The sequence below is a fragment of the Adhaeribacter terreus genome (assembly GCF_042657365.1).
Lineage (GTDB): Bacteria > Bacteroidota > Bacteroidia > Cytophagales > Hymenobacteraceae > Adhaeribacter_A > Adhaeribacter_A terreus.
The window spans coordinates 1-115,343 of sequence record NZ_JBHSKT010000009.1; the positions used below are offsets into that span (position 1 = coordinate 1).

General features: G+C 45.2%; 102 protein-coding genes and 1 pseudogene (1 of these 103 running past the window's edge). 53 read left to right on the plus strand and 50 right to left on the minus strand.

Annotated features, from left to right (window positions below):
• Positions 1–270: 270 nt before the first annotated feature.
• The 5 genes from ACFPIB_RS14205 (at position 271) to ACFPIB_RS14225 (ending at position 4,647) form a co-directional block, all read left to right on the plus strand.
• On the plus strand, positions 271–612 hold the full coding sequence (locus ACFPIB_RS14205; RefSeq protein ID WP_378018126.1) for a hypothetical protein: 342 nt from the start codon (positions 271–273) through the stop codon (positions 610–612).
• Between the two features lie 177 nt (positions 613–789).
• Positions 790–1,095 carry a cell division protein ZapA gene (locus ACFPIB_RS14210; RefSeq protein WP_378018127.1) on the plus strand — a complete coding sequence of 102 codons (306 nt, stop codon included), beginning with the start codon at positions 790–792 and terminating at the stop codon, positions 1,093–1,095.
• 73 nt (positions 1,096–1,168) lie between these two features.
• On the plus strand, positions 1,169–2,731 hold the full coding sequence (rny, locus tag ACFPIB_RS14215) for a ribonuclease Y (protein ID WP_378018128.1): 1,563 nt from the start codon (positions 1,169–1,171) through the stop codon (positions 2,729–2,731).
• A 116-nt stretch (positions 2,732–2,847) separates the two neighbouring features.
• Positions 2,848–3,750, plus strand: coding sequence for a hypothetical protein (locus ACFPIB_RS14220; protein WP_378018129.1), 903 nt, complete (start codon positions 2,848–2,850; stop codon positions 3,748–3,750).
• A gap of 117 nt (positions 3,751–3,867) precedes the next feature.
• Complete coding sequence (locus ACFPIB_RS14225) at positions 3,868–4,647, plus strand: hypothetical protein (RefSeq protein WP_378018130.1); 780 nt, start codon at positions 3,868–3,870, stop codon at positions 4,645–4,647.
• Positions 4,648–4,726: 79 nt separating this feature from the next.
• On the opposite strand, the gene ACFPIB_RS14230 is transcribed toward ACFPIB_RS14225, so the two are convergent.
• A complete protein-coding gene (locus ACFPIB_RS14230; protein ID WP_378018131.1) occupies positions 4,727–5,179 on the minus strand; it encodes a YbhB/YbcL family Raf kinase inhibitor-like protein in 453 nt (150 codons plus the stop codon).
• A 298-nt stretch (positions 5,180–5,477) separates the two neighbouring features.
• Between ACFPIB_RS14230 and ACFPIB_RS14235 the strand changes: the two genes are divergently transcribed.
• Positions 5,478–5,954, plus strand: coding sequence for a hypothetical protein (locus ACFPIB_RS14235; RefSeq protein WP_378018132.1), 477 nt, complete (start codon positions 5,478–5,480; stop codon positions 5,952–5,954).
• A 273-nt stretch (positions 5,955–6,227) separates the two neighbouring features.
• Here the strand turns inward: ACFPIB_RS14235 and sucD are convergent, their stop codons facing one another.
• The 5 genes from sucD to ACFPIB_RS14260 form a co-directional block, all read right to left on the minus strand.
• Positions 6,228–7,118: a succinate--CoA ligase subunit alpha gene (gene sucD / locus ACFPIB_RS14240; protein ID WP_378018133.1), complete on the minus strand. Its 891-nt coding sequence runs from the start codon at positions 7,116–7,118 to the stop codon at positions 6,228–6,230.
• A gap of 335 nt (positions 7,119–7,453) precedes the next feature.
• Entirely contained in the window at positions 7,454–9,091 is a 1,638-nt protein-coding gene (locus tag ACFPIB_RS14245) for a T9SS type A sorting domain-containing protein (RefSeq protein ID WP_378018134.1), read from the minus strand.
• Between the two features lie 347 nt (positions 9,092–9,438).
• Positions 9,439–10,680 carry a T9SS type A sorting domain-containing protein gene (locus ACFPIB_RS14250; protein WP_378018135.1) on the minus strand — a complete coding sequence of 414 codons (1,242 nt, stop codon included), beginning with the start codon at positions 10,678–10,680 and terminating at the stop codon, positions 9,439–9,441.
• Positions 10,661–12,193 (minus strand): NHL repeat-containing protein, encoded by a 1,533-nt coding sequence (locus ACFPIB_RS14255; RefSeq protein ID WP_378018136.1) that lies wholly within the window; start codon positions 12,191–12,193, stop codon positions 10,661–10,663. The genes ACFPIB_RS14250 and ACFPIB_RS14255 overlap by 20 nt, the downstream gene beginning before the upstream one ends.
• A gap of 169 nt (positions 12,194–12,362) precedes the next feature.
• A complete protein-coding gene (locus tag ACFPIB_RS14260) occupies positions 12,363–15,074 on the minus strand; it encodes a T9SS type A sorting domain-containing protein (protein ID WP_378018137.1) in 2,712 nt (903 codons plus the stop codon).
• 271 nt (positions 15,075–15,345) lie between these two features.
• Between ACFPIB_RS14260 and ACFPIB_RS14265 the strand changes: the two are divergent.
• Positions 15,346–16,323: pseudogene (locus tag ACFPIB_RS14265) on the plus strand (PLP-dependent cysteine synthase family protein); the annotation flags it as partial.
• Positions 16,324–16,578: 255 nt separating this feature from the next.
• The gene (locus ACFPIB_RS14270; RefSeq protein WP_378018138.1) at positions 16,579–17,208 is read left to right on the plus strand and encodes a hypothetical protein; all 630 of its coding nucleotides are present in this window, start codon (positions 16,579–16,581) and stop codon (positions 17,206–17,208) included.
• A gap of 91 nt (positions 17,209–17,299) precedes the next feature.
• Here ACFPIB_RS14270 and ACFPIB_RS14275 read toward each other — a convergent pair whose 3' ends face one another.
• Positions 17,300–17,800, minus strand: a complete 501-nt coding sequence (locus tag ACFPIB_RS14275) for a hypothetical protein (protein WP_378018139.1) — start codon at positions 17,798–17,800, stop codon at positions 17,300–17,302.
• Entirely contained in the window at positions 17,797–19,440 is a 1,644-nt protein-coding gene (ade, locus tag ACFPIB_RS14280; protein WP_378018140.1) for an adenine deaminase, read from the minus strand. The genes ACFPIB_RS14275 and ade overlap by 4 nt, the downstream gene beginning before the upstream one ends.
• 82 nt (positions 19,441–19,522) lie before the next feature.
• Between ade and ACFPIB_RS14285 the strand changes: the two genes are divergently transcribed.
• The 5 genes from ACFPIB_RS14285 (at position 19,523) to ACFPIB_RS14305 (ending at position 23,116) form a co-directional block, all read left to right on the plus strand.
• The gene (locus ACFPIB_RS14285) at positions 19,523–19,663 is read left to right on the plus strand and encodes a hypothetical protein (RefSeq protein ID WP_378018141.1); all 141 of its coding nucleotides are present in this window, start codon (positions 19,523–19,525) and stop codon (positions 19,661–19,663) included.
• A 26-nt stretch (positions 19,664–19,689) separates the two neighbouring features.
• Positions 19,690–20,391: a (d)CMP kinase gene (gene cmk / locus ACFPIB_RS14290; RefSeq protein ID WP_378018142.1), complete on the plus strand. Its 702-nt coding sequence runs from the start codon at positions 19,690–19,692 to the stop codon at positions 20,389–20,391.
• A gap of 16 nt (positions 20,392–20,407) precedes the next feature.
• Positions 20,408–21,292: a 4-hydroxy-3-methylbut-2-enyl diphosphate reductase gene (locus tag ACFPIB_RS14295; protein ID WP_378018143.1), complete on the plus strand. Its 885-nt coding sequence runs from the start codon at positions 20,408–20,410 to the stop codon at positions 21,290–21,292.
• 331 nt (positions 21,293–21,623) lie between these two features.
• On the plus strand, positions 21,624–22,187 hold the full coding sequence (locus ACFPIB_RS14300) for a DUF502 domain-containing protein (RefSeq protein WP_378018144.1): 564 nt from the start codon (positions 21,624–21,626) through the stop codon (positions 22,185–22,187).
• A 119-nt stretch (positions 22,188–22,306) separates the two neighbouring features.
• Positions 22,307–23,116: an alpha/beta fold hydrolase gene (locus ACFPIB_RS14305; protein WP_378018145.1), complete on the plus strand. Its 810-nt coding sequence runs from the start codon at positions 22,307–22,309 to the stop codon at positions 23,114–23,116.
• Between the two features lie 106 nt (positions 23,117–23,222).
• Here ACFPIB_RS14305 and ACFPIB_RS14310 read toward each other — a convergent pair whose 3' ends face one another.
• Positions 23,223–23,792 (minus strand): hypothetical protein, encoded by a 570-nt coding sequence (locus tag ACFPIB_RS14310; RefSeq protein ID WP_378018146.1) that lies wholly within the window; start codon positions 23,790–23,792, stop codon positions 23,223–23,225.
• A gap of 132 nt (positions 23,793–23,924) precedes the next feature.
• Positions 23,925–24,425, minus strand: a complete 501-nt coding sequence (locus ACFPIB_RS14315; RefSeq protein WP_378018147.1) for a hypothetical protein — start codon at positions 24,423–24,425, stop codon at positions 23,925–23,927.
• A 307-nt stretch (positions 24,426–24,732) separates the two neighbouring features.
• Between ACFPIB_RS14315 and ACFPIB_RS14320 the strand changes: the two genes are divergently transcribed.
• Positions 24,733–25,218 (plus strand): ATP-dependent zinc protease family protein, encoded by a 486-nt coding sequence (locus tag ACFPIB_RS14320; protein ID WP_378018148.1) that lies wholly within the window; start codon positions 24,733–24,735, stop codon positions 25,216–25,218.
• Positions 25,219–25,232: 14 nt separating this feature from the next.
• Here ACFPIB_RS14320 and ACFPIB_RS14325 read toward each other — a convergent pair whose 3' ends face one another.
• On the minus strand, positions 25,233–26,738 hold the full coding sequence (locus tag ACFPIB_RS14325; protein WP_378018149.1) for a glycosyltransferase family 39 protein: 1,506 nt from the start codon (positions 26,736–26,738) through the stop codon (positions 25,233–25,235).
• Positions 26,739–26,910: 172 nt separating this feature from the next.
• Here ACFPIB_RS14325 and rimK point away from each other — a divergent pair, with 172 nt between their 5' ends.
• A complete protein-coding gene (gene rimK / locus ACFPIB_RS14330) occupies positions 26,911–27,825 on the plus strand; it encodes a 30S ribosomal protein S6--L-glutamate ligase (protein WP_378018150.1) in 915 nt (304 codons plus the stop codon).
• Positions 27,826–27,917: 92 nt separating this feature from the next.
• Here the strand turns inward: rimK and ACFPIB_RS14335 are convergent, their stop codons facing one another.
• Complete coding sequence (locus tag ACFPIB_RS14335; RefSeq protein WP_378018151.1) at positions 27,918–29,432, minus strand: T9SS type A sorting domain-containing protein; 1,515 nt, start codon at positions 29,430–29,432, stop codon at positions 27,918–27,920.
• 346 nt (positions 29,433–29,778) lie between these two features.
• Between ACFPIB_RS14335 and ACFPIB_RS14340 the strand changes: the two genes are divergently transcribed.
• Together ACFPIB_RS14340 and ACFPIB_RS14345 are read left to right on the plus strand one after the other, a co-directional pair.
• On the plus strand, positions 29,779–32,154 hold the full coding sequence (locus tag ACFPIB_RS14340) for a TonB-dependent receptor (RefSeq protein ID WP_378018152.1): 2,376 nt from the start codon (positions 29,779–29,781) through the stop codon (positions 32,152–32,154).
• Between the two features lie 6 nt (positions 32,155–32,160).
• Positions 32,161–33,150, plus strand: coding sequence for a DUF4249 domain-containing protein (locus ACFPIB_RS14345; RefSeq protein WP_378018153.1), 990 nt, complete (start codon positions 32,161–32,163; stop codon positions 33,148–33,150).
• A 119-nt stretch (positions 33,151–33,269) separates the two neighbouring features.
• Here ACFPIB_RS14345 and ACFPIB_RS14350 read toward each other — a convergent pair whose 3' ends face one another.
• The 6 genes from ACFPIB_RS14350 to ACFPIB_RS14375 all read right to left on the minus strand — a co-directional run bounded on the left by ACFPIB_RS14350 (position 33,270) and on the right by ACFPIB_RS14375 (position 38,147).
• Entirely contained in the window at positions 33,270–33,824 is a 555-nt protein-coding gene (locus tag ACFPIB_RS14350) for a hypothetical protein (protein WP_378018154.1), read from the minus strand.
• A gap of 99 nt (positions 33,825–33,923) precedes the next feature.
• A complete protein-coding gene (locus tag ACFPIB_RS14355) occupies positions 33,924–34,697 on the minus strand; it encodes an SAM-dependent methyltransferase (protein ID WP_378018155.1) in 774 nt (257 codons plus the stop codon).
• A gap of 309 nt (positions 34,698–35,006) precedes the next feature.
• On the minus strand, positions 35,007–35,669 hold the full coding sequence (locus tag ACFPIB_RS14360) for an oxidoreductase (RefSeq protein ID WP_378018156.1): 663 nt from the start codon (positions 35,667–35,669) through the stop codon (positions 35,007–35,009).
• Between the two features lie 162 nt (positions 35,670–35,831).
• Entirely contained in the window at positions 35,832–36,668 is an 837-nt protein-coding gene (locus tag ACFPIB_RS14365; protein ID WP_378018157.1) for a CvfB family protein, read from the minus strand.
• Positions 36,669–36,845: 177 nt separating this feature from the next.
• Positions 36,846–37,490: a hypothetical protein gene (locus tag ACFPIB_RS14370; RefSeq protein WP_378018158.1), complete on the minus strand. Its 645-nt coding sequence runs from the start codon at positions 37,488–37,490 to the stop codon at positions 36,846–36,848.
• Between the two features lie 126 nt (positions 37,491–37,616).
• Positions 37,617–38,147 (minus strand): DUF6799 domain-containing protein, encoded by a 531-nt coding sequence (locus ACFPIB_RS14375; protein WP_378018159.1) that lies wholly within the window; start codon positions 38,145–38,147, stop codon positions 37,617–37,619.
• A gap of 160 nt (positions 38,148–38,307) precedes the next feature.
• Between ACFPIB_RS14375 and ACFPIB_RS14380 the strand changes: the two genes are divergently transcribed.
• Both ACFPIB_RS14380 and ACFPIB_RS14385 read left to right on the plus strand, forming a co-directional pair.
• Positions 38,308–38,559, plus strand: a complete 252-nt coding sequence (locus ACFPIB_RS14380; RefSeq protein WP_378018160.1) for a hypothetical protein — start codon at positions 38,308–38,310, stop codon at positions 38,557–38,559.
• 56 nt (positions 38,560–38,615) lie between these two features.
• Entirely contained in the window at positions 38,616–38,837 is a 222-nt protein-coding gene (locus tag ACFPIB_RS14385) for a hypothetical protein (RefSeq protein ID WP_378018161.1), read from the plus strand.
• Between the two features lie 30 nt (positions 38,838–38,867).
• Here the strand turns inward: ACFPIB_RS14385 and ACFPIB_RS14390 are convergent, their stop codons facing one another.
• Positions 38,868–39,275 carry a SpoIIAA family protein gene (locus ACFPIB_RS14390; RefSeq protein WP_378018162.1) on the minus strand — a complete coding sequence of 136 codons (408 nt, stop codon included), beginning with the start codon at positions 39,273–39,275 and terminating at the stop codon, positions 38,868–38,870.
• A gap of 247 nt (positions 39,276–39,522) precedes the next feature.
• On the opposite strand from ACFPIB_RS14390, the gene ACFPIB_RS14395 reads away from it, so the two are divergent.
• On the plus strand, positions 39,523–40,449 hold the full coding sequence (locus ACFPIB_RS14395; protein WP_378018163.1) for a hypothetical protein: 927 nt from the start codon (positions 39,523–39,525) through the stop codon (positions 40,447–40,449).
• A 109-nt stretch (positions 40,450–40,558) separates the two neighbouring features.
• On the opposite strand, the gene ACFPIB_RS14400 is transcribed toward ACFPIB_RS14395, so the two are convergent.
• The gene (locus tag ACFPIB_RS14400) at positions 40,559–41,029 is read right to left on the minus strand and encodes a GNAT family N-acetyltransferase (RefSeq protein ID WP_378018164.1); all 471 of its coding nucleotides are present in this window, start codon (positions 41,027–41,029) and stop codon (positions 40,559–40,561) included.
• Between the two features lie 183 nt (positions 41,030–41,212).
• Here ACFPIB_RS14400 and ACFPIB_RS14405 point away from each other — a divergent pair, with 183 nt between their 5' ends.
• The 4 genes from ACFPIB_RS14405 (at position 41,213) to ACFPIB_RS14420 (ending at position 45,092) form a co-directional block, all read left to right on the plus strand.
• Positions 41,213–42,280: a PA0069 family radical SAM protein gene (locus ACFPIB_RS14405; protein WP_378018165.1), complete on the plus strand. Its 1,068-nt coding sequence runs from the start codon at positions 41,213–41,215 to the stop codon at positions 42,278–42,280.
• A gap of 198 nt (positions 42,281–42,478) precedes the next feature.
• Positions 42,479–43,294: a DNA-formamidopyrimidine glycosylase gene (mutM, locus tag ACFPIB_RS14410; protein WP_378018166.1), complete on the plus strand. Its 816-nt coding sequence runs from the start codon at positions 42,479–42,481 to the stop codon at positions 43,292–43,294.
• 166 nt (positions 43,295–43,460) lie between these two features.
• Entirely contained in the window at positions 43,461–44,705 is a 1,245-nt protein-coding gene (locus tag ACFPIB_RS14415) for a CHASE domain-containing protein (protein ID WP_378018167.1), read from the plus strand.
• Positions 44,706–44,714: 9 nt separating this feature from the next.
• Complete coding sequence (locus tag ACFPIB_RS14420) at positions 44,715–45,092, plus strand: hypothetical protein (RefSeq protein ID WP_378018168.1); 378 nt, start codon at positions 44,715–44,717, stop codon at positions 45,090–45,092.
• A 164-nt stretch (positions 45,093–45,256) separates the two neighbouring features.
• On the opposite strand, the gene ACFPIB_RS14425 is transcribed toward ACFPIB_RS14420, so the two are convergent.
• From ACFPIB_RS14425 to ACFPIB_RS14435, 3 genes are all read right to left on the minus strand, one after another.
• Entirely contained in the window at positions 45,257–46,573 is a 1,317-nt protein-coding gene (locus ACFPIB_RS14425; protein ID WP_378018169.1) for a TolC family protein, read from the minus strand.
• A 143-nt stretch (positions 46,574–46,716) separates the two neighbouring features.
• Entirely contained in the window at positions 46,717–49,830 is a 3,114-nt protein-coding gene (locus tag ACFPIB_RS14430; protein ID WP_378018170.1) for an efflux RND transporter permease subunit, read from the minus strand.
• A gap of 138 nt (positions 49,831–49,968) precedes the next feature.
• Positions 49,969–51,069 carry an efflux RND transporter periplasmic adaptor subunit gene (locus ACFPIB_RS14435; RefSeq protein WP_378018171.1) on the minus strand — a complete coding sequence of 367 codons (1,101 nt, stop codon included), beginning with the start codon at positions 51,067–51,069 and terminating at the stop codon, positions 49,969–49,971.
• 394 nt (positions 51,070–51,463) lie between these two features.
• Here ACFPIB_RS14435 and ACFPIB_RS14440 point away from each other — a divergent pair, with 394 nt between their 5' ends.
• The 3 genes from ACFPIB_RS14440 (at position 51,464) to ACFPIB_RS14450 (ending at position 57,049) form a co-directional block, all read left to right on the plus strand.
• Positions 51,464–51,799: an MGMT family protein gene (locus tag ACFPIB_RS14440; protein ID WP_378018172.1), complete on the plus strand. Its 336-nt coding sequence runs from the start codon at positions 51,464–51,466 to the stop codon at positions 51,797–51,799.
• Between the two features lie 102 nt (positions 51,800–51,901).
• Positions 51,902–54,727, plus strand: a complete 2,826-nt coding sequence (locus ACFPIB_RS14445; RefSeq protein ID WP_378018173.1) for a carboxypeptidase-like regulatory domain-containing protein — start codon at positions 51,902–51,904, stop codon at positions 54,725–54,727.
• A gap of 228 nt (positions 54,728–54,955) precedes the next feature.
• Positions 54,956–57,049 carry a M13 family metallopeptidase gene (locus ACFPIB_RS14450; protein ID WP_378018174.1) on the plus strand — a complete coding sequence of 698 codons (2,094 nt, stop codon included), beginning with the start codon at positions 54,956–54,958 and terminating at the stop codon, positions 57,047–57,049.
• Between the two features lie 117 nt (positions 57,050–57,166).
• Here the strand turns inward: ACFPIB_RS14450 and ACFPIB_RS14455 are convergent, their stop codons facing one another.
• The 6 genes from ACFPIB_RS14455 to xseA all read right to left on the minus strand — a co-directional run bounded on the left by ACFPIB_RS14455 (position 57,167) and on the right by xseA (position 60,636).
• Positions 57,167–57,499, minus strand: a complete 333-nt coding sequence (locus ACFPIB_RS14455; protein WP_378018175.1) for a hypothetical protein — start codon at positions 57,497–57,499, stop codon at positions 57,167–57,169.
• Between the two features lie 11 nt (positions 57,500–57,510).
• Complete coding sequence (locus ACFPIB_RS14460) at positions 57,511–57,759, minus strand: DUF2442 domain-containing protein (protein WP_378018176.1); 249 nt, start codon at positions 57,757–57,759, stop codon at positions 57,511–57,513.
• Positions 57,760–57,767: 8 nt separating this feature from the next.
• A complete protein-coding gene (locus ACFPIB_RS14465; RefSeq protein WP_378018177.1) occupies positions 57,768–58,028 on the minus strand; it encodes a DUF4160 domain-containing protein in 261 nt (86 codons plus the stop codon).
• An 86-nt stretch (positions 58,029–58,114) separates the two neighbouring features.
• Positions 58,115–58,801 (minus strand): alpha/beta fold hydrolase, encoded by a 687-nt coding sequence (locus tag ACFPIB_RS14470; protein ID WP_378018178.1) that lies wholly within the window; start codon positions 58,799–58,801, stop codon positions 58,115–58,117.
• Positions 58,802–58,819: 18 nt separating this feature from the next.
• On the minus strand, positions 58,820–59,074 hold the full coding sequence (xseB, locus tag ACFPIB_RS14475; protein ID WP_378018179.1) for an exodeoxyribonuclease VII small subunit: 255 nt from the start codon (positions 59,072–59,074) through the stop codon (positions 58,820–58,822).
• Entirely contained in the window at positions 59,071–60,636 is a 1,566-nt protein-coding gene (gene xseA / locus ACFPIB_RS14480) for an exodeoxyribonuclease VII large subunit (RefSeq protein WP_378018180.1), read from the minus strand. Before xseA ends, xseB begins: the two co-directional genes overlap by 4 nt.
• Positions 60,637–61,485: 849 nt before the next feature.
• On the opposite strand from xseA, the gene ACFPIB_RS14485 reads away from it, so the two are divergent.
• Positions 61,486–61,980: a DUF2062 domain-containing protein gene (locus ACFPIB_RS14485; RefSeq protein ID WP_378018181.1), complete on the plus strand. Its 495-nt coding sequence runs from the start codon at positions 61,486–61,488 to the stop codon at positions 61,978–61,980.
• Here ACFPIB_RS14485 and ACFPIB_RS14490 read toward each other — a convergent pair.
• Positions 61,977–62,477: a GNAT family N-acetyltransferase gene (locus ACFPIB_RS14490; protein WP_378018182.1), complete on the minus strand. Its 501-nt coding sequence runs from the start codon at positions 62,475–62,477 to the stop codon at positions 61,977–61,979. The two genes, ACFPIB_RS14485 and ACFPIB_RS14490, sit on opposite strands and share 4 nt — an antisense overlap.
• A gap of 23 nt (positions 62,478–62,500) precedes the next feature.
• The gene (locus tag ACFPIB_RS14495) at positions 62,501–62,725 is read right to left on the minus strand and encodes a CDGSH iron-sulfur domain-containing protein (protein WP_378018183.1); all 225 of its coding nucleotides are present in this window, start codon (positions 62,723–62,725) and stop codon (positions 62,501–62,503) included.
• Between the two features lie 134 nt (positions 62,726–62,859).
• Between ACFPIB_RS14495 and ACFPIB_RS14500 the strand changes: the two genes are divergently transcribed.
• Positions 62,860–63,519, plus strand: coding sequence for a hypothetical protein (locus tag ACFPIB_RS14500; RefSeq protein WP_378018184.1), 660 nt, complete (start codon positions 62,860–62,862; stop codon positions 63,517–63,519).
• 56 nt (positions 63,520–63,575) lie between these two features.
• Here ACFPIB_RS14500 and ACFPIB_RS14505 read toward each other — a convergent pair whose 3' ends face one another.
• Positions 63,576–64,931 carry a M43 family zinc metalloprotease gene (locus ACFPIB_RS14505; RefSeq protein WP_378018185.1) on the minus strand — a complete coding sequence of 452 codons (1,356 nt, stop codon included), beginning with the start codon at positions 64,929–64,931 and terminating at the stop codon, positions 63,576–63,578.
• 387 nt (positions 64,932–65,318) lie between these two features.
• Between ACFPIB_RS14505 and ACFPIB_RS14510 the strand changes: the two genes are divergently transcribed.
• Positions 65,319–65,933 carry a deoxynucleoside kinase gene (locus ACFPIB_RS14510; protein ID WP_378018186.1) on the plus strand — a complete coding sequence of 205 codons (615 nt, stop codon included), beginning with the start codon at positions 65,319–65,321 and terminating at the stop codon, positions 65,931–65,933.
• Between the two features lie 9 nt (positions 65,934–65,942).
• Here the strand turns inward: ACFPIB_RS14510 and ACFPIB_RS14515 are convergent, their stop codons facing one another.
• From ACFPIB_RS14515 to ACFPIB_RS14525, 3 genes are all read right to left on the minus strand, one after another.
• Positions 65,943–66,212: a hypothetical protein gene (locus ACFPIB_RS14515; RefSeq protein ID WP_378018187.1), complete on the minus strand. Its 270-nt coding sequence runs from the start codon at positions 66,210–66,212 to the stop codon at positions 65,943–65,945.
• 139 nt (positions 66,213–66,351) lie between these two features.
• A complete protein-coding gene (locus ACFPIB_RS14520; protein WP_378018188.1) occupies positions 66,352–67,422 on the minus strand; it encodes a T9SS type A sorting domain-containing protein in 1,071 nt (356 codons plus the stop codon).
• Positions 67,423–67,920: 498 nt separating this feature from the next.
• The gene (locus ACFPIB_RS14525; RefSeq protein ID WP_378018189.1) at positions 67,921–68,436 is read right to left on the minus strand and encodes a hypothetical protein; all 516 of its coding nucleotides are present in this window, start codon (positions 68,434–68,436) and stop codon (positions 67,921–67,923) included.
• A 143-nt stretch (positions 68,437–68,579) separates the two neighbouring features.
• Between ACFPIB_RS14525 and ACFPIB_RS14530 the strand changes: the two genes are divergently transcribed.
• Positions 68,580–68,948, plus strand: coding sequence for an SdpI family protein (locus tag ACFPIB_RS14530; protein WP_378018190.1), 369 nt, complete (start codon positions 68,580–68,582; stop codon positions 68,946–68,948).
• A gap of 288 nt (positions 68,949–69,236) precedes the next feature.
• The gene (locus ACFPIB_RS14535) at positions 69,237–71,501 is read left to right on the plus strand and encodes a Tex family protein (protein ID WP_378018191.1); all 2,265 of its coding nucleotides are present in this window, start codon (positions 69,237–69,239) and stop codon (positions 71,499–71,501) included.
• Positions 71,502–71,676: 175 nt separating this feature from the next.
• On the opposite strand, the gene ACFPIB_RS14540 is transcribed toward ACFPIB_RS14535, so the two are convergent.
• From ACFPIB_RS14540 to ACFPIB_RS14555, 4 genes are all read right to left on the minus strand, one after another.
• Positions 71,677–74,613 (minus strand): Kelch repeat-containing protein, encoded by a 2,937-nt coding sequence (locus ACFPIB_RS14540; protein ID WP_378018192.1) that lies wholly within the window; start codon positions 74,611–74,613, stop codon positions 71,677–71,679.
• 37 nt (positions 74,614–74,650) lie between these two features.
• Positions 74,651–75,052: a DUF4907 domain-containing protein gene (locus ACFPIB_RS14545; protein ID WP_378018193.1), complete on the minus strand. Its 402-nt coding sequence runs from the start codon at positions 75,050–75,052 to the stop codon at positions 74,651–74,653.
• A 120-nt stretch (positions 75,053–75,172) separates the two neighbouring features.
• Positions 75,173–75,880 (minus strand): M20/M25/M40 family metallo-hydrolase, encoded by a 708-nt coding sequence (locus ACFPIB_RS14550; RefSeq protein WP_378018262.1) that lies wholly within the window; start codon positions 75,878–75,880, stop codon positions 75,173–75,175.
• Positions 75,789–76,616, minus strand: a complete 828-nt coding sequence (locus ACFPIB_RS14555; RefSeq protein WP_378018194.1) for a M20/M25/M40 family metallo-hydrolase — start codon at positions 76,614–76,616, stop codon at positions 75,789–75,791. The genes ACFPIB_RS14550 and ACFPIB_RS14555 overlap by 92 nt, the downstream gene beginning before the upstream one ends.
• A 150-nt stretch (positions 76,617–76,766) precedes the next feature.
• Between ACFPIB_RS14555 and ACFPIB_RS14560 the strand changes: the two genes are divergently transcribed.
• Positions 76,767–77,261, plus strand: coding sequence for a DUF4126 family protein (locus tag ACFPIB_RS14560; RefSeq protein WP_378018195.1), 495 nt, complete (start codon positions 76,767–76,769; stop codon positions 77,259–77,261).
• Between the two features lie 84 nt (positions 77,262–77,345).
• Here the strand turns inward: ACFPIB_RS14560 and ACFPIB_RS14565 are convergent, their stop codons facing one another.
• Positions 77,346–77,912 carry a fasciclin domain-containing protein gene (locus tag ACFPIB_RS14565; RefSeq protein WP_378018196.1) on the minus strand — a complete coding sequence of 189 codons (567 nt, stop codon included), beginning with the start codon at positions 77,910–77,912 and terminating at the stop codon, positions 77,346–77,348.
• Between the two features lie 230 nt (positions 77,913–78,142).
• On the opposite strand from ACFPIB_RS14565, the gene ACFPIB_RS14570 reads away from it, so the two are divergent.
• From ACFPIB_RS14570 to ACFPIB_RS14595, 6 genes are all read left to right on the plus strand, one after another.
• Entirely contained in the window at positions 78,143–78,718 is a 576-nt protein-coding gene (locus tag ACFPIB_RS14570; RefSeq protein ID WP_378018197.1) for an RNA polymerase sigma-70 factor, read from the plus strand.
• Positions 78,719–79,068: 350 nt separating this feature from the next.
• The gene (locus ACFPIB_RS14575; RefSeq protein WP_378018198.1) at positions 79,069–79,800 is read left to right on the plus strand and encodes a head GIN domain-containing protein; all 732 of its coding nucleotides are present in this window, start codon (positions 79,069–79,071) and stop codon (positions 79,798–79,800) included.
• A 73-nt stretch (positions 79,801–79,873) separates the two neighbouring features.
• Entirely contained in the window at positions 79,874–80,890 is a 1,017-nt protein-coding gene (locus tag ACFPIB_RS14580) for a FecR family protein (protein WP_378018199.1), read from the plus strand.
• Positions 80,891–81,031: 141 nt separating this feature from the next.
• Positions 81,032–82,822 carry a DUF4974 domain-containing protein gene (locus ACFPIB_RS14585; RefSeq protein ID WP_378018200.1) on the plus strand — a complete coding sequence of 597 codons (1,791 nt, stop codon included), beginning with the start codon at positions 81,032–81,034 and terminating at the stop codon, positions 82,820–82,822.
• 264 nt (positions 82,823–83,086) lie between these two features.
• Positions 83,087–85,576, plus strand: a complete 2,490-nt coding sequence (locus tag ACFPIB_RS14590; protein ID WP_378018201.1) for a TonB-dependent receptor — start codon at positions 83,087–83,089, stop codon at positions 85,574–85,576.
• A 205-nt stretch (positions 85,577–85,781) separates the two neighbouring features.
• Entirely contained in the window at positions 85,782–86,177 is a 396-nt protein-coding gene (locus ACFPIB_RS14595; RefSeq protein ID WP_378018202.1) for a hypothetical protein, read from the plus strand.
• Between the two features lie 56 nt (positions 86,178–86,233).
• On the opposite strand, the gene ACFPIB_RS14600 is transcribed toward ACFPIB_RS14595, so the two are convergent.
• Together ACFPIB_RS14600 and ACFPIB_RS14605 are read right to left on the minus strand one after the other, a co-directional pair.
• Positions 86,234–86,422, minus strand: a complete 189-nt coding sequence (locus ACFPIB_RS14600; RefSeq protein ID WP_378018203.1) for a hypothetical protein — start codon at positions 86,420–86,422, stop codon at positions 86,234–86,236.
• 22 nt (positions 86,423–86,444) lie between these two features.
• A complete protein-coding gene (locus ACFPIB_RS14605; protein WP_378018204.1) occupies positions 86,445–88,274 on the minus strand; it encodes a glycoside hydrolase family 3 protein in 1,830 nt (609 codons plus the stop codon).
• A gap of 389 nt (positions 88,275–88,663) precedes the next feature.
• On the opposite strand from ACFPIB_RS14605, the gene ACFPIB_RS14610 reads away from it, so the two are divergent.
• Positions 88,664–89,203 (plus strand): YceI family protein, encoded by a 540-nt coding sequence (locus tag ACFPIB_RS14610; RefSeq protein WP_378018205.1) that lies wholly within the window; start codon positions 88,664–88,666, stop codon positions 89,201–89,203.
• A gap of 78 nt (positions 89,204–89,281) precedes the next feature.
• Complete coding sequence (locus ACFPIB_RS14615; protein ID WP_378018206.1) at positions 89,282–89,773, plus strand: YciE/YciF ferroxidase family protein; 492 nt, start codon at positions 89,282–89,284, stop codon at positions 89,771–89,773.
• A 368-nt stretch (positions 89,774–90,141) separates the two neighbouring features.
• Here ACFPIB_RS14615 and ACFPIB_RS14620 read toward each other — a convergent pair whose 3' ends face one another.
• Positions 90,142–90,837 (minus strand): hypothetical protein, encoded by a 696-nt coding sequence (locus tag ACFPIB_RS14620; protein ID WP_378018207.1) that lies wholly within the window; start codon positions 90,835–90,837, stop codon positions 90,142–90,144.
• 83 nt (positions 90,838–90,920) lie between these two features.
• Positions 90,921–91,772, minus strand: coding sequence for a hypothetical protein (locus ACFPIB_RS14625; RefSeq protein ID WP_378018208.1), 852 nt, complete (start codon positions 91,770–91,772; stop codon positions 90,921–90,923).
• Between the two features lie 176 nt (positions 91,773–91,948).
• Between ACFPIB_RS14625 and ACFPIB_RS14630 the strand changes: the two genes are divergently transcribed.
• A complete protein-coding gene (locus tag ACFPIB_RS14630) occupies positions 91,949–93,646 on the plus strand; it encodes a dipeptidyl-peptidase 3 family protein (RefSeq protein WP_378018209.1) in 1,698 nt (565 codons plus the stop codon).
• Between the two features lie 311 nt (positions 93,647–93,957).
• Here the strand turns inward: ACFPIB_RS14630 and ACFPIB_RS14635 are convergent, their stop codons facing one another.
• The 5 genes from ACFPIB_RS14635 to fabG form a co-directional block, all read right to left on the minus strand.
• Entirely contained in the window at positions 93,958–94,425 is a 468-nt protein-coding gene (locus ACFPIB_RS14635) for a peptidylprolyl isomerase (protein WP_378018210.1), read from the minus strand.
• A gap of 20 nt (positions 94,426–94,445) precedes the next feature.
• Positions 94,446–95,087, minus strand: a complete 642-nt coding sequence (locus tag ACFPIB_RS14640; protein ID WP_378018211.1) for a hypothetical protein — start codon at positions 95,085–95,087, stop codon at positions 94,446–94,448.
• Between the two features lie 178 nt (positions 95,088–95,265).
• Positions 95,266–97,347 carry a VWA domain-containing protein gene (locus ACFPIB_RS14645; protein WP_378018212.1) on the minus strand — a complete coding sequence of 694 codons (2,082 nt, stop codon included), beginning with the start codon at positions 97,345–97,347 and terminating at the stop codon, positions 95,266–95,268.
• A gap of 60 nt (positions 97,348–97,407) precedes the next feature.
• Entirely contained in the window at positions 97,408–97,734 is a 327-nt protein-coding gene (locus ACFPIB_RS14650; protein ID WP_378018263.1) for a four helix bundle protein, read from the minus strand.
• 134 nt (positions 97,735–97,868) lie between these two features.
• Positions 97,869–98,615, minus strand: coding sequence for a 3-oxoacyl-[acyl-carrier-protein] reductase (gene fabG, locus ACFPIB_RS14655; protein ID WP_378018213.1), 747 nt, complete (start codon positions 98,613–98,615; stop codon positions 97,869–97,871).
• A 458-nt stretch (positions 98,616–99,073) separates the two neighbouring features.
• On the opposite strand from fabG, the gene ACFPIB_RS14660 reads away from it, so the two are divergent.
• Positions 99,074–100,468, plus strand: a complete 1,395-nt coding sequence (locus ACFPIB_RS14660) for an aspartyl protease family protein (protein WP_378018214.1) — start codon at positions 99,074–99,076, stop codon at positions 100,466–100,468.
• On the opposite strand, the gene ACFPIB_RS14665 is transcribed toward ACFPIB_RS14660, so the two are convergent.
• Positions 100,465–101,256: a peptidase associated/transthyretin-like domain-containing protein gene (locus ACFPIB_RS14665; protein ID WP_378018215.1), complete on the minus strand. Its 792-nt coding sequence runs from the start codon at positions 101,254–101,256 to the stop codon at positions 100,465–100,467. The genes ACFPIB_RS14660 and ACFPIB_RS14665 overlap by 4 nt on opposite strands.
• Before the next feature lie 221 nt (positions 101,257–101,477).
• On the opposite strand from ACFPIB_RS14665, the gene lpdA reads away from it, so the two are divergent.
• The 10 genes from lpdA to ACFPIB_RS14715 all read left to right on the plus strand — a co-directional run.
• Positions 101,478–102,869 (plus strand): dihydrolipoyl dehydrogenase, encoded by a 1,392-nt coding sequence (lpdA, locus tag ACFPIB_RS14670; RefSeq protein ID WP_378018216.1) that lies wholly within the window; start codon positions 101,478–101,480, stop codon positions 102,867–102,869.
• Positions 102,870–103,040: 171 nt separating this feature from the next.
• Complete coding sequence (locus ACFPIB_RS14675; RefSeq protein ID WP_378018217.1) at positions 103,041–104,057, plus strand: T9SS type A sorting domain-containing protein; 1,017 nt, start codon at positions 103,041–103,043, stop codon at positions 104,055–104,057.
• A gap of 214 nt (positions 104,058–104,271) precedes the next feature.
• On the plus strand, positions 104,272–105,756 hold the full coding sequence (locus ACFPIB_RS14680; RefSeq protein WP_378018218.1) for a T9SS type A sorting domain-containing protein: 1,485 nt from the start codon (positions 104,272–104,274) through the stop codon (positions 105,754–105,756).
• Between the two features lie 181 nt (positions 105,757–105,937).
• Entirely contained in the window at positions 105,938–107,443 is a 1,506-nt protein-coding gene (locus tag ACFPIB_RS14685) for a T9SS type A sorting domain-containing protein (RefSeq protein ID WP_378018219.1), read from the plus strand.
• Between the two features lie 246 nt (positions 107,444–107,689).
• The gene (locus ACFPIB_RS14690; RefSeq protein ID WP_378018220.1) at positions 107,690–109,204 is read left to right on the plus strand and encodes a T9SS type A sorting domain-containing protein; all 1,515 of its coding nucleotides are present in this window, start codon (positions 107,690–107,692) and stop codon (positions 109,202–109,204) included.
• 195 nt (positions 109,205–109,399) lie between these two features.
• Positions 109,400–109,642 carry a hypothetical protein gene (locus ACFPIB_RS14695; protein ID WP_378018221.1) on the plus strand — a complete coding sequence of 81 codons (243 nt, stop codon included), beginning with the start codon at positions 109,400–109,402 and terminating at the stop codon, positions 109,640–109,642.
• A gap of 244 nt (positions 109,643–109,886) precedes the next feature.
• Positions 109,887–111,560, plus strand: coding sequence for a T9SS type A sorting domain-containing protein (locus ACFPIB_RS14700; protein WP_378018222.1), 1,674 nt, complete (start codon positions 109,887–109,889; stop codon positions 111,558–111,560).
• A 320-nt stretch (positions 111,561–111,880) separates the two neighbouring features.
• The gene (locus ACFPIB_RS14705) at positions 111,881–113,515 is read left to right on the plus strand and encodes a T9SS type A sorting domain-containing protein (protein ID WP_378018223.1); all 1,635 of its coding nucleotides are present in this window, start codon (positions 111,881–111,883) and stop codon (positions 113,513–113,515) included.
• A 767-nt stretch (positions 113,516–114,282) separates the two neighbouring features.
• The gene (locus ACFPIB_RS14710; RefSeq protein WP_378018224.1) at positions 114,283–114,852 is read left to right on the plus strand and encodes an RNA polymerase sigma factor; all 570 of its coding nucleotides are present in this window, start codon (positions 114,283–114,285) and stop codon (positions 114,850–114,852) included.
• A protein-coding gene (locus ACFPIB_RS14715) for a gliding motility-associated C-terminal domain-containing protein (RefSeq protein ID WP_378018225.1) crosses the window boundary here: on the plus strand, positions 114,842–115,343 show its beginning. The gene runs 995 nt beyond the window's last position; 502 of the gene's 1,497 nt are visible here — the first part of the coding sequence; the start codon lies at positions 114,842–114,844; its stop codon lies off the right edge, out of view. The genes ACFPIB_RS14710 and ACFPIB_RS14715 overlap by 11 nt, the downstream gene beginning before the upstream one ends.

A 115,343-nucleotide genomic window follows, 5' to 3' on the forward strand; every position in this document is an offset into this window, starting at 1 on the left:
GCTGCATGCAAGGCGTCTGAATAAAGATTATGAGAAGAACAGAATGAACAGCCAATCGATGGTATATATAGCAATGATCTCAGTAATGCTTAAACGTTGCTAATGGCTTTTAAAACAGTTTCTAAGAAAAGGGGCGAATTTCTAGTTAAAGGGGAAGCTAAAATAACGCACTTTTCAGGAAGAAAATGGCGTTATTATTTGAATAGATCATTCAGCTTGAATTAGGTAATTATTTAACCTGCCCCATAAGTTTCCCCGGCTTCGCTCTGGATGACGAAAGAAAACCAGAATTTCCTATCTTCGCACACCAATATGGAAACCAAAGCCTCTCAATTAGACCAACTGCGGAGCGTCGAAGCGAAAGTTTCGAAGCTGATAGCCCGTTACCAGGGTTTGCAGCGCGAGCTGGGCAATGCGCAGGCCGAAATAAAACGGCTCGAAACCGCGTTAGGAGAGAAGGAACAGGAAATAAAAAATTTTCAAAATCAGGAAAATATTGGTAAAATTGTAAATACAATAGCAGCCGATGCTGCGAATACCACAGAATTAAAGCTGAAAATAAACGAATATATCCGCGAAATAGATAAGTGCATTGCTTATTTAAGAGACTAAGCGGTTGTGAGTTACTTGTGTTTCCCGGCGGGCTTTGCCTGTAAAAAACGGCTTAAAAACGCTATCGTTTTAGCCCCAAAAAGTGCCGGAAAGCTGTAAAAACAAAGAGAAAGGTTTATACATATTTAACACCCGTACCAACAACATTAACCGGAATAAAGAACGAAGGCAAAGGAAATGAATGAGTTATCTATTAAAATAAAAATAGCTGACCGCGATTATCCGATGCGCGTATCGCCGGAAGAAGAAGAAAGATTGCGCGTTGCCGGCAAATTCCTTAACGAACGGCTCAAGCTGTTCCGCGAACAATTCGGCATAACCGATAAGCAGGACCTGCTGGCTATGGTAGCCCTGGAAACTGCCGCCGACCGCCTCAAAACGGTGCAGGCCGTAACGCAAACCGATTCTACTTTTTCCGACAAGCTTACCCGGTTAAACGACACGCTGAATGCTCTTAATTTAGACGAAAAAGCGGACCATTAATAAAGCATTGCCCAGCCCATTCTGAACGGTTTTTGCCCGGTTGCTATAATTTTAACACCCTAAAATTATAGTTATGGAAGTTGTCTATATTATCATTGGCCTCGTCGTCGGTTTAGCAATCGGCTTGTTTGTGGGCCGCTCAATGCTCAAAAAAGTTTTTGCCAAAGAAGAACAGGACGCCCGCGAAAAGGCGAAACTGATCCTGCGCGAAGCCGAAATCAACGCCGAGAACATCAAGAAAGAGCGGATGCTCGAAAGCAAGGAGAAATTTTTGCGCCTGAAAGCCGAATTCGAAGAAGATTCCAACAAGAAGAAAAACCTCATCATTCAGAACGAGCAAAAAGTAAAGCAGCGCGAACAAGCCGTTGCCAAACAGCTCGAGGATTTCAAGAAGAAAGAAAAAGAAACCGATACCCTTAAGGAAACCTTAACTACCCAATTAGAAGGCCTGAAAAAACGCCAGGAACAGGTAGAAAAAGAACACCAGTCCATCGTTAGCCAGCTCGAGAAAATAGCCGGTTTAACTGCTTCCGAAGCCCGCGAGCAAATGGTGGAAGCCCTAAAAAACGAAGCCCAGATCCAGGCTTCCTCTTACATTAAAGATACCGTTGCGAACGCCAAATTAACGGCAGCCAAAGACGCGAAAAAAGTAGTTTTAGAAACCATTCAGCGCACCGCCGCCGAGCACGCCATCGAGAACTGCGTTTCCATTTTCAACATCGAATCCGACGACGTTAAAGGTAAAATTATTGGCCGCGAAGGCCGTAATATCCGCGCCCTGGAAGCTGCCACCGGCGTAGAAATTATTGTTGACGATACCCCGGAAGCTATTATCATTTCCGGTTTCGATCCGGTTCGTCGCGAAATTGCCCGTTTAGCTTTGCACCGCCTGGTAGCCGATGGTCGTATTCACCCGGCCCGCATCGAGGAAGTAGTTGCCAAAACGAAGAAATCTATTGAAGAAGAAATCGTTGAGATTGGGGAACGTACCGTTATCGATCTGGGCATTCACGGCCTGCATCCGGAACTGATCAAAATGGTTGGTCGTATGCGTTTCCGTTCTTCTTATGGCCAAAACTTGTTGCAGCACTCCCGCGAAGTTGCCAACCTTTGCGCCACAATGGCCGCCGAGCTTGGCCTGAACGTGAAACACGCCAAACGCGCCGGCTTACTCCACGATATTGGTAAAGTTACCACCGAAGAACCGGAATTGCCGCACGCCATCATTGGTATGGAGCTGGCCAAGAAATACAAAGAACACCCGGATGTAGTGAACGCCATCGGTGCCCACCACGACGAAATTGAAATGACCGCAATGGTGTCGCCGTTAGTACAGGCTTGCGATGCGATCTCCGGTTCCCGTCCGGGCGCCCGCCGCGAGATTATGGAGTCGTACATCAAGCGTCTGAAAGAACTGGAAGAAACGGCGCTGAGCTTTGAAGGTGTGAACCAGTGCTACGCCATCCAGGCCGGCCGCGAACTTCGCGTAATGGTAGACGCCGACAACGTAACCGACGAACGCGCGCAACAGCTTTCTTTTGATATCAGCCAGAAGATCGAGAAGGAGATGCAGTACCCGGGACAGATCAAGATCACGGTTATCCGCGAAATGCGTTCGGTGAGCTACGCAAAATAGATAGTTCGATTAATTCGATATTCGATTGTTCGACTTATTGGAAAACCCGTAGGCTTTGGCTTACGGGTTTTTTGTTCTGAAAGGATAGCGTTTTATATTTAATAAAATTTTACTTTATGAGGATCCTTCTGCTTCTTGCAATTCTGGCTGGTAGTTTAAATGTAACTGCGCAATCAGATTCTACTTCAATTGCTGGTGCTCCGTTAGCGCCGGATAGCTTACTATTACTTCCTGCAGATACTGTAGAAAAAGTAGTTTGCACCGATACAATAAGGTTGGGAAATATGTATGTGTCCGGAGCTTTAGGTACGCGTGTCAGCTATCATAAAATTTATTCCGGCATTGGAGGGCAAGGTAAAGTAACAACCTGGGGAAGAAATTATGTAATAGGAATTGGTTATAAAACGCTGAATGAAAGGTTTCTTGTAGAAACAGGTTATATGGTCCGGGAATTGCAAACTGCGACGCGTTTCCACTACGTTTACAGCGATCTTGACCTTATTTTTTCTTCAGAAATGAAACAGGTGCCGCTATACCTTAAAACGAGGGTTTTAAATAAAGCTTCCGGAAAAGTGCAACTAAGAATTATTACCGGTCTTAATTTTACCTGGATAGATGAGAAAGATTTTGAATTAACGGGTGGTTATGAAGAAATAGCCAGAGAAGGAAGACTCTTAACTGTTAGAACGAAAAAACCATACTATGCGGAAGAGATTTTTATTATTGACCGAAATACGGGTACCGGGAAAAATAATACCAACTTACATCTCACGGCCGAAATTGGTACGGAAGCTTCCTATAAATTAACGAAACATCTGGAAGCTGGTGCTGCTATTGCCTATCAATATTCACCTGGCCCTTTTGAAAGATTGAATATTGATTTCATCGGCAATGAAAGAATGGACGATTATCATGCGGCTTTTAACAATCCGGCTACAACCTTAAATCTGGCGTTGTTTCTAAGGTACAATTTTGATAAAATTACTTTATTAAAATGCGAAAAAGCTAAAAAGAATTAAAAGGAAAACCCGCAGTTCAAACCTGCGGGTTTTTTGCTTAAAAAGGATAGCGTTTTAAAAATATGTTAGAGTTTCAGGCGTTGTTTTGATAACGTCCCAATCACTAAAAATTCAACTATGAAAAAAAGTTTGTCGCTGGTAGTGCTTTGCCTGTTCGCGGTTTCTGGTTACGCCCAAAGTTCTTTCTATCTTTCTGCCCAGGCCGGTCCAAGTTTCGCTTATTCTAACTCCAATAGTTATTTTAATTATTCTAATAAGAAGCTAACTGCTAATTACGGTATTGGCTTTGGATATGAATTTCCCAACCAGTTGCTGAAAGCGGAAACCGGCGTTTACCGCACGAATATATATTCGATTTTCGGTTTGAATGATCATCAACATAGTTATGGAAACAACCAGGTTTACCTTGTACGCGATTCCTGGCAAATTCCGTTACGCTTCAAATTGAAATTCTGGCAACCAACTGATAAAATTACCTTTCGGGCAATAACCGGAATCGTACTTTCTTTAACGCCGGATGATTATACGTTTAAAGGCGACATTATTAATGTGTCAGAATATAGAGGCGAAACTTCTTTCCAGACCCCAACCAGCGCCGAAAACAATACTTCATTTTTGGTTTATGGTAACCTGAACAGCCAAGGCATAGGCGCAGTAGATAGCAATTGGCTGATAGAATCGGGTTTGGAAATGAGCTACAAATTAACCGAAAAATTAAGCGGTAATGTTGGAATCGTGTATCAGGGAGGTTTGCAAAACAAATACGGCGCGGTTATTTATCCATACTATTACGATACGGAAACCGGGAAAACTTATTTTTCATCAGAAGCAGTCGCATCCTCTCAAGCCAAAGCATTATATCTGAATTTCGGGCTGGCTTATGCGTTAAGAAAGTAACAGCTATTTACACGAAAGAACCGCAGACGAGGATCTGCGGTTCTTTCGTGTAAAAACGGTACCGTTTTAGCTTCCAAAACTACCGGTTATATTTTCCCATCAGTTCTGCCTTCGCCAGCTTAACCGGTTCTATGGCTTTTAATAATTCTTCTTTCGATGTGCTTTCCGGTAAATTTAGTTTCTGGCTTAAAGCATATAAACGGAAGTAATAACGGTGCGTGCCATTCGGTGGACATGGCCCTCCATATTTGTTATCGCCGAAATCATTGCGTCCTTGTATGCCTGGAGCTTCGCCTTCCATAATGGTATGTAAAACCGGCATATCCCAGATGAGCCAGTGCGTAAAAGTGCCGTTTGGCGCATCCGGATCTTCCACAATTAAAGCCAGACTTTGGGTGCCATCAGGAATATTGCCGATTTCCAGCTGCGGACTGATATTTTTGCCATCGCAGGTATATTTTTCAGGAATATGCTGGCCGTCTAAAAATGCAGCGCTCGAAAGAGTTAAGTATGGTTCTACGATCTCGTTCATAGTATTTTGCTGGTTAAATTTTCCATAAAAGCTTTTGCAGTAAACCGTATGTTTTAATTCAGGTTTATGCTCCAAAATGTGGTTTACTTAAAATTGCATGTTTGGTTATTGCCCAACCAATAATATTGTTTTTAGAATGGAATTGCATTTAAACAAGTGTCTAAAAAAGTTTAGCGTTAACATTACTTTTTAGGCAACTTTCGGTACGGTTTTTTCCGTTAGCAAGGCTTGTCCGGTTGAAGCATCGCAGTGCAATTTAAAGTGGCCGGTTTTCGTTGGAATTTAAAGCCTTGCAGCTATGAACAGATTTGTTTACTACCTGAAATTAATAATGCCGAACATCATTTTCCTGGGCGTTTACGTGCTTTTCCTTTCTAACCGTGAGCTTTTTTCTAATGCCACCAATAATTTTACCTGGTTCGGGTACAGTTTTTCGGTGCTTGTTTTGGTAAGTATCAGCGTTTATCTGAACCGAGCCCATCGTATCCGTATTCGTTTCGAAGACAAAGAAGCGTGCCTGGATAAGCTGCGGCGGAAATTTTATCAGAATGGATATGTATTGAAAGGCGGCCGTTCCAATCGGTTGTATTTTAACAAAATGCTCGTACAAAGCAGTTTTTTTACGCCAAAAGTTACCATTTACATCCGCAAAGATCACATACTGGTGGAAGGCCCGAAAGTGAAAGTAGATAACGTTTCTGATTGGTTCGATGAGCAGGATTATTCCGAAGCCATACCTTTTGAACCAGAGTTTGATATGCGTTTAGCCAGTTGAAGTTTTTATATTTTCGAATATTCGTAGCTTGAATTTTCGATTTGAAAAGGGTAGGGGTTTGGGTCTGAAAAGTAATTGATTAGCCTTTGAAAAAAACTAGAGGCTTTTTTGTTTTACTTCTCTCGCTGGCGCTGAAAGCTTACGCCAGTAATCCGGCAAAAAACCGTAGCGCAAGGTTTAAACCCTGCGCTACGGTTTTTTAATCTGCACTATTAAACAAAAAGCCCTGCTGTTTATACAGCAGGGCTTTTTCTATTTCAAAACGATTTTGAATTAAGCGTTAACGGCTTCGCCCTTCAGGGCTTTTACCATTGTTTCGCCAATTTCAGCAGGAGAATCTACTACAAAAATGCCATTTTCACGCATGATGCGCATTTTAGCTTCTGCAGTATCATCAGCGCCACCAATAATTGCACCAGCGTGACCCATTCTGCGGCCTTTTGGAGCAGTCTGGCCAGCAATGAAACCTACAACCGGTTTTTTGTTGCCGGTAGCACGGATGTATTCTGCAGCCATCGCTTCGTAATTACCACCGATCTCACCGATCATTACGATCGCGTCAGTTTCAGGGTCGTTCATCAGCATTTCAACCGCGTTTTTAGTTGGCGTACCAATAATAGGGTCACCACCGATACCGATAGCAGTAGAAATACCTAAACCGGCTTTCACGATCTGGTCAGCAGCTTCGTACGTTAAAGTTCCTGATTTAGAAACGATACCGATGCGGCCTGGTTTGAAAACGAAGCCTGGCATGATACCAACTTTCGCTTCACCTGGCGTAATTACACCTGGGCAGTTTGGTCCGATCAGAGTCAGGTCTTTGCCTTTCAGATACGCTTTTACCGCGATCATATCTTTCACCGGAATACCTTCGGTAATGGTAATGATCACTTTAATGCCTGCATCAGCAGCTTCCAGAATAGCATCGGCCGCAAAAGCTGGTGGCACGAAAATAATAGAAGTATCGGCGCCGGCTTTCTCAACAGCCTCAGCTACCGTGTTAAATACCGGACGATCCAGGTGCATAGAACCGCCTTTACCCGGCGTAACGCCACCAACAACGTTGGTACCATATTCGATCATTTGCTGCGCGTGGAAAGAACCTTCCGAGCCGGTGAAGCCCTGCACAATTACTTTGGAATTCTTATTTACTAATACGCTCATTGGTATTTCGTTAAGTGGTTTTGATGCAAAATTAAAAGCTCCTGCAAAAATAGGCTTTTTTCCGGCCGGTGCAAAATTGCAGTGTTTTTTAGTTTTTCTGCCCGAAAGCATAGCGTTTTTCAGCAAAAAATAGACCGGCTGCTCAATTGGTGAACAGTCGATTCTCTAAAAATGAATTACCCGTTATTTTCTGAACAGACACCAAAGGAATTTCATAAGGTTAGAAGCTGCTATTCAAGCCAAAAACGCTAGAGGTATACGCCGAAAAACTCTGGCAAAAGGGAAGCGATAACTTTCTGAAAACGCATCAAAACTTTGCCTGAATATTTCCGGAATTACTCGATGATGAGTTTCCGAACCAGGTTTCGGTTGCCAGCTTTTAGAGTTAGCAGGTAAATTCCGGGCCGGGCGTTCACTTTCAGTTCTTCTTGCATAAAGCCGTTCGCCTGATTGAGTTCTTTTTGCAGGATTAACCGGCCTGCCAGATCGGTAATTATCAATTGGGTTTTGGCCGATGGTAACACATTGGCAGTTAAGAGAAATTTGCCGGAACTCGGGTTTGGCCTGATCGAAACGGCTTCCGGGGTATTGGGAGCTGAAGTTCCGGATACGGTTCCCGCTAATTTTACGAGCCACATATCGTTTTCGCCGTTGCCAGGGGAAGTTTTTTCGCCGCTCGGGTAGCTTTCCGAATACCCTCCAATCAACAAACTGCCATCTGAAGTCTGAATTAAGTGGCCGCCGAATTCATACAGGTTGCCGCCAATGGTTTTATCCCAGAGCTTGTTGCCGGAATTGTCGGTTTTAACGAGCCAATAATCGTTTCCGCCCCTTACGGCTTCGGTTTTATCGCCGGTAATGCCGGAGCGGGAGTAACCCGAAAAAATGAGCTCACCGGAAGGAAGTTCGGCAATGTCTGTGAGCACGTCTTCGTCGCCGCCGCCATAAGCTTTATCCCAGGTTTTGTTTCCCTGCCCATTTAGTTTCAACACCCACATATCTATATATCCTTTGGTCGGAGAAGTTTTGTCGCCGCCGGTGTTTGAATATGAACTTCCGCCAATTAGATAACCGCCGTCTGAAGTTGGTAAAATGCGTCTCAAGCGTTCTTCCTGTGGACCGCCGTAGGTTTTATCCCAGACCTTGCTGCCGGCCGTGTTAATTTTTACAAGCCAGAAATCGTAGCTGCCTTGGCTGCCCTGCGTTTTATCGCCGGAAACATTTGAACCGGAATAACCGCCCAGAATAAAGCCGCCCGGCGCTGCTTTCAAGGTAGTTAAGTAATCGCCGCTGCTGCCGCCAATAGTTTTGTCCCAGGATTTGTTTCCGTTGGCATCTATTTTCACCAACCAATAATCTGCACTACCTTTAGAAGCCTGGGTTTTGTTAGCCGACATGGGCGAATCTGATTCGCCGGCCAATAAATAACCGCCATCGGAAGTTGGGGCCAAGGCCGCCAATTGGTCCCAACCGCTATCGCCGAAAGACTTGTCCCAAACTTTACTGCCGTTGGCATCGGTTTTTACTACCCAATAATCGTAGCCACCGCCCCGGTACGGCGAAGTTTTATTTCCAGAAACTGGTGAGTTGGAGTAGCCGCCTAAAATATACCCGCCATCGGAAGTCTGATGAACGGCCACGAGCATGTCGTAAGCGCTGCCGCCAAACGTTTTATCCCATATCTTATTCCCGTTGGCGTCGGTTTTAACGATCCAGAAATCGCCATTTCCGAAATGCACCTGGCTTTTATCGCCACCAATTCCCGAAGCAGAATTACCTCCGAGAATAAAACCGCCATCGGAAGTTTGCCCGAAACACGTTAAATTATCGCCGTCGCCGCCACCCAGCGCTTTGTCCCAGGAAATAGCCGGGGTAGTCTGGGCTTTTAAGTCTGAAGGTAGGCCAAAGTACGCCGAAAGAAACATGCCCGCCAGGAGCCATTTCCGGAGCGAAGTAAAGTAGTTGTTTGCCATATTTTCGGGATAAGGTAGTTTTATTTTTATAAAGCAGATCAGGTACTGAAATTCCGCGGGTGCTTTAAGGCTGAAGTTTCAAAGAAAAGCCATCCTTTAAAGCTCAAAATGAAAGCCCAAAGAAACTAAACTACGCGCAATAACACAAACTAAAATTCGATGGAATGGTTTTGGATGTAGTGAAAATAATGGCAATAAATTAAACGCACCGTTCGGCTTTCAATCAGAAATGAGCTAAGTTTATAAAGTTTACTTACAATTCCTGCCGGCCTTTCAGGAATAAAAAAAACCGACTGCTCAATGAAGAACAGCCGGTTTCAAAAACGCTATGGTTTTAGCCCGAAAAACTACTGGATAACTAATCGCTGCGTTTGCATGCCAGTTTCCGTTTCCAGCCTGATGAGATAAACACCTTTAGGAAGTTCGTTCAGTGGCATCTGGTAATGGATCTGATTATTAACCGGCAGGTTTACTTTGGAAAGTGTCTGTCCAAGTAAATTCACCAAAGAAACTGTAGCGGAAGTGTTTTTCTTGAATGCAGCAGCCACCATCACATAATTCTTAGCCGGGTTCGGGTAAAGTTTGAAAGCCTGAATGTTGGTTTTGCGTTCTTTCACGTTCATCGGGTTATTTACTTTGGTTACGGCGTGGTTGGTAATAACCGGCGCGTTGTAGTCGAAGTAAATGGCGGCCTGGTTGGTAATAGAATCGCCTGGAACTAAGCCGGCTTTACTTTTGATCCGGAAACGGATAAAGCCGTGACTGGCCGGTTCGTTGCGGTTACTGTCTGGTAAAAGGATGTTTTCGAAGCGCCATTCCAGCATGTTGCCGTCAGTAATATTGAGTTTGTAATTATGGCTGGCCGAAAGCATTTCAAATTCTGACAGGCTCAGCTGTGACATGATCCGGTCAGTAACTACCACCGTGAAAGCGGTATCAGTTCCGGTATTCTGGAAGCGGATGATATAATCCAGAAATTCTCCATTGGCGCCTTGGTTTAGAGAAAGTGTAGTTTTATCTACCTGTTTGTCATTCGGGTCATAAGAACCTGTTATGGTTGTATTAACTATGCTTGTATTGTCCGACGGATTCATGTCTATTGCTATCGGTTTAATACTTGCAATACTCTGAAGATTGCTACCTAAAACGGCCGTGGCAGGAACTGAAAAATTAAGATCTAAATTACGGATTTCATTAGGTTGCAGATTTAAATAAGACCACGTTAGCTTCCCGGCATTATTCAACAAGGGCATTATAGTAGCAGAATCGAAGTTTAAGCTACTGGCATTATAGGTGAACCGAAGGGAGTCAGATAAAACAGTAGTGCCTAAGTTCTGAAAAGTAAGGCGATATTTGAGCTTAAAACCTGGGCGGGCCGGCGTTAAGGCTGTTGCAGTTACCTTTACATCGTTCATATTCGGTATGGGTTGCAAAGCAAAATCTTTACCCGAAACAGTTTGATTCATACCCATGAAAGAAACAGTATGGCTTACAGGTACTGCAGTATAATAAAGTGGTAGATTGGCCAGGCTTACAGTAGAATTGTTGCCAGGCAAGTAAATTTTATAACTACCATCCTGAGCCGACATAACTATTTACGTTTCCAAGCGAAGTATTTAAAACCAATTGCCGGAAAGGAGTTTCTGCGACATCGTAAATACCGTTTGCATTCGAGTCCACAAATATCTTTCCCTGAACAGCATTGCTGCCGCCGAAATTTATCTTCGTCAGGAAATTGCCCGCCAAAGGGCTTGCATTGAGCGTAGTACTACCAAATTGAAAGCTCCCGCCAAAGGTGCCTTGTAAATAAAAATTGCCTGCTTGATCTCCGGTTAAGGCTGTAGGGTAAACAAAACTAGGTTGAGTTGCATCCATAACGGTATTCACCCAAACAGTATAGCCGGCAGTATCTAGTTGGGAAATAAAAGTGCCTTCAGAAGAAGAAGGTATCGTTAAAGTGGAACCCGAAAACTGTGGAATTCCAGAGAACTGGCCGGTTACTGCAATGTTTTGATCTGCACTGATCGTGATTTTTGGCGTACCAAATATAAAACCTGACCCTGGAGTTAACCAGGTAGCTATAGATTTAGCCCAAACCAGGTTCCCGGAAGCGTTCACTTTTGCCAATAAGCAACTCCCGGTATTCGTATTTAAGGTGGTATTGCCAACCATGATATTCTGGAAAAAATATCCGGTCAGGTATACGTTCTCCGCTTTATCAGTAACCAGATCTACGCCTGTGGCGCCAGGACCAATAACGGTGCTGGTCCATAAAACATTACCGGCGGTATTCAGTTTGGTGATCTTATTGCCCCAGAAAGGTGCTGGAGGAGTCATTAGGGTATAAGCCAGGTAAATATTGCCGGCATCCGTTACATTAATATTGATAGTATGATTAGAACGTGTAGAATCGCCAACGCTGGTTACCCACTGAGATACCCCGGATTCGTTTATTTTAACCAGATAAATCTTTGAGTTATAGGTTGTATGCAGCGAAGTGTTGTTGAAAGTAAATGTGTTGATAAAGTTTCCGGCTATGTACACATTTCCGGAGGTATCTGTTTTTACGGAAGGCTCAAAAAACTCGGTCTGATAATTTCCGGTATTTACATCGGAGCTTTGGGCCCACAGAAATGAGCCAGTCGGGCTGAATTTAACAGCATATACGCCCATTTTATTAGCAGCACTGGCTTTAAATATCTGCCCATCTATATACAAGGAATCACGGAATACACCGCTGATAACTATATTGTGGTTATTATCAATTGCCACCGAAGGTCGAATTGGGGTTTGGCTAATAATTTGTTTGGCCCAAAGTACGTTGCCATTCAGATCGTATAAGGCTAAGTATGCATCTATAGAATCGGATAAGATAAACGTTTGGTTGCCCAGTGTAATATCATCATAAAATAAGCCGGTAGTAGCCAGTAAGTTATTAGTGTTTGCCAGATAATTTCCACCTTGTGGGTAACTATAATTATAATTACCAGGAGTACTAAAAGGAGCACTATTATCTTGCATCTTCGCCCATTGGAAATATTGTGCAAAAGCAGTGAGCGAAGTAAGTCCGATAAAGAAGCATAATAGAAGTAGTTTCTTCATAACGATACAGTTTTAATTAGGAGTGTCTGTTAAAAAGAAGTCGGAAAATAACATCAAACCGTTGCTTCATGTTGTAAATTAATTTCTCCATCAACTGCTGAAATCAAAAAACCGGCTGCTCAATGAAGAACAGCCGGTTTCAAAAACGCTATGGTTTTAGCCCGAAAAACTACTGGATAACTAATCGCTGCGTTTGCATGCCAGTTTCCGTTTCCAGCCTGATGAGATAAACACCTTTAGGAAGTTCGTTTAGTGGCATCTGGTAATGGATCTGATTATTAACCGGCAGGTTTACTTTGGAAAGTGTCTGTCCAAGTAAATTCACCAAAGAAACTGTAGCGGAAGTGTTTTTCTTGAATGCAGCAGCCACCATCACATAATTCTTAGCCGGGTTCGGGTAAAGTTTGAAAGCCTGAATGTTGGTTTTGCGTTCTTTCACGCTCATCGGGTTATTTACTTTGGTTACGGCGTGGTTGGTAATAACCGGCGCGTTGTAGTCGAAGTAAATGGCGGCCTGGTTGGTAATAGAATCGCCTGGAACTAAGCCGGCTTTACTTTTGATCCGGAAACGGATAAAGCCGTGACTGGCCGGTTCGTTGCGGTTACTGTCTGGCAAAAGGATATTCTCGAAACGCCATTCCAGCATGTTGCCGTCAGTAATATTGAGTTTGTAATTATGGCTGGCCGAAAGCATTTCAAATTCTGCCAGGTTCAGCTGTGACATGATCCGGTCAGTAACTACCACCGTGAAAGCGGTATCAGTTCCGGTATTCTGGAAACGGATGGTATAATCCAGAAATTCGCCATTGGCAGCAACCGTAGGGGAAAGCGTGGTTTTATCTACCTGCTTGTCATTCGGGTCGTAAGAACCAATAACTACGTGGTTTAATGTATCAATATTATCGGCCTGAAGAAGATCTATCGCAAACGGTTTTATGCTGGCAGTAGCTTGTAAAGCAGTACCTAAAACGGTAGTGGTTGGCACCGAAAAAGTCACGTCGATGTTGCGGGTTTCGTGCGGTTGCAGGTTCTGGTAATACCAGGCCATTTTACCGTTGCTGTTGCTCACTGTTGGCTCTGAAGCCGACACAAAACTTAACGTGGCGGTATCGTGCGAGAATTTCAGCGTATCGGATAAAACGGTAGTGCCTGCGTTATAAAAAGTGAGGCGGTATTTGGAATGGAAGCCCGGGCGTGCCGGTATAAATGCCGTAACAGTAACTTTCACATCGTTACTGTTCGGAATAGGCTGCAACGCAAAATCTTTTCCGGTCTGGGCCTGGTTTGCTCCGCTGAACGTAACGCTGTGACTGGCCGGAACTGCCGTGTAATAGCGGGGCGGATTCGGAATACTAACGGTATTGGTTCCGGTTGGTAAATACATGTTGTAAGTGCCATCCAGGTTAGAAATGCCGTAAATTGGTCCGGGAGTGCTTTGTAAAACTAACTGGCCAAATGGTTCTTCGGAAGAATCTTTTATACCGTTGCTGTTAGCGTCTAAGAAAACGGTGCCGGAAGCGATATTAGCTTCGTGAGTTATTTTAGCTAAATAGCTCGCATATCCGGTAGTAGTAAGCGTAGTGGCACTGAACTGCGTATTCCCGTTGTAAAAATACCCGGTAATAAAGAGGTTGTTATTATTATCTCCGCTCAGGTCAGTATTGACATTCCCGTAGGCAGCGGTGGTACTGTTTACCCAGATCGGCGTTCCGGCGGTATCAAGTTTTGCTACATACGTATTTTGTAAGTTAGCTGATGAAGTTATGGAAATATTGCCAAATTGAGGGCTTCCGCTGAATGTTCCGGAAATTACTAACTCATTATTATTGGTATAAGCCAATCCTGGCGCGTGGTAAGGTACGCTCATATTGCCAAAATTTATATTTGAAGCAATGGAACGTAGCCATTTCCAGTTGCCGGCAGCATCTATTTTCGCTGCAAATAAATTGGTCTTATTTGGATTGGGAGTTAATGAGGTGCCGCCAACAATAATATTTGTGTCATGATTTCCAATTACGTAGGCATTATCTGAGTTGTCAACTGTTAAGTTTGGGTAGTGGGTGTCATTAGTATTGATTATTGAATTCCAAAGTATGTTACCGGTTGCCCCGATCTTTAATACCATAAAACCATGATTCGGGGCTGCTGCGCTTTGATTCATGGTCAATAAATAAACATTCCCGTTAGAAGTTGCTTTTGCTTTTGTTACATGTTCCTGGGTGTTGACGGGGGTATTTACAGCCCATTGAAGTGCTCCGGAAGCATCGTACTTTACAATAAATGCATCTCTCGATCCATTGGCTGTTAGATTTGTATTGTTAAAAGATAAAGTATTTGAAAAATCTCCGGCCACAAATACATTGCCGTTATCATCAGTTGTAACGGAATTTCCAATAGCAAATGTTTGCCAGTTTCTAATAGAAATATCGGAGCTCTGTGCCCAGAGTAATGTGCCGGTTGGGCTGAATTTCGCTACAAAAGAACCAGATGTATTGGCAGTAGTGCCTTTAAATATCAAACCATCTATATACAGGGAATCCACAAAATATCCGGCAATTATCACGTTTTGATTTGGATCTAAGGTAACAGCTGGTTGCTGCCCGAAACTTGTTCCGTTAATAATATGCTTAGCCCAAAGTACATTACCTGCATGATCATGCACGGCTAAATAATTATCCATTGAGTCAACCGTAGAAAAAGTTTGGTTTCCCAGGGTAATTGTCTGGGAAAAAATTCCTGTTGTTGCAACCAGGCTGTTACCACTGGCAACAGAAGGTCCATGTAAGGTGTTTTCCTGTTTCTTTGCCCATTGAAAATATTGTGCTGAAGCATTTAAAGAAGTTAGCCCGACCAGCAGGCAGAGGAGAAGAATTTTTTTCATAGCCACTATTTTTTAGTTATTAAATGTAGTGTTCATTAAGTAGTCGTAAAAAAAAGCCGAAACGCTGCTTCGTGTTAGAAATTTATTTTTTTCTGAAGCTGAAAAGCTGTCGTTAAGCTTTGCGCACTTTTTCCCCTCTAAACCCTACCGTTTTCAGCTACAAAACCCACATTCTGCCATTCCCGAAAAAACTCCGTAACTTTGCCACAAGCAGAATTGCGCTTATAAAGCCATTTCTAATTTCTAATTCATAATTTCTAATTAAACAGAAATGTATCTAAACCACATAACCGAAGCCATTGGCAACACGCCGCTGGTAAAGCTCAATAAAGTAACCGAAGGCATTAAAGGCACCATCCTGGCCAAAGTAGAATATTTTAACCCGGGCAACTCCGTAAAAGATCGCATGGCGCTCCGCATGATCGAAGATGCCGAGAAAGCAGGTTTGCTGAAACCGGGCGGAACCATTATTGAAGGTACTTCCGGCAACACCGGTATGGGTTTGGCACTGGCGGCCCAGGCAAAAGGCTACAAATGCATTTTCACCTTGCCCGATAAGCAAAGCAAAGAGAAAATGGATATTCTGCGCGCCGTAGGAGCGGAGGTTGTAGTTACCCCAACCAACGTTACGCCCGACGATCCGCGTTCGTATTATTCGGTTGCCAAACAACTGAACAAAGACATTCCGAATTCTTTTTACCCGAACCAATACGATAACCTTTCTAATACCGCCGCGCATTACGAAGGCACCGGTCCGGAAATCTGGCAGCAGACTGAAGGTAAAATTACCATGTTTGCGGCAGGTGTTGGAACCGGTGGTACCATCTGTGGTATTTCTAAGTACCTGAAAGAGCAGAACCCGAAAGTGGAAGTAATTGGTTTGGATACCTACGGCTCCGTTTTCAAAAAATACAAGGAAACCGGTATTTTCGACGAAAACGAGATCTATTCTTACGCTACAGAAGGCATTGGCGAAGATATTTTGCCGAAAAACGTAGATTTCGACCTGATCGATAAATTCATTAAAGTAACCGATAAAGATGCGGCACTCATGACTCGTCGTTTGGCAAAGGAAGAAGGTCTGTTTGTGGGTTGGTCATCTGGCTCTGCAGTATTTGGTGCTTTAGAACATGCCCGCGAGCACATGAAAGAAGACGATATAATGGTAATTATTCTGCCAGACCATGGTACCCGTTATTTAGGCAAAGTTTATAACGACGAGTGGATGAAGAAGCAAGGTTACCTGGATTAGGCATACCCACTTTTAGGTATTTTTTAAAAGGGTTATTGTTTTTTAATAAAAAAAGCCGGACATTAAGAGTTCCGGTTTTTTTTATTTCTTGTTTTTCTGAAAATCGATAAAAATACCTGCTTTGTTAATGTTCTCTTTTATAGGATGTTCGTATAATTAATATTAAATTAATTAGTGGAATATTAAAATATTGAGGTAGACTAACTAATTAACTTATCGGAAGGAAAAACCTCTAAGAAACTTCGTTGTAAGATGCTTGAATATATACAGAACCTTTTTGAGTCAGTTGGATTTATTCCTCACGGGCATTGCTTCTTCTGGCAACCTGCTATCTTGGCAACCAATGTGCTAGGCGATGGCCTTACAGCTCTGGCTTATTTATCTATTTCCCCGGTTTTATTTTTCCTGACAAAAAAACGCAAAGACTTGAATCGTAAAAGTACTTTTGTGTTATTTGCACTCTTCATTTTGCTGTGCGGCATTACCCATTTTATTGATCTTGTTACCATCTGGACGCCAATTTACCGGGTGCAGGGACTTTTAAAAGTGCTTACCGGGCTGGTTTCTATAATGGCAGCTGTTATGCTTTACCGTTCTATGCCGGTTTTAAGACGCTTGCCCAGCAACAAACGTTTAGAAGAAGTAAACATTAAACTGCGTAGCGAAGTGGCGGAACGCGAACGGGCACAAATTGCCTTGCGCGAAGCCAACGAAGCCCTCGAAACCCGGGTACAGCAACGTACAGCCCAGCTCATTAAGACCAACCGCGACCTGGAACGGGAAATTGAGCAGCGCAAAAGAACCGAACAGATCCTGAAAGAAAAGAATCTGGAACTAATGCGCATCAACAACAATTTTAATCAGCAGTCAGCAGTAAGTTAAAGGCCAGAAAAGAGCACCTTTTAAAGCAGGTCACTTTTCTGGCCTTTAACTATAGCGTTTTAATTACTATAGAACGACATCAAAATTCAAGTCAGTTTTTTTTGATATACCATGATATATGTTTATTTCTGGTCTTAAAAGGCTTACTTTTCTTCTTAATTAGCCTACCATTTTTTCCAATCAAATAAAGTCTATCTTCTTTATAATAGACCTTTTCAGGAATTATAAACTGATTTTGTTTAATTCCGCCGTATTCTCTTGTTAATGTAGCATACTGATCAGAATTTATTTTTTCGCCCTTTTCATCAAAAGACAAAACCAAAGAATCAATTATTACTTTTTCTTTATTGACAAAAGTGAGCGTGTCATAAATAAATACTGGTTTTAGATAAATGGTATCGTTATTGAATTCCCAAATACCAGAAGTCCAGCTATATATTAAATCAATTCTTGTTGTATGCTTGAATGTTGAATCAGAATTTAACCTCAATTCATGGCCAAAATGGTCATTGTATTTCCCGGTATAATTTCTTTGTGCTAAAGATTTGTAGGCTAAAACAAGCAAGAGAAAGGCTAAGATCTTAAATCTCATCCTTTCTCAATAGCATCTACAAACCGGAAACTTTCGCCATCGAACAAACCTTTATCGCTCAGTTTCAACGCCGGAATTACCAGCAACGCCATAAAACTCAGGGTCATGAACGGCGAGGCTAGCGTGCTGCCCATCGCTTTGGCCATCGCATCGATCTGCGAATATTGCTGGGCTACTTCGTAACCGTCTTCCGCGCTCATTATGCCGGCTACCGGTAAAGCCAGCAGTTTTTCCGCCGGACCATCTACCGCACAAATCCCGCCTTTGGCTTTTATTATTAAATTCACCGCCCGGCAAATACTGTCATCGTCGCAACCAACGGCTACAATATTATGCGAATCGTGGCCTACGGAAGACGCAACGGCGCCACTTTTTAAACCTATATTTTTGATGAAAGCAACCGCAGGTTCGGCATTCTGGTAGCGGTTCACCACGGTAATTTTCAGTACATCATTTTCGACATCACTAACCGCATTGCCGTTCTCAATTTTGGCGGTTTCAAAAAGCTGGTGCGTAATTAATTGCCCGTCAAACGCTTCTATTACGCGCACTTTTTCGCCTTCAGAAGCTACCATTTTAAACTGTTCCGGCTTTTTCAGATCGGTATCGAAATTGTTCACCAAAGTGCTCGGCGCAAATTCGATGTTAGTTTTACCGTTTTCTGCAACCAGGTTACCATTTATGTAGGTTTGTCTTACTTCGAAATCCTGCAGGTTATTTACTACAATAAAATCCGCCGGATCACCTTCGCGCAGCAAGCCAACTTCCAGTTTGTAATGTTTAACCGGGTTAATGCACGCTGCTTTCAGAACTTTGAATATATCAATTCCTTTGGCCAAAGCGCGTTTCACCAGTTCGTTTATGTGGCTTTCTACCAGATTATCCGGGTGTTTATCGTCGGAGCAGAACATTATCATGTCCGGGTAATCGTTTAGCAGCTCAATTAAGGCTTCAAAATTCTTCGCCGCGCTGCCTTCCCGGATCAGGATCTTCATGCCGTATTTCAGCTTGTCGAGCGCTTCTTCTTTCGTGAAACATTCGTGGTCGGTGGTCATGCCGGCTTCAATGTAAGCTTTAGCCTGTTCGCCGCGCAAACCGGGCGCATGGCCATCTATCTGCTTGCCGAATTTTTGCGCCAGCGTAATTTTCTGCGTGACTACCGGGGCATGGTTCAGCACGCCGGGCCAGTTCATCATTTCGGCCAAGTATTTTATTTCTTCCCGCTGGAAAAGTTCTTCAATGTCTTCGGAAGTGATTTCGGCGCCGGCCGTTTCGAAAGGCGTGGCTGGAACGCAGCTTGGCGCGCCAAAGTAAAATTTGAACGGAACCTGCGCGCCATTTTCCAGCATGTATTCCACGCCTTTCAAACCCAGTACGTTGCCAATTTCGTGCGGATCGGAAACCGTTGCTACGGTGCCGTGCACTACGGCTAAACGGGCAAATTCGCGGGGCACAAGCATAGAACTTTCTACGTGCACGTGCGCATCTATAAAACCGGGCATAATATACTGGCTTTCAGTATTTTCGTCTCTAATAATGCTGGCAATTCTGCCATTTTCTACGTTTACGGTTCCACTGTAAACTTCCTGATTTTCAATATCTACGATCTGGCCGCTCAGGCTGAATGCTCTTCTGTACATAAACGGGTTGCCCGTATTTTACGGGTTGTTTTACGTGAATAAAAAGGTAAATTAGCGTATCTTTGGGGAAAATTCCGCGCTTATGAGGAAGTTATTTTCATTTTTAGTGTTGCTGCTTACCGTAACCTTACTCGTTGGTACGGCCTGCAGCCGTTCGCCCTACAAGAACCGTAAACCGCCCAAAGCCGGAAAACCAATTCCGTGCCCGATGAAAGACTGTTAATTGCTCTCACCCAAATAAATGAACTTATGAAGAAAATAGTTATTGCCATCGACGGACATTCATCCTGCGGCAAAAGCACTACGGCCAAACTTGTAGCAAAGGAACTCGGCTATGGTTATATAGATACGGGTGCCATGTACCGGGCCGTAACGCTCTATTTTCTGAATCATTTTATAGATGTGAACGACGACCATGGTATTAAGTTGGCGCTCGAAAACATCGAAATCTCTTTCAAGCATAATCCGAAGACCGGCCGCAACGAAACGTTCCTGAACGGGCTGAACGTGGAAGATGAGATCCGGAAAATGTACGTTACCGAAAAGGTTAGTGAAGTAAGCGTAATTCCGGCGGTGCGTCACGCTATGGTAAAGGAACAGCAACGTATGGGCCGCAAACGCGGCGTAGTGATGGATGGCCGCGACATTGGCACCACCGTTTTTCCTGATGCGGAAGTGAAGGTTTTCATGACCGCCGATACGTATACCCGCGCCAAACGCCGCCAGCAGGAGTTGTTCGCTAAAAACGAAATGGTGGATCTGGACGATATTATCGAAAACCTGAAAAAGCGCGATCACATAGATTCTAACCGGGCTGAAAGTCCGTTACGCCAGGCGCCCGATGCTGAAATGCTCGATACTTCGTTTATGGCGATAGATGAACAGGTAGATTTCGTGTTGGAAAAAGTGGCTACAAAAGTATTAACGAAAGAATTTTCCGAACAGGAATAGTGTTGTAAGCTTCAGAATGGAAATTGTAATCGATAAAAATTCCGGCTATTGTTTTGGCGTAGAGTTCGCCATACAAATGGCCGAAGACGAAATGCAGGAAGTAGAAGAACTTTACTGCCTCGGCGATATTGTGCACAACAGTATGGAAGTGAAGCGCTTATACGATAAAGGTTTGCGCATTATAGACCATGAGCAACTTAAAGACCTGCACGATTGCAAAGTGCTGATCCGGGCGCACGGTGAACCACCCGAAACCTACCAGATCGCGCTACAAAACAACATTGAACTGATAGATGCTTCGTGCCCGGTGGTGTTGAAACTGCAGAACCGCGTAAAACACGCCTACGATTCTACGGTGCAGCAAAACGGCCAGATCGTGATTTACGGGCAGCAGGGCCACGCCGAAGTAATTGGTATTGCCGGCCAGACCCGAGACGAAGCCATTATTATTACCACTGAAGAAGATCTTGAAAAAATAGATTTCAGCCGGCCGGTTACGCTTTTCAGCCAGACCACCAAGAGCACCAAAGGTTTTTACCACATCAAAAGCCTGATCGAAGAACGGATTCAGGCTGCCCAAGGCTCCATAGAAGAATTCGATGCGAACGACAGTATTTGCCGCCAGGTAAGTAACCGCGAACCGCACTTGTTGAAATTTGCGAAAGAATACGACGTAATTGTGTTTGTAAGCGGCAAAAAAAGCTCCAATGGCAAAGCCCTTTATTCCGTTTGTCAGCGCGAAAATCCGCAAAGCTACTTTGTAGAAAACGAATTGGAGCTGGAAGCCAGCTGGTTTAAAAACGCCAATTCTGTTGGGATATGCGGCGCAACTTCTACGCCCATGTGGCTCATGCAACAGGTTTCTGACCGTATTAAAGAGATCAGTTTGCAGGAAGCTTAAAAAAACTGTAGAGTTTTGAGTTAAAAAAGTCATTGCCGAAAAAAGACCTCACAGGTGTTTTAAACTTGTGAAGTCTGAAAAAACGCTATCCTTTTCGCTCGAAAAAGTCATTATTAATCTTCATTCCCGTCTGCTTTAGCTTCCGGTTTTTCTGAAAAACTAATATTACAACAAACGTATATAAACTCGTAACTTTAAGCCTTGCTTTTGCAGGGCTTTTTGTTTGGCCCGTTTTTTAAGTCTAACACTTGCTAAGGAGAATAAAATAGCCGTTTGGGTTGCTCGGACGGCATTTTAAATCTTCAAATTTCCAAATTTTCTCATTTTACTGATGAAACGTTTCTTTAAATATTTTCTGAACGGGTTCCTGATCATGGCCCCGATCACGCTAACCGTTTACATTATTATCGCTTCCGTGGCCTGGCTCGATGCCATGTTCGATATCGGGGAAATGCCTTTTCTGGGCCGAATTCCTGGTCTGGGTATTTTTATGGTGGTAGTGTTGCTTACCGTGGTCGGCTTTTTAGGTTCCACGTTTATGGTGCGGCCGTTTCTGGTAATTACGGAACGCATTTTCGGCAAAGTGCCCATTGTAAGCATTATTTATTCGTCTCTTAAAGACCTTTTCGATGCCTTCGTAGGCGATAATCAGAAATTCAATTGTCCGGTAATGGTAAAAATGCAGGAATCTCCGGAAGCCTTCCGAATGGGTTTCATAACCCAGGATTCGATGGCCAGCGTGCACCGCGACGATCTGGTAGCCGTTTATTTTCCCGATTCCTACAATATTTCCGGCAAGCTCTGGTTCATAAAACGCGACAACGTGCGCTACCTCGACCTACCAAGTTCCGAAGTGATGAAATTCGTAGTTTCAGGCGGCGTAGCAAAGTTATAGTTTGTTGAGTTTTTGGGGTAAAAATGATAGCGTTTTGAAACTGTAGAGACGTAATACTTTACGTCTCAAAACATTTTGCTCGGTACATTACCACATCAAACAATTAGCACATTAAACCCATGCCTTTTATAACCGAAGGAAAAACCAGGCTGCATTATCAGAAACTCGGGCACGGTCCGCGGGTGCTGCTGGCTTTTCACGGTTTTGGGCAAAATCTTTCGTATTATGTACCGGTGGCTGAAGCGCTTAAAGAAATGTACACCATTTACGCCTTCGACCTGTTTTTTCATGGCCAAAGCTGGCTCGATAAAGCCCACACGCCGCTTACCAAAGATTTCCTGATAGAATTAGTGCAACGTTTTCTTCAGGAAGAAAAGCTGGAGAAATTTTCATTGGCTGGTTTCAGCATGGGAGGGAAGTTTGCACTTACTATACTGGAGAGTTTTCCGGAGAAAATCTATAGCGTTTTTTTGGTGGCGCCCGACGGTATTAAGACCAGTTTCTGGTATAACGTAGCCACTTATCCGGGTTGGTTGGCTGGTTTTTTCAAACGCACCGTGGTGAAACCGCAACCATTTTTTAAGTTTGTAAACGTGCTGAACCGCTTTAAATTAATGCACCCTGCCATACTGCGTTTCGCAGCGCACCAGATGAATAGCCCCGCCAAACGCCTGAAGATCTATAAAAGCTGGACCAGTTTCCGGCTGCTCCAATTCGACCTGCCTGCTATAATCAAGCTGCTGAACCGAACTGAAATTCCGATGGTATTTTTCCTGGGTACATTCGATAAGATCATTACCGCCGCAGGCTTGCAGTTTTTTACCAAAGCCCTGCACAATTGCCAGGTAATAACCCTGAAAACCGGCCACAGCCATTTGCTTGCCGAAGTTGGTAATTACCTGAAACAGCATCCGGATCTGCGAAAATAACAAGCTGCCCTACAAAAAACGTTATGCAATAAACGAAAAAAGCCAGGCCGTTTCAGAGCAGCCTGACTTTTTTATGCGCAAACGGTAGCGTTTTCACAGTAAGAACTTACGGCTTGGCCGGTTCCATATTTACCGCCTGCATCTCGCGTTTAACTTGCAAATTCCTGAATAGGAAAACCCGTTTATCAATTTTCAGGGCTTCGAAAGTTAAAGCAACGGGGCGTTGTTGTTTATCGAGCAAAGTAACAGTTACCGGTATCACATTCGGAATTTTAGGCCGGTGGCCGGTAGCAGCACTAAAAGTAGCCTGTTCAGGTATTACCGAATCGGCAGCTAACTGATTTTGTACCGTGGCCAGATCCTGTTTAAAGTTATTTTCCAGTTGGCTGGCGTTCACGGTTTCTATCAGTTCTTTGGTTTTATCGGGGGTAAGTTTATTCTTTTTTAGATCTTTCAGTTCCGGTTCGCTGGGCATAAAGATCATCAAGCGTTCGGTATCGCCGGTTTGCATGGCTGTGTGAATTTCCTTGCCAAGCTCTTTTATACTGCCTTTTCCCCGGGTGCTGGGTAATGGTTTTTTCTTCGCAAATAAGCCCGGACTCATTTGAGCGCTTGCATTTTCAAAAGCTGCCAGCGTTAAAGTGAAGCTCAAAACCAAAGTCAAAATTCTTTTCATAGTCTGTTTTCGTTATAGTTTTTTAGAACGGAATATTTTAAACTATACGAAGTGCAAAGTGCTTGTTTTTGGCTTATGATAAGAATGGAATGGTGTTTTGCTTATATCAACGTTTGGTAGGAAGCCAACAGCCTATTTTTTAGGGTGAAAAACCATTTGTTTGAATAGAAAGTATCGCCCGCGAATCCGCACCACTTCAAAAAGCACGGAATTTTCTGCTCCCGAAGCATGGGCCAAAGCCATTTCAGCGCGGTAAAGCAACGGATTTTTCCGGTCGCGGCGGCTGACTTTTGTGTCGGTTGGTTGCCATTCATTCCAGTTTACCATGTTTTGGGTAGCCTGTTCCTGAATGAGGTTGAAATCGCGGAGTAGGTTTTGCTTTATGCTGTCGGGCGTAGTTTTTTCCAGCACCAGGCGCATATCTTCGGAGCTTCGCCGTTTCAGGATCTTCAGTTCGGTATCGTTGGGCAGATAATTTTGCAGGTTATTGAACTGGTTGTGCTGCAACCCCTCAAATACGGCTTGTCCTAATTCCTGCACCTTGCCCGCGCCCCTGCCTTTCCGCAGATTTTGAGCCTGCGCTTGAAACAAAATAAACAGGAATGCTGCGAGCAGAAACGGTAGCTTTTTCATGGTAAAAAGTAAAGAGTTGGCATTTGCTATACGATTTCATGCTTAAACTGATTAATGCAGTCTCAAAGAAGTTTTTTAACGGCTGGAAATGCGGATTGAAGTTTCAGGCAATAGATTTCTTTTGAACTAAGATCTATTCAGTAGAAATGGCACAAAGCTTGAACGTAGGAGCAACGCACTGAATTAAATAAGGAGGCAGGTTCAAAAACGCTATCATTTCAGGCCGAAAAACTAAAAAAGCATCCAATTTTAACAGCGAAACCTGCCGGAAAGCGTATCTTCAAACCTGAAACAATATTTTGTCCGTATGCACAAACGCCCTAAAAAACGCACCATCGGCCGCCGCGAACTGGTCGATTTTCCGGAGCTGGAGCTTTTTGAAATTGAAGCCAAAGTAGATACCGGCGCTTACACTTCGGCGCTGCACTGCACCGATATCCGGGAAGAAAAACTAGCAGACGGCAGCATTGTGATCCGGTGTAAATTCATGGACGAAAGTCACCCGAATTACAACAACAAGGTTTTCGAATTCCGGGAATTTGCCCTGCGCGACATCAAAAATTCCTTCGGAGATGTGCAGCAGCGTTACGTAATTAAAACCGCCGTTCAGGTATTCGATAAAGTCATGGAGGCCGAATTTTCCCTTTCCGACCGCAGCGATATGCGTTACCCCGTGCTTTTAGGCCGCGTATTTCTAAACCGCCATTTTATAGTAGATGTTTCCCGGAAAAATGTGGCTTACAAGCGCCGGTTAAAACTGGAGCAGAAAAAACGCGAAGCCGGCCAGTCTTAAAATTTGGATGCACCTTACTGCAGTTTATAAAGCAAAGCATAGCTGAAATAATGATCTTCCCGTTTTAAGATCCGGTCTGGTTGGGCCAGTATTTCAGCAAAGGCAGGATCATGAATGCTGGCTACAACCCATACTTTTTGGTGCCCCAAATGGCGCAGCGAATCGAGTTTTGTTGCTAAGGAATTTCCATAGCCGAGCGCTGCTAGATCAACGTTTTGAAGCTGGATCGGCGTTTGGTGATGTTGTGTATAATAGCGCACAACCGGCAGCACATCGTCGGAAGCAATAATCACTTCGTCGGGTTGCTGCTGGCGGGCAATAAATTGCAAACCATCACGCACTTCGGCAAAATCGCTGTGAAAAGGCTGGTTAATGGCGGTAAGTTGCTGCGAATTGCCTAGCACAATAATTACCAGTACCGCAATTATTCCGGAAAGCAGGCGGGTTTTAGCAAGGCCTTGCAAACCCAGAAATACCAGCAGAATAAGCAAGGGTAGAAAAAATAACGTAAGCCGCGCCAGCAAAGAATAATACTTCAGCGCCGAAGCCGCAAAACAGAAAAAGATTGGCAATAAAAGCAGGCATAAAATTACCTGGTAACGGGCTTCTTTCCGGTGGAGCACAATTTCCCGCAGCACGGCGGTAAAAGCAATTGCGGTAAGTATTACAGCAATCGCGGTTTTACCAATGGCTTTGGAAACAATGCGGTTTAACTGGTTGCCCAGTAACTGCAGATCGGCCAGGTTTAGCGGCGGAAAAGCCAGGAAATAATCTCGGTGAAAATTCTGCAGGTAATCGGATTGGGCGTTTTGTAGCAGCAGTAAACGAAAGTAAATCGCAAAACTTAATATCCAACAGCAACCCGCAAATACGCTTCCCAAAAAGGCCTTTTTGCTTTTCAGTTGCCAGCTTTTGATGAGCCAGTAAATGCCAATACCCGCCAGCGTAAAAACCGAAGGCATAGAAAACCAGATAATTACCGCACCCATCAGGCTCCAGATAAACGTATTCCGGTTAAACCCTTTTGGCGGACTTATGCGGAAAAAAAGCTCCAGCAAAAGTATTGTTGCCAGGCCGTCAGCAGCGTATTGTTTGCACTGCGTGGCATAATCTATAAAGATCTTTCCGAAGGCAACGAAGGCTAAAGCGGCGGTTGCAGCCGGCCAGTTCAGAAAGCGGCGGCTGAGGCGGTAAAATAAAACCAACGTAGCAATGCTGCACAATAAAGGAAAAAGCCGGGCCGATAATTCGTTATTGCCAAACAGATCGAGGCTGGCTTTTACCATTACCGAAAAAAGCGGCGGCGCGTATTGCTCATAATCCAGGTTCTGAAAAAGCCCGGAATAAGACCTTTCTACAAAATTGCGTATAAGGTTTGCTTCGTCCAGGAGAACGGGCCGTTGCTGCCACCAGATCGCCAGCCGGAGTAAAATACCGGCGGCCAGCACCAGCCACGCCAGCTTTTGCCAGAATCCGGGTGTTAGTTGCAGGCTGGCGAAGTATTTTGAAGAAGCGTTCATCCGAAAAAAAGAATTAAGAATAAGTTGGCATTACCGCCTCCGGAGCAATCCGGATACCGTATATTTGCCCGTCAGATCATTTTTCAAAATTAGGTTTTAAATTTTTAAAATGATCTTTTACGGACAGGAAACCGGCCGCCGAAATTTCCGATAACTGAGAAAAAAACTACCTATGAAAATTGCGATCCTTTCACGGAATGCTAAATTATATTCCACCCGCCGCCTGGTGGAAGCGGCCCAGCAGCGCGGCCACGATGTGCTGGTGCTCGACCATTTAAAGTGCGACCTGATAATAGAAGCCGGCGACCCATATATTATGTACAAAGGCGAAAAACTGACCGGCATCGATGCTATTATTCCGCGCATCGGCGCTTCGGTTACGTTTTACGGCACGGCTGTAGTGCGCCAGTTTGAAATGATGAAGGTAAAAAGTCCCGTGGAATCGCAGGCCATTGTGCGTTCCCGCGATAAGCTGCGCTGTTTGCAGATCCTATCTAAAGCCGGACTGGGAATGCCTAAAACGGCCTTTACCAATTACGGCGTAAAAGTGAAAGAACTGATAAACCAGGTTGGCGGCGCACCTTTGGTAATTAAACTATTAGAAGGCACGCAAGGCTTGGGCGTGGTTTTAGCCGAAACCGAGAAAGCGGCTGAATCGGTAATTGAAGCGTTCCATAATTTAAAAGCCCGCATTATTGTGCAGGAATTTATCAGGGAAGCGAACGGCGCTGATATCCGGGCATTTATTGTGAACGGCGAAGTGGTTGGCGCCATGAAACGGCAGGGCAAAGAAGGCGAATTCCGGAGCAACCTGCACCGTGGCGGCACCGGCAGCCTGGTGAAACTAAGCCGCGCCGAAAAAGCCGCCGCTTTACTCGCCGCCAAAACCCTGGGCCTGGATATTGCCGGCGTAGACATGCTGCAATCCAAACGCGGTCCGCTTATTCTGGAAGTAAATTCCTCGCCGGGTTTAGAAGGAATCGAAAAAGCCACCAAACTCGACATTGCCGGCAAGATCATTCAGTTTACCGAAGAGCTGGTGGTAAAGAAAAAGAAGAAAACCGCCAAAAAGACCAGTCCGCATTAATTCGGTGCATCTGAAACAAAAATCCCGCTGCCTGTTAAAAGGAGCGGGATTTTTGCTTTAAAAAACGCTATGCTTTCGGGCGGAAAAAGTGCTTACTGCATTACTGCCAGTTTCTTCGTAGCTACCGGTTTATCATCTACTTCCAGGCTATACAGATACAAACCACTACTCAGATTGCTCACATCTACCGTTAAGCTGCTGCTGTTCCTTTTCAGATCATACTTCCTGATTTCTCTTCCCGTAGCAATTTCCCGGATCATGATGCTGGCTTTGCCGTAGTTTTTGGGCAGGGAATAGGGAATAATAGCTTCTGCAGCTGTTGGGTTCGGGTAGCTTTGGCCTAGAGTTGTTCCAGCTAAAAGCGTTTCTTTTTTGGTTGAAGTAATGGTAAATGGTGGAACGACCGGTGGCAAGCCTGGTACTTTCACTTTAGCTACGTAAAAACCATAGGAATTGCCATTTCTGCATCTTCCGCCAACCATAAAGCTGCTATCAGGCAGAGCATCTAAAGTAATTGCCTGGATATCGGAACAGATACTACTGGTGAATGGATAAACATCTTTAAGGGTGCCATTTGCCCGGAAACGGAATAACTGAAATTCATTGGTAGCAACGCCGGAGGCCGGCCGCAGGTTAAATGCCAAAACAACTGTCGTGCTGTCTTCCAGTTCTTTAGTTTTAGAGAAAGCGTAATCATCTACATTAATGGTACGATGTACATAGCTCCACTTTACGTTCAGGCTGCTGTCTAATTTTACCAACATGCCCATATCCGTTCCATTTGGGTAATTGGTTGTTGCTGTATCGGTATACCCGGTATATAAAAAACCTCCGTCAGAAAGCGGGGTGATGCTGTTAAAGTTAGCGATCATGCCCTCCTTATTATTATAGCTTCTGATCTGAAATTGCTTATCTTTTAAGGTATCCCCATTTTGATTAAGTAATAATATGCGGGGATGCCAGGTATTACTTGAATTACCACCCGTTATCCCGGCTGCGATGATCTTCCCGCTTCTGGTGAACTTCAAATCTAACAATGCATCACGCGGATAAGTCTTAGTGTAATTCTTCATCCATTTAGTAACACCTAAACTATCAGTCCGAAGCAAAGAAAATCCACTATTTTGCAAATAACCTCCGACTAAATATCCTCTATCAGGCATAACCAAGGCTGTAAAAGGTACATTGTCAGTATTAGTAGAGAAAATACTCTGGGTCCATTGGGCAAAGCCGGCAGCATTTAATTTATAGAAATTAATCCCAGTTAAATTCCTCGTGGGATGATCGGCTGTACCAAAGAATATATAGCCGCCATCCGGGGTTGCCTGCAAGGCTTGGTAATAAAGCCCAAGGTTGGCTGGTCCTTTCCTAATCCACAGGGTATCAGTGTTTAGCTGAACCTGTAAAAAATAATTTACATAATCATATGCTCCAACCAATGTCGCGCCGGAATAAAGAATATTACCGTTATTGGCTTCTGCACTTGTTACAATGAATTTTGCATCAGCGCTTGTTTTGTAACTCCGTTCCTGGATTAGTTGCGGTTGCTGGGCTTGCGCCTGTAGCCAAACACCGAAGCTTAAAAAGAAGAGTATTAGTTTTTTCATAACCTATAAGAATCAAGAACCTGTTAACGAACTCCGAAACTGCACATGCTAATTGTTAAATTTTTAGCTTCAGAACAAGCTTTAAATATATTATTTCAGAATTTAAACCTCAGATTTTCAGATAACTGTCCCAGGCTGCAATGCCGACACTTTTTACGGTCCAAACCCTACCGTTTTTTTCCAAAGCAACTAAGGGTGGTTCACGGAAAACTTGTCTGAAGATTTAGTAGAAATTGTTAACTTGTGATGAATTGCAAAAATCCGGCTGAAGCATGCAACGTTTCGGTCGGTTTTTGCCTCATTATCAGGAAACGATTGCCTTACTCAACTACTTTTTCCGTTATAAATGATACCGTTTTTTACGCGCCGTAACCTGTTTCGCAAACCGGGAAATCTGCTGGCTTTCGCATTTTTATTCGTGATGCTTTCTCCCGGTTTCAGTCTGGCCCAGCAGGCAAAATTTACCATCAACGGCTTCGTGCGCGACAAACAAACCGGCGAAAACCTGATCGGCGTAGGAATTTTCAATCCGAAAACCGGGCAGGGAACCACCACCAATAATTACGGTTTCTACAGCATCACGCTGCCCCAGGATTCGGTAAACCTAATCGTTTCGTACCTTGGGTATGAGCGACTTTCCTTTAATATTTTCCTGAACCAAGACCTGGAGCAAAACTTCAACCTGACGGCCAACAACGAACTGAAAACGGTAGAGATCGTGGGCACTAAAGAAGAAAAGATCCGCGAAAGCACCCGCATGAGTACCATTTCGGTGCCCATTGCGCAGATAAAAACCTTGCCGGCTTTGTTTGGCGAAGTAGATGTTTTGAAAACGCTGCAACTTTTGCCCGGCGTGCAAAGCGGCGGCGAAGGCAGCACCGGTTTATACGTACGCGGCGGCAGCCCCGATCAGAACCTGATTTTGCTGGACGGAACGCCGGTGTATAACGCATCGCATTTGTTCGGTTTTTTCTCGGTTTTTAACGCCGATGCTTTGAACAACGTGGAACTGATAAAAGGCGGTTTCCCGGCGCGTTACGGCGGGCGGCTTTCTTCGGTGCTCGATATTAACATGAAAGAAGGCAACATGAAGGAGTTTCAGGGCGAAGCTTCGGTGGGCATTATTGCTTCTAAAGTTACCATGGAAGGTCCGTTAAAAGAAGATAAATCCTCTTTCATTATTTCCGCCCGTCGCACCTATATCGATGTGCTGGCCCGGCCTTTCATGAAAAAAGAGAACGGCGTTTTCGGGTATTATTTTTACGACCTGAACGGCAAGGTAAATTACAAGATCAGCCAGCGCGACCGCCTTTATTTAAGCGCTTACACCGGTTACGATAAATTCTACGGCTCTTTCGACGATTCGGAGCTGGAAGATAAATTGCACGTGGGTTGGGGAAATTTAACGTCGGCGCTGCGCTGGAACCGCATTATCAACAATAAACTTTTCGCCAACACGCATTTTACCTACACCAAATACCAGTTCGATATCGGTAACGAGCAAACCACGCAGTTCCGCAACGACCGGGGCGAGCTGGAAACCGAAAAATTCGCGCTGAAATATTTCTCCAACATCCGCGATTTCAGCCTGAAAACCGATTTCGATTATACGCCCAGCACCAACCATTACATCCGTTTCGGCGCGCAGTATATCAAGCACAGCTTTAAGCCCGGCGCATTGCAGATAGAAGAATCGAATCCGGATCCGGAAGCAGCCAACACCAATTTCTTTTCCCAGACGCTGGGCCATGAAAGCGGCATTTACGTGGAAGATGATATCAGAATTACCGATCTGCTGAAAGTGAATGCAGGTTTGCGCTTAGCCGGTTTTTACGTAGATAAAAAGCTCTATAACTCGCTGGAACCCCGCCTTTCGGCCCGGTTTATTCTGAACGAAGACTGGAGCGCGAAAGCATCTTACGCCCGCACCTCGCAGTTCATCCATTTACTCACCAATAGCGGAATCAATCTGCCAACCGACCTTTGGGTTCCGGCTACCGGCAAAATTCGTCCGCAGCTCGCCGACCAGGTTGCCGTTGGCGTAACCCGCACGTTATTCGACGAAGCCGTAGAAGTAAGCATTGAAAGCTATTACAAAGCCATGAACCACTTGATCGAGTACAGCGAAGGGGCCGATTTTTTAGGCACCACCGATAATGACTGGCAGGATAAAGTTACTTCCGGCGAAGGCTGGAGCTATGGTACGGAATTTTTTGTGCAGAAGAAACTGGGCAAAACTACCGGTTGGGTTGGCTACACGCTGGCTTGGGCCAACCGCAAATTCCCGGAGCTGAATGGCGGCGAAATGTACCCTTATAAATACGACCGCCGCCACGATATTTCCATCGTAGTTTCGCACCAGCTGAAGGAAAATATAACGGTTTCAGGCACCTGGGTTTACGGCACCGGAAACGCCGTTACGCTGGCCGAAGCGCGTTACGGCATTGGCAGCTACAATACTATAGAAGACATTGGCAGCCGCAATAAATTCCGGATGGCGCCTTACCACCGTTTAGACCTGAGCCTGAACCAGACCAAGAAGAAGAAATGGGGCGAAACCGTGAACAGCTTCAGTATTTATAATGCTTACAACCGTAAAAATCCGTATTTCCTGCGTTTAGAAGAAGGTTACGATATCGGTAATGGCCGGCCAACGGCGGTTTTCAAACAGGTAAGTTTATTCCCGATCCTGCCGTCTTTCTCTAAAAGCTTTAAGTTTTAAAACGCTATGAAAATGTTGCAAAAAACTGCTCAACTGGCTGCCGCATTTCTTGGCATAACCTTACTCAGCGCCTGCGAAACCGTAGTGGAAGTACCAATTCCGGCGCATACACCCAAACTAGCGGTGCGTTACATGCTCCCGGATACGGAACCCGATACCTTGTTCTACCAGTTATTTCCGCAATACCAGCCTTATGTAAACCACAGCCAGAGCATTTATTCCGGTTCGGAGCTGAAAGGCGTGAACGATGCCATGCTTACGGTAACTGACCAGAACGGCAACGTGGTAGAAACTTTTAAACGCGGCAACGGTTTCGGCTATGGTGCATCAGATGATGGCTATTACGAACCGGTTACGCGCTTTAAGGCCCAGCCGGGTCAAACGTATTCGCTCTCCGTTTCTGCACCGAATTATGAAACCGTAACCGGGAAACTCACCATGCCTTCTGGCATTTCCGGGGTTCAGGCAACGTTTCTGGAAACCAGTAGAGAGAATGGGGGAGGCAGCTATGCGCAGGTAAGAGGCCGCGTAACCATAAGCCTGCCCGATAACGGCGCCGAAAATAATTTTTATACGCTTTACGGCACCCTGCTCGATGATCGGTACGTTGCGAACGGCCGGGATGTATTTCAGGAAGAAATGGAAGATGATGCAATCGGAGTAAGCACAGAATTTCAGAATATCCATTTTTCCCCGATCCTGTACGGCGACGCCAATCCCTTCGATGATAAAACGTTTAACGGCAAAACCATTAACGTTACCCGCAACGTGATGCTTTTTTACGGCAATGCCGCTACGCCGCCGCGCTACCTCCGCATTTACGTGCACAGCATTACTGAAGATTCGTACCGTTTCCTGAAAAGCCTGAAAATGTATAACGAGACCGGCGATAACCCTTTTGCAGAACAAACCCGCGTACTGGGCAATCTTGAAAAAGGCTACGGTTATTTTGGTGGCTTCACCAGCAGTTATTTCGATATTGAATTACCGCGATAAATCCGGGTTTTTTTTAAGATTAAACGGGAAATGCATTAATCTGAAATAAAAATGGCGGCTTACGGGCCGCCATTACTTTTTTAACGCCAAACCATAGCGTTTTTATCAGGTTTTAAATGCTAAAAAACGTACCGTATCGAGACCGAGCCATCAACGCCGGCCGCATTGCCACCAATTAAATTCAGGTAAGGTTTTACGTCGGCGCTTATTGCCAGCGGCACTACGCCTAAACCATATTCCAAGCCAATAATACCATCTGCGCCAACGGTTACAAAACTGCCGGAACGGTTAAAACGGTTATTGTCGGGTTCGTAATATTCGTTGTATTTGTAATAGCCTACGTGGCCGCCGCCGCCATAATACCAAAGCAACCTTTTGGCTTCAAAAGCATTGCGGTGAAATTCGTACAGGAACGTGCCGGTAATACCTTTTCTGCCCAGGTGACTGCCCAGAATAATTTCTATGGCATTGCCTTCGCGCATAAAATGCTTGCCGGTTATGCCAAACTGGTTGCCTAAACGTAGCCCCACGCTGTTGTAATATTCCACGATCGGGCCGCCGTTCAGGTTGCGGACCTGTCCTTTTTGTTGCTGCTGCGCCTGCCCTTTAAACCCAAGCAAAACCAACATGCCAATGCAGAAGATGATCTTTAAAAGTGACGCGTAATTTTTCATAAACCTTGAGTAGTTAGGCATTTGTACGCAAAAAAACTTTTTTCGGGTAGGCAGAAACGCTATCTTTTTTGGCCTGAAAACCAAAACAATTGGTGAAGTTTATTTTTTGTAAGATTGCAGATAGGCTTCCTGCGAAGTGCGCCGCCCGATGAGCCTGAAAAAGGAAATGAGATGTTCTTTATCCTGCATTAATGCCCGTGCAAAAGCATCTTTTTTAGGTTTGTCTTCGAAGTAGCGCACGTATTCTTTTCGCACCAGTTCTTTGCCCGGCAATTCTTCGGCGCAGGTAATTTCTACGAGGCCGGTTTTCTCCCAGAGTTTTTTCCACCAGGCTACAGAATGAATGAAATACCAGTAATGCTGAAAATCTTTGCGCAGGAATGCGGGCACCTGTTTCAGCGTTTCTATTTCGCGGGTAAAGCAAACGTCTACAATAGCAATCACGCCATCTGGTTTCAGAAAGCGGCAAATGTAAGGCAGGTATTTTTCGTCGGTGCCGAAATAGGTGTAAGAATCTACCACAATAATGGCATCGAAATAATTTTCCGCAAATGGCAACGCACGCGCATCAGCCTGGATCGGAAAAACCTTGTCGGCTACTTTCCCTTCTTCAATGCGTTCCAGATTTTCGGTGGCCGGAATAGCTTCATCTACCGCCCAAACCTGTACCCCGAATTCCGTTGCCAGAAAAACCGAACTGATGGCTTTGCCGCAACCCAGATCGAGCACGCGCATGCCGGGTTTCAGCTTCAGCTTTTCTGTTAAACTTTCGAGGTTGAATAAAACGTTTTCGCCCATAGAATGCTGTTGCACCCATTGCGGATCGTAAGTGGTAGCGCGCGGAAATAAAGCACGTAAATTTCTGGAAGCCATAAGCGGTTTTTAGATTGCTTCCGGAAGTACGCAGCTGCTTTGGTTTGGGTTGAATGATTGAATTAGAGAATTAATGAATGAAAGAATGGTTAAATGTGAAGGCGGTGGAATTGCAGAATTTCGGAATGATCGGATTTAGAAGTTTTGAATCGAAGGATTTGAGAAGAAAAACCGGTCAGAAAGTTATTATTGTCGTTTACTTTAACAGACGGAAATGAATTTCTCAAAAACGGTATGGTTTTAAAGTTAAAAAGTCATTATCCATTCTCTCATTCATTAAAAAATATCTTATAAAAAAACAACTTCTAGCTATTTCCCAATCCTGGCGATCTCATCTGATTCATGAACTTTTACGCCGCCGCCGCTTTCTAATGCAGTTAGCAACATGGCTTTGGCTACGCAACGGGCCGGAACGGAGCGGTATTTTTTAAGGGGCCCCAGCATGATCGGGTTTAGAACGGAAAGCACTGCTTCGCCGATCTTTTCACCAAGGCGGCTTTCCTGGCGGTCACCGGTGAGCAGCGAAGGGCGGAAAATATGCACGGCGGTAAAAGGAAGCTCTTTCACGGCTTTTTCCATGTCGCCTTTCACGCGGTTGTAGTAGAATTTCGAGTCCGGATCTGCGCCCATAGCTGAAACTACCAGAAACTGCCGCGCAAAATGTTTGGAAGTGGCTTTGGCCAGTTCTACTACGTACGTGTAATCTACTTTATAGAAATTTTCCTTTGAACCGGCTTGTTTCATGGTGGTGCCCAGGCAGCAGAAAATATTGTCGGCTATCAGGTTGTTGGTAACGGCGAGCTTATCAAAATCCACGATCCGCTGTTCCAGTTTGGGGTGTTCGAGTTCCAGTTTGCGGCGGCCCACGGAAATTACTTTATCGTAATGGCTGCTCTGCAAAAGCATGCGCAATAAATAACTCCCTACCAGGCCGGATGCACCTGCGATCAGGGCGGTTTTTTGTGGCACCATAAGCTTCTTTCGTTTAATAAAAATAACCGTTCAGCCTTTCATTACCTCAAAAGTGCCGCTAAAGTTATTTTTTACTTTTTCAGCCCGTAACCCTACCGTTTTAAAAGCAAAAAACCTCGCCGCTCTAAAGCAGTGAGGTTCTGAATGAAATTATGGCAGAAATTATTCTTCGCCGGTTAAAGTAATGCGGTCTGGTTCTATACGTACTTTGCCGGCGCGGTAAAGCGTGCCAATGGCTTTTTTGAAGGTTTTTTTGCTCATGCCCAGCACTGCGTAAATATCCTGCGGATCGCTGCTATCGGAAAGGTTTAGGGTGCCTCCTTCGGCTTTCAGTTTATCCAGCACCTGCTCCGACGCATCTTTCACTTCGGCGAAACCGGTTTGCTGCAGGCTCACATCTATTTTGCCATCTTCGCGGATCTTCCGGATAAAGCCCTTGGTTTCATCGCCAGTTTCCAGGTTCCGGAAAACTTCGTTGTGATATAAAACGCCGGAATATTTATCGTTTATGATCACATTGTAACCCAGTTCGGAAGTGCCGGCAATAAGCAATTTGACCTGCTGGCCTTCCTGCAATTCTTCGTCAACCGGTTGCAGGTATTTGTTCAGTTTGGCAGAGCCCACAATCCGGTCCGAAGATTCGTCGAGGTAAATGTAAACCACGTGTTTTTCGCCGGGCTGCATGGGATTGCGTTGGTTATGGAAAGGCACAAAAAGATCTTTCTCCAGCCCCCAATCCATAAACGCCCCGATCTTACTCGAATCTTTTACTTCCAGCGCAGCAAATTGCCCCACGGTAGCTTTCGGCTTGAGGGTAGTGGCGATCATGCGGTCTTCGGAATCGCGGTAAATAAAAACGTTCAGCTTATCGCCGAGCTCTAAATTTTCCGGCACGTACTTGAGTGGCAGCAGAATTTCGCCGTCTTCCGAATCGAGGTAAACGCCAAAATCCACAAATTTCGCTACTTCCAGTTCGTTATAATTCCCGATCGCGACCATATTAATTGTTGAATTGTTTAATGGTTAAATTGTAAATTGATCAAACCCGAAAATTTGAAGTTTAAGAATGCGAGCTCTAAGAGAAAATTGCTTAAAAATGGTATGATTTCACCTTGCAAAACTATGTGCTAAAATACGATTCAACCATTTAGCAATTTAACAATTAAACCATTTAAATTAGTCCCGCAGGCTTTTAGGTTCTACCCAGGTATCGAGCTTAATTTTTTCTATCAGAAGGTAATTTTTGAACTGGTGGATCAGTTTGCTCATTTCGCGTTCGCGGGCTTCCATTTCGGCCAGTTCTTCGTCGGAGCTTTGCAGTACCGGTTCCAGTTTTGCCAGGTTTTCCAGCATCATGTCGCGGTTGTAGGCTGCTACCTGGCGGGCTTGTTCCGTTTCATTTTCGTCCTGCGCGGCAGCGTCCATATCGGCTACTACCACTTTTAAGAACGGCACCAGATCCCAGGGGTTATTCGGGCGATTCCAGGTAAAGGCAATGTTGCAGCGGCGGCATTTATAGCGGTTCGATTTCCAGCCTTGTTCGTTTTTTTCTACCGTTACAAATTTCAAATGAGAATTGTTTTCGCATTTCGGGCAGGCTGCATTGTCTTTCACGATCGTGTTCAGCTGGTCGCGTTTTTCCAGCACGGCTTCGCGGTTGGCAGCGTGTATGTAAAGGCTTTCTTCCAGCTTCTGGCAGGAGGTAGTAACCTGTTGTTCTTCATCGCTCAAAGCGCCTTCTTCTATCAGGCGTTCGGCCCGTTTCCGGAAAAAGTTTATCAGTTTTATTACTTCCCGTTCGTTTTCTTTCAGGTTTTTCATGCCGTAATTTTTCTTCGCTTCCAGAAACAAAGATACGCAATTTAAACGGGCAAAAACGGTAGCCCTTTAAAACAAAAAACTGCCCCGTGGTTTGCAGGGCAGTTTTTTCAGGAAAGGCAAACAAAATTACTCGTCGTATTTGGTTTTAGATTCGCCTTTATTGTTTTTCATTTTCATTTTTTCGTCCGAAGATTTCAGCTTGCTTTTGGCCGGTTTGCCATTTTTCATTTTGCCGGTTTCGTCGTCGTGTTTCATCTTGGTTTTACCCAGTTCAGAGTGACCTTTACTTTTGTTGGCCGGGCCTGCTTCGTGCATGTTCGGGTGGTGATGCATAATTTTTCCTTCCATGGTCAGGTGGTCGCCGTCGTGCAGCATCATGGTAGAGCCGTCGGTCATTTTTACGTTGCCATCTTTCATTACCATCATGCCGTTGCTCAGCGTCTGATCTTCGGTTATTACTGCGGCTACGCCGTTATTTACCATCATCAGTTTGCCGCCCTGCATCATAATACCGTCTTTCATGGCCGGGTTTTGCATGTGCTGGTTCTCAGACATTGCGCCCTTGGCTTTTACTTTGGTTGTGGTTTCTGAAGTTTGCGCCTGTACAAAAGAGCCGGTAAGCAGCAAGGCAAACAACAGCGAAAATAACTTTTTCATAGTTTTCAGTTTTGGTTTTTAAAGCAATTGACATTGTTTAAACTATTGCCCTGAAAAAATGTTGCACGGCGGCGTGGTTTCAGGCGGGCAGGAAAACATAAAACCCGAAACAGGAGTAAAAACAGGTGAATTTAAAACGCTTGTATAAATCTCTGAAACTATGAATGCAGAAAACCAAAGACCATTGAGCCCCGAAGAACAGGATGCCGAATTTCAGCGCCAGGAAGCTATTCGTTTAGCCAACCAGGGAGCCACCGGCGAAGCCACGCCGCCTGATCTGAGCCCGATGTCTCACCGCCGCGGTTCACCAACTTCCGATGAAAATTTTGACGGAACCCGCGCCGCTAATCCTGAAAGAAGCCTCGAAGACCGCGACACCAACGACGGCGACGCCAATAATGAAAATGATTAAGTAGTAGCAGAAAAAACGCTATCCTTTTCAACCAAAAAACTAAAATTCTGAAAGCCATGGCTGAATTAAATAACCCCGACGATAAAGACCAGATCACCAACGCCGACGAAAGCAAACGTTTGCCCGACGATAACCCGGAACCGTTGGAAGATATAAAAACCGACGAACTGGACCTGAAGCCCGAAGGTACCGTGGCAGAAGGAAATGTAGCTGCCAAAAACGAAGAAGATACGCGCAAACTAGACGGCAGCAATGCCAATAATATGCGCACCAAATAGCAAAAACGGTAGGGTTTCGGGCTGAAAAACTCAGCAGTTCCGGAGCCAGTGCAGCGCTTCTTCCCGGCCTTTAAAATAGCGGAACGTAACGCTTTCCGGATCTACTTTTTCGATGATGCTGTTAAGGGAATGCTGGTTGAAAACATAATCCGATTCCACAATGGCATTGTACCGGAAACCGGCTACAATGGCACTTGGCATCCAGAAGTTCTCGATCCAGCTGGCGTCTTCGCTGCCAATGGTTTTCATGCGGCGGGCATCGCCCATCAGCTTGCTTATTTTATGTTTCCGGATCAGGTGTAGCACCTGCTGGTGTACTTCCCGGAAAGCTTTGCTGGGAAGCAGGCCTTTCCAGTTAAGAATAAGGCAGTTGGCATCGGTGTCATGCTCCAGGCTGCAACATTCATTTTCGAAACAAATTACTTGGGTAGACTGCATAATACCTCGATTAAGGGTGAGATGTAACCAGGTTTCTGAAGTATAAGATTTAAAAATGGATGTACTATAAATCTTCGTATAAAGTTAATGTTGTTTTTCAGAAATACAATAGCAATTGGTTATTAATCTGGTTTTACCAATTGCCGGCGGCTTACAACTGAAGTGTTTTTTTTACACAACCGCAAGCGGCCGGAAACGTTTACAGGTAAGCGTATTTATTTACCAGATCAAACTCAAAAATAAAATTATGAACCGTAATAGAAATTATAACCAGTCCCGCGAGTGGGATGACCAGGAACAATACCGCCAGAACCGAAATAACGACCCGCAACGCCGGCCGGAAGATATGTGGCACCCTAACCGCATCGATTACCGAAACGACGAACGCGAAAAATTTAGGGGGGCTTACCGTTTAGATAATAATCCTGAAAACCGCGAAACGTACCAGAATCTGAACCAGGAAAATTACGGTAACGATTACAGCTACGGCCACGCGGGTAATTCGCGCAACGGTGCAGACCGCGGCCGCCACCAAAGCGATTACGGTACCGGCGGAACTTACGGCGCTTCGCGTAATGCCGGTTCTATGGGTAGTTACGGCGGCGCGCTTGGCTTCGGTTCTTCCCGCAACGGCTACAATAATGAACGCTGGGCCAGCGGCCACCACGAAAATGCGTATCGTCCGGAACGCCGGATCTATGGTGCTTACCGCGACCGCAACAGTTTTGCCCCCGGCGAACGCGAAAGTTACGACGGCAGTACCCGTTACGGATCGCAGGGAGCAGATAATACCCGCGGCTGGCGCAACTCAGAAGAAAGACAACCAAGCCGTTACAACCGTTTTGCTCCTTCGCAGGACGATTCGCGCTACGAAATTTACGATACTTCGGAAAGCCAGTATAACCGCGGCAATTACAGCAATTCCTCACAAGGCAGCATTACCGATGATCTGAACCTGCGCAGCCATCAGGAATTTCCACCTTACGACCATTACGGTTCGCGGCAGCGCGCCCGGTACCGCCAGGGCAGCGGCTACGACCAGGATATGTATTCCGGAACTTCTGATATTGGCTACGGAAACACTGCCACGCCTTTTGAAAGCGAAGTTTACCCAAAGAACCGCTATTACGATCCGCTTTCCGGTAACGCCTGGAATCCGAGTTCGGAACGCTGATTTTAGGCTCGTAACGTTATAAAACGCTATGTCCTGAATGTAAAAAAGTCACTGCCCCAAGCAGTGACTTTTTGTTTATAAAACAGTACCGTTTTTTTAATTTGAAATCTTAGAAACAAATCTCCATTTTAATATCAGCGCGCTGGTAATCATTGGGTGGTAAGGGCACTTCCACAAAGCCTAATTTTTTATACAGGTTTAAGGCAGGTGTGAGTATTCGGTTCGAGAGCAATTCTACTTTCGGCGCATTTATTTCGCGGGCTTTTTCAAGGGCAGCTTTGCCAAGTGCATAGCCAATTTTCAGGCCTTTGGCTTTATCGGTTACGGCCATTTTTGCCAGTTCAAAAGAACCATCCGGGTTTTTAATTAACGCCGCCGTGCCAACGGGTTCACCATGCAACAAAGCCATAAAAATGTAACCGCCTTTTTTCAGAATATAGCCTTCCGGATCGTCGAGCATGTTATTGTCAGCTGCTTCCAAAACAAAGAATTTCGTGATCCATTCGTGGTTCAGGTCGCGGAAAGCTTCGCGGTGAACAGGTTGGTAAGCTACAATTTCGACGTTTGCAGATAAAGCCATATTATTTAATATTTCCGGCAAAAGTAATTTAAAAGCTTCAGAATGCAGCCGTACTTTTTCCGGAATATTTAAATATTGCTAATTAAATTAGCTTTATTGAGGATTTAAATCAGCTTAAGTAAAATAAGCTAAAAATATTGGTTTATTTTTGCTGAAAATATTAGTAATTTCGTAACTTTAAGCATGGAAAAAAAGGACGAACTATGGAAGGGCAGAGGTGCGCAATTCGATCCGGCCAACAAATTTCAGAAGCATGCTTACGTAACCGAGCACATAGAAGGCCTTGACGAACCTTGGCTGATTGAAGCCCCGAAAACAGAATATTTTACCGAACTACCGAAGAAAATTGTAAATAAAATCGATAGTCCGGATCTGGGTTTGGGTTATTCGCTTAATCCGTACCAGGGTTGTGAGCATGGCTGCGTTTATTGCTACGCGCGTAACACCCACGAATACTGGGGCTATGGCGCCGGCCTCGATTTTGAAAGCAAGATCATTATAAAAGAAAATGCGCCGCAGGTTTTGGCCAAGCAACTCGAAAACCAGAAATGGGAGCCTAAACCGATCATGCTGGCCGGCAATACCGACTGTTACCAACCCATAGAAGCTAAAAAACAGATCACCCGCAAAATCCTGGAAGTGTTGCTGCGCTACAAACATCCGGTCAGCATCATTACCAAAAATTCCCTCATTCTCCGCGACCTCGATCTGTTGCAAAAACTAAATGCGCTGGATCTGGTGCACGTAAATATTTCCATCACCACGTTAAACGAAGAACTTCGCCGCAAACTCGAACCGCGAACTGTTTCGGGTAAAAAGCGGCTGGAAGTGGTAAAACAATTAACTGATGTAGGAATTCCGGTAAACGTAATGCTTGCGCCCATTATTCCAGCCCTGAACGATTACGAAATTCCGGAACTGATGCGCGCCGCCGCCGAAGCCGGAGCCAGCAATGCCGCGTATACTATTGTTCGTTTAAACGGTGCCATTGGTGGTATTTTTGAAGATTGGGTGCGAAAAGCTTATCCTGACCGGGCCGAAAAAGTGTTGTACCAGACCGCGCATTGCCACGGCGGTAAACTGAATGATAGTCGCTATGGCACGCGTATTATTGGCGAAGGAAACTTTGCCAGCAATATTGCTAATTTGTTCCGGGTAAGCAGGAAAAAATATTTCAGCGGCCGCAGCATGAAACCGTATAATTATACGCATTTCTGCACCATGTCGGGCAAGCAATTAGGGTTGTTTTAAAAGCCGCAAAGCTTAAAAAATGCAAATGCAATTGCAGCGTTTATTTTGTTTGCCGGAAAATCATGTTAGTTTATTAACCAATTGCAGCTTCATTTTCGTAAGAAAAACGCTATGCTTTTCATCTTAAAAACTGCTCTTAGTCAGAATTTTAAAAATTCCCCGGAAAAACCAAAAAACAAATAACCAGCAACCAAATTAATGCCCGAATTACCAGAAGTTGAAACGCTCCGGAAATATCTGGAAGAAACCAGTTTACACCAGAAAATTACCGGCTTTTCGGCCGTAGATGCCAAACGCCAGATCACCATGCCGCTGGACGAATTCCGGCAGGGAATAGTGGGGCGGAAGATGGTTAAAACTACGCGGATCGGGAAACATTTACTGGTTACCCTCGACAACGGAAACGTGCTGAGTCTGCATTTCGGTATGACCGGCGACCTCCATTATTACCGCATTCCCGAAGATGCACCGCGATTTGAACGGGCTACTTTTTTCTTCGACAGTGGCTTTAAACTGGCATTTGTAGATTCGCGGAAATTTGGCCGGATTGGTTTGTGGGAAAGCAAAACGGTATATAAAACAGCCAAAAAACTCGGGCCCGATGCGCTGGATATTTCCGAAGCGGAATTGAAGAAAAATCTGCGCAAAAGAAAAAGCCCGCTGAAACCTGCCTTGCTCGATCAGAAAATTCTGGCCGGCATTGGCAACTGGCTGGTAGATGAGATCCTTTTTCAGGCAAAACTGCATCCGGAAATAATTGCTGCTGAACTTACCGATCCGGAATTACAAAACCTGCTGCAAGCTATGCAAAATGTGCTGCAGATCTCCATCGAAAAAGAAGCTATTTACCGCGAACTTCCGGTTTCATTTCTCATTCATTCCCGCGAATGGGACGAATCGCCGCATCCTGAAAAAGATGCTCATAAGAACTGCCCGCGCTGCAAAACAGAAATTATAAGAACTGTGGTTGGCGGTCGCGCTACGTATTTATGTCCTCAGTGTCAGCCGACTTAAAAATGGCGCATGCGTTTAAAACGGTATGGTTTTAAGGCGAAAAAGTCTGAGAGAATTAAATACTGAATTACTGCCCGAAATAAGTACTTTTGTGGCAGAAGCATTAGCGAAATTGTTCATTATTTTCGGTGCCGGCACTACTTGTTGGTTGGCAAAATTTTAAGGCATGAAAGATAAAATATACAACGCGTTGCCATTGGTGCTCCTGGTTTCAGGGCTTATTGTTACGGTTTTATTTTTCCGGAACGAGCTGCGCTGGCACGATCTCAATCAGCAAACCTATTACCAGGACCAACTGGAGAAAATAAAGCAGAATATTACGTACCGGATGCAAACGTATGTAGATGAACAGATTGCAGCCGGCGCTTTCATTGCCAGTTCTGAACACGTAAGCCGGCACGAGTGGCGCGATTTTGTGGCAGCCTTGCAGTTAGATGTAAACTACCCCGGAATAAACGGACTTGGTTTTGCCGTGCCTGTAAACAAAGCAGATTCGCTGGCCTTTACTATGGAAACCCGCCGAGACCGGGCTGCTGAATTTACGATCAGAGGTTTAGGCTTGGTACCAGATGCAAAAGACTTTTTTGTGATAAAATATCTTGAACCGCAGTTGCGTAATTACAAAGCGCTGGGTTTTGATATGGGCTCGGAACCAATCCGCCGCGCCGCCATGGAAAAGGCCAGGAGTACGGGTAAAGCAGCCATTTCGGACCGGGTAGTGTTGGTGCAGGATAATAATAGAATGCCCAGCTTTTTGATTTACGTGCCTATTTTCCGCTCCGAAGCCCTTGCCGATACGGCCGGCAAACAGTTTTTAGGTTGGGCTTATGCGCCGTTCATTGCAGAAAATTTTATGAAAGGCGTGCTGCGCCGCGAATTAAAACGACCGAATCTGCCATATAAAGTAGAGCTTTACGATGGTGCTAAAACCGATACCAGCAAGTTGCTTTACAAATCGTGGGTAACGCGGCCAGACCAGACCGATTCTACTTATTCAACATCATTCCCGGTTTACAATAACCAATGGACGTTGCGCCTTTTGCCGGTGCGCGAGTACGAAACGGCTAAAGGTAAAACGCTGGCATACGTTATTCTTTTCGGGGGAATTTTGCTGAATATTTTGCTTTTCTTTTTGCTGCGCGCTTTTGCTAACACCCGTAAAAATGCCCTTGCACTGGCCGATGAAATGACCGTGGAACTCCGCGAACTGAACCAGAACCTGGACCGGAAAGTGGCAGAACGAACGCAGGAACTGGCAGCTAAAAACAAGCAACTGAGCAACTACGCCGAAAACCTGAAAAACGCTTACGAGGATATGGAAGTGAAAGTGAAATTCCGGAATCTGCAGCTCGAAAAGCAGGTTAAAGCCTTGCAGGAAGAAATTTTAAAGCTTAAAAACCCTAACGGTTAATCTTACGCTGTGCGTTACCTCGATCTGAATATTGTTGCATCGGAACACCTGCTGGGCAGTTGGGATGTATTGGAACGCCCGGGCGGGCAGGTTTCTGATACTTCCGTTTTTGCAAAGTGCAGCAAAGTGGTTTTTCAGAATAACGGCTCCGTGGTGGTTACCGATGGTACAATGAAGACCGGCCGTTGGGAACTGTTCAAAGAAACCGAAATTATTTACAACCCGCAGCTCAACTTTACTTTCAGCGAAGAAGAAGGCGTTTTAAATGCCATCATCACCCGTTTTCGCGAAGACGATGAAGAAGACTATATAAGCCGGAAAGTAACCTTTTATTTTACCTCCGGCATGGAACTGGTTCTGGAACAAAAAGCCGATAGTCCGCTCTAATCTCCAATAAATTCTTAAGCACTTTTTGGGCTGAAAAGCATAGCGTTTTCTTCCTGCCAATCCGTCACTTTTTGGCCTCAAAACCCTACCGTTTCACAAACAAAAAATGCCCGGCTCAATTTCCTGACCGGGCTTTTTGTTTAGGTTTTTCTCGAGCGAAAATCTTATAGTAATGGCAGATTCCCGGCTATTTCTTTCAGCGCGATCTCTGCAATTTTGGCCTGGTACTGTGAATTGCTGTAGCGTACTTCGGCATTTAAATGGTTCAGCTGCGCATCACGGAATTCTACCGGAGTAAGCGTTCCTAACTTGTATTTGTCTAAGGTAATTTCCAGGTTGCGGCGCGAAATTTCTACGTTTTTCTTTTCCAGCGTTACCAGATTTAAATTGGTAAGGTAAACCTGATACGCCCTGGTAAGCTGTGAATTGATGGTTTGGTTGGTTTTTTCCTGGTCTATCTGCGCGTTTTTTATCTGCAGTTCGGCAATTTTTTCGTTACGACGCTGCAAGCCTCCATTAAACAGATTTACCGAAGCCGAAAGCCCGTACGTTAAACCCCGACCAGATGAAGAAGTAGCAAAACCCAATGCAGATTCCGACCGGCTGAAATTATAACCCGAATTTACGCCCACCGCCGGATACCGGAGCGCGCGCACCTGTTTCTTGTCAAGTTCGGCAATGCGTTTGTTAATTCCGGCAGCTTTTAAATTCGGGTTTTGTTGTTGTGCCAGGTCAGAAAGTTGGCCTAAAGTAAGCGAAGTATCGATCCGGATCGAGTCTGTTACTTCGAAAGGGGTTGCAATATCGCGACCGATGATCTCATTCAATAGGGTTTTGGTATTGGAATAAAGTTCCTGTTGGCGCAGCAGATTGGTGGTATCGGTGTTCAGATCTACCTGTGCATTCAGTACGGCAAGTTTTGCTGCTTTTCCTATGGTAAAACGATTCTGGGCTACATTTAAGCGGGTGCGGGAAATGGAAATGGCAGAATCGTAAGCTAAAAGTTGCTGCTGCTGCTGGATCAGGTCGTAATAGGTGCGCATTACTTCGCCCACTTTGGTTAGCACAGTTTGCTGCAATTCGGTTTCGCTCAGCCTCCGGAATTCCTGAAGCTGGTCGTGGCGGGCAAACATTCTGAACCCATCGAAGATCGTCCAGTTCATTTCTACCCCATAGTTCACGTTCGAGTTCCGGGCATTGTTCCGTTCCCGAATGGTGCCATCAGATTGCGTCTGGCGGGTGGTCTGAATACCGTTATTGTCGTTCAGCACGGCATCTACCCGCGGTGTAAAACCGGCATTGGCCCAGCTTACGTTCAGGTCCTCAATTTCAACATTATTTCTGGCCAGCCTGATATCGTAATTCCGCTCCAGTGCGATCCGCACGGCTTCTTCCAGCGTTAAAATTTCCTGCGCTTTGCTTTGCCCGGCTGTAAATAACGCGGCCAGCAAAACGCCAAGAAAAAGAAATTTATGTTTCATCTTTATATTAAAACTAATTATTTCGATCAGTCCCACTTTGGAGGGGTAGGGGAGGACAGGTACATTATTGAATTTTGACGCAATAACGTGGTCATCCCCCACCCCCCCTTCAAAAGGGGACTTTTCTCTTCAAATTTCCAAACTTAGTGCCCGGCTTTCAGCGCCACTTCTTTCTCAAATTCCTCAATATGCTCGAATTCCGGGTGATGCTTGCGTTCTTTGCTCCACATAGAATAAATAGCCGGAATAACGAACAAGGTCAGAATTAACGAGAACATGGTGCCGCCAACAATTACAATACCCATGCCCATACGACTTTGCGCGGCCGCGCCTAACGCTAAGGCAATTGGTAAAGCACCCAGCGCAATGGCCAGACTGGTCATTAAAATAGGGCGGAGGCGGGCTTCAGAAGCTTCCATAATAGCCTCCATTTTTGGCTTGCCCTGTTCGCGGAGCTGATTCGCAAATTCTACGATCAGGATACCATTTTTCGTAACCAGACCAATAAGCATAATGGTACCGATCTGGCTAAAAATGTTCCAGGTCTGCCCGAAAAGCCACAAAGAAAGCAGGGCTCCGGCTACCGCCATGGGCACGGTAAGAATAATAATGAGCGGATCAACAAAGCTCTCGAACTGGGCTGCCAGAATTAAATAAATAAGCAGCAAAGCCAGCGCAAAAGCAAAAGCCGTGTTCGAGCTACTTTCCACAAAGTCCCGCGATTCACCGCCTAAGTCCGTAGAGAAACTGTCGTCCAGCACTTTATCCCGGACCCGGTTCATGGCATCGATCCCATCACCGATACTTTTTCCCGGCGAAAGACCAGCAGTAACTGTAGCAGACATGTAACGGTTATTGTGGTAAAGTTGCGGCGGGGCGCTTCTTTCATCTACTTTCACCAAATTATCGAGCTGAATCAGCTGGCCGGTATTGCTGCGCACGAATAGCGAAGTCAAGTCAATCGGCGCATCGCGGTCGGATTCTTCAAACTGGCCTACTACCTGGTATTGGCGCCCGTTCATGATAAAATATCCGAATCGTTGGCCGCTGAGCGAAAGCTGTAAGGTTTGTGCTACGTCTAAAACAGATACGCCCAGGGTTTGCGCTTTTTCCCGGTCTATGGTAATGTTTATCTCCGGTTTGTTGAATTTCAAGTTCACATCTACCATGCTGAAAGTAGGATCTTTGGCGGCTTCTTCCAGAAAAACCGGGATCTTTTCTTCCAGCGCCTGAAAATTCGGAGCCTGAATAATATACTGAATTGGCTGGCCGCCGCGCCGGTTTACCGAAATAGTTGGCTGTTGCGTAACCATGGTTCGGGCTTCGGAATAGCGTTTGGTCAGTTTGGTCAGGTCTTCAGCAATTTCTTTTTGGGAGCGTTCGCGTTCCGAAGGTTCTTTTAAAGCCAGACGTACCATACCGCTGTTTACGGAACCAGAACCACCAAAACCCGGCGAAGTAATAACCAAGGCAACCTGTTTTTCCGGCACTGAATCGTTCAGTAATTGGGTCAGGTCGGTCATAAAGCGGTCCATGTAATCGTAAGAAGCACCTTCTGGCGCCAGAACCTGCAAACGGAGCATGCTTCGGTCGTCGTAAGGGGCCGTTTCTTTTTGCAGGCTTATGTAGAAAAATACGATCATGGCAAGGCAAACGCCGATAATCGGGAAGCTAAGCCAGCGGTTTTGCATGAAGCTTCCCAGCGTTTCGGCGTAGCTTTTATTCATTTTCTGAAAATACGGCTCGGTCAAATCGTAGAATTTCGACTTTTTATGGCCGCCTTTTTTCATTAGGTAAGCATTCAGCATGGGCGTTAATGTAAGTGAAACGAATGCCGAAATAAGCACCGCCGCCCCGATCACCACACCAAATTCGCGGAACAACCGGCCTACAAAACCTTCCAGAAAAATAACCGGCAAAAATACCGCGGCCAGCGTAATAGAAATGGAAATAACCGCCAGGAAAATCTCGTTCGAGCCTTTAATAGCGGCCTCGATCGGGCTCATGCCTTCTTCCACTTTCTTGAAAATATTTTCGGTTACTACAATACCATCATCCACTACCAAGCCGGTTGCTAGTACAATTGCCAGCAGCGTCAGCACATTCACCGAAAAGCCGCAAAGGTACATAATGAAAAATGTAGCGATCAAAGAAACCGGGATATCGATCAGCGGGCGGAAAGCAATGCTCCAGTCGCGGAAGAAAAGGTAAATGATCATAATAACCAGCACCAGTGCAATGGCAATGGTTTCGCCAACTTCCACTACCGATTTTTTTACAAAAACGGTATTGTCCATAGCAATATTCAGCTTCAGATCCTTGGGTAATTCATTTTTTAGTTTTTCGAACTGCTCGTAAAAGGCTTCAGAAATTTCTAAATAATTGGTGCCCGGTTGCGGAATAATGGCTAAACCAACCATGGGCTGGCCCGATTCTGTCATTTTGGTTTCCAGGTTTTCCGGCCCGAGTTCGGCGTTGCCAATATCGCTGAAACGAATAATTTTACCAGCTTCCGATTTTACGATCAGGTTATTGAATTGCGTTTCGTTAGAAAGATTTCCAAGCGTTTTTACTACCAGTTCGGTGTTGGCGCCGGTTACTTTTCCGGAGGGAAGCTCTACGTTTTCGCGGTTAAGTGCATTGCGTACATCGCTAACAGTCAGGCCATAAGCGGCAAGTTTGCCGGGGTCGAGCCAAAGGCGCATGGCGTAGCGTTTCTGCCCCCAGATCTGGACCGTACTTACGCCCGGAATAGTTTGCAAACGCTGTGCGATCACATTTTCGGCATAATCGCTGAGCTCAAGCTGGTTGCGGTTGTCGCTGCTCACCGTCATTGAAATAATAGATTCGGCGTCGGCGTCAGCTTTGGAAACTACCGGCGGGGAATCAATGTCTTCGGGTAAATTCCGGATGGCCTGCGAAACTTTGTCGCGCACGTCGTTGGCGGCTTCTTCCAGGTCTTTTTCCAGGTTAAATTCTATGGTAATGTTGCTGGTTCCCTGGTTACTCGATGAAGAAATATTCCGGATGCCGTCGATCGAGTTGATGGCTTTTTCCAGCGGTTCAGTTATCTGCGATTCAATAATATCGGCGTTGGCCCCGGTGTAACTGGTACGCACCGAAACCACAGCCGGGTCTATGGAAGGAAATTCGCGGATGCCCAGAAAGGTATACCCGATCACGCCAAAAAGTATCAGCATCAGGTTGATCACAATGGTGAAAACCGGCCGCCGGATACTGGTGGTAGATAAACTCATATTAATTATTTTTTATACCTGACTTTTTAGGTTAAAAACGGTAGCGTTTTGGGTTCAAAAAGTGCTGGTTTGTTTTATTTTAATCTGGCAGAAGCTCTGCATTATTCAGTTAGCCTTGGGTCGAAGTTTACCAGTAAGCTATTTTTTCTGCGGAGTGCCATCTGCTACAATTTTCACTTTTACCGGCGCATTTGCTTTTAAAGCCATAATGCCGGTAGTTAAAACGGTATCGCCAGCAGAAAGACCGGAAGTAATGAGCACGTCTTTTTCAGTACGGGTACCGGTTTCTACTTTTACTTCTTTGGCTTTGCCGTTTTCCGCTACAAACACTTTTTTACCATTCTGGATCGGGATAATGGCTTCGGAAGGAACCAGCAACGCATTATCTGTTTCAGTAAGTGGAAGCTCAATATTGGCAAATGAACCCGGGCGCAAAATATTATCCGGATTGGCGGCGCGGGCGCGGAGTTGCAAGGTGCGGGTAGCAGATTCAATTCCGGGCTCAATGGCGTAAACTGTGGCGGTATATTTTTTAGGGCTGCCCGCAATCGTGAAGTTGATCTCGGTGTTTACTTTTACCTGGTTCGAATATTTTTCCGGAACGGAGAACGTGATTTTTACCGGGTCTGTATTTACGAGGTTGGCAACCACAATGTCCGGCGATAAGAAACCGCCTTCGGAAATATTGCGCAAACCAATTTGTCCGGAGAAAGGCGCTTTAATGGAAGTTTTGGCCAGCTGGGCCTGAATGAGTTGCGTTTGAGCTTTGGTGGTTAGGAGATCGGCGCGGGCCACATCGTATTCTTCTTTGCTGATCGCTTCTTTTTGTAAAAGTAAACCGGCACGGCGTTCGTTTTCGGCGGCAAGCTGTTGTTTGGTTTGGGCCTGGGCCAGCTGCGCACGCAGCTCCGAATCATCGACTTTCAGCAAAACCTGGCCTTTGCTTACGCGGCTGCCTTCCTGGAAAGAAATGTGGCGCACTCGGCCGGAAATTTCGCCACGGATCTCCACCTGTTCGTTGGCTTCTATAGAACCGGTTACGGAAAGTGTATTGGCAAATTGTTGTGGTTTCAGAACGATTCCGCTTACACGCATGGCCGGCATAGCGCCGCCGGGGCCGCCTTTTTTTCCGCCGGGGCCATTTTTGCCTTCCAGCTTTTTATTGGCAGAGATCCGGTAAAAAATAAGAGAACCAAGGGCAACGAGTAAGACGGTGTAAACAATGTATTTTGTTTTCATAATGCAGTTAAGCGGAGCTTTTAGCCGGTTTCTGATCCCGACTTTTGAGGGCTAAATCCTTAGCGTTTTTAAAAATATGGCAACCCGAAAAGGAGCCTTGAAAAGGAAACGGATTTTTGTCATAACGGCAAAACCGCCATTTCCATATACTGCGGTGCTATTTTTCGGGCAGGTTTTCCTTAAGCTGAAATTCAAACAAAGCTAATACGAAAATGCTTTCGATAGGGCAATTTTTTAAAAGCTTTTGTTAAATTTCGTGTTTTCCGGGTGGCCGGCGCAATTAGATGTAGCTACAGATAAAAGGTTTAATTTTAGATCTCAGAATTTTGAAAATACCTGTTCAGCTTTCGTAAACCACTAAAATACTTTCCGGACATTCCATTTAAGATCAGCGATGAAAGATAAAAAGACCAGTTTTTTTGAAGATGTGTACGCCGTCGTAAAGCTAATACCAAAAGGCCGGGTAACTTCTTACGGAGCAATTGCCAGTTATTTAGGTTCCAAAGGTTCGGCCCGCATGGTAGGCTGGGCATTGATCGCTTCGCATCCGCTTACCGATATTCCGGCCTGGCGCGTGGTAAATCGTAACGGCCTGCTCACGGGCAAACAGCATTTCGAAAACGCAAACGCTATGCAAAATGCCCTCGAAAGTGAAGGCCTGACCATAATTGATGATCAGATCCAGGATTTTGAAAAGCATTTCTGGGACCCGGCCAAAGAATTGCTCTAACTCGCAATAGGAAGCAGTAAAATCTTAAAGAGTTATAACGGCCTGATTTTTAGTTCCGGTTGTTAAGCCGTACCTTTGCAGGGTTAAACTTTTTCCTATTTCATGAAAAACATTTTATCCGCTCTTTTTGTGCTGATCTTTACGGTGCAGGCGGCTTATGCGCAGACATTTGCGCTGAAAGGTAAACTGGTAGATAAAGCTTCCGGCGAAGGCCTGGCAGGCGCCAGTGTTCAGGTTACCAGCCCTGAAACCACCACCGGTGGACTTACCGAAGTGAATGGTACGTTTAAAGTAGAGAATCTGAAACCAGGCACCTACACCGTAACGGCCAGCTACATCGGGTATCTTTCTGCTACCGAAACGGTAGTAATTTCCGGCAAAGATGCTTTTGTAACGTTCCGGCTGGGCGAAGACAATGCTACCCTGAATGAAGTGGAAATTGTTGCCGACGTAGCCGTGGAACGCGAAACGCCGGTTGCTTTCTCAGCAATTAAAGAATCTACCATCCGCGAAAGTTTAGCCGGCCGCGATCTGCCATTGCTCCTCAACGAAACGCCGGGCGTTTACGCAACCAACCAAGGCGGTGGCCCGGGCGAATCGCGCATCAGCATCCGTGGTTTCAGCCAGGAAAATATTGCGGTTATGGTAAACGGGGTGCCGGTAAACGATATGGAAAACGGCCGGGTGTTCTGGTCTAACTGGGATCTTGGCGACGTAACCAAATCTACGCAGGTGCAACGTGGTTTAAGTGCTTCCAAACTGGCAACGCCTTCGGTAGGAGGTACCATGAATATTCTTACCAAAGGTTTTGAGAACAAGCGCAGCATGGTTGTTCGCCAGGAAATTGGTAGCAATAATTACTCAAAAACTTCGCTTATGTATTCTTCCGGGCAGCTGAACGGCGACTGGGCTTTTACGGTTTATGGTTCGCGCCGTACTGGCGATGGCTGGGTGGAAGGAACCTGGGATGATTCCTGGTCTTATTTTGCCAACATCAGCAAGAAATTCGGTAACCATACGCTTTCTTTAACCGGTTTAGGCTCACCTCAGAAACACGGCCAGCGTGCTTTTGCCAAGAACATTGCTACTTACAGCGCCGAAAAAGCCAAAGAACTGGGTGCAACCAACTATATAGATAACGACGGCAAAATTGTTGGCGATTATGGTTTTGATTACAATGCGCATTGGGGCGATCTTGACCGTTACACAATTTCCGAAGGAGATACCATTCATCACCGCGAAAAACTGAACGAACGCCAGAACTTTTACCACAAACCACAGTTCAACCTGAACCATTTCTGGACAATCTCTGATAAATTATTCATGAGCAACGTGGTTTATGCTTCTATTGGTAATGGTGGTGGAGTAAGCCCGCTGAGCACCATTGCAACCAAAGATGGCCGCCCGAATTTTCAGGGAATTTACGATGCTAACTATAAAAACCGGGAAACTGCAAAAGCTGCCAACATTCTGCGCGCCAACGTAAACAACCACCGCTGGTACGGCTTTATTTCCGGTATGGATTATAAGGCTACTGAAAGAACTACATTATCGGCTGGTATCGACGGCCGTACCTACAAAGGTGAACACTACAGCGAGATCTATGATCTGCTCGGCGCTAATTATGCAAGCAACATTTCCGGCCACGCCAACCAGGATCCGAACACCAAACTTACCAAAGGCGACAAGATAAGCTTCAACAACGATGGTTACGTGCGCTACATTGGTGGTTTCCTGATGGCCGAATATAAAACGCCGGTGCTTTCGGCTTTTGTAAGCGGTACGCTTTCGAACACGGCCTATAAACGTAAAGATTATTTCCTGCCAAAGTTTTACAATATTAACGGTACTGAAACGCCGGTAGGTTTTTATACCACACCAGGTACCATTTTAAACCAGGTTAATAATATTTACTACACGCAGTCTGATTATGTGATCTCCGGAAAAGATACCATTCAGCTTAATCAAGATGCACCGGTAACCGTTGGGATTGGAAACAATAAAAAAGATATTCAGCAGGTTTCTGGTACAGGCAAACTGAAAGAAAGCGACTGGGTGAAGTTTACCGGTTATACTATAAAAGGTGGTTTGAACTACAACCTGAACGAATTCAACAACATCTTCTTCAACCTGGGCTATATTAATAAACCGCAGTTCTTCAATTTCGTTTTCGATACCCGTACCGGCGAGCAGTTTGCCAACAATCAGAACGAAGGCGTAATGTCTTTTGAAGTGGGTTATGGAATAAGCCGTAATAACTTTAAGGCTAACCTGAATGGTTACCACACTACCTGGTACGATCGCTCACTTTCCAGTTCAGTGCAGGATGAAGCCACCGGCGGCATGCTTTACTACAATATTACCGGTATGGATGCGCGCCACATAGGGGTAGAACTTGAATTAGCGCAGGAAATTAGCCGTAAAGTTTCGTTAAACGCTGCTATCTCGTTAGGCGATTGGCGTTGGAACTCTACCGGTCTTGCCCGGATTATTTCTGAAACCGGTGTGCTAATTGACGAAGTGAACTTTAATGCTAAAGGCGTGCACGTGGGGGGCTCGGCGCAAAACCAGTTTATGGTTGGGGTGCGTTACGAACCAATTAAAGGTTTCTACATTCGTCCTACCTATCTGATGTTTACCAAGAATTATGCAGATTTTTCGCCGACTGCTTTACCAACCGATAAAACACCGCAGGATGCTTTCCGTCTGCCAACCAGCCGCAACATCGATATTCACTCCGGTTATTCTTTCAAATTCTACAAAGACCTGAAACTGACGCTGAATGGCTCCGTGCTGAACGTGTTGAATGAATTCTACATTACCGATGCTCCTACCCGTTCTGGTATCGACCAGTTTGATCCGGATAAGATTGAAGTATTCTTTAACCGCGGCCGGACCTTCGTGATCGGTGCTTCGGTTGCTTTATAAACTGAAAAACGCTACCGTTTTTACCCCAAAAACCAGCTCCTGACCGGGCTGGTTTTTTTATTTTCAGGCAGCTTCGGGGCAGGGAAAAACGCTATGGTTTTAGTCTTAAAAAGTAATGTCCGGAAACGGGCAGCAACGTGCGAAAACATACAAAATGCGTGTGTGCAAGGCTTTTATGCAACAACTTTCGAAAATATTGCCTAAATTTTCAGCATTAAATAATATACTATGAAAAGAAAGTCTTTTATACCTGTTTCGATGGCATTGGCGGCAATGTTGCTAACCCAGTGCAAAGCGCCGCAAGCGCAGCAAACCTCGGCTACGGTAGTCGCTACTCCGGCTCCAGTAATGACAGCACTAACCAAAGGTGTAGGCATCGATGTGCCGAACATTGATAAATCGGTTTCGCCTTGCGATGATTTTTACCAATACGCCAACGGCAACTGGATAAAAAACAATCCGGTGCCCGCCACCGAAAGCCGCTGGAGCAGTTTTAACGAAGTAGCCGAACGCAACAATGCAATTTTGCGCCAGTTACTGAATAATGCCGCGGCCACTACCAATGCTGAAAAAGGCAGCAACATGCAGAAAGTAGGCGATTATTTCTTCTCCGGAATGGATTCTGCGGGAATTGAAAACGCCGGCCTGGCGCCAATTAAACCGGAGCTGGACCGTCTGAATGCCGTGAAAGACATGAAAGGCCTGCAGAATATACTGGCTACGCACCAGATGCATGGTTTCGGCCCGATGTTCGGTTCGTATGTTGGTCAGGACGATAAGATCAGCACGCAATATGCCTTGTTCGTTTACCAGGGCGGAACCGGTTTGCCCGACCGTGATTATTACCTGAAAGATGACAAACGTTCGCAGGAGATCCGCGCGGCTTACCTGAATTACCTGCGCAACATGTTCACCTTGCTCGGCGATTCTGAAAAACAGGCGGTTGCCAACGCGAATAAAGTAATGTCCATTGAAACACGGTTAGCCAAAGCTTCTAAATCTAGAGTTGAGCTGCGCGACCCGTATGCTAATTACAACAAAATGACGGTTGCGGAATTCCAGAAATTGATGCCGAACCTGAACGTGAAAACCTGGCTGACCAACATGAAACTGGGCGCGGCCAAAGAAGTAATTGTGGGCCAGCCGGCTTTCTTCAAAGAGCTGAACGCCATGCTGAAAAGCGTGCCGGTAGCCGACTGGAAAACGTATATGCGTTTGCGCATGGTTTCCTCTTTAGCCAGTGCGCTGCCAACCGCTTACGCACAGGAGAATTTTAATTTCTTCAGCAAAACATTAAGTGGCGCCAAGCAAATGCAACCGCGCTGGAAACGCATGGCCCGCTCTACCGACGGTGCTTTGGGCGAAGCTTTAGGCCAGCTTTACGTAGAGAAAACCTTCTCGCCGGAAGCCAAAGCCAAAGCGCTTACCATGATCAAAAACCTGCAGGCTGCTTTCCAGGAACACGTGAAAAACCTGGACTGGATGAGCGAAGAAACCAAGCAGAAAGCCATGCAGAAACTGGATGCTTTCGCGATCAAGATCGGTTATCCGGATAAGTGGAAAGATTATGCTGCTTTTGAAGTGAACCGTGGTCCTTACGTGATGAACGTGCTGCGTTCGCGCATTTTCGAATATAACGATATGGCTTCTAAACTGGGCAAACCGGTAGACCGCAACGAATGGCACATGAGCCCGCCAACGGTAAATGCATATTACAACCCTTCGATGAACGAGATCGTGTTCCCGGCCGGTATTTTACAGCCGCCTTTCTTCGATCCGAAAGCCGATGATGCAGTAAATTATGGCGGTATGGGTGCCGTAATCGGCCACGAGCTGACCCACGGTTTCGATGACCAGGGCCGACAGTACGACCACGAAGGCAATCTGAAAGACTGGTGGACCAAAGAAGATGCCGAGCGTTTTGCCAAACACACTGCCATGGTTGACAAGCAATATAGTGGCTATGCGCCTTTAGACAGCGTTTATGTTAACGGGCAATTGACCATGGGCGAAAATATTGCCGATATTGGTGGTTTGAACATTGCTTATACTGCTTTGCAAAAAGCCAACGCCGGCAAAACCGATCCGAAATTTGACGGTTTCACCCAGAATCAGCGCTTCTTCCTGGCTTGGGCCCAAAACTGGCGGAACAATTCTACCGACCAGGCACTTCGTCAACAGGTTCTTACCGATCCGCATTCGCCGGGTAAATTCCGTTGCAATGGCCCATTAGCCAACATGCCACAATTCTACGAAGCCTTTGGCTGTAAAGAAGGTGACAAAATGGTGCGCAAACCAGAAGACCGCATCCGGATCTGGTAAACAGAAAACGGTATTGTTTTAAAGTAAAAAAGAGGAGCCAGGCTGGTTCCTCTTTTTTTTGTTTGTGTTGCTGGCGCAAGCGTTCAGCCGAAGGCGTCACTTGTGCCAGTTAGGTTATTATTGGTCTTTCTTAACTTTTGAATGAAAGTATTCCCACGCATAGCTTTCTATTTCACCACCAGTCAATTCATTGCCCTCTTCATCAAGTAATTTATACATTTCTTGTCTGTTTCTAATGCTTGCAGCTCCGTCTAAACCTAATAGAATGGTGTACATAGAATCAGTCAAGGTTTGTTCTAGAATTTTATAAAGTGTAGCCTTCTTATCGTCTTTTAAATTCAAGGAGTTGATTAGCTTGCCTATGGAAATTTCATATTCGTTATTGAAGTATAATTGAAGCAAATCTTCCTTCTCATTATAAAAACCTTTAATAAAATCTTCTGGAGTCATATTCAAAGCTACTAAGCTACGTCTTTCTTTTCAGCGGGCATTTCTCGCAGGAAATTCGGGCAGATGTCGTAACCATTATACCACGCGAGACCACCGCCCGGCTCAATGTTAACTTTACTGAAATTTTCAGTTTCAAGTAGTTCTTGTGTAAATCCTTTGCCAATGTATGGTCTGATATTTACCACTTTCTCATAGCCATCCTGAAACTTTAACCAAATATGATAAGTGCTTAAAACTTCAAATTCAATTATTTCATTCATAGCTGTTCTTATTTTAAAGGTTCAATTTTGTCCAGATTTGCCGGAATCTGTGCTTTCTCCCAATTCTGCATCAGTTCTTCTTTGTGTAAAGAAGCCCATTCTAAAACCAAAGCATGTGCTCTATTGGGCAAATTGCCGGCAATTCTGTCTAAAGTTCTTATATCGTATTCTGCTTTATATCCTTCGTAATCGGCATGAAAATGCGGAGGATTATGGTCGCTGAAATACATTCGAATAATTATTCCGTAAAATCTACTTAATTCCGGCACTTTTATTTTAATAATACGAAAACTTATGTTTTAATATTGCAATAAATATCTTGATTACTCAATCACCTAGTAAAACGCTACCCCAATCACCCAAAAAACTGCCTACATTCAAACACCAACCTCGCTACCGGAATTTTCTCCAGCGGATGAACTGTATTCGGTAAAACCAGCAGCGCAGCATTTTTCAGTTGCTTTCTAACCGACGCCGTTTCTTCCAAACTTACCATCGGGTCTCGGTCGCCGACGCTAACTAAAACCGGAATTTCGATCTGCGACAGGTCTTCTTCGGAAAGCGCTTTTTGCTGACCTAAAGCGAGCATCATTTCAGCGGTTTTGCGGAGCACGTTTTTCCAGAGGTGCTCGCCGTGGCGTTCGGAAAGTTCGTTCGCAAACATCGGTACTTTCGCTTCAATTTTATCCGGATCGAGCAGCTTGGTTTCTTTTTCCGCCGAAGCTTCATTCCAGTCGAATTTAGTAGCGAGCGTGAAAATGCGCTTTACTTTTTCCGGGTGTTTAGCTGCTAAATGCAAAGCCACATAACCGCCCATGCTGTACCCGAAAATGGAAACGGCATCGAGGTTATTTTCTTCGAGCCAGTTAAAAACCTGCTCCGAAAAACCTTCAATTTTAAACGGTTCCGTAGAAAAAGCTTCCGAACCGTGGCCGTAAAAATCGAGGCAATAAACGTCGTAATGTTCCGATAAAGCCGTTTTCAGTTCGTTGAAGTTGGTATGGCAACCCAGCGCGCCGTGCAGCAATAAGAGTTTTTCCATTGAAAAAGATAGCGTTTTTTAAAACAATTTGCCCGGCGCAGGTTTGTCAGAATCTGATTTTGATTCGGTTTCATTGTTGCATTCAATATCCTCGAAAACCTGGTTGATGGCGGCTTCGGCGGAACGTAATTTCTGCTTGCAGATCTTGATGAGTTCGGAAGAACGCTGCACTTTCTGCGTCAGTTCATCAACATCTACGGCGTCGGTTTCTATGGCTTTCAGGATGGCTTCGAGCTCCTGCGTGGCTTCTTTGTAAGTTAAGTTCTGGTTCATAAAATAGTCAGGTTGGTAATGGTACTTTCGGCGCCGCCGTCGGCAAAATGCGTCTGGATCAGGTCGCCGGGTTTCAGGTCTTTGGCGCTGCGCACCAGCTGGCCGTTCACGTAGGTAAGCGTGTAGCCGCGCAGCAACATTTGCTCCGGATCGCGGTTTTTCACTTCCATTTCCGAAAGTTGCAAACGATAGGTTTTTTCACGTAAAAACTGCTGCGTTTCGGTTTTGAGTTTATTGGTAAACGGTTGAAAGCGAAGTTGTTTGCTTGTAATATTGTTTTTGGCGGAAGTGCTGATGCAGTAAATTAAATGCTCGAGTTTTTGCTGCTTTTGCCCTACCGTTTGGCGGCTCAGGTTTTCGAGTTTATGCGTTTGCTGCAAGAGTTTTACTTCCGAATTTTCGAGTTTCTTGCGCGTGAAATTTACCAGGTTCAGTTCGTGGCAACTGATGAGTTTGTCCTGTTCGGTAAGGAATTTTTTGGGCTTCACCGATAAGCTGCGCACCAGCATTTCGAGTCTGGAATCCTGCTGTTTTAAATAACGGTTGGTTTGCTGCGATAATTGTAAAACCTGGTTTTCCAAAGCGGATGTTTTGCGTTTCACAATGCTTTCGGCCAGATCTTTCAGGTCTTCGAAAACGGTATCTAAATGGGCTTCAAAAGTCAGAAACTGCTCGATTAAAAAAGCAGCAACCGCGGTGGGCGTTTTCAGTTTGGTGTGCGCTACAATATCGGCCACCGTTTCGTCGCGCTCGTGGCCAATGCCCGTAAGCACCGGCAACGGAAAATTGCCAATAGCCGCCGCCAGTTCATAATCGTCGAAACACAACAAATCGGTTTGCGCACCGCCGCCCCGGATCAGAATTACCGCATCGAACTGGCTTTTCTGCATTTCTATTAACCGGAAAGCTTGCCGCACGGAAGCCGCCGCTTCGTTGCCCTGCACGCTTGCTTCGAATAAAGTTGTTTTGAAATGATAGCCGTACGGATTATGCGAAAGCTGCTTCATAAAATCTTCGAAACCGGCGGCGGTAGCCGAAGAAATTACGGCCAGACGTTGCGGAACTTCGGGCAGAAATCGCTGTTTGTTTTTCTCTAAAAGTCCGTTGGCTTCAAGTTTTCTTAAAGTTTCCTGTTTCTGCCGCGCCAGATCGCCGATGGTATAGTTCGGGTCGATGTCCAGGATATCGAGATTGAAGCCATACAGTTCGTGAAACCGCACGCTGGCATTGAACAGGATTTTTAAACCGCTGCGCAGTTTATGGCCGGTCTGGCTTTCGAAGTACGAGGAAATTTCGCGGTAATTGTTGCGCCAGATCGTGCCTTTGGCCTGTGCAATGAGGTTGCTTTGGTTGCGGCTGTCTTTTTCGGTAAGCGTTAAATAGCAATGTCCACTGGCATGCGTACGCACTTCCGAAATTTCCGCAACCACCCAGTAATTGGCCGGAAACGCTTCTTCCAACGCTTCGCGGATCTTATTCTGGAGTTGGAAAAGCGTAAGCGGCTGGTTGGCGCGGGTAGCGTACGATACATCCGAATACGTAATTTTGGTAAATAAACCCATGCTGCCAACTTCCTTTGTTTAAAAAGCTAAGGTAAAGATTTTCGTTTTAATTTGCTTGGTTTGTGGTTTGGAGATTGTGATATTTCTTGTCATTCTGAACGTAAGTTGAAGGAACTTATGAAGCCTTATTTTTGAGTTTTTCTGCTTGAAAGGATACCGTTTTTTGATGTCATCCTGAGCACAATTGAGCGCGGGAGCGCGAAGATTGCGAGCGTAGCTCTGAAGGACTTTTCTGCGGTAAGTAGTTTTTCAACTAAAAGTGCCAGCGTTTTTGAAACACCTTTTCTACTACACATTTAACTTTAAACTTCCATCGGCAATTTTCACCCTCAAGCCGGGCGGGCTTCGTTTCTGCGTTCGCGTCTCACCCTTTCCTAGCCGCAGGCGGCTTTTCTGACGAAACCGGAAAGTGCGGAGGCCGCGCACGCAGAAACTGGTATCATTCACCTTCGTAGTCAGCTTTTTTTTAGTTTAGCTTTCTCTTATAGCGTGGTTTTCAAGCTACGCTGCGCTGGCGCAATGCGTGAAAAGTGAAAATAAGGTAGAAAGTAAAATCTCCCCTCCTTGATAATGAGGGGTTGGGGGGGCCATCATTACTGTCTGCTTTAGCTGACGGATTAAATAATAAATCCCAACTCAAACAATTGTCCTGAAAATCCTGATAAAAAAACGCTATCATTTTTACCGGAAAAAGTCGGATTTGGCCTTAGTTTTGTGGAACGAAAACGCCTGAAATTATATTTTAATTAAAAATGCCATTTTTCAGGTTACCTGCGGCGTTTTTTACGTATAAACCCTGAACTGCGAACCCGGTCATCGCAGCAGATCACCGCTTAACCTTCCGGAGTATTGGAAAAAGAATTACAACCAAAAGAAAATTTTTTTAAACGCAAACTGGTAAAACCGCTGCTGGCTTTACTCAAAGCTGGGATTACGCCCGAAAAATTGTCGCTGACAGTTACCTTGGGTGCTATTATTGGTTTGATTCCGGCTTTTGGGGTTACTACCTTAATTGGTACGTTGGTGGCGGCGCGGTTCCGGCTGAATAGCCCTATCTTGTTGCTGATCAGTTATTTTGTTAACCCGATCCAGATCATTATTGCTATTCCGCTGGTTAAACTTGGCATTTTTATTTTTGGCGGCACTCCGTTACGCTATTCGCTCGCCCAGATCATGCACATGATAAAAGAAGACTGGGTGGCAACCCTGAACAAACTCTGGGTAGCCAATTTGCTGGGTATTGCTGCGTGGGCCTTATTGGCTATTCCAATGGGTTTAGTGGTTTACTACGCCACATTGCCGATTTTCCGGCGGTTTGTGCGCACGCAGGCTGCCGTAGCTTAGGCCAGTTTTTTCTCCATCACAAAATCGTTCATCCAGTAATTTCCTATCGGAATATCTTCTTCCCGGATCACGGCGTAACCGCAGCGTTCGTAAAAGGCTTTTGCCGGATTATGTTTGTTTACGTTCAGTTCCAGCACTTTTCCGCCCAATTTCAATACGGTTTCTGCGGCCGCTTCAATAGCTTGTTTGCCTAAACCTTTGCCCTGCATTTCCGGCAACAGATAAAGTTTGTTCAGTTTGTAGCGTAGCTCCGTTATTTCGATTAAACTAAGAGAAAGAAACCCAGCCGCTTCGGAGTTGAACTGGATAAAATAGAACCGCTGACCGTTTTGTACTTGTCTGGCCAGCGAATCAGCATTATAAATTTCTTCCTGCATAAAAAGCAGCTGCTCGCGGCTCAGAATGTTTTTATACGTCGGTTCCCAGGTTGCTAAAGCCAGAGCGCGCAGCTCCGGAATATCTTTTTCCGAAGCCGGCGTTAACGTAATTGCAGTCATAAATTGAATTGCACAAGCTTAAATTACGCTTTTCTCTCAGGCAGATCGAAGGCTACAGCATTATGCTCAAAATGGCCTTTGTGTGATCCATCGCAAAATGGTTTGTTTTTAGAAAGCCCACAACGACAGATGCTTACCAGTTCGCGGCCGCCTAAGCCATACACGTTGCCTTGTGCGTCTACAATTTCAAATTCGCCTTCAATTCTTAGAGAGCCGTTATTATTTACAGTAAGTTTAGTTTTTGCCATGGTTCTGGTACGGTTTTTAGTTCTTTCAAAGATAAGGCAATTCGCGTAAAACGGCATTGTGCCAATAAGAAGCTTTTAGTTCTGACCAAATAAAAGCGTAATTTCGTTGCCCGGAAAAGCTTTTTCCTGATTATATGAAGAACAGAATTTTGTTGGTTGTGGCCGGAATGTTGGCTTTTAATTTTACTGCCGAAGCCCAGAAATACATTACAGCGGCCGGTTTGCGCGTAGAAAAGAACCGCATGGGTTTAACCTTGCAGCAACGCGTTCTGCCTAAAAGTACGATTGAGTTTCTGGGAATGGCTGGCACCCGCGAAGTTAGCGCCACCGCACTTTTTCAGCAACATTTCCCGATCATTACCCATGGCTTAAACTATTATATTGGCGCAGGCGGACACATTGGCGATCTGAAAGATAACGGTGCTTTTTATGGAGTAGATGGCGTTTTAGGGTTGGAAGCCAAATTGATCTTCACTCGTTTGTTGCTTTCCGCCGATTTAAAACCGGCCATCCATTTTAACCACGAAGATTATTTTGGTTTGCAGGGCGGCTTTTCGCTGCGCTACATTTTAATTAAAGAAAAGAAGAAAAAGCTTAACCTGTTCGGTGGCGATAATGATAAGAATTCCGGCGGAATATTCGGGAACAAGAAAAAGGAAAAAGAAAAAAGCGGTTTCAAACTTTTTGGCGATAAGGAAGAAGAAAAGCCGGAGAAAAAGAAATTCCGGTTATTTCCGGATAAAGAAGAGGAAGAAGTGCCGGAAGAAAAACCGAGATTCAAACTATTCGATTAAAACAAAAAAAGTCCGGCAAAGCTTGCCGGACTTTTTTAATGAAAAGGGGGCGGTTATTATCTTTCTATTACAAAGCGTACTAATTTGCCTTCTTCTGCACCGTTTATGCGGCAGAAATACATGCCGTTCGCCAACGCGCCAAAGCTGCGGTTGTCTTCAGAATTTATGCTGAATATGTGTTTGCCGGCTGGTTTCGAACCTTCTTTATAAGTGCCAACCAAAGCACCCATCAGGTTATAAATTTCTACTTCCACGTTCGTGTTTTCAGCGGCTACTGAGTAGCTCACGTTCATGTCGGTTTTTACCGGGTTCGGGAATACGGTAGCCGGTGCCATGTGCAGCTCTCTGTCCGAAATTTGGGCCTGGCCGCTTTGCTGTGTTGTGGTGCTGGTGCCGGAAGCAATTGCTGTACCCGGAGCTTGAGCCCCTGGTGAAGTGGTTAAACTATAGTGGAAACCACCCGGCGCTAAAACTGCAGCCATACGGTTTGCCTGGCCGGTTGTGAACATATACATGCAAGGGTCATCGGTGTAATCCATGAAGTTCATGCTCATGTCGCCGTTGTTGCTGCAGGTCTTTTTCGGGAACGTTGGGCAGCCGTAGTTTGAAGTTTGTTGGGTAGGAGTGTCAGAAACAAGGTCGTTTCCGCAGGTAGCATCTCCCCAAATGTGACGCAGATTCAAATAGTGGCCAACTTCGTGCGTAGTGGTGCGGCCAAGGTCATAACCTTGATAGTAAACTCCTCCAGGAAATTTCGCTCTTGAACCAAATGCGGCATAAGCCATTACTACACCATCGGTAGCAGCCGGGCCGCCCGGAAACTGCGCATAACCTAATAATTGCTGGCCCATGCTGGCAAGTTTCGGCGCGATCCAGAAATTCAGATACTGCGAGGTGTTCCAGGCATCGTGTCCGCCTTTGCTGGTATATTTAATGGCGTCATTGGCTGAGAAAGATTTGGTTTTGGTAGAGGTGCGGGTAACGCCGTTCGTAGGGTTTCCGTTCGGATCTTGTTTGGCTAATACAAACTGGATCTGGGCATCGGCAGCTAAACCGGCATAAAGCGCAGGGGTGTTGCTGTTATCGGCGTTTAGTTTACGAAAATCTTCGTTCAGTACATCTATCTGGCTTTGGATCTGGCCCAGCGAAATATTTTGCGAAGCTGTATTGTAAATAACGTGCACTACTACCGGAATGGTAACCACGGCGTTTGTACGTTGGTTGGCCGGCCTGTTCTGCAGAAATTTCTGGGTGTGGGCTTCAATAGCGGTCATCCGCGATTCCATTTGCGGATCTTGCTGCATCTGATGATGTAGAACTTCCATGGCTGAACAGCGCTGGAAATCTGATTGAGCCATTGCACCGGAAGCGCACAGCAATCCTGCCGCAGCGAAAGCGTAAAATTTTTTCATAAGGTTTTAATGGTTTAAGGTGAGAATGTTTTTTTAATGAATTTCAGGAATTAATCTTAAATTCTCTGAAATATTGCAATTGGTTTTCGTAGTTCAAAATATTTTGTTCAATTTTTTTTAAAATATTTATATAAACAGCGAATGCAGCTTACGTTGCCCCTTTCTAAAAAGGTTACATATTTTTAGTAAAAATTGTATCCAATTATGAAAATTTGCTTTAACCTGTTGGTTTTCAGATTTAAATATTCATTCGGGTAATAAAAGGGCATTTCTGGGTTTGCTAAGACCGAAAAAACAAAAAACGCAGCTGAAAATGGAAGTTGTTCCGGAAATCTGAAAGCTTTGCTTTACTTTTACACCCCGAAACCCTACCGTTTTTTACTGCTTATGCACATTGCAATTGCCGGCAACATTGGCGCTGGAAAAACTACTTTAGCTGCAAAACTGGCGCAGCATTTTAACTGGGATGTTCACCTGGAAAGTGTGGAAGATAATCCTTATCTGAAAGATTTTTATAACGATATGCCCCGCTGGGCTTTTCATTTGCAGGTATATTTTCTGAACAGCCGTTTTAACCAGACCCAGCAGATTCAGAAGCGCACCAGAGGAGTGATCCAGGACCGCACCATTTACGAAGACGCGCACATTTTTGCCAAAAACCTCCGAAGTTCCGAAATGCTGAGCGAACGCGACTACGAAAATTATTTCAAACTTTACGAAAGTATGATCACGATGGTGCAACCACCGGACCTGCTCATTTATTTAAAAGCCGATTTGCCCAAACTGATCAGCCAGATCGAGAAACGCAACCGCGATTACGAAAGCGGCATTCGCCTCGATTACCTGAAAAAATTGAATGAGCACTACGACGAATGGATCGCTAATTACAAACATGGCAAAGTAATAACCATAGATGTGAATAACCTCGATTTTGTGGCGCGGCCGGAAGATCTGGGCAAGATCATCAATAGAATTAATATCGAACTTTTCGGGCTGTTTTAGATACCGTTTTTAGTCCATGTGTTCTACTTCGTCTTCGCGCACGTAAGGGTGTTTGTAGTTGCGGGCTTCGTTTTCCGGAATGATCTCGTAGTAATTCAGCATAATTTCGCGTTCGCCGCGGTTGGTGCCTTTCACAAAAACATTTTCCGGCGTCTGGTAAATAGCAAAGTTATGTGGCCCGAACGGGTACAGATTATTACCTTTTAAGGAACGGGCTTTGGTCAGATCAATCGTTTGCCCATCGGGGGTGGTTACGAGGTAAATATTTTTGTCGGTCATATGCGGTTGGTAATGAGTTTTCAGGGCGTTAAAGATACCGTTTTTTCCGTTATGGCATATTTTAAAACGCAGAAAAGGCGACCTTTTGCAAGGCCGCCTTTTCTGCGTTTTCATAGCTTTATTTCAGATTAGGTTCAGGTTATTGTACTACAATTTTCTGGTGTGCTGTTTGTAAATCGGCCTGAACGTTCAGAATGTAAATGCCTGGTTTTAAATCTGCTCCATTCAAATCGAATTTCACGTTGCGGGCAGCTTCAGTAGTTCTTTTCAGAATTACGCGACCGTTCAGATCGGTTAGAGTCAGGTTTACTTTTTCTGCGCTAACATTTTCAAATTGCAGATTCACTTCCTGGCCGGTAACCGGGTTCGGGTAAACACGCAGCGGTAAATTTGCTTTGGTTTTAGTTTCGAGCACAATTACTTTGCTGTAAGCCGAAGTATTATCGTGGTCAACTTGTTTCAGGCGGTAATACACTTTGCCACCAGCCGGATCTTTATGGGTGAAAGCATATTTATGTGCCATAGCAGTTGTGCCGTTTCCCTGTACGTAACCAACCGATTCGAAATTGCGGCCGTCGGTGCTGTACTGAACGGAAAAGTACGCGTTATTTTTTTCGGAAGCCGTTTCCCAGGTTAATGACACGCCAGCTGCGGTTACGTTGCCTTTAAAGCTGGTCAGTTCTACCGGAAGCGGATTAATTGGCAGGTCGTCGCATTCATTCAGATCAAAAATTGCAATTCCCATCATGTCGCCGGCTTCAGCCTGAATTTCGATGGTGCTGTTCTGGCCGTTGTAAAAAGTGGCGCTATCTACTGTATAACGGAAAATGTCGCTTTGATCGTAACGGTAAGTGGTGGTGTTGAGGCCGATGAATTTAATGAATTCCTGGTTGTAATTATTGTCTACGCTGTACCAGAAACGGCTTACATAGCTGGTTTTAGGCGAAATGGCCGGAATATTGGTGCCCGGCAGATCGAACATAATGCTGGTGAAAGGGTAGCGGCTGGCATTAAAAACTTTGAACTTGAGCTGGGTGGTACCATTGCCCTGGTTTATAGCGCCGAAATACTCGAAACGGAATCCTTCATCTTCTATCACGCAAAGTGGCTCATAATCGCAGCCGGTGCATGGGTTAGAAGTTTGAGCCGAAGCTGTGAAAGAGAAAATGGATAAAAGGAAGAATGCGAGTGAAAGTAGCGTTGTTTTCATAGCAAATATTTGTATAGTTTTGGACCGATATAGTGAAGTTTTCTTAGTGTTTTTGCTTATGTTGGTTTTAACGCCCAGGTATTTCAGAAGTTGGCGCATCTGAAGCGGTAGTAAATCGGGTGCAAGTGTTTTGTTTGAATAGTTATATTTTATTTCAAAAATTCAGCCTTTAGACTCGGATTTGGTTGAAAATGTGAGTGTAAGTACAAGATTGCCATGTGAATGACACAACGAACTAAAAGACAAGAATCGGGGAAATAGAAAAGCGCGGGACGTTCCACCAATGCTTCGTGAAAGCAGGCTATTAAGCTGAGACTAATATGCGTAAGTGATTGCGCAGAATTTGGATAAAAATAGGAGGGAGGTAGGAAGCTGGCGTGGTTTATTACGATTATAAATTTCAGCCAACGGAAGACGCTATGCTTTTAAAGCAAAAAACCGCTACCTGTTCAGGCAGCGGTTCGAAATAAAAATTAAATGAAATGAAATAGTTACTGATTAGTTGCTGTATTGTTCCATGGCCGGTACGCGTTGCTGTTGCGGCGAAGTTCCCGGTATTCCCATTTTCTCTTCGCGCTTCTGGTTATATTTCTGGAACTGCTGCGGCGTAAGCACATCTTTCAGTAAACTCAAACGGCTGGAGCCAATATTCTGAATTTCTGCATTCATTTTTCGCAGCCGCTTGATGTAACGTACTTTGGCATACTCTACCTGACTGATACTTTGCTGGTTAATTTTCAGCACCGCTTCAAATTGTTCCGGCGAAAAGCGCAGATTCTTATCCATATTCTGAGTTAAGGCGCGGCCTTTTTCAATCGCCATTTTCTCGCGCGCGGCTTTTTGTTCAGGCGTTTCCTGAGGTAATTTTTCCTCAGTTATTTTCTTAGCGACTGGTTTTTTAGTTACAGTTTTTGCCGGAGTGGTAGTTTTGGTTTTCGTCTTGGTTTTGGTGCTTTGGGCAAAGCAAAAAACGGTAGCAAAAACGAGTAAAAAACTCAAAAATATCTTTTTCATAAAAGTGGTAAATCAAAAATGGTATCGTTTTCAGTATAAAAACTATACCAAAGTTACTGACTTTTCCGGAAGAAAATGGTATATTTATTTGGTAGAAAAGTCGGCCGCGTGTTCACCAAAGCTTAAAAATTAATTTCCCAAGTATGCCAGCAACCGATCTTTATATATTACTCATCGCGGTAGGCGGTTCTTATCTGCTGCTTATTTTTATCAGTTTGTTTTTCTACCTGAAGCCGCCCCGAAGAATCAACAGCCTGTACGGTTACCGCACTGCGCGCTCCATGAAAAACCTGGAAAACTGGCATTTCGCCAATAAAATTTCGGCTCGTTATATGCTGCTCGGAAGTATGGCCGGGTTGATTATTTTCCTGTTGTCAGTGGCGTTTTTAAGAGATCAGCTTTCAGTTTCGGTGCTTACAACAGGCAATCTGGTAATTATGTGCGTTTCGTTGATAGCGCTTATTCCGGCGGTAGAAATAAAACTGAAAAAGTTTGAAAGCGAACGATCCTGAACAAATGATTTGACTTTTTCAGGCAAAAACGATATCATTTTCCGCCCAAAACCCATACCAAAAACATTCTTCAAATTCAAGCCCTGAAACCGCTTTCGCATCCTCTAAATTAACCGTATTTTTGAAATCTGATTAAAGCATAAAAAAGGTTTAAAATACGAATTACAAACATTTGAAGAACTGAATATTCTAGGTGCGCATTCCCAATCATTCCCCCTTTGGAGGGGTAGGGGGAGGTTTCACGCATTTCAGAACATTTCTAACTCTCCAAAATCCCAAATCCACCACATGGACGATTTAAAATATTACCTCAAAATAGCTTCCGAGCTGAACATCGGCTTAAAATCGCTGGAAGCCACTGCTAATTTATTAGCCGAAGGCGCCACCGTTCCTTTCATTGCTCGTTACCGGAAAGAAGCCACCGGCGAGCTGGATGAAGTTCAAATTGCCGCCATCCGCGACCGGCTGGAGCAGCTGCGCGAACTGGAAAAACGCCGCGAAGCCATTCTGAAATCCATTAAAGACCAGGAAAAACTGACGCCGGAGCTGGAAGCCAAAATTATGGCCGCCGAAACCATGGCTGTGCTCGAAGATATTTACCTGCCTTACAAACCGAAGCGCCGCACCAAAGCTACCATCGCCCGCGAAAAAGGCCTGGAGCCGCTGGCTACCAAACTTTTCGAGCAGCAAAGTTTTGATGTAGAGGCTGAAGCCGAACAATTTGTAAGCGAAGAAAAAGAAGTAAAAGACAAGGAAGAAGCCCTGGCCGGCGCCCGCGACATTATTGCCGAATGGGTAAATGAAGATGCCGAAGCCCGTACTAAAATCCGGAATCTATTCGAGAAAAAAGGCGTGTTCAAAAGCCGCGTAGTAGCCGGCAAAGAAGAAGAAGGCCAGAAGTACAAAGATTATTTCGAGTGGGAAGAACCGATCGAAAAAGCGCCTTCGCATAGAGTTTTGGCCTTACGCCGCGGCGAAAAAGAAATGATCCTGATGCTCGATGCGCAGCCGGAAGAAGAAGCCTCCATCGAAATTCTGGAAAACCAGTTCGTAAAAGGCAATAACGCCGCCGCCGAACAGGTGAAAATAGCCGTGAAAGACGCTTACAAACGCATGCTCCGTTTCTCCATGGAAACCGAAGTGCGCATGAGCTCCAAAAAACGCGCCGACGAAGAAGCTATTAGAGTATTTGCCGACAACCTGCGCCAGCTTTTATTAGCTGCCCCGCTGGGCCAGAAAACCGTTCTGGCTTTAGACCCGGGTTTCCGGACCGGTTGTAAACTGGTAGTTTTAGACAAGCAAGGTAAACTGCTGCACAATGAAACCGTGTATCCGCACACCGGCGCCGGACAAGCAAGAATGGCTGCCGATACGGTAGAAAAATTAGCCGCTAAATTCAACGTAGAAGCCATAGCTATTGGTAACGGAACTGCCAGCCGCGAAACCGAAACCTTTGTGCGCAGCCTGAAATTGCCAAGCAATATTGCCGTGGTAATGGTAAATGAAAGCGGTGCGTCTATTTATTCCGCTTCGGATGTTGCCCGCGAAGAATTCCCGGACCACGACGTAACCGTGCGCGGCGCCGTTTCCATTGGTCGCCGCTTGATGGATCCGCTCGCCGAACTGGTAAAACTAGATCCGAAAAGCATTGGCGTTGGCCAGTACCAGCACGATGTTGATCAGACTGCTTTAAAACATTCTTTGGACGATGTAGTAATGAGTTCCGTAAACGCCGTGGGCGTGGAAGTGAATACCGCCAGTAAGCAGCTCTTGACTTATGTTTCCGGTTTAGGCCCGAGCCTGGCGCAGAACATCATCGATTACCGCAATGCCAACGGTCCGTTCCGTTCGCGTTTAGAATTGAAAAAAGTACCACGTTTAGGAGATAAAGCGTTTGAACAAGCGGCCGGTTTCTTGCGCATCCGCAACGCCGAAAATCCATTGGATGCCAGCGCGGTTCACCCGGAAGCTTATGAGGTGGTAGAGAAAATGGCGAAAGACCTGAACACTTCCATTGCTGAGCTGATGAAAAACGCCGAGCTGCGCAACAAGATCGATTTGAAGAAATACGTAACCGAAACCGTAGGTCTGCCAACGCTTCAGGACATAATGAAAGAGCTTGCCAAACCGGGCCGCGACCCGCGCGAAAGCTTCGAAGCGTTCAGCTTTACCGAAGGCGTAAACGAAATCTCCGACCTGCGCGTGGGCATGAAACTGCCGGGCATCGTAACCAACATCACCGCGTTTGGCGCTTTCGTAGACATCGGGGTGCACCAGGATGGTCTTGTACACGTGAGCCATTTATCCGACAAGTTTATTACCAACCCGGCCGAAGCCGTGAAAGTAGCGCAACGCGTGGAAGTAACGGTTCTGGAAGTTGATGCCAACCGCAAACGCATTGCCCTTTCCATGAAATCGGACCCGATGGCGGCGAAACCGGCTGGTGGCGGAAGTGGAGGTGGAAAGCAACGCAGCAATGCCCCAAGAAAGGAAGCTGAACCGGAAGGCGATTTCCAGAGCAAACTGGCTGCTTTAAAAGGGATGTTTAAGTAGGAATTTGATTTGTCATTCTGAAAGAAACTTGTGATTTTGGCAAGCTGAAGTCAGAAGGTACTTTCAGAAGAACAAAATAGAAGGAGCGTTTCCAGCCGCTTTTTACTTAAACTAAAAGCCCCGCTTTTTCCTGAAAGGGAAGGAGCGGGGCTTTTTTATTACGAAAGGTTTAAGCTTACTGCAGCACCAGTTTCCTGGTTAATACGCCATTGGTGGAAATAATACGAACTAGGTAAATGCCTTTTGCCACAGAAGGCAGCGTTACTAGATTTTCACCGCAACCGATCGTTTGGGTTTTGATCACTTTTCCGTTCAGATCTAGTACCGTTAATTGCTGTTCTTTTCCGGAAGCAACCACCGTGAAACTACCCGTAGTTGGGTTCGGGAATAGCTGGAATTGCAGTTCCGGGTTTTCAGGATTCAGACCCGTTGTCGTACCAATCTTTCTCACCACATTTATATTATCCATAATATTCATTGGGTTGGTATTGTTGTACAACACTAAATTCAGCAGCGATTCAAACCCGATCTCCAGGCTGGTGGCATTCTTAAACTGAAACAGATCTACCTTGTAGCTTGTCCATGAATTTTGCGAACCGGCGTTGGCTGGATTGTAGGTTGGGCCTACTTGTTGGCCGTTTACCATAACCCTAAAGTTGGTATTTTGCGGTACCATGTGAAAATGCTGCTTCAGATCGAAAGTAAGCCATAACGAATCTGTAGCCGAGCCGCCACTTGGGTTAAAACAGGAATAGATTCCGCCAACCCGATCTGCATACGTGTTCCAGACATTCGCCGGGGCAACCATGTTAACGGGCCTCGGGAAATTGGCCTGCATCATATAAAGAGCCCCCTGGGAGTTGTTGCCGTTGTTTGAGCCATTCAGGTTCACAATGTTGTTGTAACGGTTTGGTTCAACCCGGAAATCCGGAAGATTTTGCGCTTCGAAATCGAAATCCGGTAAATGCGGCCGCATCCAGTTAGTGAATTTAAAGGTTGCCGTATCGTTGTGCGTAATATTGTCGCCGGAAAGCAGGGTGTATGGTTTAATTACGTAAGGCCCGGCCGCGCTTAAGTTAGCCGGCAAAGAAAACGTATAACTGGCGGTTGTATTTGGAGCAATGGTGCCGGTAAAAATTTCCGGAGCTGCAGTTAGCGGCACGCCATTTACCAGGCAACCAACCGGAATATTCGATTCTGGTTGCGAGCCAAGGTTGGCAATAGAAACGGTAATGGTTTGCTGGGCAGAAAAACCGCAGCCATTTAACGGCAAGCTGCTAATAGCGCTAATGGCCACATCTTTTAAAACCGGCGGCGTTGGCGGGGTATATTCCCAGAGATCCCGAAGGAAGTTTCGTCTACTATCGTAGCCTAAACCCAGGAATGCTCTTGTGCCGATGGTGAAAGCTACAGCATTTTCCCTGCCATTGCCGGGTACCGGCGCCCGCTGCGTCCAGAGATTGGTTGCCGGATCGAACTCCCAGATATCTGAAAAGTTCGAAAAGCCGGTATTATGGCCGGTTCCGACATAGCCTTTGTTTCCTAAGCTGAAGCCAATCGCATTCGTACGGTTTAAACCTGGGAAGCTGGACTTTTGCGTCCAGATATTAGTAGCCGGATCATATTCCCAGATATTTTTATATCCACCCAAACCTACATAACCCTTATTTCCAACCGCAAAGGCCATTGCGCTTGAACTCGAAGGTCCCGGGAAAACGGCTTTGGGAGTCCAGATATCGGTTTCCGGGTCGTATTCCATAAAGTTTGTGGCAAACCCGCCGCCGTATGCATAACCTTTTTTACCAATGCTGAAACCAACGTAAGCTATAGTGCTGCCGCTGTAAACCGGAGCTTTTTCCGTCCAGCGGTTGGTTGTTGGGTCATATTCCCAGAAATCCGGCGTATGATTCCCCAAGGTATCTATGCCGGAACCTAAATATCCTTTAGGGCCAATTCCGAAGCCAAATCCTCTGCTTCTGGGTTTACCCGGAATGTTGGCTTTCTGGCTCCAGCTATCGGAGATCGGGTCATATTCCCAGAAATCATTTCGATGATGGCCATCGTACCCCCCGCCAACATAGCCTTTGTTCATAATGCTGAAACCAATGGCAGCCTCCCGGTTTTTACCTCCTACATTGGCCCGCTGGTTCCACCTGTTCTGTATAAGCGGTGGGGCAGGATCGTATTCCCACATGTCGTCCAGGTAACCGATAGTCATATCCCAACCGGCTACAACATAACCTTTGGAGCCAATGCCAAAACCAGCTGCTCCCCGCCGGGCCGTGAAATTATTACTGATGTTCGTCCAGGTATTTGTAGCCGGGTTGTATTCATAAGTTTCCTTGGTAATGCCCGAAGAAATGCTGTACCCCGTTGAAAAATAGCCTTTCTGGCCAATGCTGAAACCTACGTTCTCATAGGCGTAATTGCCGGGAATATTGGCTTTCTGGGTCCAGGAATTTGTGGCCGGGTTATATTCATAAAAAGTTTTGGGTGCGTAGCCTCCGCCTATATACCCATTATTACCAATAGTGAAACCAGCAGCTTCATCGCGGCCATACCCTGGTACAACGGCTTTCTGGATCCAGGTATCAGTGGCCGGGTCATATTCCCAGAAATCGGTTCTATCGCCATTCGCATCGTTTCCGGTACCAAGGTAACCTTTATTGCCGATGCCAAGGCCAACGGCGCCTTTACGCGGTGTGCCGGCGAAATTTGCTTTCTGGGTCCAGGTATTAGTAGCCGGATCATACTCCCAGAAATCGTTCAAGCGATTATTCGCGGCATCCTGACCGGTGCCAAGGTAGCCTTTGGTACCTACGCTAAAACCAACCGCCCGGTCGCGGGCCACGCCTGGTAAAGCAGCTTTCTGCGACCAGGAGTTCGTAGCCTGATCGTATTCCCAGAAATCGTTCATTTTGGTAGTGGCGTTGCCGCCCGTTCCGAAATAACCTTTGGTGCCAATGCTAAACCCAACTGCTTCGGCGCGTATGCTAACCGGGTTAGGTGAAACGGTGCCCATATCGTTTTTACGGGTCCAGGAATCGGGTAACTGTGAAAAACTTTTCTGGCCAAAAACTACGACCAGCATTACTACGAAGATCTTTTTCATTTTATAAGCGGTGAGGGAGTGTTCTGTTGCTTTCGAATTATTTAATTGCTCCAATTTGCTTCATTTCAACTTCGGAAACGGTAGGGGGCATTTCGCCACTTTGCAGTTTCGTAATTACCAGCTCAGCTACTTTTTCTGCTTCTTCTTTTGTTGTAAAACCAGCATTGCCCGGTAAACCCGGTATTGTGATCTGCCGGATGAAGGTGCGGGAGTCCTGTTTTATTTCATAGCCAAAAGTGCCATTTTCTGCCGGAATGATCTGGTAAGTATATTTTGCGGATGAAGTTGCTTCGGGAAAAGCAGGTGCAACAGCATTTGGCGTTTTGGAAAAAACGGTATCGGTTTGGCCCTGAAAAGTAGCGGTTGCATTCTGCTGTGGCTGATTCGTTTCACAGGCATGCAATCCAATAGCAAGCGAAATCAGGAGAAATGATTTCATAAATAAATTACAGGTTTAATTTCAAAATGTAAATATAAACCTTTTGTTAATCTGTTTGTTGTTAAATTGATTTTGAGAAATATTCCGACTGTAATGAAGGTAATTTGCTTAATTCCCCTTTCAATTTACATTCCGTATCAACCGCTCATAAAACCGCACCGCATCTTCAAACTCTTCTACCGAAATTTTCTCATTCACGCCGTGAAAAGAATTAATGTTCTCTTTATTGATCTTGTAAGGCAGAAAACGGTATACGTTCGGGCTAAGAGTGTAGTAAAAGCGGCTGTCAGTGGCGGCAATTACCATACTTGGCGAAGTTAAAGTGTTAGGAAATAGCTCTTTAATAGTTTGGTTCAGCATTTCGTAACCGGCTGCTTCCGGACTGGAAACCGGCGATGCTTCGCTGCTGAAAGGCTTGACTTTTATCTGCACGCGGTCGTCGTGAATAATACTTTTTACCCTCGAAACGATAGCGTTTATGCTGGTGCCCGGCAGAATTCTGAAATTTACAACCGCTTTTGCCTGCGCCGGAATAACGTTTTCTTTTATGCCGCTTTGAAAAATGGTGGGCGCCATGGTGGTAGTTACCAACGCGTTGCTTGCAGGTTTTTTCTGATACGTTTTCAGGATCATGCCTTCAAAAAGCCAGGAATTTGCAAAGGCCATTTTCTGAAACGCCGGCATTTCCGGACCAAGGTTTTTCATAAATTCCTGTACGGGCGGCGTGATCTGGGCTTCAAATGGTTTTTGCCGGAGCCTGAATATTGCCTGGGAAATTACATCGATGGCCGTTTCGTTTTGCGGCATGGAAGAATGGCCGCCTTCCACGTTGGCCGTAAGTTCCAGCGAGGTAAATCCTTTCTCCGAAATTCCGATCAACGCTACGTCGGTTTCCAGGCCGGGAACCAGTTTTTGGGTGATGGCATACCACAAATTCGGCTTGAATATTTTCGGTTTGCAAGTGTTTTACAATGGCTTGTGCGCCGTACTTTCCGCCCACTTCTTCATCGTGCCCGAAAGCCAGGTAAATGGTCCGTTTGGGTTGGAAACCTTGTTTCAGCAGCATTTCGGTAGCTTCCAATATCCCAATAATGCTCATTTTATCGTCTATCGCGCCGCGTCCCCAGATATGCCCGTGTTTAATTTCTCCGCCAAACGGCGTTGCTTTCCACTCTTTCAAGGTTTCTTCGGCAACCGGAACTACATCTAAATGCCCCATCAGGATCACCGGTTTTAAGCGCGTATCGGAGCCCTGCCATTTGTAAAGCAGACTGAATTCGTTAATAACTTTCGGCGCTAGTTTTTCCTGCGTAAGCGGATACGTTTTTTGCAGGAAATTCCGGAATTGGTGAAATGCGACCGAATCGAAATCCTGCGGATCTTCCGGGGAAATGGTTTTGATGCGGATGGCTTTCGCCAGGTGGAATTTAGCCGAATCGGAGACGGCGGTTTTCGGAACCGGTGAAACGCTATGCTGACGCGAAGAAAAAGTCAGGGTCCGGAAAGCTAAAAACGCTATGAAAACGAGGAGTAAAACTAAAAGGACAGTAAATAGTTTTTTCATAGAGCTGGCGGCAGGTTGCGTTTTAAGTTCCACAATAAATTCAGGTTTTACAAATACTACTCCCGAAAATATTATCTGAAAATGCTGGCCGCCGTATAGGTTCTAACATTCTAAAGATCAGGAAAAATGAACGCCAGAAAACTGAAAAAAATGAGAAAAGCCCAGAAGCGGAATGCCACCTTGCAGGCTCTGGGTTTAGGCGCCGTGGCCGGTATGCGGGCTTTTGCTGCGCCGGCAATTCTCAGCCATTTTCTTACCCACGATCCGGCCGGCGCACTTTACAATACCAGGCTCCGGTACCTGCAGCGGCCTTACATTGCCACTGGTTTAAAAATTCTGGCCGGCGCTGAACTGGTAGGCGATAAATTACCTGCCACCGGCGACCGGATTTCCCCGCCGCAACTTGCAGCGAGGCTGTTATCGGGAGCTGTGGTTGGAGCAACGGTTGCGGGAGCTCATGAAAGACCCAAACTTACCGGCGCTTTGCTCGGAATGGTTGCGGCTACCGCTGCTTCTTTCGGCTTTTATTTTCTGCGGAAAAAACTGGGGCAGGAAAGCAAATTGCCGGATATGGCGCTTGGGTTTATGGAAGATGCGGTTATGGCTTCCGGAGGAATTGCGCTGATGGAAACCACCAAAGATTAAAGTTCTGTTTCTGAATGGGAAAAAAATAAAGCCTGGCTGGAATTGAAAACTCCGGCCGGGCTTTTACATCATGAAAAACGTTGGTTATTTCGGCAATAAAACCTGATCTATTACATGCACTACGCCGTTAGAAGTAGGAATAGAAGCCAGAATGTTGGCGCCGTTTACGGTTACCTTGCCATCTTTCACGCCCATGGTTACCCGCCCGCCGTTTACCTGACCCAGACTCTGACCGTCTTCAAAACTTTCGGCGCTCAGCGAACCGACATAAACGTGGTATTGCAGAATATTTTTAAGATCACCGCGTTTTTCTTCTTTTAAAAGACTTTCCACCGTGCCTTTGGGCAGTTTATCGAAAGCGGCGTTGGTTGGAGCAAAAACCGTAAAAGGACCGGCGTTGGAAAGCACATCTACCAAACCAGCAGTTTTAACGGCAGTTACCAGCGTAGTATGGTCCGGAGAACCCACGGCAGTTTGCACCACATTTTTCTGCGATTCAGTGTCGGTTACTGCCGATTGGCCACTGATCGGGACAGCGGCTTCTTCTAAATGAGCATCGGTAGCAGAAGCCATTTTAGAGGTTTCCGTTTGGGAGCAAGATACCAGCGCAAAGGTTGCCCATGCGGCCATGGCGAATGTTAGCTTTTTCATAAGGCTTATTTTTTTTTACGAAAGATTGCCGGGTAAAAAAGTCCTTCCAATGACAGTGGTCATCATTTTACATGATCTTTTGTAGTGCTTTTTAATGCGTTTTTCAGGCGAAAACCCTACCGTTTTTTGAGAAGGTTTTAACTAAAAACCTATGGCTCACTGCTGAAAAACTCCTGTACTATTGGCAGAAAAACACTACTTTTGCGGCTCCCAAGCACCTGTGTTTAAACGTGGAAAAAACTGCCGGAAAGGTCATATCGCTTCACCAGGGCCTTACGCCCGATGAGAAAGTAGAATTGCTTTTCCGGAAGTATTATGCGCCGCTATGCAAGAGTTTGTTCCGCATGCTGCGCGATGCCACCATTGCGGAAGACATTGTGCAGGAAGTTTTTCTGAAGGTCTGGGAAAAGCGGGAAAATCTGCAAATGGATGAAGCCGTTCAGTCTTATCTGTACCGTTCCTGCTACAATACCGCGCTCAATTTCCTGAAACAGCAAAAGCAAAGTACCGACATCGAAACGCTGGAGATTCCGGTGGCCGGCGGCGAAACCGCTGAGAAAAACCTGAACTTACTGGAAACCGAAGCCGAAATTCTCAAAGCCATCGATTCGCTTCCACCCAAAACGAAAGTGGTTTTCAGTTTAAGCCGTTTCGAAGAACTCAGTTACAAAGAAATTGCCGAACGCCTCGATATTTCCCAGAAATCGGTAGAAAAACACATGGGAATAGCCTTGCAACGTCTCCGCGAAAACCTGAAAGAATATCTGGTTGCGGTGCTCTTACTGCTGCTTTCTGACCTGTTTTAAATTTTCTTCAGCCGTAAAAATAACCACCCCAACCCCTCCTTGAAATGAAGGAAAGCTTTTTCCTGCAACAATTGTAGGGACAGGGCTTGACCTGTCCGGAAGTATTCCAGAAAAAACGCTATGCTTTTAAGCACCAAAAGTCAGAAGAAGCATGAAGCAAAAAACTCCCCTCCTTAATAAGGAGGGGCTAGGCGGGGTAAATTGTTTTCCTAGAACGATGTTAGAAGTAGTCGGGAAAAATATTTTAAAAAATTTTAAAACGCATGGTAGGGTAGGGGTGAGTTTCCGTGTTTTATAGATGAAAGCAACCGGATCCCGCTTCATTTATTTACCCTTAAAAATTACATACCATGAGATCTGCCTTCTTAAAAAAACATATACCGGCTTTATTTTTACTGGCTTCAGTAGTTTCCTTTTCTGGGTGCAACAAAGAAACGTTGCGCGGCCACGGCGAAGTAGTTTCCCGCACCCGCACCGTTGGTACTTTCGATGAAATTGATGCCGGCGGTGAATTTGAAATTTACTTAACGCAAGGTCCGGCCAAAGAAATTGTTTTAGAAGGACAGGAGAATATTCTGGCCGATCTTTCTACCACCACCCACAATAATCGGCTGAAACTTAAATACCATCACCACAATGTGAAGATCGATGAACCAGTTCGCATTTATATTACCACGCCGAACCTGACAGAAATTAATGTTTCCGGCGCGAATAAAGTGCAAGGCTTAACCGACTGGAAGGTAAGAGATCTGGAAATAAGTTCTTCCGGCAGCGGCGAAATAAGTTTAACCCTGCGCGATGCCGATTACGTGGAAAGCGATATTTCCGGCTCCGGCAAAATTAACCTGAGAGGCAATGCATATCATCACGATCTGGATATTTCCGGCTCCGGCGAATTAAATGCTTTCGATTTTAAAACCGCGAAAACTGATGTACATATTAGTGGTTCAGGAAAAAGCGATGTGTGGGTTACGGATGAATTGAAAGCCAATATCAGCGGTTCCGGAAGGGTGCGTTACAAAGGAAATCCGAGCGTGAGCACCTCCATTTCGGGTAGCGGCAAGGTCCAGAAATGGGATTAATTGCGGCGAAAAGAAAAATAAAAATTACTTTTATGGTGGGGTAAGCGCGTTTTTGCTTGTTCTACAAATATAAATGGAAGATAACCGGGAAACATTCTGGGAAAAACTGGCAAAGGAAGTCAGCGGAAATGCCGGAGAAGACGATAAAGCCTGGCTGAAACAAAAGCGACAGCAGGATTTGGAAACGGAAACGGTAGCCAAACAGGCCGAAAAAGTCTGGTCTGGCAGCGCCTTGCCTAAACCCGATTACGAACCGGACGTGGAAAAGGGCTGGCAACGCTTCCAGATGAAAGTGCAGGCCAGAACTCCCGAAGTGGAAACGCCGAAAGTGCCGGTGGTTCGGAAAATGAGCCTGAGCACGTTATACGGCATTGCGGCTTCCATTTCGCTGGTAATTTTAGTCGGCATTTATTTCCTGACCAGAACCACAAACCAGAACTGGACCGAAGTTAGAACCGCTGCCAACGAAACCAAAACCATTATGCTGGCCGACGGCAGTAAAATTTCGCTGAACCAGAACAGTACGTTTGCTTATCCGGAAAATTTCCAGATCGAGAATAGAACCGTGAAACTGACCGGCGAAGCCTTTTTTGAAGTAGCCAAAGCCGAAGGAAAACGCTTCACCATTTTTGCCCAGGGCACGAAAACCGAAGTAATCGGTACCAGCTTCAACCTGCGAGCTTACGACAAAAAAGAAGTGAAAGTGCAGGTTGTAACCGGTAAAGTAGCTTTTGCCAAAACCGAAACCGACGATGCCATTTTCTTAACGCCGGGCCAGGAAGGGTTAATAAGCGAAAAAACGGTAGCAAAACCGGCTAAAAAAGTAATAGCAGAACCAAATTTCCAGGCCTGGAAAACGAAGAATTTAGCTTTTAATAACCAGCGCCTGGAGCAACTTGCCACTGAGCTTGAAAACTACTTTAACATTGACATTGTAATTCAAAACGAAGCCCTGAAAAACTGCCGCTTCACTACTTCTTTCCAGGATCCGGAACTGCAGGAAGTGTTGGACATTCTAGCCATGACGGGCAACCTGAAGATCACAAAAGACGGAAACCGGTATCTGATCTCCGGCCAGGGCTGTAACTAAAAGAGTCCCCCTTTGGAGGGGGGAGGGGGAGGACAGGAGAATTATCTGATTTAAAATTTGATACAATAATGTAAATCCTCCCCCAACCCCCTCCAAAGGGGGACAAAAAACGAAAGACTTTAAAAAATTAAATTATTTATAATGAGAACGCTAAAATTCTTCATTACGGGAATACTTTGCCTTACCTTTTCTATTCAAACTATATTTGCGCAAAACCTGAATACCAAAATCTCTATTAAGGTAAAAGACGCCACGTTGCCGCAGGTCTTGCAACAAATTCAGAAAAAATATGGCTATCGTTTTTCGTACCTGAACAATGAATTGCCAGCTAAAGCCAGGTTTTCGGCAGAAATAAAAAACAAAACTTTTTCGGAAGTGCTGGACGTGCTTTTAGAGAAAACCGATCTGGGTTACAAGCAAAGTAACGGCCAGATCATCATCAAAAAAGGCTTCCCGAAAAATAAACCCAAGACTACCGCTTTTCAGAAATTAGCAACGCCAGTTACAGAAAAGCCGGTAGAAAATAAAGCCAGCCAGGTTGCTAAAACTGAAAACGCAAAACCGCTGCCGGTAAAAAAGGAAGAAAAACCTGCTGCTAAAAAAGAAGTGGCAATTACTGAAACGCCTGCTGCAAATGCAACCGAAAAAACAACTGAAACAGTTGCGCAAAACGGTGCCGAAATGGCGGTAAAAAGTGCAATTCCAGCCGATGAGAACGTAAATGATTCCCTAACGGTAATTAAAATGGAAGGCCAGAAAGAATCGCTCCTGGATAAACTGGCTGCGCTTCGGAAAAAAAATGAAACCCGGGCTATAAATCCAGATACTATTTTGTTTAGCGATGTGCATCTTGGGGTTTTTCCGCCAATCAGCACCAATGGTACGCAGGCCAATAAATACGTGAACCAAATGTCGGCGCATTTGCTGGTTGGTACCGCCGCTGGTCTGGAAGGTCTGGAGTTTTCGGGTTTCGGAAATATTGAGAAGAGTTACGTAAGCGGTGCGCAGTTTGCCGGATTCTTCAATATTGCCAAAAACAGTGAAGCGCTAACGTATCTGGCCGATGACCGGAATGAAGGTTATAACCTGAATGGCGCCCAGTTCGCCGGTTTTTTTAACCTCGCCAACGGCAACGTAAAAGGCGGGCAGTTCGGCGGTTATATGAACGTTGCAGCCGGTCACATGCAGGGCGCGCAGTTTGCCGGTTTCCTGAACATTGCTAAAAATGTATATGGCGTGCAGGGTGCGGGTTATATGAACCTGGCTAAAAATGCCGACGGCGCGCAGTTAGCGGGTTTTCTGAACGTTGCCGATACCGTTTCCGGGCTGCAGGCTGCTGGTTTTCTGAACGTGGCTAAAGCCGTGAAAGGCACGCAGCTGGGTTTTTTTAACGTAGCCGATAGCGTTTCCGGGGTTTCCATCGGGGTTTTCAGTTTTGTGAATAAAGGCGGTTATAAACGCGCAGAATTTTACGTAGCCGACGATTTCGACGCCAACGTTGCCTTTAAACTGGGCATGCAGAAATACTATACTTTCGTGGCTTTGGGCGCTGAACTGAACGATAATAAACGCTGGGCTTACGGTTTCGGTTTTGGCCGCGAATGGCGTCCTACGAGCCGCTTTCGCGTAAATACCGACCTGATGGCTTATAACGTGATCGAGGAAAGCTATGAAAATTTTCCGGATGGTTTTTTAGAAGCCGACGAATTGAATCTGCTGAATAAATTCCGGTTGCTGGGTACTTTGCAGATAACCAAGCGCATTGCAGTATTCGGTGGCCCGGTTTATAACGTTTTTGTTTCGAAATACCAGGATCCCGCTTCTTCTGAAATTGGTTCGCAGTTGGTAACCAATACCTTTTTCGACCGCACTTCCAATGGCGGAACAAACGTGAAAATGTGGCTTGGCTTTAATGCCGGTGTCCGCTTCTGAAATATAAACTGTTAATAATCTGATTACTAGTGAATGAGTTTGAAAAGGGCAGGATTTTACAAGATTTCAGAATTCTAAAACCGGACCTTTGCGCAAAATTTAACGGTTGCCAGCTTTTTTCCGGTACTTTTTTTCTAAAGCGCTACAGCTTGCACAAATAACTATTCCAATAAAAACTTAACAAAATCAATTTTTTTCCACGCTCAAAAAGCAGCTTTTCAGCTGTCTCAGGAATTCTTTTGTCTAAAAAAAAACGGTGATACTATGAATATAACCACAACTTTTTCGAAACCTGTGCACGTGCAGGACTATTTCCGGGGCTGGGAAAAAGCTCAGCAGGAATTTCAACGCCAGTTAGAGAAAAAACCGAAAAAAATGGTAGGGTTTCCGACCAAAAAAGTGCGGACTGTTTTGAGTTTGATGTTGCTGCTTTGCGTTTTTTCCTTCACGTTACAAGCCCAGAATTTAACCCAAACCATTCGGGGAAAAATCATAGACCGCGAATCGCAAACGCCGCTGATCGGGGTGTCGGTTGCAGTCATCAGCATGAATCCGGTTACAGGCGCTTTAACCGATGCCGATGGCAATTTCAAGATCGAAAAAGTGCCTGTTGGCCGCCATACCTTAAAAATTAAATACATCGGTTACAAAGAGCAGACGCTGCCCGAATTGGTTTTAGGTTCCGGAAAAGAACTGGTGCTTACGGTTGGCTTGTCTGAAAATATCCGGCAGATGCAGGAAGTGGTAATCAGAGCGCAGCAGGAAAAAGGACGTCCGCAAAACGAAATGGCTACGCTTAGCGCCCGCAGTATTTCGGTGGAAGAATCGAAACATTATGCCGCTTCCATAAACGACCCTGCCCGCGCCGCGCAGAACTTTGCCGGGGTAGGCGCCACCGATGATATGAGCAACGAAATTGTGGTGCGGGGTAATTCCCCGAAAGGCGTTTTGTGGCGCATAGAAGGCATTGAAGTTCCGAATCCGACGCACTTTGCGCAGGAAGGCGCTTCCGGCGGACCGATCAGTATGCTGAGCGTGAACATGCTCGATAATTCTGATTTTTACACAGGTGCTTTTCCGGCGGAATACGGCAATGCTTTAAGTGGAATTTTCGATATGAAACTGCGCAAAGGCAACAACGAAAAACGCGAATATGCTTTCCAGGCCGGCGTGTTGGGCGTAGATTTTGCCGCTGAAGGTCCGTTCAGAGAAGGTTACAAAGGTTCTTATCTGGTTAATTACCGTTATTCCACACTGGCCATGCTAAACAAGATCGGGTTTAAAGTTGCCGGCGAAAATGCCCCGGATTTTCAGGATCTTTCTTTTAAACTGAATCTGCCAACCGAAAAAGCTGGAACGTTTACTTTGTGGGGTTTGGGAGGTTTGAGCAAAGATGCCCAGGAAGCGGAAAAAGATGTGAGCAAATGGCAGGAAAAAAGCGATGCCTTCAACAATGTTTACAAAGGCGGTATGGGTACGCTTGGTTTATCGCACACCTATTTCCTCAACCCGCACGCGTACCTGGAAACCATTTTATCTTATGCGCGCAACGAAGGTGCTTTCGCCTACGATTCGCTGATGCCCGATATGAAACCGTATCTGTTTTACCACGAAAACTATGAGAAAACGGCAGCGCGCGCTTCGGTGCTTTACAACCACAAGTTAAATGCCCGAAATACGGTTCGTTTTGGGGCTATTTATAGCCAGCTTGGTTTCGATATGTTCAGCGAGGGCCGCAACGATGAAAAAATGCTGCAGACTTACGTAGAAAATGCGGGCAATACCGGTTTAACGCAGGCTTACGGCCAATGGAAATACCGCTTGCACGAAAATGTTACCTTGAATTCCGGTTTGCATGTTCTGCGCTTAGGGCTGAACAGCAATACTTCGGTGGAACCGCGCGTGGGTTTGCGCTGGAATCTGAGCAGCGCGCAGGCCATTGGTTTTGGTTTCGGAATTCATAGCCGGCACGAAAGTATGGCCGCGTATTTCGCCCGGCAACCGCTCGCCGATGGTACTTACAGCCAGGCAAATAGAAACCTCGAACTTTCCAAAGCCCGCCATTTTGTAATTTCCTACGACCTGATGCTGCGTGAAGACCTGCGCCTGAAAGCCGAAACCTATTACCAGGATCTTTATGACGTGGCCGTAGCCGCTGATCCGAAATCGACTTACGCATTATTGAATTCGCAGGAAGGTTTGGTTATTGATAGTTTGGTGAATAAAGGAACTGGCAAAAACTACGGGCTGGAACTGAGTCTGGAAAAATTCTTCACTAACAATTATTATTTCCTGGCCACAACTTCGCTTTACAATTCCAAATACACGGCTTTAGATGGCATAGAACGGAACACGCGCTTCAACGGCAATTATATTTTAAATATGCTGGGCGGCAAGGAATTTAAAGTTGGCAAAGACCGCAATAATGTGATCGGGCTGAACATGAAAATGGTTTGGGCTGGCGGAAACCGCTACACACCAATTGACCTGGAAAGATCGCAGCAGGAAGGCGAAGCGGTTTATATCGATTCGGAAACGTTTGAAACGAAGGCCGATGATTATTTTCGGACAGATCTGCGGGTGAGTTACCGAAAAAACAAACCCAAAGCGTCCTATATCGTTTCGCTTGATATTCAGAACGTAAGCAACAGCCAGAATATGTACCGCCAGTATTACGATCATGATTCGAAATCGGTAAAAACCGAATACCAGATGGGTTTATTGCCGGTGCTGAATTACCGCATTGAATTTTAAAGCAGAATTTTATGGCATAAAAAGCAAAAAAGCCGGTTTATGCCGGCTTTTTTTATTTAAGTTTCCTGACCAGATTGTTTAGGCAAAGCGCTACTCATTTGCACACAATTTCTAAATTAAATATATTTGAACATTAAAAAAGTGTTATTGTCTGGGCCGGTTATAGAAACTTTCCAGCTATTTTCCGGTTATTAGAAAAATACTCATGTTACAGTTCGACAAACCATTTGCTACCATTGAAATTGAGCCGGAAAAAAGCCTGCTCATTTTAACGTGGCATGGTTTTGCCAATTCCGAAGAGTTCCGGGAAGCGCGTACGGCTGCCGTTCAGATCGCGCGGCAATACGGGCTAACCAAGTGGCTGTCGAATATGAAAGATATGAAGGCGATCAGGCAGGCTGACCAGGATTGGAGCGTGAATGAATGGTTGCCGCTTTTCCAAACTTTGCATATAAAGAAATGGGGGCTGATCATTTCCGACGATATGTTTAACCAGATGGCTATGAGCAGCATGATGAGCAAGATACGTCCGAAACTTACGCACCCCGTAGAGTATTTTCAGGATCTGAACGCTGCCAGAAACTGGCTCGAGCGCGATTGATTTTCCAGGTTCAGGTACTTTTTAAGGCCAAAACCATAGCGTTTTCTGTGCAGAAATTATTGCACGTAATCCTGCAGGATCTTCAGGCCTTCGCTTTCATCCGCTTCCACCACTTCATCAATTATATACTGAATTTCAGCTTCGGTCCAGTTTTCTTTTTCTGCTGCCTTTACAAAAACGCCCATTGCCACAAATTTTCCGGCTTCCAGTGGCAGTAATATTTTTACTTTTTTTCGGATTCGCATTTTTTTTCAGTTTTGATTTTTTCTACCGGGAATAACTTCTTTTCCGGACCTTCGATTTTTTTGCCGGCACTTTTTTCTGGTTTAAAGCTACCGTTTTGGCTGGCGCCGGTTTTGCCAGTGCCGGTGCTAAAATAGGAAAAGTTAAGCCGGCGCCATATTTAAAATGGGTGTTTACGGTTACCGGTAGGCTTCCGCGTGGTTTCAGTTGCCCGAAAACTACTTTGGCTACAGCTTTTTGCACTGGCGTAATTTGCTGATAACCAACTATCAAAGCCCGCGCATTTTTCAATTCTTCGAACTGCGGCAAGGCATAAGCATTATCGAAAAATAGCACTACCGCTTTACCAGATCTTACCAGTTCGTTCAGAAAATCGGTTTCAGCTTTGCCGTAGCCTATATTGTTGCTGGGGCGCAGGCTTGGGCCGTAAATGCCAATCAGCAGTATGTCGTATTTTTTCAGGGCTTTGCGCAGGTTGCGGAATTCGCGGGCTTTAGTATTCTTCCGGTTAATGGTAAACGCCGGGGCCTGAATTTGTTCCTGCGCCAGTTTCTGAAAAACGGTAGGTTTTGAAGTGCCAAAACTGATGCTGGCAACCTTGGTTTTGCTTTTGTGAAGTTTCGTCCAGCTTAGCGGCAGCGTGTTTTTATGGTTTCGCAAAACGGTTACCGAAGCTTCGGCAAATTCCTGGTTCAGTTTATCAGATTCTACCGAATGCAGGTCGCCGTACAGGTGTTTGGTCTCGATGGGTTTGTATTGGTTCAGGCCTACCCAAAGCTTGGCTTTCAGCACTTTTTTGCAGCGCCGGTCTATTTCCGCCTGGCTTATTTCACCGCGTTTTATAGCTGCTTTTATTTCGCGCAAGGCCACCGGCACACTTACCAATCGTTCCAGAATATCGTTACCGGCCTGCAATGCTTTTACTTCAGCCACGCCGGGCGGGTGGTATTTGGTTACGCCTTTCATCACCATGGCATCGGTAATTACCAAGCCTTTATAACCCAGATCGTGCTGCAGCAATTTGGTGGTAATGGGGTAAGAAAGCGTAGCCGGAATATTAGGAAGTTCGTCGAGCAGTGGAATATTCAAATGTGCCACCATTATACCACCCACGCCCTCTTTTATAAGCTCCCGGAAGGGGTAAAGTTCTAAAGAATCGAGCCGTTTGCGGGTAAAAGGCACCACCGGCAAATCGAAATGCGAATCTACGTCGGTGTCGCCGTGGCCGGGGAAATGCTTGGCGCAGGCAATTACGCCGTTGTGCTGCATGCCTTTCATAAACGCCACCGATTTTGCCGTTACAATTTCCTTGTTCTCGCCAAAAGCGCGGTAACTGATCACGGGGTTGGCCGGATTATTATTGATATCGGCTACGGGTGCAAAGTTCAGGTGCATACCCAAGCGGCGGAATTCATGGGCAATTTCGGCGCCCATTTTATAGGCAAAACTGTCGGTGCGGGCGGCGGCTAGCAACATGGGCAATGGATATTGTACGGCACTATCCAGTCGCATTCCCACACCACTTTCGGCATCCATGCTGAGCATGAGCGGCACTTTAGAAACGGCCTGTAATTTGTTGGTTAAACGCGCCTGCCGTATCGGCCCGCCCTGGAAAAAAATGATGCCGCCAACTTTGTATTTCTTCACCAGCATCAGCAGGTCTTTCTCGTACTTTTTCCCCTGGTTCGAATAGCCTTCCACGATCATGAGTTGGGCAATGCGTTCGTCGGGCGTAAGGGAATTAAAAACCGAATCTACCCATTTCGATTCGGTATTCAGGGCTTGCATAAAAGTGCCTTCCTGTATTTGTCTGGCGGTTTTTGGGTATTGCGGTTTGGGTTTTTCTACGGGCACAACCGGTTTCCGGCGGCAGCTACTGAACGAAAGAAGCAGAATGGAGAAGCAAATAAAAGCACGGAAAAATGAAAATGACACTCTTCCAACCGGAACCAGGAAATACATGAAGCGAAATAATTAGGTAATTGGGTTACGGTTTTTGCGGCCGGAAAGATACCGTTTTCCGCGGCAAATTCTGCCCTCGCAATATCCGGAAAATAAACCTTTGTTCAGAAATCTTCCGGCAAAATTATTCCTTTGCAAAGAAAATATATAACTGTTTAACCGCCGATAAATTTTGTAAAAGGCCTGAAGATTTAGTGAATTCCGGTTGTGTGCCTGTTAAGCGTGCGTACAAGTAAAATGACGGCCGGATTTTCCACGATGGCTTTAACGGGTTTTGAAGTATGAAGAAAATATTATTGTTCATGTTGGTTTGTTTTTTTCTGAATCTGGAAAGCAGCCATGCAATTTTTGCGCAGATCGTAACGGAACAATCCAAAGTTACTTTCAGGGTGAGCCACATGACCGGCACTGTAGAAGGCACCATAACGGGCATGCAAGGCACGGTACAATTCGATGAAAATAACCTGGCCGCCAGCTACATGCAGGCAACCGTGGAAGCCGCAACGGTAAATACCGAAAACCGGGCCCGTGATTCTGATCTCCGGAAGGAAAAATTCTTTGATGCAGAGCGTTATCCGCAAATTAAATTTCAGTCGAAAAGCATTTCAAAAACCGCGGACGGCTTTCAGGTAACCGGCGATTTAACTATTAAAGATCGTACCCGCGAAGTGAATATTCCGTTTAGCCGCGAACAGAAAGGAAACGAAGCAGTTTATACGGGCAGTTTTACCCTGAATCGCAAAGATTATAACCTCGGAAAATCTGCATTTCCGCCCATGGGCAAAACCGTAAAAGTGGATATTCTGGCTGTGGTACGGTAATTTTATTTTTTTTGGGAACGCTTTTGGGTTAGCCGCGTATATGCAAGCCGAAGAAATTTTATAACCCAAAATATAGCTATGTCTAAACTGAAAAACCTGGAAGAACTGTTTCATCACCAACTGAAAGATCTTTACAGCGCCGAAAAACAATTGCTGGAAGCGCTTCCGAAAATGGCTAAAAAGGCCCAGGATCCAAAACTGAAAGCTGCTTTTGAAGCACATTTAACCGAAACCGAAGAACAGAAAGCCCGCATTGAGCAGATTTGCGAAAAGCTGGGCATCAGTCCGGGCCGCATGAAGTGCAAAGCCATGGAAGGCCTGATCGAAGAAGGGGAAGACATGATCCACGAAGATGCTGACCCGGATGTGAAAGACGCCGGTTTAATTGCTGAAGCGCAACGCATTGAGCACTACGAAATTTCAGGTTACGGCACAGCCGCGCATTACGCCGAACGTTTGGGTATGACCGATATTGCTAAAATTCTGCGTACTACTTTAGACGAAGAGCAGAATGCCGATACCAAACTGAATAAACTGGCAAAAGGCTATATCAACCAGCAAGCCATGTAAGTTTCAGTTTTGAAAAGTAGAAATTGTTGAATTGAAAAAGCCTGCTTCAGAAACGGAGCAGGCTTTTTAATGGCTTTATGTTTGTATTGAAGATTTGCATTTTTTCGTCCCCCTTTGGAGGGGGTAGGGGGAGGATTTTTTACATTATCCGATAATTTTCAGAAATGCGTGAAATCCTCCCCCTACCCCCTCCAAAGGGGGACTTTTTCTTTCTGCGGAACTCTCCCCTTGAGGGGAGTTGGAGGGGTGTTTACACCTGTTGATTTTTATCAATTAACGTGTTTACACCCCTATGATCCCCTCAAGGGGAGAGTAAAATCTTCCCTGAATTCTCCAAATGGGGACCTTTACTTTCAAGCCTTTAGCTTTTACCGGGTAGCATCTTTGGCATCGGCGGAGGCTTCGAGGGTTAAATATTCGGCTTGCAGGGTTTTGATCTTTAAGGCATCGGAAGTAGAAATGGCGTTGTCGATCTCGCGTTTGCGCTGGTTCAGTTCGCCGTAAACGTGGTCCACGTAATCCCAGTCTTCCTGTGTCCAGTTGCCTTTTTTAGCGCGCACGGCACCCATAAACGTGAGGTAAACTTCTTTTACGTTGGTAGCCGTTACGGTTTTAAAATTGCTGAAATTGCCGAGCAAGGTGTTGCGCCAGGTAGTGAGTTTTGCATCGTCGAGCGGGCGGCTGGTGCGGGTATCGCGGCGGTTTTCCCAGGCTTCATAACGGGCTTTGGCGGCTTCGTATTCGCGGCGAGTATCGGCCGAAAAGCTGTCCATTTTAGCGTCTAATTGCGCACTGCGGGTTTTGAAATCTTCTTTAACCTGCGGCCATTTTTCTTTGGCATTGCTGTCGGCCTGGTTGGTTTTATCGTTTACCCAGTCTTTAAAATCCCGGACTTCGTCGTCGGCTTTCGTTTTGGTGGTGGTTTCGGTGCGGCTTACGGTTACGGTATCGCGGTCGGTAGCTTCGGTGCTGGTTTCGGTGCGGGTAGTGCGTTCGCAACTGCTTAAACTGAACACTACCGCCGCGGAAAAGGCTATGGTTTTAAAGCAAAAAAGTGGTTTCATAGTTTCTGAAAATAGGTTTAAAATGAAGCAAGGTTCCAAGTGCATCAAACTCTGTTCAGCCCGAAAAGTTGCATCCGGGTTTTTCAGCCAATAAGCCTACCGTTTTGCAGGAACAGCCGGAAAGCGGCCGCAATAATTACCAAAAGCACCAGCGCTGTTTGTGCCAGTCGCGTTTTTTTTGGCATTTCCACGGTTTCAGAAAAAAGATTTTGCTGGTTCAGAAAATATACGGGCAACAAGATCAGCATCAGCGTAAAAATCTGCAGCGATTCGTAATACTGCAGATCCGGAAATTTAAGCAGTACCAGGAAAAAACTTCCAAAAAGCCAGGGATGAATTACCGTAGCAGCCAGCATTTTAGCCCGGTTCTGAAATTGCATGAGTGAGATTGAATCGCAGGAAAACAGGAATGCCGGCGCCGCCAAAACGCCAATTCCCAGCAAAATAAGAATAAAAAAGAAAGCAACGAACCAAAGCGCTGTATCATTAAAACCGCTCCAGCGCAGGGCAAACCAGAAACCGCTTTTGGTAATAGTACCGGCAATTAAAGCCCCGAAAAACAAATTACAGCCGTGCAGGAAAGTCCAGAGGAAAAACGTTTTCTGCAGTCCTCTTTTCTTCCGGACGATCATAAAAAAAACAGCTGCCAAAAATGCCAGCGCCAGTGCAACAGCCGGTCCGGCGGCATAAACCGAAACTACATCGGCGGAGCGCCAGGCGGCATCGGTAATTTTAAATTCGAGGTGGCCGGGGTGAAAAACGGTAGGGATGCGGGCCGAAAAAGCCGCGGCAACGGTAGCCAGTTGGGATGCGAGGTAGCAAAGCAGGTAAGCCAGCAAAAATAAAATGGTGCTGTTGGCGGCCACGGTGCGTTGCCTGCTGGCAGCCGGAGCCGGCGTAACCGGTTGATTCAGTACATCTTTGTTCGTTAGCATAGGCAGGAAATGTTTATTCTCTTAACCTGAAAATCAGGTTGCGGGTTACTTTTTGAAGCCGGAAACATACTATTTTTAAAATATTTTTCATATCCGATTGGAAGTTATTTCCATTTCCCGATTACAAACCTTAAATTTCCGGTTCATCATTTTTTTTTAGTTACAGACTCGCCCCTATGAACCGTAACCACATTTTATGCAGCGCTTTAGCTGCTACCATGCTTTTTGCCTGCGAAAACAAACGCCCGGTGCAGGAAACCGAAAAAATTCCGAACGCCGCTAATTTACCCGCCGATACTACCGCTACGACTGACACCGTGCAAACCGCTACCATAGCCGAACGGGTGAAGCAATATGCGCCCGTGCGTTTAACCGCCGATCTGAGTAAGCTTACTGCCAAAGAAAAACAAATGATCCCGCTGCTGCTGGATTGCGCCAAAATTATGGACGATATTTTTAAGCAGCAGACCTATACCAATTACGATTCGCTGGTAAATGCCACCGCCGATGCCGACCTGAAACGTTACATCGAAATGAATTATGGCCCCTGGGACCGCCTGAATGAAGATAAACCTTTTGTGCCAGGCGTAGGAGAGAAGCCCGAAGGCGCCAATTTCTACCCGGCCAACATGACCAAAGCCGAATTTGAAAGCGCGAACCTTGCAGATAAAGCCAGCCAATACACCTTGCTGCGCCGCGATTCCAAAGGCAAATTGATCACGGTTCCGTATCGCACGGCTTATGCCACCCAGCTAAAAAAGGCTTCTGATTTGCTGAAAAAAGCGGCTGCTTTAGCCGAAGATAAAGGCCTGAAAAATTACCTGACTTTACGCGCTGATGCTTTATTAACCGATAAATACCAACCCAGCGACCTGGCCTGGATGGACATGAAAACCAATACCCTGGATTTTGTAGTTGGGCCGATCGAGGTTTATGAAGACAAGCTTTTCGGTTACAAAGCCGCGCACGAAGCCTACATTTTGGTGAAAGACAAAGACTGGAGCAAGAAGCTGGAAAAATACGCCGCCACGTTACCGGAATTACAAAAAGGCTTGCCGGTTCCGGCCAAATACAAAGCTGAAAAACCGGGCACCGATGCTGACTTAAATGCTTACGATGTACTTTATTATGCGGGCCACGCCAATACCGGCGGCAAAACCATTGCCATAAACCTGCCCAACGACGAAGAGGTACAGCTGAAAAAAGGTGCGCGCCGCCTGCAACTTAAAAATGCCATGCGCGCCAAATTCGATAAGATCTTAATGCCGATAGGAAATATGCTGATTGCGGAAGACCAGCGCAAACACCTGACTTTCGATGCGTTTTTTGCTACCACTATGTTCCACGAAGTGGCGCACGGTTTGGGTATAAAGAAAACGGTGAATGGCAAAGGCCTGGTGCGCGAAGCTTTGAAAGAACAAGGTTCCGGCATTGAAGAAGGAAAAGCCGATATTCTGGGTCTGTATATGATCACGCAGCTGCACAAAAAAGGCATGATCGAAGGCGATCTGAAAGATTATTATACCACGTTCCTGGCCAGCGTAATTCGTTCGGTTCGTTTCGGTGCCGGCGAGGCGCACGGTGCGGCCAATATGGTTCGCTTCAATTATTTTGCTGAACAAGGTGCTTTTCAGCGCGATGCTAAAACCGGCACCTACCGCGTAGATTACGCCAAAATGGAAACTGCCATGAACAAGCTTTCCGAAATTCTGCTTACGCTTCAAGGCAACGGCGATTACGAAGGCGTGAAAAAACTCTTCAGTGAAGAAGGCAGAGTTGGCGCAGACTTACAAAAAGACCTAGACCGCCTGCAAAAAGCCAATATTCCGGTAGACGTTACTTTCGAACAAGGCAAAGAAGTACTGGGATTGTAATTTGCTGATTCTTTAATGTGCTATTTGTCATTCTGAGCAACGCCGCGGAAACTATTGGGTACTCCAATGGAATTTAAGCAAAGCAATAAATTCCTTTCGTGCAGGTTCGTTATGCGAAAGTTCCCTCTAGAGCTACGCTCGCAAGTTTCGTGCTACCTCGTACTCACTTGTGTTCGGGATGACAATGAGGCAATTGAAAATGCTATCATATTCACTTAAAAAAGTAAAGGCCGGAAAAACTTCCGGCCTTTACTTTTTATTAGATTTCAATGGCTGAAACAAGCACATCAGCACATAAAAAAATTAGCACATTATTTATCTTCTACATTCGTAACCGTGATCTTCTGAATACGGTCGCCAGCTTTGATCTGATCGATTACGTCTAAACCTTCTACTACTTTACCGAAGCAAGTATGTACGCGGTCTAGGTGGGCAGTATTTTTACGGCTGTGGCAAACGAAGAACTGCGAACCACCAGTATTGCGGCCAGCGTGCGCCATAGAAAGTACACCACGATCGTGGAACTGATTTTCGCCTGTAAGTTCGCAATCAATTTTGTAACCTGGGCCGCCAGTGCCTGGTACGCCTTTTGCGCCTTCGCGGGAATTTGGGCATCCGCCTTGAATCACGAAATCAGGAATTACGCGGTGAAAAGATAATCCGTCGTAGAAGCCTTTTTCGGCTAAATCAACAAAATTCTGAACCGTTTTCGGGGCATCTTTCTCGTAGAATTCTACTTTCATGGTGCCTTTGTCGGTGATAATTTCGGCTGTTTTCATATAATTAAATTATTATGGAATTAATTGGCAAGCTGAATTTCAGATTGCTTTTGTTTAAGTTGTTTCAGTGCGGCAATTGCGCGATATAAGGTAAATACAATAACCATTCGCATAATAAGGCCGGAACTTGGGTTTACACTTCCTTCGTTCTGAGAGGCAAAATAAATGCTTAAGCCGTAGTCCAGGATCCAGAAACTGATAGAAGCAATGAGGGCGGCCATTGAGCGTTTTTTTATGCCGTAGGCCAGTGCCATGATCAGTAAACCGGTAAAAACAGTTTCAAGTCCCATACCTAAACGCAGCAGCACCTCAGCGGGCCAGAAAATTGCAATAAAACCCAATACGAAATTTAAAGCGCCCAGGATAAGAGAAAGTTTAAACGCCTGCTCCACTACCGTAGCCGGGTGCGTGGCACTGCCGGAAAGTGGCTCGTTGTTTACCAGAACTTCCAGTTGCGGCATAAAACTGCCTTTCAGTTTTACGCTCACCACCTTATTGTCGGGAAGCGTAAATTCCTGGCCTTGCAGCAATCCTTTTTTGGTAGTAATTTCCCCAACGAGTTGGTCGAGGTAGGCGATCTTCAGGTTTTTCCAGTTAAAGCCCCAGGTTAGCGTTATGGTTTCTGTCGGGTTGTTATTCAGGAAAAAGGTTTGTTGGGCCATAAAAGGGAGGTTTTAAAAAGCGATCGCTTAACAAAGATAAGGATTTATGCTTAAAACGGAGGTTTTCGGCTGGGCTCCATGTGGTGCTTTCCGTTAAAACGGGATACTTTTTTACCTGAAAACGCTACCGTTTTCACCCCAAAAACTCACAAAGCTTAACTTAAAACTTTTAACTCTTTTAAATGCTGCCGTAATACTTCCGCAGGAACCACTCAGCTGTAACCAACGCCAGGATCACGAAGAACAGCCATTTCAGATTTATCAGATCTTTCAGGCTTTCTTCGGTGTAAATAATATTTTTGAAGTCTGCTTCAAGCAGGTCTTTTTCCAGTTGCGCCAGTTGGTTCGGGTAATAAAGTTTGTTGCCGTTTTTGCGCGCCAGCTGGTAAAGCAGATTATGGTTAGCCAAAGAAGTTATGGTTTCCAAAGCCAAGTCCTGTACCAGAAATTCGCCTGAATCCTGCACGCGTTTGCCTTCTAACGTAGTTGCCGCCGTGTATTTATAAACGCCGCCCGGTAAATTACCAATGTTCAAACCCGAGAAATTTTCGCCATTTACAAAGTTGAAGGTGCGGCTTTTCTTCTGTTCGTCGGTAATAGTTAAGGTAATTTGCTGGCCGTAAATTTTCTCGTAGATCGAATTGTAAACTTCGCTCTGGAAACGCACATCTTCCGAAACCAGAAACTCATCCTGCACGGGGTAAACATTCAGACGCTTTTTGTTTTGTTTCGTGGTTAAAAGCTGCACCAGGTCGGTTATCAGTTTGTCGAAATGTGCTGGTTTGTCGTTGGCCACGGCTTCGTTCAAACGCCATTGCCAGAGACCTTCGCCCACTAAAACGCCGTTGGTATTGTCACCTCCGGTTTGAATTGTGAGTAAGGGACGGGTAGTTTTTAAACGGCCAACCTGCTGTTGTAAAACCACTTCGGCTGCCGGATTCAATCTGAAATCGGCGAAAGGAACGGTGAGCGGCGGGTACGTTGCAAAAGTTTCGGAAGCTTTTTCCGCAAAACCGAAGCGCGTGAAATTGATGTTGATCACGGGCACAACTTCGTCGGTCTGGTTGCCGCGTGGCGCCACAAAAACGCCGGACTGCTGCTTATTGAATTCCGCCAGATCCGATTGCGCGCCAAGAATATAAAATGCCGGAATTTTCTGTTTCTGGATCAGTTGCAAAACCTCCGAACCAGTGCGCAAACGCGAAGGCAGCTGGTGCAAAATGGCCAGATCGTAAACCGCAGTTTTCAGTGGATAAATGCCCGGCAGGTAAAGCTCCACTTCAAAATTTTCGTCGGTTTCTATCGCACTTTTCAGGGCTTTAATATCGGGGTGCGGGGCAGCGGCGGCCAATAAAACTTTCAGCTTGCCTTTTACCACTTCCAGGTAAGCGTGTTTGGTATTGTTCAGTTTGGTGAATTCCCCGGGCAGGGATTCTACCAAAACTTCGTAATGTTTTTTACCAGGTTGCGGCGCCGTAATGCTGAACGCAACCAATTGTGAAGTTTTATTTTTCTGGAGCGCGACAGTTTTCCGGTCTAAAACCTTACCGTTTTCTTTCAGCAAAACGGTAGCATTTCCGGATACAAAACCGTCGTTACGAACTTCGGCAACAATAGGGAATTTATTGCCACTGAAAGCCACTTTATTGTACTGCAAAGCCGGCAAACTCAGGTCGCGTTTCGGAACTGTATCGCCGAGGGCAACGGGAAATAATTTGAACTGAAAATCAGAATAGGCCGGTGATTTTCCCTGGTTGACAATGCCATCGGAAAGTAAAACTACGGCGGCTAAATTGCGGTTTTCGTAGGTTTCGGCAACGTTGTTGAGCAGCGCATCGAGGTTGGTACTTTTCTGGTCGAAATTGATACCGTTCAGATCGGATGTCTGAGCCGCATCCAGACTTTTTACGGCCGTTTCGATACCGTTTTCAGCCAGTTTTTTACTGATGTTGACAAGTCCTGTGCGGGTTTGTCGCAGCGCAACCGAATCGGTAAAAAGCTTCACCGATTCGGAATTATCGATGGCGAAAACAATGGCCGGTTTCTCTTCGGTATTGGAAAAATAACGCATTACCGGACCGAGCAGCAAAAAGCACAGAAAACTCACCACCACAAACCGCAAAGCCGCCAGCGAGTAATTTAACTTTTTACCCCACGGCGGATTTTTGGAATACAGCAGCCAGGCATACGCCGCGCCTACCAACAGGCAAAGCGGCAGAAACCAGGCTGAATGGGTAAGTAGAATTCTGAATTGCTCCAATTTGGTTGTTAGTTGTTGGTTGTTAGTTGTTGGTTTTTTTGAAACCAGATAAAACCAAAATTAAGTTTTTAGTTGCTGGTAATAGTTAATAAATCCGTTCAGTAATTTTTTGCAGGTTGTAAGTTTGGTTGTTGTTTCCTGAAATTTTGATTCTTCCAAGTATTTTAAATCCAGCGCTAGATAAAGTTGCGTTGCCAATTCATAGAGCGAACCTCGGGCAATAAATAAAAACTGTAACGTGTCTTTCGTTGAGTTTCGGCCGCAGCCTTCTGCAATATTTGAAGGAATTGAAACGGCACTTCTGCGAATCTGGCTGGTTAAACCGAAGATTACCTCTTTCGGAAAAATGCCGAGAACTGATAAATATCCGTTACCAACTCCCGGCATTTTTGCCAAACTTCAAGATTAGTATAAGGTCGTTGTATATTTCAGAGTTATCGACTATTAAACAGCCTTCCTATACAACCTGAAATACTTAAAAGTTATTGTATTACCAACAACTAACAACCACCAACCAACAACTATGTCAGCATACCGCCATCTACCTGCAGCGTCTGTCCGGTGATGTAAGCAGACTGATCGGAGGCTAAGAAAACCGCAGCGTTGGCAATGTCTTCGCCGGAGCCGGCACGTTTTAACGGAATAGCCTGTTTCCAGCCTTCTACCACAGCAGCATCCAGTTCGCCGGTCATTTCGGTTTCGATGAAGCCTGGCGCGATGGCGTTGGAGCGGATATTCCGGGAGCCTAATTCTAAAGCTACCGATTTGGTGAAACCGATGATACCGGCTTTGGAAGCGGCGTAATTGGCTTGTCCGGCGTTGCCTTTAATGCCTACTACAGATGTAATGTTGATGATGGAACCGGATTTGGCGCGCATCATGTGCTTGGTAGCGGCTTTGGTTAAATTGAAAACCGATTTCAGGTTGGTGTTGATCACGGCATCCCAGTTCTCTTCGGTCATGCGCATTAAAAGGCCGTCGCGGGTAATGCCGGCATTGTTTACAAGAATATCCAGCTTGCCGAACTCTTTTACCACGTTCTCAACCAGTTCTTCGGCTTGTTTAAAATCGGAAGCATCGGAGCGGAAGCCTTTTACTTTGGCACCGCCGGCGCTCAGTTCGTTTTCCAGCGCCTGGCCTTTTTCCACGCTGCTCAAATACGTAAATGCCACGTTCGCACCCATATCGGCGAATTTCTGGGCAATGGCGCGGCCAATTCCTTTGGAGGCGCCGGTTATTAAAGCTGTTTTTCCTTCTAATACTTTCATAACCTCAAAGGTAAAAAAGTTGGCGGTTGGTTAAAACCACCGGCAATGAAATTTCAGTTTTACTTTTTTCAGTTTGAAAAATAGTTTGAATTTTCCTGCTGTTTCAAGTTTTCAAACTTGGACCTACAAATGATCTGAAGTTTGTAACTTCAGTGAGGCAAAGCCTCAAAAAGCTGCAGTTTCTATAAAATACTTCAGAATAAAATTAGAAGTAGATAGAAAAAAGTCCCCCTTCGGAGGGGGTAGGGGGAGGACCACGTTATCTGAAGAACTAAAACCCCATTGCTAAATTTCAATTAGCTGCCTTTGAAAATGCTTCTGTAGTTTTGCTGAGGCTGCGCCTCACTGAAATTACAAACTTCAGCTCATTTAAAGGTCCAGGCTTGAAAACCTGAACCAGCTTTACTTCTTTTTATAGATTAAATTATTATTCCTTCAAATAGAATCACACTTCTTTAATGTCCACTTTATCCGCTTCCGGACGATTTTACTTTTTACCCCGAAAACGCTACCGTTTCAGCGTAAAAAATGTAGGAAATGCTGCTGAAAATCTGCAAATTATTGCGGAAATAACATTCAACTTGGAAAGTCTGGTAAAGCACTTTTTTAGTATAAAACGCTACGGTTTTCCGCGGAAAAACCTGTGGTGGCTTTTTGTTCTCTGGTTCTGGCTTTTTTCGGAATTACCAACGCAGGCGCAGGCTTTTAAATTTACCTCTGGCAGGAAAAAACAAACGCTTCGGTTTCAGCTGCACCGGAATTTAATGATCGTGGAGGCAAAACTGAATGGCAAAGGTCCTTATAATTTTCTACTCGATACCGGCGTAAACACTTCTATTATTACCGACGCTGGTTTGCAGGATTCTGTCAGGTTTTCGCGCGGACCGGCGCTGAGAATTGCCGGTGTAGGCGAAGGTTCAGACCTGCACGCATTTTACACGCCCGATCTGAAAGTGGAATTGCCGGGTATTGTTTCTGAGAACCTGACGTTTGCCGTGCTTTCGGAAGATATTTTGAACCTGGGAAGTTACGTGGGCATTCCGGTTGCAGGCATTCTGGGGTATGATTTTTTCAACAGTTTTGTGGTAGAAGCCAATTTCAGCACTCTGAAACTGAAACTGTTTGAGCCGGAAACTTATAAGCCGGAAAGAAATTATGAGGTTTTGCCGCTTTCGCTGGAAGGAAATAAACCATATCTGCAAACTGAAATTCAGGTGCAAAACGAGAACGTTCCTGTAAGACTATTGGTTGATACCGGCGCCGGGTTTGCGCTTTCCCTCGAAACGGCCTCTGACCCGCGCTTGAAATTGCCTGCAAAAACGCTCCGGGCGCAATTAGGAATTGGTCTGGCCGGAACGGTAAACGGATATTTAGTAAGGATCGAAAAGCTGAGACTCGGGAAATACCTGGTTCCGCATTTGTTGTCTTCTTTCCCGGATTCTGTGGCTTTGCTGGGCAAAACTTCGGTAAAACGCAATGGTACGCTGGGTCTGGAATTACTGAAGCGCTTTGCGGTTGTGTTCGATTATCCGCACCAGAAACTCTGTTTAAAACAGCGCATTCCTTTAGATAAACCTTTCGAATACGATCTGTGCGGCCTCGATCTGGTAGCGGTTGCACCAGATTTTCGTACGTATCGCGTAACAGGCGTGCACGAGAATTCCGCGGCTGCTGAAGCCGGTATTTTAGCTGGCGATGAACTTTTAACGTTGGATATGATGCCGGTTTCACAACTGAATTTAACCCAGATCAGCCGCATTTTTCACTCCTATCCCGGTCGGAAAATTACCTTGCTATTGAAGCGCGAAGGTCAGTTGGTTTATGCAGAAGTTATTTTAAAACGCAGAATTTAATCTTTCAGGTCGTGCTTCATCTTGTAATAGCTGTCGGCAGGTAAAACAATATTTTCAACATGACGGACCGGTATTCCCGTAAAATGCTTTTCTTCTCTTATCGTATAGGCAATGACCTCAAAGTTTGGTTCTTCCTTTTTAGGTTCTTCCGGCAAAGCATCAAGCGTAATGGCAAACGTGTGATTCTTCAGGGTAGAAACCGGTTGCTCATACAAATGAAACCCCACGCGACTAAACGTTAAAACTACCCTTTTCTGCTTCGAATTTGTGATCCAGTTCTCTGGAAGTTTGAACCGGAAATTTCCCAGACTATCGGTATAAGCAAGAATGCCCGGTTTATTTTTTAAGCCGATAAATGCTTCTATCAAGGGGGCTCCATTGCGGGTTTTAACCGTGCCGCTTATAACCAGAAATCTACCGGTTTGCTGCGCAGGTTTAGCCGAAGCGTAATTTTTTGAAGCGGTTTGTTTCGGTTTGGTAGTTTGCGCATGCACAAAATCGGTAGCGAAAAGGGCTCCAAAAGTCAGGGCAAACAAACGCCAGCCTGATATTCTCGCATGCTGCGGCAGGATCATATTCCGGTTTAACTGGTCTTCCCGGAAACGTCCGCAAACTTTATGGTTGCTACGGCTGAAAATCTCAATTACTTCCCGGTCAGTTTTGGTGCTGAAATCGATCACGCATTTCTGACAAACATCACAAAACCGTCCGTCGCCTTGCGGAGTCATCATGTTCCAGTCCTGTTCGCAGGGCTCCGGAATAGTAATATGTAATTTCGCTTTTGCCATGATAACAGGAAGTTACGTAAATTTCCGGAAGATGAAAAATGCTATGGTTTTCAACCCAAAAAGTATAGCATTTTTTTTACACGCTACGACTTTCTTCCTGATTTCAACACTATTTATAAAACAATCAACAATTTAACCATTTAACAATTAAGCCATTCGGCCAATTTTGCGAAATGCCTGAATTCCCTTAGCTTTGTCCGCAAAATATTAAACCAGAAATTATGGCATCGAAATACGATTTAGTAGTTATTGGCAGCGGTCCGGGCGGTTACGTGGCGGCCATCCGCGCGTCGCAGTTAGGCATGAAAGTAGGCGTGGTTGAGAAAGCGGAGTTGGGCGGTATCTGCCTTAACTGGGGCTGTATCCCGACCAAAGCATTGCTGAAAAGCGCGCAGGTTTATGAATATTTAACGCACGCCAAAGATTACGGCATCAACGTTTCCGATGCTTCCGTAGATTTTAAAGCTGTGGTAGAACGCTCAAGAGGCGTAGCAGGCGGCATGAGCAAAGGCATTCAGTTTTTGTTCCGCAAAAACAAGATCGATCATATCCAGGGTTTCGGTAAAGTTACCGGCAAAGGCAAAGTGGAAGTTGATAACGACGGTAAAAAAGAAACAATCGAAGCGAACCACATTATTTTAGCAACCGGTGCCCGTTCGCGCGAGCTGCCAAACCTGCCGATCGATGGTAAAAAGATCATCGGTTACCGTCAGGCTATGGTATTGGAAAACCAGCCGAAAAGCATGGTGGTAGTTGGTTCCGGCGCTATCGGCGTGGAATTCGCTTACTTCTATAACGCCATCGGTACCAAAGTTACTATCGTAGAATTCATGCCGAACATTGTGCCGGTAGAAGACGAAGATGTTTCGAAACAACTCGAAAAATCGCTGAAAAAAGCCGGCATCGATATCATGGTTTCTTCTGAAGTTACCAGCGTAGATACCAAAGGCGAAGGCTGCAAAGTGAACGTTAAAACTGCCAAAGGCGAACAGGTTATTGATGCCGATATCGTTCTTTCTGCAGTAGGGATTCAAACCAACCTGGAAGGTTTAGGCCTGGAAGAAATGGGCATTAAAACCGACAAAGGCCGCGTTTTAGTGGACGATTTCTACAAGACCAACATCGACGGCATTTACGCGATCGGCGATATCGTGAAAGGTCCTGCATTGGCGCACGTTGCATCTGCGGAAGGAATTATCTGCGTGGAAGCCATTGCTGGTCACCACCCAGAGCCGCTTGATTACGGCAACATCCCGGGCTGTACGTATTGCTCACCGGAAGTTGCTTCGGTAGGTTTAACCGAGAAACAAGCCAAAGAACAAGGCCGCGAAATTAAAGTAGGTAAATTCCCGTTCTCGGCTTCTGGTAAAGCCAGCGCCGCCGGTGCCAAAGACGGTTTCATTAAAGTGATTTTCGATGCCAAATACGGCGAGTGGTTAGGCGCGCACATGATCGGCGCGAACGTAACTGAAATGATCGCCGAGGTTGTAGTTGCCCGTAAACTGGAAACGACTGGCCACGAAATTATCAAAGCCGTTCACCCGCACCCAACTATGAGCGAAGCCATTATGGAAGCTACAGCAGCTGCTTACGGCGAAGTAATTCACTTATAAAAACGGTAGGGTAAAAGCCCTAAAAACTCAAAAGCCTCTCCGATAGAATTTGGAGAGGCTTTTTTTATTGCAGGAATTTTTCAAACAATAGGCAACGGTTACTAACTTTCTTCCGACTTGTTATTAATTACGTGCCTATGCAACCCTACCTGCCATTTAACTTTAAATGTTATGAAAAAAAATCTCTCGTTCCTGCTATTGTTTCTGGTTTGTAATCTTTCAATGTTTGCCCAAGGCAATACTCCTCCGGGAAGATCTTTTACGCTAAACAACCTGCCTAAAAACGATACCTCTATTATAGAACTTTTTCCCGGCGATACTATGAATCTGGTTTTGAACACTTACGACCCGAATATTACAGATTCAGTGCGGGTTACTTCAAACATTATGGCAGTTTTGGCAGGAGCTACTTTTTCGGTAAACAATGCAAAGCAACAAACTGCCTATTTTAACTGGATACCGGCTGCTACAGATGTAAATTTAGAGCCGTATACGGTATTGGTAAAGATCGAAGATAATGCGGTGCCAATTAAGGGCGTTATTAATTTTCATGTTAAGATCCGGGTTAATAAACCAGGCAATATTTCCTTAAATATCGCCCGCGTAGACCTAAATCAGGAAATTCAGCTTCAGCCTGGTTCTTCGTTTAATTTCCGGTTAAGCAGCATAAATGCTGGTTCCGGCAATGCTGTTTCTATCATTTCCAACGCTGCAACCGTTTTGCCCGGCGCCGCTTTTACTACCGATAATGGCTTGCAACAAACGGCCACCATTAACTGGACTCCCACAGCGGCGCATGTAAAGCCAGGCGCTTATGTTTTTACGTTAACGCTACAGGAAAACAGTTCGCCAACGCCAAAACAGTATGTTTATACAGTAAGGCTTAGAGTCGGTAATATTATGTCGGTAAAAGATGAAAACGAGGCATTTCGTACCTTTACAGCATACCCAAATCCATACTCCCAACACCTGGATTTCAGGTTTAACAATACCAATAAAGCTGAAAACCTGGTTATCTATAACTTATTAGGTGAAATGGTAGATGCGATTTCCTTAATGAATGCTGCTCCCGGCGAGCAAAAAGTGCCATGGCAAAACGCCGATAAATTTGCTACCGGAACCTACGTAGCCAAACTGATCTCTGCCAATAAAACCATCCAAACCCTGAAATTCACCAAACTGCAATAAAAAACGGTAGGGTAGAAGCCCAAAAAACTGCTAAGTCACTATATCTGGCAGTGCAACGCTTGCATCAAAACAACCTTTCGGCGGGAATTCCGGAGGGTGTTTTGTTATATAGTTAATATTTAACATGTTTGCAATGCTTGTTGTAAAGCGCTTTGTATCTGCTAATTAGTAATATGTAAATAATTATTCCATTTAAAACTAACCGGTTACTGCTATGAAGAAAAATACTACTTTTTTGTTCCTTTTGCTTAGCGTTTGCCTTCTGAGTAACAAAAGTTTTGCAACGCACTTTTTAGGCGGCGAAATTGGCTACACCTGTATAGCGCCTGGAACTTATGTTGCCGAGTATAAAGCTTATTTTGATTGTAATGCTTCAGGCGGACCACCGCAAACCTGGCAGTTAAATTTGAAATCGGCCGGTTGCGTTCCAGATCAGGTTATTACCGCAAGTAAAGGTAGTACCGATAAAGTTATTCAAACGTATTGCCCTTCCTACGGAAATACTTGTGGTGTTCCTAGTCTTTATAAGCTTTTAGAGACAACCTATACGGCTACTTTTACGGTTGCTGCTCAGTGCACGGAATATTATTTAAGCGTACAGGATTGCTCCATAGGGCCAATGGTTAACCTCGACGGATTTCCTTGCTTGTATCTGGAAACTTATTTAAATACAGCTGCACCCGGAAACAACATTAGTTCACCCGCCTTTCTGGGCTTAACCACCTTGCATTACACGGTAAATTCGCCGGTAACCATTCCGAATATGGCAATAGACAGGTACCCGGGCGGCCTCGATTCTTTAGGCTATGCCTTAACATCTGCCCTCGAAAATGCAAATACGCCAATTACGTATACCAATGGTACATCTTTCTCCAACCCCATTCTTTCAAGCGCGCCTATAACTTTCCATCCGGCTTCCGGCTTATTGAGTTTTACCCCAAATGTTTTCAATAACGTGCCTCCCATCTTTAGCAATAACGTTTATGCTATGGTAGTAGAAGCCAGCGGCTACAAAAAAATAAATGGCGTAATGACCAAAGTAACTTCCGCGCAACGGCGCTACCCGGTTGCTATTTTAGATACTGCACCAAACCAGAATCCGGAAATTACAAATATTACAATCAATGGCCAGCCTTTACCGGTAAGCGGAATTGTAGATGCCTTTTCTGGTGATAATTTGACCATTCAGTTTGCTACCGCCGATGCCAATACTGCCGATACGGTTTCTATTTATGATCCGGGTTCGAATTTACCGGTTCCTACTACTACCGGCGGTAAAAATCCTACTGGTACTTTAAACCTGAACCTTACCAATGAAGGACTGCACTGGTACCCGATCATTGTGAAAGATAATGCTTGTCCGGTAAGAGGCGTAGCCACCCAAATGGTAGGCTTAAATATGCAGAAAGCGTTAGGAATTGCAAAGGATGTTTCAGCAAATACCGGTTTTACAGCTTTCCCAAATCCTTTTTCCAATGCTATTAATTTTCGGATCAGCCAACCGGCTACTGCCCGCGTTATCGCAATATTCAATTTACTCGGTCAGCAAATAGATGCGATACCGCTGAAAACGGTAGGCTCAGGCGAGCAAAAAGTGCAGTGGCAGAATGCTAATAAATACGCCGCCGGAACCTACGTAGCCAGACTCATTTCAGAAGATAAAACCATTCAAACCTTGAAATTCACGAAACTGCAATAAAAACGGTAGGGTTTCAGCCCCAAAAACTCAAAAGCCTCTCCGAAGAAATTTGGAGAGGCTTTTTTGTCTTAAAATAAATTCGTAACGTAAGGCAACTGTTTATCAGTTAATTCCGAATTATATTTGTCTGCCGGACCTGTGTGTTGCCTTTGTTCAAACCGAACGTAATTTACCTGCGCCTATGAAAAATATTACTGCTATCTTTTTGCTTGTTGGTATCTTCAGTTTCATCACGCACTGGAGCCAGGCTACCCACATTTACGGTGGAGAAATTTCCTATGAAGCCGTTTCGCCCGGGGTTTTCCTGGCTATTTATAAGAGTTACTATGAACCAGTCGGCGGCATTGTTCCTGCTTCCGATGTTACTTTTAATCTGCGGTCTCCGGGTTGCAACGTAGGTTTTCCGCTTACAGCCAACCGCCAAACCAACAACGTGATCTATATTAATGGCGGAAGCAATGCCAGCTGCAGTGGAAACCGGCAGTTTGGAGTAGCTACTTACACGGCAACTTTCGCCCTTTCGCTTGCTCAGTTCCAGTGTGCGGAATGGATTTTAAGTGTAAAAGAATGTGCGAAAAGCGAGGTAGCCAATATCGAGCCTTCCCAGAATGCCTGCCTTTATTTAGAAGCTACTTTAACGGCGTTCACTGGCAGTTTACAGGCAAGTTCTCCGGAGTTTTTGCCGCCATCTTCGTTAGTTTTTAACGTGAATGCACCCGCTACTTACAATAATCAGGCTGTTCAGAATAATACGCGGGAAGATTCCATTGCCTACACCTTAAAACCGGCAAAAAATGATCTTAATGTGCTTTTGAATTATTCCGCAAATACGACTTTCACCCAGCCATTGCCAACCAGTTCAGGGGTAACATTGCACCCAAATACCGGTATGATGACTTTTACGCCCAATGTTTACCATAGCAATGCTGTAACGCCCAATGCATATACCGTAGTAGTGGAAGCCGCAGCATACCGGAAAGTGAACGGAATAACCAGAAAAGTAAGTGCTTCGCAACGGAATCTGCCAATTTTTATCGTGAATAACCCCGCTAACGCCAATCCGGAATTGATAAATGTAACGGCCAACGGGCAGCCAGTTCAGGCAAATGAAGTAGTTCCGATCCAATCTGGCAACGTATTAAATTTTCAATTCAGCACCGCCGACGCAAACGCCGGTGATCAATTAACGCTTGTTTTACCTGATCTGCAATTTCCCGGTTTTCCGCCAAATACATTCAATTCATTAATTTTGAATAACAGGCCTGACGGTATTCTGGTGTTTACTACTATACCAGTTGCCACTGATCAGATATTCTATTTCCCGGTTATGGTTATGGATAATGCCTGCCCAACCAGAGGGGTAACTACCCAGGTTTATGGCGTAAAATTATTGGCAAGCCCGCTGGGTATGAATGCTGAAGCACATTTCAACCCCGGTTTTAAAGCTTATCCGAATCCGTTTACCAATGCCGTGCGTTTTAAATTCGAGCTAAGAGGCAAAGCCGAAAGCATTGTGATCTGCAATGTATTAGGCCATCAGATTGATGAAATATTATTAGATCAGGCTGCATCCGGCGAACAAAATATTGCGTGGCAAAACGCTGAAAAATATCCTGCCGGAATGTACGTTGCCAAACTTATTTCCTCCGATAAAACGATCCAAACCCTGAAATTTACGAAGCGCTGATTAAAAAAAAAATGGTAGGGTTTTAGCCTCAAAAACTCTTAAAGGAGCCTTTTCGCCAGGCATATTAGAAAGGCCGGAAACTGCACCGGGAATTTTTATTGCAATACTTTAAACAACCAGGCAACGGTCCGGCTTTTTTTGGTGTCTGGTTCGTATGTAGTTTATTTACAGATATTTTTGGAATTTTGCCTGAAATAATAGAAATTTCTGAAAGCAGGTTCGTTTGGTTTTTATCCTTTCTGAGATATGAAAAAATTTACCGTTGTTTTTTCGCTTTTTCTGGTGCTTTTCGGCTTTGCGAAAAACAGCCAGGCCACGCATTTAATAGGAGGAGAGATCGAATATACGGGTTTAGCGCCCAACATTTACCTGGCCACCTATAAAGTGTTTTACGATTGCCGGTCTACTATTCCGCCGGCAAGCATTGAGTTCAATTTAAAAGCGCCGGGTTGCAACACGGGCACCACATTTACCTCCGAACTTCAGACCATTGCCAGCCAAAGCCTGAACCCATATTGCGCCACTACCGGAAATTACTGTACCAGCAATGCGTTAATAAACCTGAGAATGTCGGTGTATAGTGCCACGTTTTCTTTTTCGCCTGCGCAATTGCAATGTAACGACTGGTTGCTGAGTGTAAGAAATTGCGACCGTTCAGGGTTTGCCAACCTGCCCGATGCCCGGAATTCCTGTTTATACGTGGAGGCTTACATAAATACAGCTGCCAATGCCGGTAGTAATAGTTCGCCTGGTTTTGTAGCGCCGTCAGATATGTTCGTTACGGTAAATGTTCCGGCCACCATCAGTAACTTAACCGAAGAGCGGAAAAATTATGAGCCAGATTCCCTGGTGTATTCCCTTCAGCCCGCCCTCGAAGATTTTAATATGCCGCTGGTTTACGCATCGGGGCTGTCTTATACCAAACCAATTCCAACGGCTACCAACATGATCCTGGATCCGAATACCGGCCTGCTTTCTTTTGTGCCGAATGTATTTGTGCCTTCATCCAACCCCGAACATAATGCTTACGCGGTAGTGGTACAGGCATCTGCTTATAAGAAAATAAATGGCGTAATGACCAAAGTAAGCACGGCGCAGCGCAACATTCCGGTTTACATTGTTAACAATGCGCCAAACGTAAATCCGGTCGTAAGTAAAGCAACAGCCAACGGGCAGTATGTAGGGCCCAATGGAATTATTGAAGTGCAGGCAGGCAGCGATCTGATCTTTAAATTTGCCACCCACGATAACAACGCCTCCGATAGCCTGACTACTTTTATGCCTGGTCCGGCCCTTTCTGGTTTTAGATTTACTTCCAGCGGCGGCCGAAGACCAACCGGCGTCATCACCTGGCAGGCTCCGCCGGTTGCCAGCAACAAGATCATATATTTCCCGATAATGATCAAAGACGATGCCTGCCCTGTTCGCGGCACGGTAACGCAGGTATATGGCATTAAAGTCGTGGCAAGCCCGTTAGGAATTAAGAATACCACCAGCTTCGATCCTGCATTTACCGCATTTCCCAATCCGTTCGCAACTTCCGTTACATTCAGATTCAGCCCGAAAAATAACGCGCAAACCCTCGTTATCAGCAATTTGCTTGGCCAGGAAATAGACCGGATCGATCTCAGAAAAGTAATTTCCGGAAAACAGGATGTAGCTTGGGAAAATGCGTATAAATTTCCTTCCGGAGTTTATATTGCCAGACTTGAAACCGCCGGTAAAACCATCCAAACGCTGAAATTTACCAAGCTGCAATAAAAACGCTATGGTTTCCGCCCAAAAAACTCAAAACCTTTCTGAAACATTTCGGGAAGGTTTTTTTTGGCATAAAAAATAAAAAATGTAAGCAGGCGCAGGCAACGGTTTGGCGTTTTCAGGCGTCTTATTCATACAACCTGACAGGAAAAAAACGCAAGTGCTGTTTACGGCAGAAACCCTTAAAACCAAAACAAGATGAAACGAATTTGCTATCTGTTGCTCTGGTTATTAACGGGTTTTTCTATTGCGGCAAATGAGAACGGCGCCCGCCAAAACATGCTACTTTCCAATTTCGAAAAAATTCATGCTGTGCAGGAAACGGAAGAAACCGGCCCGGCTTCCGAAGACCATTTTCCGGAAGATGAATGGCAAGATCCTGAAAATCCGCACAGCAGCTTTATTCCGGTAAATAAACTCATCTGCAGCGCAAAACGCTAGGGTTTCAGCCCAAAAAACTCCGTTCCCGTTTGCTTTAGCCTTTCTCTTCTTGCCTATAGTTTTTCAAAAACGCTATGCTTTCAGTGCGAAAAAGTAAAGCCTGAAACTTCTGTAAAATATTTTCCTAACAAGGCAACCCTTCTCAACTAACATACGACCTATTATTAAACGGCTTCTTTTTCTGAAGCGCTTCTAATCCGAAGCCGTTTTCTACATACATATTTCGCCTCAATAATTGCTACCTATGAAGAAATTAATACCATTGCTCGCTTTTATCATTTTTGGTGCCAGCCCGGCTTTGTTTGCCAGCCACGACCTGGGCAGTGAAATATCTTACCTGCAAACCGCTTCAAATTCTTACCAGGTTACCTACAAGCATTACCGCGATTGCGCCGGAGTAAACGCGCCGCTTACAATAGACCTGAACGTAAAAGCGCCAGGTTGTAACACCGGCAGAAACGTAACGCTGAGTCAGTTGTCGCGGAAAAGTGTCAATCCATTTGGTCCGTCCGTAAACGCAAATTGCTCTGGAACTTCTCCTTTTTCGCTATATGAAGTAGTAACCTACACCGGTAAAGTTACTTTTTCTGCCGCCGAATATGCCTGCCCGGATTGGGTGTTGAGCGTAGTAAGCGGTGGCCCCACACCCGCCCGAAATATATTAGGAACTTCCGGAAACGGTAGATATACAGAGGCGCACCTGAAATTGCAGAACAACCTCGTAAACAGTTCCCCGGAATTCGATACCATTAATGCGCCGCTAATGTATGTAAATAAATTTCAGGACCACGTACTAAGCATGGCTGCTCAAGACCCCGACGGCGATTCTTTGGTTTATACTTTGGTAACTCCTCTGGAAGGCCCGAATCAGTCTGTTATTTACGATACGATTGGTGGAGGTCCGAATGGCATCATTATCAATCCAAACCCACTCCCTCCTTTTAACACCATACCTGCTGGTAATCCTAATTCGAATCCACAGATTGCTATTAACGCTATTGTCATGATTAATTTTTCAGCAACTTACCCCATGTTTTCTTATCATGTAAATTGGGTTCCAGGGCAGCAAGTAGTTTTTTATGCTCCTTATTTTACTTTAGATTCCCAGAACGGTGAAATAAAATTCAATACTTCGGTTTACTACGACAGTGCTGCTTTCTGGATGAACCGTTACCTGGTTTCTATTAATGTAGATGAATATCGCAAAATCAATGGAGTAGTTGTAAAAGTTGGCTCTGTTCGTCGGGAAACCCTTATTCAGGTTATTGATGGCGGCGCAAATGTAAATCCGAATGTTACCAGCCGCATGGCTAATACCCAGCCAATTGCAAGTGGCAGCGAAATTCTCTTAAGTCCCGGCACTCCGCTTAACCTGCAAATTGCCGCTTCTGATGCCAATACTTCCGATGCCGTAATTGTTACCACAAATGCCACGGGTATTTTAACTGGCGCTACTTTTACCACAACCAATGGAAATGCGCCAACTGCTACCATCGCCTGGACGCCAACAACCACAAATGTCCGTGAACAGCCTTACTATTTCCAGGTGCAGCTCCGCGATAATGCCAACCCGCTGCGCGGCGTTCATACCGAAACTTTTGCAGTGCGTGTAAGTAATGCTACTGGAGTAACCGGCATTAAAAATGCATTCACTTCCAACGCCAATTTTACAGCTTATCCAAATCCGTTCACCGATCAGGTTACTTTCAGATTTAACCAGCAAAGCAAAGCGGAAAGCATTATCATTTACAACCTTTTAGGCCGTCAGGTAGATCAGATCACTATTTCTAGAACTGCTTCCGGCGAACAAAATATGCAATGGCAAAACGCCGGTAAGCATGCCGCCGGAATGTACGTAGCCAAACTTGTTTCCGCCGGTAAAGCCATTCAAACCCTGAAATTCACCAAACTTCAATAGAAAAACGCTAGGGTTTCAGGCCCTAAAACTCATAAAAACATCATGGCTCATGTTTCTATTTACAGAACTACCGATCAAAGCCTGGAGTGAAATTTTATTCTGGGTTTTGATTATCCTGAATTTTCGGAAAGCACACAGCGGCTGGACTATTTTGCCTGTTACCGTTAAGCAAAAAAAAAAATGTTCAGGCAACGGTAGGGTAGAAGATGATGTCTACTGGAATAATATATTATTAGAACAGATTTCAGTAGAAAGTTTGCAGGCTTTGTTTATAATCTTTAACTTTCAAATATTCATCACTTTAACAAAAAAAACTACCTATGAAGAAAAAAATACGAAACTTACTGGCGGGCTCGGCTGCGCTGCTGTTTGCCGGTATTACGCAAAATGTCCAGGCTACCCACGTGCAGGGTACCGAAATGACCTATCTCTGTACGGCCCCTGGTGTGTATCAGGTAAAATTAAAGTGGTACCGCGATTGCTCCGGCGTTATGGCACCATCTACTGCTTCCTTAAATATTAAATCTCTGGGATGCAACGCTGGCCGGTATGTAACCATGACAAAGGTTGGCCAAGGGGTTATTGGTAATCCGTATTGCCCGCAAATTCCGGTATCGTGCAACAATAATGGGGTTTACCCAAATTACGAAGAGAATACTTTTGTTGCTACAGTAACTTTCTCCGCAGCCGAACAGACTTGTCAGGATTGGGTTATGAGTTGGTCTGAATGTTGCCGTCCTTCTACTGCCAATTTACAAGGCCAGGGTACCATGTACACCGAAGCGTATCTTAATTTAGGAACCCCTAATAACCCGATCAATAACAATTCGCCTGAATTCGGATCGTTGGTTGTGCCTTATGTAAACGCTTATCAACCAATTACCATCAGCGCTTACGCCACAGATATAGATGGCGATTCGTTGGTTTACAGCTTCACGACGCCGCTCGATAATCCGACCACAGCAGTGCCATATAATACTTATGCTTCCATCGTTATTAACGACCCGGATACGAATTCAACCAAAACTGCCGTAGCGCCAGCCGGAACTTTTACTGCCACCTACCCAATGCATTCTTTCAATGTTGACTGGACACAGGCTACACCAGTGGCTTTACCTTATTTTGATCTGAATGCTAATAATGGTAGCCTTTCTTTTACTCCTACCGCTTATTTCCCGAATACGGCTTCTAACTTTGGATTGAACAAATATGTAACGGTTGTAAAAGTAGACGAATACCGTACAATAAACGGCCAGGCAGTGAAAGTTGGTACTGTTCGTCGCGATATGTTCATTACCGTAATGGATTGTGGGCCGAACGTAAACCCGCGCGTAGCCAACCCGGTTGCCAACAACCAGGCCATTACGCCAAACGATATTATTACGCTTCGCCCAGGCACCCCGTTAAATTTAACCGTACTTGCCGACGATAAGAATAGTAACGATGTACTGCAAATGACCAGCGATGCGGCGCAAATGCTGCCAGGTTCTAATTTCTCCGTTTCGCCAGGCAACCGCCCAACCGGAACCTTAGTTTGGATCCCGACGGCCGCCGATGTGAGCAACCAGATCTACTATTTCCGGATTACCGTGAAAGATAATGCCTGCCCGGTAAGAGGCGTACAGGTGCAAACGTTTGGCGTGCGAGTAAGCAATACCGGTGGCGTTACGGGCACCAAAGAAACTGTGGTAGCCAATACCAACTTCACCGCTTATCCAAACCCTTTCACCAGTCAGGTTAATTTTAAATTCAACCTGAATACTAAAGCCGAAAAAATTGTGATCTGCAACGTATTAGGCCAGCAGGTAGATCAGATCTCTTTGCTCAAATCCACTACTGGTGAGCAACGCATTCAGTGGGCGAACGCCGGTAAGCACGCGGCCGGCATTTATATTGCCAAACTTGTATCTACCGATAAAACCGTACAAACCCTGAAATTCACAAAAGTGCAATAAAAACGCTATCATTTTCGCTTCAAAAAGTCCGGGTTAAGCTCGGACTTTTTTTTTGCGGTACAGGAATGTGCGGCCAGATTTCTAAAGTTTATACCGGTTTTAAAGCTGCATTTTCACTTTAAGCACCAGCCTTTTTATAAATATATAAAAAATAAAATGTTTCGTTTTGATTTAATTTGATCGGAAATCTTAACTTTAAGAATTGGAATAAATTAAAGGCGATTCAGAATCAAGGTTGGTTTTTTAGGTTGAAACCTGCTTTTTAGCTCAACAAAATTGCACTGCAGTATTTTAAATATTCAGAAATAGGTTTGAAAAGGCTTGTTGCGTTGAGGGGTATAGTTTCCTTTTTTTCGGGCAAATGCTGCCGTAAACTTGTATCGTTAAACTTTGGCAAAGCGCACAAACCTGTTGAAAGGTAAATGTTTATTGGCGCCGCCCACCGTTTTCTGAAATTGAGTAGTAATGATTTGCATATATTCCTGGAAAAATCCCGCTGTTACAGCGGGATTTTTTTTTGCTAACCCGGCATTTAAAGCCCGGAATCCGGCAATTCAACTTTTTTTTATTAAATTTATAAAAAAAGTCTGAAGCCGCAGGCAACCCTTAACGCTTTCATTTCGACCTGTTTATGTTGTATTTCCCGGTAAAGATTGCCGGGTGTTGAACAGGGTTGAAAAAAAAAGTTGATTTTTTTTTCGGAGGCAGGCAACGGTTGCGAAACTTTATCCGACCTATATTTAGAACAGCTTAAAAACCCCATTCTGTTGAGCACCGCAGTAGACCTTTACGAGAAAGACCTGATTGATGGATGCATTCGCGGCGACATTAAAAGCCAGAAAATGCTCTACAAACAGTACTATGGTTTTTCGATGGCCATCTGCCTGCGTTATGCCGATAGCCGCGAGGAAGCTGCTGAAATTATGAACGACGGATTTATGAAAGTATTCACCAACCTGCAATCTTACCAGCAAGATAAAGCCTTCCGGGGCTGGCTGCGCAAGATCATGGTGCATACTGCCATAGATCACTACCGGAAAAACAGCAAGCATTACCATAGCCTCGATTTAGTTTACGCCGAAAGCGAAATGGGTTTTGAAGATGTTTTGGATACCATTTCCGCAGAAGAGATTCTGGCAATGGTGCAGTTACTTTCGCCTTCTTACCGTCTGGTTTTTAACCTGCACGTGATAGAAGGATATTCCCATCCGGAAATTGCCGAAAAACTGCAGATCACCGAAGGCGCCTCTAAATCGAATTTGTTTAAGGCCCGCATGAAATTACAAAAAATGATCACGCTTTCAGACAGAGAAAACCGCACCAGTTATGCAAGATAAAGACTTCGACCGGTTCATGCAGCAAGCATTCGAGAACCAGCCGGAACCGGAATACAACCCGGCCGACTGGGACAAGCTTGAAGACCGTTTGCACAACCTGAATGCTGCCCAGCCAAATGCGGCCGCCGCAACTTCTGCCGGCGCCAGCGTGGCTAAGCTCGGCTTTGTGGCTTCAGCTATTCTGGTTACTGCTGTAAACGTAGCGCTTTTCATGAAGCCGGAAGCTATTAAAAACGCTATCGGTTCTGAAGAAAAAGTAGTGGCTACCGCACAAATGCCGCAGGCTGAAACTGCTACTGCTACTGAAATTGCACCGGATAATACCCGCGCCGAAGTTGCCGAAGAGATTACTGCTGAAAATGAAGTTGCTGCCATTCCGCAAAATCAATACACTTCGGTAGAAGAAACGCTGCCAGTTGTAGTATCTGAAACTGAAGCAAATAAGGTAGCAGTAATTAAAACTGCCACTACAACAAATAAAACAACGAATA

What these genes read in the sequence shown, in the direction of transcription:
- ACFPIB_RS14415 (WP_378018167.1), top strand. Translation starts at nt 43,461, where the DNA reads ATGAAAGATAAAATATACAACGCGTTGCCATTGGTGCTCCTGGTTTCA.
- ACFPIB_RS14255 (WP_378018136.1), bottom strand. Translation starts at nt 12,193, where the DNA reads ATGAAGAAACTACTTCTATTATGCTTCTTTATCGGACTTACTTCGCTC.
- rny (WP_378018128.1), top strand. Translation starts at nt 1,169, where the DNA reads ATGGAAGTTGTCTATATTATCATTGGCCTCGTCGTCGGTTTAGCAATC.
- ACFPIB_RS14495 (WP_378018183.1), bottom strand. Translation starts at nt 62,725, where the DNA reads ATGGCAAAAACTAAACTTACTGTAAATAATAACGGCTCTCTAAGAATT.
- ACFPIB_RS14295 (WP_378018143.1), top strand. Translation starts at nt 20,408, where the DNA reads ATGGAAATTGTAATCGATAAAAATTCCGGCTATTGTTTTGGCGTAGAG.
- ACFPIB_RS14555 (WP_378018194.1), bottom strand. Translation starts at nt 76,616, where the DNA reads ATGAAAAAACTATTTACTGTCCTTTTAGTTTTACTCCTCGTTTTCATA.
- ACFPIB_RS14220 (WP_378018129.1), top strand. Translation starts at nt 2,848, where the DNA reads ATGAGGATCCTTCTGCTTCTTGCAATTCTGGCTGGTAGTTTAAATGTA.
- ACFPIB_RS14520 (WP_378018188.1), bottom strand. Translation starts at nt 67,422, where the DNA reads ATGAAAACAACGCTACTTTCACTCGCATTCTTCCTTTTATCCATTTTC.
- ACFPIB_RS14525 (WP_378018189.1), bottom strand. Translation starts at nt 68,436, where the DNA reads ATGAAAAAGATATTTTTGAGTTTTTTACTCGTTTTTGCTACCGTTTTT.
- ACFPIB_RS14680 (WP_378018218.1), top strand. Translation starts at nt 104,272, where the DNA reads ATGAAGAAAAATACTACTTTTTTGTTCCTTTTGCTTAGCGTTTGCCTT.
- ACFPIB_RS14230 (WP_378018131.1), bottom strand. Translation starts at nt 5,179, where the DNA reads ATGAACGAGATCGTAGAACCATACTTAACTCTTTCGAGCGCTGCATTT.
- ACFPIB_RS14205 (WP_378018126.1), top strand. Translation starts at nt 271, where the DNA reads ATGACGAAAGAAAACCAGAATTTCCTATCTTCGCACACCAATATGGAA.
- ACFPIB_RS14515 (WP_378018187.1), bottom strand. Translation starts at nt 66,212, where the DNA reads ATGACCGACAAAAATATTTACCTCGTAACCACCCCCGATGGGCAAACG.
- ACFPIB_RS14350 (WP_378018154.1), bottom strand. Translation starts at nt 33,824, where the DNA reads ATGAAAAATTACGCGTCACTTTTAAAGATCATCTTCTGCATTGGCATG.
- ACFPIB_RS14275 (WP_378018139.1), bottom strand. Translation starts at nt 17,800, where the DNA reads ATGAGATTTAAGATCTTAGCCTTTCTCTTGCTTGTTTTAGCCTACAAA.
- ACFPIB_RS14690 (WP_378018220.1), top strand. Translation starts at nt 107,690, where the DNA reads ATGAAAAAATTTACCGTTGTTTTTTCGCTTTTTCTGGTGCTTTTCGGC.
- ACFPIB_RS14640 (WP_378018211.1), bottom strand. Translation starts at nt 95,087, where the DNA reads ATGGCCCAACAAACCTTTTTCCTGAATAACAACCCGACAGAAACCATA.
- ACFPIB_RS14505 (WP_378018185.1), bottom strand. Translation starts at nt 64,931, where the DNA reads ATGAAAAAATTTTACGCTTTCGCTGCGGCAGGATTGCTGTGCGCTTCC.
- ACFPIB_RS14320 (WP_378018148.1), top strand. Translation starts at nt 24,733, where the DNA reads ATGCACAAACGCCCTAAAAAACGCACCATCGGCCGCCGCGAACTGGTC.
- ACFPIB_RS14440 (WP_378018172.1), top strand. Translation starts at nt 51,464, where the DNA reads ATGAAAGATAAAAAGACCAGTTTTTTTGAAGATGTGTACGCCGTCGTA.
- ACFPIB_RS14490 (WP_378018182.1), bottom strand. Translation starts at nt 62,477, where the DNA reads ATGACTGCAATTACGTTAACGCCGGCTTCGGAAAAAGATATTCCGGAG.
- fabG (WP_378018213.1), bottom strand. Translation starts at nt 98,615, where the DNA reads ATGAAAGTATTAGAAGGAAAAACAGCTTTAATAACCGGCGCCTCCAAA.
- ACFPIB_RS14355 (WP_378018155.1), bottom strand. Translation starts at nt 34,697, where the DNA reads ATGGCTTCCAGAAATTTACGTGCTTTATTTCCGCGCGCTACCACTTAC.
- cmk (WP_378018142.1), top strand. Translation starts at nt 19,690, where the DNA reads ATGAAGAAAATAGTTATTGCCATCGACGGACATTCATCCTGCGGCAAA.
- ACFPIB_RS14500 (WP_378018184.1), top strand. Translation starts at nt 62,860, where the DNA reads ATGAAGAACAGAATTTTGTTGGTTGTGGCCGGAATGTTGGCTTTTAAT.
- ACFPIB_RS14235 (WP_378018132.1), top strand. Translation starts at nt 5,478, where the DNA reads ATGAACAGATTTGTTTACTACCTGAAATTAATAATGCCGAACATCATT.
- ACFPIB_RS14395 (WP_378018163.1), top strand. Translation starts at nt 39,523, where the DNA reads ATGAACCGTAATAGAAATTATAACCAGTCCCGCGAGTGGGATGACCAG.
- rimK (WP_378018150.1), top strand. Translation starts at nt 26,911, where the DNA reads ATGAAAATTGCGATCCTTTCACGGAATGCTAAATTATATTCCACCCGC.
- ACFPIB_RS14470 (WP_378018178.1), bottom strand. Translation starts at nt 58,801, where the DNA reads ATGGAAAAACTCTTATTGCTGCACGGCGCGCTGGGTTGCCATACCAAC.
- ACFPIB_RS14370 (WP_378018158.1), bottom strand. Translation starts at nt 37,490, where the DNA reads ATGAAAAACCTGAAAGAAAACGAACGGGAAGTAATAAAACTGATAAAC.
- ACFPIB_RS14270 (WP_378018138.1), top strand. Translation starts at nt 16,579, where the DNA reads ATGCTTGAATATATACAGAACCTTTTTGAGTCAGTTGGATTTATTCCT.
- ACFPIB_RS14245 (WP_378018134.1), bottom strand. Translation starts at nt 9,091, where the DNA reads ATGGCAAACAACTACTTTACTTCGCTCCGGAAATGGCTCCTGGCGGGC.
- xseA (WP_378018180.1), bottom strand. Translation starts at nt 60,636, where the DNA reads ATGGGTTTATTTACCAAAATTACGTATTCGGATGTATCGTACGCTACC.
- ACFPIB_RS14625 (WP_378018208.1), bottom strand. Translation starts at nt 91,772, where the DNA reads ATGCTAACGAACAAAGATGTACTGAATCAACCGGTTACGCCGGCTCCG.
- ACFPIB_RS14405 (WP_378018165.1), top strand. Translation starts at nt 41,213, where the DNA reads ATGGAAAAAAAGGACGAACTATGGAAGGGCAGAGGTGCGCAATTCGAT.
- ACFPIB_RS14540 (WP_378018192.1), bottom strand. Translation starts at nt 74,613, where the DNA reads ATGAAAAAGATCTTCGTAGTAATGCTGGTCGTAGTTTTTGGCCAGAAA.
- ACFPIB_RS14285 (WP_378018141.1), top strand. Translation starts at nt 19,523, where the DNA reads ATGAGGAAGTTATTTTCATTTTTAGTGTTGCTGCTTACCGTAACCTTA.
- ACFPIB_RS14660 (WP_378018214.1), top strand. Translation starts at nt 99,074, where the DNA reads ATGTCCACTTTATCCGCTTCCGGACGATTTTACTTTTTACCCCGAAAA.
- ACFPIB_RS14455 (WP_378018175.1), bottom strand. Translation starts at nt 57,499, where the DNA reads ATGACTCCAGAAGATTTTATTAAAGGTTTTTATAATGAGAAGGAAGAT.
- ACFPIB_RS14615 (WP_378018206.1), top strand. Translation starts at nt 89,282, where the DNA reads ATGTCTAAACTGAAAAACCTGGAAGAACTGTTTCATCACCAACTGAAA.
- ACFPIB_RS14260 (WP_378018137.1), bottom strand. Translation starts at nt 15,074, where the DNA reads ATGAAAAAAATTCTTCTCCTCTGCCTGCTGGTCGGGCTAACTTCTTTA.
- ACFPIB_RS14675 (WP_378018217.1), top strand. Translation starts at nt 103,041, where the DNA reads ATGAAAAAAAATCTCTCGTTCCTGCTATTGTTTCTGGTTTGTAATCTT.
- ACFPIB_RS14225 (WP_378018130.1), top strand. Translation starts at nt 3,868, where the DNA reads ATGAAAAAAAGTTTGTCGCTGGTAGTGCTTTGCCTGTTCGCGGTTTCT.
- ACFPIB_RS14460 (WP_378018176.1), bottom strand. Translation starts at nt 57,759, where the DNA reads ATGAATGAAATAATTGAATTTGAAGTTTTAAGCACTTATCATATTTGG.
- ACFPIB_RS14705 (WP_378018223.1), top strand. Translation starts at nt 111,881, where the DNA reads ATGAAGAAAAAAATACGAAACTTACTGGCGGGCTCGGCTGCGCTGCTG.
- ACFPIB_RS14610 (WP_378018205.1), top strand. Translation starts at nt 88,664, where the DNA reads ATGAAGAAAATATTATTGTTCATGTTGGTTTGTTTTTTTCTGAATCTG.
- ACFPIB_RS14375 (WP_378018159.1), bottom strand. Translation starts at nt 38,147, where the DNA reads ATGAAAAAGTTATTTTCGCTGTTGTTTGCCTTGCTGCTTACCGGCTCT.
- ACFPIB_RS14445 (WP_378018173.1), top strand. Translation starts at nt 51,902, where the DNA reads ATGAAAAACATTTTATCCGCTCTTTTTGTGCTGATCTTTACGGTGCAG.
- ACFPIB_RS14335 (WP_378018151.1), bottom strand. Translation starts at nt 29,432, where the DNA reads ATGAAAAAACTAATACTCTTCTTTTTAAGCTTCGGTGTTTGGCTACAG.
- ACFPIB_RS14545 (WP_378018193.1), bottom strand. Translation starts at nt 75,052, where the DNA reads ATGAAATCATTTCTCCTGATTTCGCTTGCTATTGGATTGCATGCCTGT.
- ACFPIB_RS14210 (WP_378018127.1), top strand. Translation starts at nt 790, where the DNA reads ATGAATGAGTTATCTATTAAAATAAAAATAGCTGACCGCGATTATCCG.
- sucD (WP_378018133.1), bottom strand. Translation starts at nt 7,118, where the DNA reads ATGAGCGTATTAGTAAATAAGAATTCCAAAGTAATTGTGCAGGGCTTC.
- ACFPIB_RS14305 (WP_378018145.1), top strand. Translation starts at nt 22,307, where the DNA reads ATGCCTTTTATAACCGAAGGAAAAACCAGGCTGCATTATCAGAAACTC.
- ACFPIB_RS14685 (WP_378018219.1), top strand. Translation starts at nt 105,938, where the DNA reads ATGAAAAATATTACTGCTATCTTTTTGCTTGTTGGTATCTTCAGTTTC.
- ACFPIB_RS14450 (WP_378018174.1), top strand. Translation starts at nt 54,956, where the DNA reads ATGAAAAGAAAGTCTTTTATACCTGTTTCGATGGCATTGGCGGCAATG.
- ACFPIB_RS14365 (WP_378018157.1), bottom strand. Translation starts at nt 36,668, where the DNA reads ATGGTCGCGATCGGGAATTATAACGAACTGGAAGTAGCGAAATTTGTG.
- ACFPIB_RS14630 (WP_378018209.1), top strand. Translation starts at nt 91,949, where the DNA reads ATGAACCGTAACCACATTTTATGCAGCGCTTTAGCTGCTACCATGCTT.
- ACFPIB_RS14430 (WP_378018170.1), bottom strand. Translation starts at nt 49,830, where the DNA reads ATGAGTTTATCTACCACCAGTATCCGGCGGCCGGTTTTCACCATTGTG.
- ACFPIB_RS14700 (WP_378018222.1), top strand. Translation starts at nt 109,887, where the DNA reads ATGAAGAAATTAATACCATTGCTCGCTTTTATCATTTTTGGTGCCAGC.
- ACFPIB_RS14620 (WP_378018207.1), bottom strand. Translation starts at nt 90,837, where the DNA reads ATGAAACCACTTTTTTGCTTTAAAACCATAGCCTTTTCCGCGGCGGTA.
- ACFPIB_RS14250 (WP_378018135.1), bottom strand. Translation starts at nt 10,680, where the DNA reads ATGTCGGCTCAGGATGGTAGTTATAAAATTTACTTGCCTGGCAACAAT.
- ACFPIB_RS14695 (WP_378018221.1), top strand. Translation starts at nt 109,400, where the DNA reads ATGAAACGAATTTGCTATCTGTTGCTCTGGTTATTAACGGGTTTTTCT.
- ACFPIB_RS14400 (WP_378018164.1), bottom strand. Translation starts at nt 41,029, where the DNA reads ATGGCTTTATCTGCAAACGTCGAAATTGTAGCTTACCAACCTGTTCAC.
- ACFPIB_RS14585 (WP_378018200.1), top strand. Translation starts at nt 81,032, where the DNA reads ATGAGAACGCTAAAATTCTTCATTACGGGAATACTTTGCCTTACCTTT.
- xseB (WP_378018179.1), bottom strand. Translation starts at nt 59,074, where the DNA reads ATGAACCAGAACTTAACTTACAAAGAAGCCACGCAGGAGCTCGAAGCC.
- ACFPIB_RS14510 (WP_378018186.1), top strand. Translation starts at nt 65,319, where the DNA reads ATGCACATTGCAATTGCCGGCAACATTGGCGCTGGAAAAACTACTTTA.
- ACFPIB_RS14345 (WP_378018153.1), top strand. Translation starts at nt 32,161, where the DNA reads ATGAAAATGTTGCAAAAAACTGCTCAACTGGCTGCCGCATTTCTTGGC.
- ACFPIB_RS14530 (WP_378018190.1), top strand. Translation starts at nt 68,580, where the DNA reads ATGCCAGCAACCGATCTTTATATATTACTCATCGCGGTAGGCGGTTCT.
- mutM (WP_378018166.1), top strand. Translation starts at nt 42,479, where the DNA reads ATGCCCGAATTACCAGAAGTTGAAACGCTCCGGAAATATCTGGAAGAA.
- ACFPIB_RS14575 (WP_378018198.1), top strand. Translation starts at nt 79,069, where the DNA reads ATGAGATCTGCCTTCTTAAAAAAACATATACCGGCTTTATTTTTACTG.
- ACFPIB_RS14380 (WP_378018160.1), top strand. Translation starts at nt 38,308, where the DNA reads ATGAATGCAGAAAACCAAAGACCATTGAGCCCCGAAGAACAGGATGCC.
- ACFPIB_RS14580 (WP_378018199.1), top strand. Translation starts at nt 79,874, where the DNA reads ATGGAAGATAACCGGGAAACATTCTGGGAAAAACTGGCAAAGGAAGTC.
- ACFPIB_RS14635 (WP_378018210.1), bottom strand. Translation starts at nt 94,425, where the DNA reads ATGAAAACAGCCGAAATTATCACCGACAAAGGCACCATGAAAGTAGAA.
- ACFPIB_RS14535 (WP_378018191.1), top strand. Translation starts at nt 69,237, where the DNA reads ATGGACGATTTAAAATATTACCTCAAAATAGCTTCCGAGCTGAACATC.
- ACFPIB_RS14425 (WP_378018169.1), bottom strand. Translation starts at nt 46,573, where the DNA reads ATGAAACATAAATTTCTTTTTCTTGGCGTTTTGCTGGCCGCGTTATTT.
- ACFPIB_RS14390 (WP_378018162.1), bottom strand. Translation starts at nt 39,275, where the DNA reads ATGCAGTCTACCCAAGTAATTTGTTTCGAAAATGAATGTTGCAGCCTG.
- ACFPIB_RS14565 (WP_378018196.1), bottom strand. Translation starts at nt 77,912, where the DNA reads ATGAAAAAGCTAACATTCGCCATGGCCGCATGGGCAACCTTTGCGCTG.
- ACFPIB_RS14310 (WP_378018146.1), bottom strand. Translation starts at nt 23,792, where the DNA reads ATGAAAAGAATTTTGACTTTGGTTTTGAGCTTCACTTTAACGCTGGCA.
- ACFPIB_RS14325 (WP_378018149.1), bottom strand. Translation starts at nt 26,738, where the DNA reads ATGAACGCTTCTTCAAAATACTTCGCCAGCCTGCAACTAACACCCGGA.
- ACFPIB_RS14360 (WP_378018156.1), bottom strand. Translation starts at nt 35,669, where the DNA reads ATGGTGCCACAAAAAACCGCCCTGATCGCAGGTGCATCCGGCCTGGTA.
- ACFPIB_RS14435 (WP_378018171.1), bottom strand. Translation starts at nt 51,069, where the DNA reads ATGAAAACAAAATACATTGTTTACACCGTCTTACTCGTTGCCCTTGGT.
- ACFPIB_RS14340 (WP_378018152.1), top strand. Translation starts at nt 29,779, where the DNA reads ATGATACCGTTTTTTACGCGCCGTAACCTGTTTCGCAAACCGGGAAAT.
- ade (WP_378018140.1), bottom strand. Translation starts at nt 19,440, where the DNA reads ATGTACAGAAGAGCATTCAGCCTGAGCGGCCAGATCGTAGATATTGAA.
- ACFPIB_RS14300 (WP_378018144.1), top strand. Translation starts at nt 21,624, where the DNA reads ATGAAACGTTTCTTTAAATATTTTCTGAACGGGTTCCTGATCATGGCC.
- ACFPIB_RS14665 (WP_378018215.1), bottom strand. Translation starts at nt 101,256, where the DNA reads ATGGCAAAAGCGAAATTACATATTACTATTCCGGAGCCCTGCGAACAG.
- ACFPIB_RS14650 (WP_378018263.1), bottom strand. Translation starts at nt 97,734, where the DNA reads ATGCCGGGAGTTGGTAACGGATATTTATCAGTTCTCGGCATTTTTCCG.
- ACFPIB_RS14590 (WP_378018201.1), top strand. Translation starts at nt 83,087, where the DNA reads ATGAATATAACCACAACTTTTTCGAAACCTGTGCACGTGCAGGACTAT.
- ACFPIB_RS14600 (WP_378018203.1), bottom strand. Translation starts at nt 86,422, where the DNA reads ATGCGAATCCGAAAAAAAGTAAAAATATTACTGCCACTGGAAGCCGGA.
- ACFPIB_RS14315 (WP_378018147.1), bottom strand. Translation starts at nt 24,425, where the DNA reads ATGAAAAAGCTACCGTTTCTGCTCGCAGCATTCCTGTTTATTTTGTTT.
- ACFPIB_RS14595 (WP_378018202.1), top strand. Translation starts at nt 85,782, where the DNA reads ATGTTACAGTTCGACAAACCATTTGCTACCATTGAAATTGAGCCGGAA.
- lpdA (WP_378018216.1), top strand. Translation starts at nt 101,478, where the DNA reads ATGGCATCGAAATACGATTTAGTAGTTATTGGCAGCGGTCCGGGCGGT.
- ACFPIB_RS14560 (WP_378018195.1), top strand. Translation starts at nt 76,767, where the DNA reads ATGAGAAAAGCCCAGAAGCGGAATGCCACCTTGCAGGCTCTGGGTTTA.
- ACFPIB_RS14385 (WP_378018161.1), top strand. Translation starts at nt 38,616, where the DNA reads ATGGCTGAATTAAATAACCCCGACGATAAAGACCAGATCACCAACGCC.